The sequence below is a fragment of the Deltaproteobacteria bacterium genome (genome assembly GCA_016874755.1).
Taxonomy (GTDB): domain Bacteria; phylum Desulfobacterota; class Binatia; order UBA9968; family UBA9968; genus DP-20.
Genome location: VGTH01000020.1, coordinates 1 through 97231, shown reverse-complemented (window position 1 = coordinate 97231; position 97231 = coordinate 1). Strand labels below are relative to the sequence as shown.

Below are 97231 nucleotides of genomic sequence, written 5' to 3'. Positions count from 1 at the left end.
ACGAACAGCGGCGCTGACCAGTCGCCGGGTCACCCGCTCGATTATACCGCCCCAAACTGCCGCCCAGCATCCGCGTCTACGTATGTGCCGTTGACCGTCGGTGCGGAACCTTAGAGCGGAGTTATGGGTAGTGGCGCGATCTTGACAATAGACTTCCAAGTTCTTAACTTTAAGTTCGTTTCCGTTGACACATCGGCACGGACCTTACGTTGTTACCCGAGCCAGCAACCTCTCCTTAGACGCTGAGAAGTGGTTTGCTTTTTCACGGCGATGGATAGCAGGCTCAGCACCGCGGAGATTGAGCGCTATAGCCGGCAGATCATGGTTCCCGATCTGGGCGGCAAGGCCCAGCTGCGCTTGCGCCAGGCGCGAGTTCTAGTCATTGGCGCCGGCGGCTTGGGTTCGCCGGCGGCATTTTATCTCGCAGCGGCTGGCATCGGCGTCCTGGGTTTGATCGACCCAGACCGCGCCGAGCTGTCAAATCTCAATCGTCAAATCCTGCACGCTACCGAGAATATCGGCCAAGCCAAAGTCGATTCGGCCAAGGGCAAGCTAGCTGCATTGAACCCCGAGATTGAAATCAAAACGTACCCGCTGCGCTTGGAAGCGGACAACGCCGCGGACATCGTTGACGGCTATGACTTCATCGTTGACGGCAGCGACAACTTCGATACCAAGTTCTTAGTCAATGACTGCGCCGTTAGAGCAGGCGTCGCTTTCAACCACGCGGGCATTATCCGCCTGCAGGGCCAGACCATGACCGTGCTGCCGGGAAAAAGCGCTTGCTATCGCTGCTTCTTCAAGGAACCGCCGCCGCCAGAAGAAATCCTGAGCTGCCAACAAGCCGGTATATTGGGCGCCGTAGCCGGCACCATCGGCACCATCCAAGCCACCGAAGCAATCAAATTTCTCGCCGGCTTCGAAGAGGGATTGCTCACCGATCGTTTGCTCACCTACGATGCCAAGCGCATGAACTTCCACAGCGTCACGGTCCGGCGCGATCCCGCTTGCGCGGCCTGCGGCGATGGCAAAAAATCAGCCGCGGGTGCCAACTAGTTCAGAGGGAAAAGAATGGGTTTCGTCCAGGGGCTGCAGTGCCGCGAATGCGGGCACGAGTATCCGACCACGCCAGTGCATGTCTGCGAGAATTGTTTCGGCCCGTTGGAAATCGTCTATGATTTTGCCGCCATCAAACGCTCACTTAGCCGCGAAAAGATTGCCGCGCGCGAGCGCAATCTCTGGCGCTACCGCGAGCTGTTGCCCATCGATGGCGAGCCGCGCATTGGCTGGCACTCCGGTTGGACGCCGCTGCTTCGCGCCCATCGTCTCGGCAAAGCGCTGGGGGTCAAGGAGCTCTATTTAAAGGACGACTCCGGCAGCTACCCGACTTTTTCGTACAAGGACCGCGTGGTAGCGGTGGCGCTCACGAAAGCGCTCGAATTCGGCTTCACTACCGTGGCCTGCGCCTCCACGGGCAATCTGGCCCATGCGGTTGCCGCCCACGCCGCCACGGCCGGCTTGCAATGCTATGTTTTCATTCCTGACGACCTCGAGCAGAGCCGCATTGTCGGCTCGACGATCTACGGCCCGATTACCGTCGCGGTCAAAGGCAACTACGATGACGTCAATCGGCTGTGCAGCGAAGTCGGCGACAAATACGGCTGGGCGTTCGTGAACGTCAACTTGAGACCGTTTTATGCAGAAGGCGCGAAGACCCACGGCTATGAGATCACTGAGCAGCTCAGCTGGAAACTGCCGCAGCACATCGTAGTCGCCTCCGCCGGCGGCACGATCCTGCCGCGGCTGGCCAAAGCCTTCAGAGAATTCATCGACCTCGGATTGGTCGAGGATACCGGTTGCAAAATTTATTCGGCGCAAGCCGCCGGCTGCGCACCCATTGTCAACGCCATCCAGCAAGGCACCGACGTCATAGTCCCTGTCAAACCCGACACCATCGCCAGCTCAATCGCCATCGGCGATCCCGGTGACGGCTACTATGTCATTCAAGCGGTGAAAGAATCGGGGGGGTGGGCCGAAAGCGTCACTGACAGTGAAATCATCGAAGCGATCAAGTTGCTGGCGCGCACCGAAGGCATTTTCACCGAGCCCGCCGGCGGCGCCGAAGTCGCCGCCGCAAAAAAGCTGATCGACAACGGCCGCATCCCGCCGGACGAATCCATCGTCATCAGCATCACCGGCAATGGCTTCAAATCACCCGAAGCGGTGGCACCGCACGTTAAAGGGGCGCATCAGATCGATGCCAAGCTAGCCGATTTCGACAACCTGTTCGCTGCATTGCAAAAACCAAAGCTGTGAGATTTCCAAGCTGAGATAGTCTGAGATCTGAAATTTGAGATTCCGAGCGCTAGCGAGGACGTGAGCATTAGCGAGGACGTCGCGGACGTTGCAAGGCAGAATTGGAAGGGTTATTTTACCCCCACTGACTGTTCGCTAGGAGGCTATGTCATGTCCGTGCGAGTTCGCGTTCCGACCCCGCTGCGCAAGTACACCCAAGGCGCCGATGAGGTGGCGGCCCAAGGAAGTAACATCAAGTCCATGGTCGACGACCTGGAACACCACTATCCCGGTATCAAAGAACGTATCTGCGACGAGACCGGCAAAGTGCGGCGCTTCGTCAACGTTTTCGTCAATGGCGAAGACATCCGCTTCTTGCAGAACATGGACACTTCACTAAAAGAAGGCGACAACATTTCGATCGTGCCGGCCATCGCCGGCGGCTGCTAGACGACCACGGTGAACCATGGCGGTTGCCACTCCCAATCTCCGGCTCGTTACCGTCCCCACCGAGCGACCGGCCAAGGTCGACTCAGTTCTCGAGCTGATCGGCAATACGCCGCTAGTGCACATCACAAGAATCACCGAAGGACTTCCTGCCGGAGTCCGTATTTTCGCCAAGCTGGAGGGCTGCAATCCGGGAGGCTCGGTCAAAGACCGGCCGGCGCTGCGAATGGTGCAGGAAGGCATTCGCACCGGCAAGCTGCACCAAGGTAAAACGATACTCGATTCGACCTCCGGCAACACCGGCATCGCATTGGCGATGATCGGCCGCGTGCTCGGGTACCCGGTCGAGCTGGTGGTGCCGGCCAATGTCAGCGTCGAACGCAAACAGATTCTCAGTGCCTACGGCGCTCAGGTGACATACAGCGACCCGATGGAGGGTTCCGACGGCGCAATTCGCGTTTGCCGCGAAATACTCGCCGGCGCGCCGGAAAAATATTTTAAACCCGATCAATATTTTAATCCGATGAATTCCCAGGCCCACTACGAAAACACCGGCCCGGAAATCTATCGTCAGACCGATGGCAAGATCACCCATTTTGTCGCCGGCATCGGCACCGGTGGCACGATCATGGGCGCTGGGCGTTTTCTCAAAGAAAAAAATCCCGCTATCCGCGTCATTGCCGTCGAGCCGGACGACGCATTGCACGGCCTTGAAGGGTTGAAACACATGGCGAGCTCGATCGTACCGGGCATTTACCACGAGGAAGAACTCGACGAAAAAATCCCGGTCGGCACCGATGACGCCTACTCGATGGTCTACCGCTTGAGCCAAGAGGAAGGCTTATTGCTGGGGCAGTCTTCCGGCGCGGCGATGTTTGCCGCCTTGAAACTCGGGCGCAAGCTGCGCTCAGGCACGGTCGTTACAGTGTTTCCCGACTTCGGCGATAAATATCTTAGCACCAATCTGTGGGTCGGCTGGCGCGATCGCATGGCGGTCGGCAACTTAAAATTTTCCATCTAACGGTCATGGCAACCAGAACCAAAAAAGACGAGGTCGTGCGCCAGCATGTCTACCTCACCTTCCCGGAAACGCTGATCAACCAGCCGGTGCTCGCCCTTCTGGCCAAACAATTTGACGTGGTCTTCAACATCCGTGGCTCGACGGTGACCGCGGAACTGGCGCTGGTCGCGCTGGAATTGGATGGGACGCAAGCAGAAGTGGATCGATCGATTCGTTGGCTGAAGGAAAAAGGCGTGAGCGTTGAGCCCTTTCAGAAGGGCCCGCTGGACTAGCGTTCTCTACTGCGCCGTCGCCCAGATCGACAGCACCAAAACCCCGCCTTCATGCGGCGGTCCACCCAAGATGAAGTTTCCGCCGTTATTCAAACGCACAGTGGTATCGAGCACCGGCTTGTCACCTTCTTTAAGATTCACCTTCAAGGCATGCTGGTTATTCTTTGACTCCTGCGGTGAAACGACTAATGAACGGCCACCGGGCAGACTAAAAGTCACATTTGCTTGGCCCTGAACGTTTTCGCTCTCCTCCTTGAGTAGCTTATAGGACCGATACTTCATCACCTTCAGTTGTTTCTCGATGCCTGCAAGCCGACTGTCGAAGTCGTCGTTTTGATTGCTGGCAAGGATCGCGCCAATCTTGACCTGTACCGTCTGAGCGCTTGCCGCATCGAGCCCAAAGTACGCAGCGGCAAGGAAAAACAGGGCGCTAAAAAGTAGGGCCTTTTTTAGCATTCTCGCTGGTCGCTTCATTGTCACCTTCTGGATTTTGATACAGCCATATTACCGTTGTCTTGGTCTCATCCTCACGCAAGAGCGCGACGCTGCGGCCGTGGGCGTCGATGGATTCTACGGCGGCGAAGTTGTTGCGCTGCCCGCGACCGGGCAAAAAATTATCGTAAGAAAATATCGCCAGCAGCAGCACGATAACCGCCGGCACAGCCCAGGCAAGCGATGGCGGCGCGATCATGGAGCGCAGCCACTCGGCCCAATCGGTAGTCCACGAGCGTTTTTCTTCGATCCGGGTGCGCACGCCAAGCCAGAAGGGCTCAAACGCAATCTCCCCCGCAGGCGCGTGCGCCGCCTTCATCGCCACATTGAGCTTCAGCAATTTCTTTTGCGCATCCGTGCAGGCAGGACAGCCGTCCACATGCAAACGCATCGCTTCGGCATCGGCTTGTTTAAGCTCGCCGTCGAGCCAAGCTCCCAAAGACTCCTGAATACTCTCACAGTTCTTCATAAAAAGGCGCTCAACTTGTCTTGTAGCTTCTTTCGCGCGTAGTGAAGACGGCTCATCACCGTGCCCTCGGAGCAGCCCAGGATTTCCCCGATGTCTTTGTAGGAGAGTCCTTCGACGGTCCTCAATACGATGACGGCTTTGTGTTCCGGTGTCAAATCATTAATCGCCGAAACGAGCTTAGTCCGTAGCTCCTTGTCATGAACGTCCGAAAAAGGATCCTTGGCTACCTCCTGCTGCTGTTCGAAAGCCTCGTCCATGGTCTCACGAAAGTCCAAGGGGTTCCTTTTTTGGCGCCGCTGGGCGTCGATCGCGATATTGACGGCTATCCTGTAAATCCAGGTGTAAAATGAAGAGCCGCCCTGAAAACCCTTGATCTTGCGGAAGGCGCGAAAGAAAGCCTCCTGTGCAACCTCCATGGCATCTTCACGATCACGGAGCAGGCCTAAGATCACCGTGAATACCTTCTGGTGATAGCGGGAGACAAGCTGCTGGAATGCATCCACGTCCCCTGCTTGACTCCTCTGCACCAACTCCCAATCGGTTAGCTCCACAAGTAACCCTGCCGTTTAGACGCTATCTGAGATACATTATTCAGGTTGTCATTCGAGTTAAAAACAAAAACTTGAATTCTGTGCAAATTATCATACAATCACTTTGATTTCTTTACATTTTTGTCCGCACTGAGCGCTTTTTTGAGGCCCATCTATGCTGGTTCAATGTCCCAATTGCAAGACCACATACAAAGTCTCTGACGATGTCGTGAAAGGCTCGAGCGCAGCCTTCCGCTGCTCGCGCTGCAAGCACACTTTCGAGTTGGACGCCGGAGCACACGACCAGGCGAGCGAAAACGACAGCGAGGCAGGAGCAACGGAGGCGCCGCCCGCCACTGCCAGTGAGCCAGAACCCAGCGCTGAGCCGCTCGAGGAACGCGAACCGAAGTTTACGTTTGCACCGCTCAAGAAGAACATCGCGGTGCCGGAACAACCCGAGTTGCCCGACATTGTGCCGAACAACGTACCCGCTAGCGCGGCGCCGGCCGCCAACGATAGCTGGTCCATGGCGCCGCTCATCGAGAAACCCGAAGAGCCTTTTACGATGGCTGCCATTCCGGCGCAACCACAAGAGAAGACGTTCGAGGCAGCGCGCGAAAATCCGCCGCCCGTGGCTGAAAAAACTGCGCCAGACGCCGACCCAGATCTTTTCGACAACGTGCTCGCCATCGAGCCCTATCGCGATCAGCAAGCTTCGACAATGCCTTTTCTCAGCTTGTTTGCGCTGCTGGTGATCGGCTTCTCGCTCGCCGCGGCTTACTATCAAGCCCATCCGGCAGCGTCGGAAGACTTTGTCGGCAAGATTCCGCTAGTCGGCCGCTCGGTGGTCAAAAACAACCACCTCAAGAACGGCGTCCTGCTCAAATCGATGGAAGGCGCCTATCAAACCATACAGGGCGGCGAGGGTGCCAGCGCGAGCCGCGAGGTATTCGTTGTCACCGGAACGGTGGTCAATCAAAACCCCGTGGTGATCCGCAAGGTTCGTCTAGGCGGACGGCTTTTCAACACCGAAGGTAAGGAAATCGAACAGCAAACCATGTGGATCGGCAATGCCATCTCGCCGAAAATAGTGCGCGGCTTAACGGCGCAGGACATCACCGGACTGCAAAAGCTCGAGCCGCTGCGCAACTTCGAAATACCGCCCGGCGACAGCGTGCCCTTCACCTTGGTATTTCTCAAACCGAACCGCGCCGCGCACAATTTCACCTGCGAAGTCAGCGCCGCTGAAGGCACCGAAAGCTAAGACTTATTGTGCTTGGTGGAATCGTCGGTCGGGGTAACGTCGATCTCGTCGGACTCTTTGGTGGCTTTGCGAAACTTTCTGATCGCACCGCCGAGGCTTTCACCGAGATCGGGCAAGCGCCGATTGAAAACAACCACGACGATAACGAGAATAACGATGAGTTCGCTGAGCCCTAAACCAAACATGCTTGCCATTCTAACCGACTCGCAGATTCGTTGCCAATGACCGAGCGCCCGACAACGGTTCGCTATGCACCACCACTGCCGTTTCTCGCCTCCCGGGCGGCACGCGCTTTCGTCCTATCCTGCGGTTTCCATCTGCTGATGTTGCTGTTGCTCGGGTTGCCGAGCCCAAAAGCTCCGCCGTCCGAGCCTGCACCGATCGTAGTTTCCTTGGCGCCGTCTCCAAACAACGAGCGCGGTAGACCAGCGCCCCCGCCGCGAAGCGCGCCGGCATCCGCTCGCGCCGACAAAGCGCCTCTGACGCCGGCGAAGATCGCCAAAGCCGACGGGCCGCCGACGCTCAACCGGCACGAACCAGTGCGCGAAGCGGCCGCGAGAAAAGAACCGGCCGCGCCAGTGGCAACCAAAAAAGACGATCCTGTTCCATTGGCCATTCCCACCGCCCCAGCCACGACCCCACGGCCCAGCCCTCGTGAACAGACGGCCGAGAAAACCGTGATCGCCGAAAGGGAGCTGCCGACGGTAAAACAATTATTACCGCCGTTGTATTCGTCGGATGGCGGCGGCGGCCGCAGGAGCATTCCGCTCGAAACCAAGGAACCGCAATATGTCAGCTACTTCACCAGTATCAAGCGCTCCATCGACGCCAACTGGAAGTATCCCGAGCTCGCCCTGCAGTATGGCTTACAAGGGCGGCTGATTGTCGAATTTGATATTTTAGAAAACGGTCACCTGGAAAGCCTGCGCGTGATTCGCTCGTCGGGCTCGGCGCTCCTCGATGATGAAGCGGTCCGGGCTATCCGTTCCGCGGCACCTTTCGCCCCCATCCCACGCTGGATTGAGCAAAAGCCGCTGCCGATCACCGCGCGCATGGAGTATCACGACGGCCGCCTTACCCGCCCAACGCGCTGAGCGCGTCTGCTGAAACTAGGGTTGCGAAGATTTTTCAGTCCGAACGGCTTTGCCCCGCTTCCCAGCGCAGTATCGGTTTACGCGCGGCGCGCGCCTCGTCAAGGCGGCGCACCGGCGTCGAGTGAGGCGCGGTTTTGACCAGCTCTGGGTTGTCTCTGGCCTCTTCCGCAATGGCGCGCATCGCCGCGATGAAACTATCGAGGGTTTCCGGCGTTTCGGTTTCCGTCGGCTCGATCATGAGCGCGCCGGAAACTACCAGCGGGAAATAGATGGTTGGCGGATGAAAGCCGTAGTCTAACAGCCGTTTGGCGAGGTCGAGGGTCGTGACACCATGTTTGTGCTGCACCTTGTCGGTGAAAATGCACTCGTGCATGCACGGTTCGTTGTAGGCGATATGATAAACATCTTCTAAGTTCCTACGAATGTAATTGGCGTTCAAAAGCGCCATGCGGCTCGCGTTTTCTAGACCGTCGCCACCCAACGACAAAATGTAGGTGTACGCGCGCACTAACACGCCAAAATTGCCAAAGAACGAACGGACGCGGCCGATCGATTTGGGACAGTCTTCGCTCAAGCCAAAACCTTCGCCTTGCCTAACAATCCGCGGCGTCGGCAAAAAATCCTTCAGCGCCGCTTTGACCGCCACCGGTCCCGCCCCCGGACCGCCGCCGCCATGGGGGGTCGAAAAAGTCTTGTGCAGGTTCATGTGCAAAACGTCGACGCCCATATGGCCGGGTTTGGCGATGCCCATCAGCGCGTTTAAGTTGGCGCCGTCCAGATAAACCAAGCCGCCTTTGGCGTGTACCACCGCCGCGATCGCCTCAATGTTCTTTTCAAACAAGCCCAAGGTGTTCGGGTTGGTGATCATGATGGCGGCAACGTCTTGGTCCATTACCTTCTCGATCGCCGCCGGTTCGATAATGCCCTTGTCGTTGGAAGAGATTTGCACGACATCGTAGCCGCACAGGGTCGAGCTCGCCGGATTGGTGCCGTGGGCCGTGTCCGGCACGATGATCGTCTTGCGCGGATTGCCCCGCTCGGTGAGCAGAGCGCGAATCAACATCAAGCCGGTCAATTCGCCCTGGGCGCCGGCGGAGGGCTGTAAGCTCACTGCGTCCATGCCGCAGACCTCGCAAAGCATCGCTTCCAAGTCGGACAAGAGCTGCAGCGCGCCCTGCAGCAGTGCCGCGCCGGCCAGCGGATGGATTTGCGCGAACCCTGGGAAACGCGCCACCGTTTCGTTGATCTTTGGGTTGTACTTCATCGTGCACGAGCCGAGCGGGTAGAATTCGCTCTCGATGGAAAAATTACGCTGGGACAGGCGCGTAAAGTGGCGCAGCACCTCGAGCTCACCCAGTTCGGGGAAACCGGCGATCTCGCCGCGCAACAATGCCGACGGCAGCAACTCGTCGGCTTTATTTGCCGGGGCGGGCCACTGCAGAGCGTTGCGCCCGCTCGAACCGCTCTCAAAAAGCAGACGCGGCGCGGCAACCCGCGATGAGGACTTATCGGGCGACGGCTCGGACAAGGGTTTCAACCTCCTCGGGCTCGTTCATCTCGGTAACGCAAATGAGCAAGCAATCTTTGAGCTCCGGGTACCATTGCTCCAGGGCAACGCCGGCGGCGATTTTTTGCTGCGCACAGCGCGCCAGCACGGCGCCGGGATCTTTAACGCGGATCACAAATTCGTTAAAAAACGGCGCGTCAAAGACTCGGCCGCACTGCGCTTGCTCAACTAGTTTACGCTCCGCGTCGTGGGCGCGGGCTAAATTTACTTCGGCCAACCGGCGCAGACCCGCCTTGCCCATTAGCGACATGTAAACCGTCGACGCAATCGCGCAGAGGGTCTGGCTCGTGCAAATATTGGAAGTCGCCTTCTCGCGGCGAATATGCTGCTCGCGCGTGGCGAGGGTCAAGACAAAGCCACGCCGGCCGTCACTGTCCACGGTTTCGCCCACCAGGCGCCCCGGCATGCTGCGGACAAATTTCTTCTGACAGGCGAAAAAGCCATAGGCCGGTCCGCCGAGATTCATCGGCACACCTAAGCTTTGCCCCTCGCCCACCGCGATGTCGGTGCCCCACATCCCAGGCGGTTTCAGCAAGGCCAGCGCCAAAGCTTCGGTGGTCACCGTAATCAACTGCGCGCCAGCTTTGGCGCAGGCGGCTTGTAGTGGCGCCAAGTCCTCGACCACGCCAAAAAAATTCGGATAGCCAACCACGACGCACATGGTGCGCTCGTCGATTTGCGCCGTGAGTTTTTCCCCATCGGTGCCGCCGCGGGCATCGAAAGGAATCTCTTCCAGGGTCACGTCGGTGAGATTTTTGAAATAGGTGGCGATCACCTGGCGATATTGCGGATGGAGCGCGCGCGACACCAGCACGCGGCGCTTCTTGCTTGGCTGAATGCGCCGCGACATCAACACGGCTTCCGCCGCCGCCGAAGCGCCGTCATACACCGCGGCGTTGGACACTTCCATGCCGGTCAGCTGGCAGATTAGCGTCTGGTATTCGTAGAGCGCCTGCAGCGTCCCCTGGCTCACTTCGGGTTGATAAGGCGTGTACGACGTGAGGAATTCAGCGCGCGAGACAATGGCATCCACCGCGCTGGGAATGAAATGATGGTAAATACCGCCGCCGAGAAAGAAACTCCAATCCGCCGCGGTGGCGTTTCTTGCTGCCAGGGCGCTCAGTCGCCGGCGCACTGCCAGCTCGTTTAAGCCATCCGGCAAGTCGATGTGCGCGCGGCCGCGCAACGTCTCCGGCACATGGCGATAGAGCTCGTCAACCGAAGAAAACCCAAGAGCGCGGAGCATCTGCTCCTGATCGGCGGGGGTGTGGGGCGTGTATCGCATCGGGTCAGCTACTTGTTGTTGTCGTCGTCCTCTTCTTCTTCGTCGTCGTCTTGCTCGTCGTCGTCCTCTTCTTCTTCGTCATCTTCGTCTTTTTGCTGCTCGACGTATTCAGCGTATTCTTCGGCGGACATCAGATCCTTGAGGTCATCGTCGTCCGACATCTCGATGCGAATCAGCCAGCCGTCGCCGTAGGCGTCGTCGTTGATGGTTTCAGGATTGTCCGGCAACACATCGTTTACTTCGAGCACCGTGCCGCTCACCGGCGCGAAAATCTCGGAGACCGCTTTGACCGACTCCACCGCACCGAAAGGATCGTCCTTGACGATTTTCTCACCGAGCTCGGGCAACTCTACGTAAACGATGTCTCCCAGCTCCTCCTGCGCATAGTCGGTAATACCGATGGTCGCGGTATTGCCTTCGACCAAAACCCACTCGTGCTCCTTTGAGTAGCGTAACCCTTCGGGGAACTCCATGACCCACCTCCTGTAGTTTCAGAGCTGCCCGCGGTAAAAAGGCAACTCCACTGTTTTACAAGCCACTTTGCGACCGCGGATTTCCACCGCGAGCGAATTATCGAGACCGCCTTCGGCACTGCTGACATAGGCTAAGGCGATCGACTTTGCCAGCGACGGCGAGCGCGTGCCGCTCGTCACATGGCCAACGGTTTGGTCGCCTTTCATCACGCGATAGCCGGCGCGGGCAATGCCCGGCTCGACCAGCTCAAGGCCCACCAGTTTGCGCGTTAGCCCGGTCTCCTTTTGTTTAGCTAAAATATCGCGGCCAATGAAGCGATTCTTAGAAAATTTTACCACCCAATCCAAGCCGGCTTCGAGCGGCGTGGTTTGATCGTCCAGCTCATGACCGTAAAGAGGATAAGCCTTCTCCAGGCGCAGCGTATCACGCGCACCTAGGCCGGCGGGCACCAGCCCATGCGCAGAGCCAGCTTCGAGCAAATTGTTCCACAACTTTTCACCATCACCGGCGTCGCAATAGAGCTCGAACCCAGCTTCGCCCGTGTACCCGGTGCGCGCCACGAGACAGCGCACCGACGCGACGTCACCATAAGCAAAATAGAAAGATTTTATCTGGGCCAGCGGCAGCTTCGTCAACGGCTGCACGATCTTTTCCGCCAACGGCCCCTGCAGCGCGAGCTGCGCGTAGCGGTCGCTCAAGTCTTCCACTTCGACCGCAGGCTGATTGCGCGCATGGGACTCGATCCAGAGAAAGTCTTTGGCGGCGTTCGAGGCATTAACGCAAATGAGCCACCGGTCGGCCGCCGTCCGATAAAAGATCACGTCGTCGACGACGCCGCCTTGTTCGTTGAGCAGAAGATTATACTGCGCTTGAAACTGTTTCATGCGCCCGACGTCGTTGACCGTCAGCTCTTGGCATCGTTCGAGCGCGCCGGGCCCGCGCACCTCGATCTCACCCATATGGCTGACGTCGAACAAGCCGGCGCGTTGGCGCACCGCCAGATGCTCGTCGGTGACGCCGGTATACTGCACCGGCATCTCCCAGCCGGCAAACTCGACGATCTTGGCGCCGGCTAGCCTATGCGCCGTGTAAAGGGGCGTTCTTTTTAGAGCGAGGGCCACGAGGTTGGCTTAGCGTTCGCGCTGCAGAGAATCTTTCGCAGCTTTCAGGGTGTTGAAGAGCAGCATGCAGATGGTCATCGGGCCGACGCCGCCGGGCACCGGCGTAATCGCGGCGGCGCGTTCTTTGGCGGCGTCGAATTCAACATCGCCGCACAATTTGCCGCTCGGCAGGCGATTCATGCCGACGTCGATCACCACCGCGCCGGGTTTCACCCAGTCGCCGCGGATCAAGCCGGCCTTGCCGATAGCGGCTACCAAGATATCGGCGCGCGCAACCTCTTCGCGCAGGTTCGCCGTGCGCGAGTGACACAACGTCACCGTTGCGTGCTTTTCTAACAACATCAACGCCACTGGCTTACCAACAATGTTGCTGCGGCCGACGACCACTGCTTTTTTACCCTTGATTTCACTGCGCGTCGATTCGAGCAAGCTCATGATGCCGAGCGGCGTGCAGGGGCGAAACCCGGTGCCGCCGCCGAGCAGGAGTCGTCCTTGATTGACCGGGTGAAAACCGTCGACATCTTTGTGGGGCGATACGGCGTCGAGTATTTTTTCGCCATGGATATGCGCAGGCAAGGGCAGCTGGATCAAAATACCGTGCACGCTTTTGTTTTTGTTGAGCTGATTGATAACTGCCAGCAGGTCTTTTTCGGAGATGGTGGCGGGGAGCACGTGTTCGACCGACTTGATGCCCACCTCGCGGCAGGCCTTCTCCTTATTTTTGACATACACCTGCGAGGCCGGATCTTCGCCGACCAAGACCACGGCGAGTCCCGGAGTCAAGCCCCAGCGCCGTTCCAAGCCATCGACTTCCTCTTTGATCTGTTTTTGGATTTCCTTGGCGACGGCCTTACCGTCGATGATATTTGCCATGACTGCTCCGCTGCGCGCTGAAAAAATCTATACCGGAAAAGAACGGTTTGTAAAGGTCGCTGCCGCCACAGAATACCCATTGCCCCTTGGCGCGCTTTATTGACAAGCCATGGCGTCTTCTATTCTATACGGGAAAAGCCCATCACCACTGTTTTCGGGCCATCGTGTTCCTTCGCAAACAATGGCCGCAAAGGAGTTTTCATGAGCGCACCCCGCACCATCGGCGAGGTCAAAAACGATATACGCGAGCGGGTCGGCACCCGGGCGCCGTTTCTGCACGCCAGCAAAGAAGAGTCGGAAGAAGCGTTGGCCAAGATGCCGGACTTTGCCGGCGAGACCTGGGCCGCAGCTTGGAATTCACTGGGCGCCAAGTGGGAAGAGCAAGCCAACAGCGCCGAAAAAGCCGGCAACGCCGCCGAAGCCAAGTCAGCGTTTCTCAAGTCTTATGGATATTACGGCATCGCCCGCCACCCCTTTCCCAGCACGCCCGGCAAACATCATGGCTATGTCAAAACCCGGGAAATGTTTTTGCGCGCTTCGAGATATTTTGACATTCCCGTCGAAGCTGTGAAAATTCCGTTCAAAGACAAACCGATTGTCGGCCATCTGCGGCTGCCGAAAAAACTCCCGGCACCGATGATCATGCATTGGGGCGGCATCGACAATTGGAAGGAAGAACGCCACTCCTTCGGTGAGAACTTCGTCAAAGAAGGCTGGGGCTGCTTCATCATCGACAGTCCGGGCACCGGCGAATGTCCGATGTTGGCTGGACCCGACGCCCATCAAGTGCACCTCGCCGTCCTCGATTACTTGCTGAAGCGCCCCGAGGTCGACAAAAACAAGATCGCCGTCGTCGGCGCCAGCTTCGGCGGCCACTGGTCCACCAAACTGGCGCACCTTGCGCCCGACAAACTGCGCGGCGCGGTCAACTGGGGCGGCGGCATCCACCATTTCTTTCAACCCCAGTGGCAGGAGCGCTCGCGCCACGCCGATTCTTATCTGTTCGATCTCATCGAAGCGCGCGCAAACCTGTTCGGCAAAAAGACTTTCGATGAACTTTGCGCGGTGATGCCCGCGCTTTCATTGCTCAACCAGGGTCTGCTCGACAAACCCTGCGCGCCGCTCTTGATCGTCAACGGCAAAGAAGACAAGCAGGTGCCGCTGGAAGATTTCTACTTGCTGCTCGAACATGGCGGACCAAAGACGATCCGCCTCTTCCCCGGCGGCCACATGGGGGCGATTCCGAACATCTTTAAGACCGCGCTCGCCTGGCTGCACGAGAGATTGGATTGAAATACTTATTCGCCACGAAGACGCAAAGATCACGAGGGTAAGACAAGAAATGAAGACTAATTTTCCGAACTTCGCGTCCGTCGTGCCTTCGTGGTGAAAAATATTTGTGTGTTGAAGGACACAAGCGGATAGAATTATGAGCCTGTACCAACTGCAAAAACTCTTGTATCACGTCAACCGCGATGCCGAGCGGCGTGAAATCTACCGGAAGAGTCCCCAGGAATTCGTCAAGCGCTATGAGCTGACCGAGCAGGAAGCCCAGGCGGTGCTAAACATCGACACCCGCGCGCTCTACACTCTCGGCGTGCACTCGCTGCTTTTGCGGCCATTTACGCTGCTCAACAAGGTTTCCAACGAAGACTATGGCCAAGCCTTGAAAGGATTGGAGTGACCTATGCCGATCGTATTTGCCTGCGCCGCCAGCCATGCGCCGGGGATGACCGCCTGGACCGAAGCCGCCCCCAAGGAACAAGCCGATAAGTTCTTGGGCAATTACAAAAAGCTCGGCGAGCGCGTCGCCGCGGCAAAGCCCGATGTCATCGTCGCCATCACCGTCGAGCACTGGGCGAACTTCTTCTTGAATTCCATGCCGACCTTCTGCATCGGCCGCGCCGAGCATTATGACGGCCCGGTGGAAGAATGGCTGCGCATTCCCAAAGCACGCGTCCCGGGCGACGCCAAGTTAGCGGCAGAATTGATCGACGCCTGCCTCGACGGCGGTTTCGACCCGATGTTTTCCGACGAGCTGTTGCTCGATCATGCGACATTTCTGCCGCTGCACTTCTTAAACCCAAACATGTCGGTGCCAATGGTGCCGGTGATCCTCAACACGCTGACGCCGCCCATGCCCAGCGCCAAACGCTGCTTTCAATTCGGCGAATTTCTCGGCCAGACTTTGCAGCGAAGCGACAAGCGCGTTGCCATGATCGCCACCGGCGGCCTGTCCCATTGGCCCGGCGAAGCCAAACACGGCAAAATCAACATCCCCTTCGACAAAAGATTTCTCGACAACCTGATCACCAAAGACCACGCGAGCCTGATGTCCTATGGCTACGACGAGATCAACACCGAAGCCGGCTCGGGCGGCCACGAGATCAGAACTTGGATCGCACTGGCAGGCGCCGTACAGAGTTGGAAAGCGGAACTCGTCGACTACGAGCCCGTATATCCGTGGGCGACGGGCTGCGGGTTGGTGGCGTTTAATCCGTAGTCATCCGGATACTATGAAACTCGCTCTCCTTTTCGTTGCTCTTACGTTGCTCGTCGGGACCTTGCCAACCTCGGCGCAGCAAAACCCAGCGCCGGTGCAGCCGGAGATATTAAAGATTCCGATGAAAAGTGGCAGCGCATTTGGAGGTGGGGTTGACATGGTCACCCATCTTTACAAGCCAAACGGGAACGGACCATTTCCGGTGGTCATCTTTTCGCATGGTCGATCTGGAGAACGCGACAAACGTTGGCATCTAAAAGCTCCGGTTCTCAATGGTCACGGTAACTTTTGGTTGCGCAAAGGATTCGCGGTGGTAGCTTCGGTTCGACCGGGATACGGAGACACCGGCGGAGTTGATCGTGAAGCTTCCGGTGCGACCGGCAGCGGTAGCGCGTGCGGTGGCACGCCGGATTATTTCAGAGTGGCGCGGTTCGCCGGAGAAGCCGTGTTGACGACGATGGAATGGCTCAAGAGCCAACCATGGAGTAACAACGACAAAATCCTTCTGGTGGGTCAGTCTGTCGGCGGCTTAACCACCATCGGAGTCGCCGCTACGAACCCCAACGGCGTCATCGGTGCGATAAATTTTGCCGGCGGTTTTGGAGGGGCACCCCATGCGACCCCAGGCCGGAGCTGTCAACCGGATAAACTCACAGCGCTCTTCGGAGAGTTTGGCAAGACAATCAAAGCTCCGTCGTTGTGGCTCTATGCTGAGAACGATCTCTACTGGCCGGCCGAGGCGCCGAAAGAATGGCATCAAGCCTTCGCGGCGGGAGGAAGCAAAACCAAATTCGTCATGACGCCAGCGTTGACCGGCACCGATGACGGCCACAACCTTCTGGCAGTCGGTGGTCGTATGTGGTCACCGCACGTTAACGATTTCGTCAAGGAACTCGGCTTTTAGGCAACAAACAAAAACGCCGCTGGTAGTTTCCCACCAGCGGCGTTTTTTGTGACGTTTCGATCTAATCTTACGAAGTAATCTCCCACCAATTCTTGTTGATGTCGCTCAGCAGAAAGTGCGCGCGGCCGTTGGTTTGCAATTCGCGCACATCGTTGATGCCCAGTGCTTTGCCATTTTTCGAAAACTCTTTGTGGGCGTCTTCGACTTCTTCCGGCGTCGCGACCTGCAGCGTGAAGCGATTATTTTCGTTTAGATAATCGCGGTGCGTGGTCGGCAGCACGACGATGTACCAGGGGCCGAAGTCCGGCTTGCAGATATAGGTCGACTGGCGCCCGCCGCCGATGATGTCGAGCCCGAGCACGTTGGCGAGAAACTGATCGCTTTTTTCTTTGTCGTCGCAGTTGAGTGTGCCGTGGGTCATCGCTTGGCACAGATACGGCTTGTCCTGTGCCTTGTCCGGCGGAAGGAGCGACTGCCATGGCGTTTGCGCAATCCGCCGGCCATGCTTCAGCGCCCCAGGGTTGTAGTATTCGATTTCCAGATCGTTGCCGCCCGGTTCCTTGAAGTAAATGGAATAGGCGAAGTGGGCTTCGTGGGGCTTGGTCACGCTGCGAATCTTGTACTTTTCCTTGTTGGCGGTGATGTAATCGCAAGCCTTGGGAATCTCTTTGGAGTTGGCAACGCGAAAGCCGTAGTGGTTGCTGTGCGGCTTGTTCTTCGAATCGGGGCCGCCCTCGTGAATCCCCAGACGCCATCTGGTGTTGGGATGTTTCACCACCGCCAGCTTATCGGTACGCTCGAGAACTTCAGCATTCATCAGATCGGTAAAGATCGGCAGGGTCTCATCGAGCGCGCGGCACTCGTAGTGCCCTTCTGTGATGCCAATCGGTTTCAACATGCTTGCCTCCTCCACAAAAGTGAGCCGTTTAAACTATTTGCCGGGCATTATTAGAAACGCGCTAAAGTTTGTCAATTGGCCTGGCGCACCACCGGCGCCATCTTCACCGGCGCGCCCGACTTGGCGCACTCCGCCTCGAAGGTTTCGCGGATAATCGGGTCCTCGTCCTCGTATTCGATCTGCCAACCGCCGTAAGCGAGCGGCACGTCGGACTGAATCTTGCCGGGCTGGAGCTTGTACTTGCGGCTGAGAATCTTCAACGCCAAATAGCGCGACGGCTCGGCGCCGGAATTAAAATGCTGGTGAAACCAACCTTCGGGCGGCACCACGATCGATCCCGGCTTCCAATCGACCCGGGTCATCTCTTTGCCCTCGGGCCAGAGCAATGAGTAACCTTGGCCAGTAAGAATAAACACATGGGCGCCGGGGCCATGGCGATGGGCCTTTTTATAAATGCCCACCGGAAAGCGCGATACGTGCGAGCCCATCATGCTTTCGGACATCTCGAAAAAAATCGTCGCATTGCCCTTGCCGCGCTCGGCCCATTCCACCGGCTCGATGTTGATCACATCGGCAACGAAATTGGTCTCGACCACCCGGTCGCTATAAAGCTTGCCGCCACCGCCGAAAAAGCCGTCTTCGCCTTTGAAACGCTCGCTAAAACTAAACGGACAATTGGTGACGAACTCGGGATTGCGAAATAGATTGAAAACCAGCGGCGCGGTGGTCACCGACAACAACCGTGTCTCCTTGTCGCCCTGGCCGTTAAAATGCTGATACCAAGCGTTGAGCGGCACTGCGAACAGACTCCCTGCTTGCCACTCGAAGGTCTGCTTGCCATGGCCATCCTGCCAAACCGTGGTCGCGCCGCGGCCTGAGAGCACGTAGACCAGCTCTTCGTAAATATGGCGCTGCGGATTAAGACTCTTGCCCGGCGGAATGCCGGTGACGTAAGCATCGTCCATGTAACCGGCACCGTCGAGCATGATACAGACCCCTTCGCCGCCGACCCGGTCCCACTTCTTGAGCGGAATCGTGTAAAGATCTTCGACGAAAAAACCACGGATGATGTCGATCCCCTGCGACGCAATCCAGCGATCGTAGGGGGTGTCCATGATTTCGACTTTGCTTTCGACTTTTTCGTAGGATGGACGGTTGACGATTTCTGCCATTGAGCAGCCTCCCGAACTTTGTTCTATGTTTTCTACATTAGAAATGCTCAGAGCATCAAGCACCGAACGGGTGCCAACCCAACACTCCAGCATCCTCAAGATCCTGATTGACATCAACGCCAGAACCAAACATATCCTGGTGAGAACAGATCAACAAATAGGAGCCCCTTTCATGAGCCAAGATTCGCTGAGCAAACTCGTTGCCGCGCTGCAGAGCGGCGCCGGCCTGCGCGACGATTTCATCTATTACATGCCGTGGGACGACTTCACGAGCCTCGCCGATCCGTTTCCACGCACGACTTTCACAGTCAAAGAAGTGCAAGAATCGATTCGCCGCTATGCGAATCCGGAGAAACCCGGCGAGCTGTTTCAGTGGGACATTCACGGTCGACTATTCAGACCGGCCAAAGTTTCTATTCCGAACACGGCTGTCGTGATGATCCACGGCGGCGCCGCCAATGAGTACGAGTTTATTTTCTGCCCCGATGGACCGGAAGAATATCCCGATCTGACCAAGAAAGATCCGGCAAAGGCGCGAGTCGGTGTGGCGCAACATATCGCGTCCCTCGGTATTCCCGTGCTAGCGATCTCTCTGCCGGGCCACTACAGCCGCAAGCCGTGGGCACCGATTCCAGAACGCTTGCCAGAATTTATTATTGGCCAGGCTCCCAGCCCGACCGAGTTGAAGAATCGCCTTGGCGTCTACACGTTCATGATGTGCACCGAGGCAATCAAAGCGCTCGTCGAAAAAAATCTCAGCGAAGCAATTTATATGTGGGGCCATTCCACCGGCGGCGAGTATTTTTACTTGATGGAGCAGTATGGTCTGAAGAACAAACTCATCGGCGGCCTCGGTTACGGCACCGGCATGCCGGCGTGGGTGCGCAAAGAGTGGGACCTGGCCTGCGCTGAGAAATCGCCCGAAGAACGCGCCGCGCAATTTAAAAACTTGACCGATTTGAGCCGCCGCTCGCCGAAGGGCTACACCAAGAGCGGCTACGTCGGTCCCAATCAACCCTGGGGCAGTGTCGAGAACTGGTTCGAAAAAGAAAACCATCGCCGGCCGCAGTTCAAGCCGTTTTTGCAAGACATCGAGCACAGCGCCCACGACGTCTTGCTGCCGCAAATCAAGCGCGTTTCACAATTGCCGGACGACGAGTTGTTCATCACCTACAAGTCCGATTTGAATAATCTCAAGGGCAAGAAGCTCATGCACATCGTCGGGGAGAACGACAAAGGCCACTGGATCGAAGGCGGCGAACGGGGTTTGGAGTTTCGCCGCGAGGTTTATGCCTTCAAGCGCTTCAAACCCATCGCCAAAGACTTGCGCCTAGTCGTCGTGCCGAAACTGACCCACTATGGTCACGTCGAGAGCTATAACGAGCGGCTCGCCAACATCATGGTGGCGGGATTCAAGGAATATTTTCAGCGTTAGCCAGCTACCCCAAAAACGCGAGGGGCGGTTGGCCGCCCCTCGCCATGCGCGAAATCCTATCTGCCGCGAAACTTCGCATGCCGGCGGTGATCGCCGACATGATCCAGGCGACGATTGATACGATCGCCACGGACGTCGAGACGGCGCTCGATGCGATCGCCGCGGTTATCCAATCGCCGCTCGATCACGTCACCGCGATGGTCTAAACGCCTCTCAACACGGTCGCCGCGCTTGTCCCAATATTTTTCCAGCCGGTCGCCTTTGCGATCCAAACGTTCGGCCAGCTTGGTGTTGCCAGCGGCGCGCGCTTTTTCGGCAAGCGCGTCGTAGCGGTCGTTGATGCGATCGCCTCTGACATCGAACCGATCGTTAATGTGATCGCCGCGCCGATCCAAGCGATCGTTGATGCGATCACCGCGCGCGTCGAGCCGGTCGTTGATCCGGTCGCCGCGCCGGTCGAGCCGGGCATCGATGCGGTCGCCCAGTCGATCCCAATAGTCGCCTTCCTCCGCCCTTGCCACGTTCGCAGAACCCAGTGCCAACACAGCCAAACCCACTAGCAATGTCTTTTTCATTTTTTGTCCTCCATTGGGGTGTTAATGTCTTTACTTCGGCGCCTCGTAACGATTGGACGGCGCCGCCGGGCAAAGGTTTACCGGACCCAAGAAACCGCCCCGCTTTAAGTCAAAACTCCGTGTTTTTTCAAAGTGTTATCGTCGCGTGGGGAAAGCGAAATCGGCGCTGCAAAAAGGCTTTGATTGCTTGACAGCTTTGCCAATCTCACTTACAGATTGCTGACGGGCAAATTCATGCCAAGTCAATCGCTAACGACGATTTCACTGCCAACTGGAATCACACGACAACGTCTTATTGATTCGATATTCGTTCGCGAGCTGATGACAAGCAGGTTTATCGACGCGCTTTAGAAGACTCGCAGACTGTTTTCAAATCCGAAAAGGAGCCCGCAATAATGAAGACTTTGCTGAAAGAACATGTGCCGCACAACACCGGTTGGTCGGCGGAGATGAAAAAAGGCCAAGTCATTCGCATCATCGCCACCACCACGGTGGATTTCGTCTTCTTCAATCTGCACAACCTGATCGAGCGCTTCGACCAACCGCGCACCAAGGTTTACAACATGAAGCTGTTTATCAGCACCGGCGATAAATTGATGGGGCGCAACAACCAGCACATGATGACCATCACCTACGACGGCAACAAAACCGGCACGCATGATCTACAAAAAGGCATGTGCAGCGGTTATCGCTTTAAACTGGCGCAGCAGGAAAATCGTTTAGCGGAATACTATCCGCGCGAGATCAAGGAAATTCCCGATCATGGCTGCTACGAAAATTTATCTAGGGCCGTCGCCAAGTACGGCATCATTCCCGAAGACATCCCAAGCCCGTTCAATCTCAATCAGCACATGATCATCGACGGCAAGACCGGCAAGATGGAGCACACCCAAGTGCGGCGCCCGAAGGCAACTACATGGATCTCCGGGCCGAGATCGATTTGCTGGTCGCCTTGAGCGCCTGCCCTGACCTCGCCGTCGGCGGCAAGCCGGTCGACGTGATGATCTACGAGGAATAAAGTTGGAGTATTGGAGTATTGGAGTATTGGAGTATTGGAGTATTGGAGTATTGGAATCTTGGGCTCCACCCATCACTCCACCACTCCTGTGCTCCAATTCGATACTGCGTCCCGCTAGGCCTTAAAGGAGTCCCCCAATTTCCATCGTCATCGTCGCCATGCCCTATGGCTGCTTGAACTCACAAACGCTCTCGCAAGCATCCCGTATCGGCTTAGAGAAAGCCTTGGATTGGTGGCAGAAGTCGATGCAAACCTCCAAGCACAAGACCTATCTCGTCATCGCCGGCTACGACGACGACCGCGGTCAAGAGATTCAACTGCGCAAGGAGCTCGCCACCAACGCGCTGGAAGGGTCGGCGCTACTTACCAATCTCATCGAAATCAGCGCGAAGAATGAAGAGGCGCTGGCGCTCAAGATCTCGCGCGTGCGCGCGCTCCTGCCGGTGGAAAACATCACGGTCTTCACCGAGTCGCGCAACACGGTCAGCGTCAAGGCAATCTTCAAGCGCAAGTTCGGCAAGACTCTGCAGATTCGCAAATATAAAGCGCGCTTCGAATTCAACCATCAATGGATCACGACTTCCACGTCAGTCGCGTGGCGTACTCGCAATTGGCTGTTGCGAGTCTGGTTCGAGCTAAAAAAACGCTTGGGCCGCGGCATCCGCAAAAAGATCCGGTTTTTGTTCCGCTCGTGAGCGCAAGAATTGGAGAGGTGGAGTATTGGAGCGATGGGTTGACGGAACCGGATGCCATCGGATAAGACCGTGGTCGCTTAGAAGGTGGAGTTGGTGGCGCCCATCACTCCAACACTCCATGACTCCATCACGCCAATTCTTCTTCCTCGGAGGTTCCTATGGCAGAGAAATTTAACGTCGGCGGCGTCCTGCTCAACCAGCCGTTTAAGATTCGCCGGCTGGGGCATTTTGGCTTTAACCTCGTCAACATGGACGAAGGACGACGCTTCTACGTCGACCTCCTCGGCTTCAAGGTGTCCGACGTGATGGACTATTCAAAGCGCGCCAAAGACCCGTCGACGATGGTCGGCTTGGGCGACCCCAACGGTTACTTCACCCGCTACGGCACCGACCATCACGCCATGGTTTTGTTCCCCAAGCGAGTGCGCGACGCCCTGGGCCGCACCGAAGCCCCGGGGATCACGGTCAATCAAATCACCTGGCAGGTGGGCAGTTTGAGAGAAGTCGGCGACGCGATCAAATGGTTCAACGAGCGCGGCATCCGGCAGCAACGCTCCGGCCGCGACATGCCAGGCTCCAACTGGCACACCTACCTGTTCGATCCCGACGGCCAGAGCAACGAGCTTTACTACGGCATCGAGCAAATCGGCTGGACCGGTCACAGCAAACCACGCGCGATGTACGACCGCGGTTTTGACAAGCCGCCCGAGCTGCCGCAGATCGCCGAGTTCGACGAAGTGCAACAGGCGCAAGCCAAAGGCGTCGACATCTATTCCGGCTATCGCCACGTCGACGCGCTGCCTGCAACCTACGATGTCGACGGCATCTTGCTGCCGCGGCCGTTTAAAATCGTCCGCATGGGGCCGGTTTACTTGTTCACTGACGAGTTGGAAAAGACGCTATCTTTCTACCGCGACGGCATGGGCTTTACCGTCACCGAGGAAGCGACTTACCAAGGCGAGCGCTGCGTCTACCTGCGCTGCAACACCGAGCATCACGCGGTTGGCCTGCTGCCCATGAAGCTGCGCGACAAGCTCGGCTTTAGCAGCCATTCGAAGTTCACCGCACTCGGCCTGCAGCTCGCTAATTACGGGCAACTAAAAAACGCCATCGCTTTCTTCAAGCAGCACGGCGTCCAAGTGAGCGAGTCGATTCCCGCAGAATTGCACCCCGGCATCGAGTACTCGGCAACGATCCGCGACCCGGACGGTCATATGATTCAGCTCTACTATGCGATTGAACAGATCGGCTGGGACGGCAAAACCAAACCGCAAGCACAGCGCCGAGCGAAAAAGCTCGCCGACTGGCCGGAAAGCTTGGAGAACGACGCCAACGCCTACATGGGCGAGCCCTATCTAGGACCGTGGGGATGAATCGAAGGGTCCGTTTGATGCTGAAAATCCGAGAGGAGTCCTTCGACAAGCTCAGGACGAGCGGAATCCGAGTTGAAATTGTTCATGAAAATCCGTTCATGCTGCCTGTCGAAGCATTCCTAGGGTCGTAAACATACAGGAGCACTGCCATGGAAGAAAAAATTTATTTTCAATCCGACGGTCTGAAACTCGCAGGATTGGTCGATATGCCTGAAGATTACAAAGCCGGTGAGCGCCGCCCGGCGTTTATCATGCTGCACGGCTTCGGCGGCAACAAAGATGGCGAGGGGCAAAAGGTCGTCGGCAAACTGATGGCCAAATGGGGCTACGTTTCGCTGCGCGTCGATTTTCGCGGCTGCGGCGACAGCGAAGGCGAGCGCGGCCGGATTATTTGCCTCGATCAAGTGGCCGACACGCGCAATGCAATCTCCTACATGGCCACCAGACCCGAAGTCGACCCGCAGCGCATCGCGCTGATTGGCAGCAGCTTCGGCGCAGCCGTGGCAGTTTTCACCGGCGGCGCCGACAAGCGCGTCGCCGCGGTGATCTCCTGCGGCGGCTGGGGCGACGGCGAAAGAAAATTTCGCGGCCAACATCCGGGCGAAGAGAAATGGGCCAAGTTCACCAACATGCTCGCCGAAGGCAAGCGCGTACGCTGGCAGACCGGCAAGTCGCTGATGGTGCCGCGCTACGACATCGTGCCGATCCCGGAGAAACTTAGGAATCGCATGAGCCACGGCTCGATCATGGAGTTTCCGGCTGAAACAGCGCAGAGCATGAACGACTTCCGCGCCGACGACCAGGTCGGCAACATCGCGCCGCGGCCACTGCTCTTGCTCCACAGCGCCAACGACTCAGTGACGCCGACCTACGAATCGATCGAAATGTTCAAGAAAGCCGGCCAGCCCACCGAGCTGCACTTACTGTCAGACGTCGATCATTTCACGTTCAACGAACAAAACCCGCGGCTGACTAATATCGTGAAAGAATGGCTGGATAAATACTTCCCCGTGCGGAAACACTGACTGAAATGATCGGATCGGCAATCGAGCCCCGCTTGGCAGCGGGCTCCCGTCGAACTAAATCGCTCCTTGGCCAATCTCAAGAATAGCAGTGCGGCATTCAAAGGTAGCTTCAGCGAGCAAACCGACAATGGCCCCTTCTTCAAGCGACACCTCTGACATCCTCGCCACCGTCAAACGTTACTGGGGCTACGCCAAGCTGCGGCCGCTGCAGGAGCAGGCGATCCGCGCTGGGCTTGAGCAGCGCGATTCTTTGGTCGTTTTGCCCACCGGCGGCGGCAAGTCACTTTGCTACCAAGTCCCAGCGGCGCTGGCGGGGCGCACCGATATCGTCGTCTCACCGCTGATTTCGCTGATGAAAGATCAGGTCGACGGGCTGCGCGAATGCGGCTATCCGGCGGCGGCGCTGTACAGCGGCATGCCGGCCTATGCGCAGCAAGAAACCGAAGAACAGTTTGCCGCCGGCCGCTATCGTCTGCTTTTCGTTGCCCCTGAGCGTTTGCTAACGCCGCGCTTCTTGCAACTGGCTGAGCGCGTCAAGATTCGCGCCTTTGCCATCGATGAAGCCCACTGCATCAGCCACTGGGGCCATGATTTTCGCCCTGAGTATCGCCGGCTGGCGGAACTGAAAACGCGCTTCCCGCAGGCGAGCGTGCAGGCCTACACGGCGACAGCGACCGAGCGGGTGCGCGACGATATCGCGCAGCAGCTAAAACTGAAAAATCCGACTGTGTTGGTCGGTACCTTCGATCGCCCCAACCTGGCCTATCGCATCGTTCCGCGAATCGACGCCCGCCGCCAAGTACTGGAAATCTTACAGCGGCACAAAGGCGAAGCCGCCATCATCTATTGCATCAGCCGCAACGATACTGAATCGATGGCGGACTTTCTGCAGGCCAACAAAATTCGCGCCGCCCATTATCACGCCGGCATGGAAGCCGACGACCGCCGCCGCGCCCAGGACGAATTCGCCGCGGAGGCGCTCGATGTGGTGGCGGCCACTGTCGCCTTCGGCATGGGCATCGACCGTAGCGACGTGCGCTGCGTGATTCACGCGGCCATGCCGAAATCCATCGAGCATTACCAGCAGGAAACCGGCCGCGCCGGGCGCGACGGCTTGCCAGCCGAGTGCGTGCTGCTTTACTCGGCGGCGGACGTCTTACGTTGGGAGGGGCTCATCGAAAAGAGCGCATTGGACACCAAAGAACCGGCCGAAGTGATCGCCGCCTCGCGCCAACTGCTCGATCACATGCGCCGGCTGTGCAACGGCATCCAATGCCGCCACAAAATGCTGTCGGAATACTTTGGCCAGGACTACAACAAACCGAGCTGCGGCGCCTGCGACGTTTGCTTGAATGAAGTTGAAGGATTAGCCGACGCGACCGTCACCGCGCAAAAGATTCTCTCCTGCGTCTACCGCGCCGGCGAGCGCTTCGGCGCCGAACACGTCGTCGACGTCTTGCTCGGCGCCAACACCGAACGGGTGCGCCGCTGGAATCATGAAAAACTTTCGACCCACGGCCTCCTGAAGGGCACCGAGCGCAAGACCCTCACCAACATGATTTATCAACTGATCGACGCCGGCCTGCTCGAACGCAGCACCGACGAGCGGCCGGTGCTCAAACTCAATGCACTGTCTTGGGAAGTGATGCGCAGCCAGCGTCAGGTGCGCCTATTGCAGGCGAAAGAAAAGGTAACCAAGACTCGGGTCGATGAGCACTCGTGGGAGGGGGTCGACAGTGGCCTATTTGAGCACCTGCGCAACCTGCGCCGGGAAATCGCCAGCGAGCGCAACGTGCCGGCCTACGTGATCTTCAGCGACGCCACATTGCGCGACATGGCGCGGCTGCGTCCCAATTCCACGGCAGCAATGTTAGGGGTACGCGGCGTTGGCGACAAGAAACTCGCCGACCTAGGCGAGCGCTTTGTGAACGAAATCAAAAGATACTGTCAAAACGAAGGTCGCAAACTCGAAAGCGAACCCGCATCGCGCCGCTAACTTGGGCGAATCCCAACACTCCATCACCCCATTCTTCTCCCCTACGGCATCTCCTCCAACAACTTGCCGAACCCTTTGACTTTCTGACGCAGGTGCAAGCGCTTCTGCACCGACCAGACACGCGCTGGAACGGGATGGATGACAGGAACTTGCAGATCTTCTTCCAACATATGGATGACATCCAAGCAGCGCCAACCGGTGCCAAGCATATAGACCCCGTCGGCGTTTGGGTGTTTGAGAAAAGCCCGGCGCGTGTGGCCGTAGATTTCCGTCGAAGCCAGCCGGCCGACGTCGGCAAAGTCGACCTTCATGCCTTCCATCGCCAGCACTTCAAAGCCAGCGCTTTGAAAGTAGCGGGTGAACATATCGTTGATGCTGCCGACGAAATAAGTCACCCCGACAAATTTTTTCACGCCGAGCGCACGCAGCGCCTCGACCTGGGTCTGGGCCGCGGTGACAATCGGAATGTTAAATTCTTTCTCCCACTCTTTGGTGATCTTGGCCTCGCCATCGTAGCCGTGAATCATGAACGGCGGCGCGCCTTCGGGATGAATCAGATCGACGCCTTCCTCGGCCAGCTCGGCAACCTTGCCGTGCACGGCGTTCAACGCGGCGCCAAATTCTTCCTCGGTGCCGCGCTTGAAATTCAGATAAACCGGCACCACCCCGACCCCTTCGGGGATGAGGCGAATGAATTCTTCGAGCGATCCCGGACGATGGGTCGGTTTAACCACGCCCACCGTGCCGCGCCAACTCGTGAACACCATGTCCGCTCCTGGTTCGATTGAGGAAATCGCAAAGGCGCAAAGCTCGCCAAGTTCAGCGCGTTTTCATCGCGAACTTTGCGCGCTTTGCGCCTTTGCGCGAAATAATCTTTCTCCGACTCGGTCCTACTTGCCAAACAGCTGCGGGAACTTCGCTTTCATCTGCTTGCGATAATCGTCCGGCACTTCAACAACCTTGGGGAACTCACCGCGCAGCTTGCGATTGTACGGCTGGCAAGCGTCGATCAAAATGCGGTTGTTGAAGTTACCCGGCAGAAACATCGGATCGCGGCCCGACGACCAGGCCTTTTGCACCAGATCGATATCGGTGATCGGGTCGAAGCGCGTGCCCATCGCCCACAGCACCTGATCGATGTCCGAGCAATCGACGTCGTCGTCGACCACCACGGTCCACTTGCCGTTGTAAGCGCCGGCCATGCAGTTCGACGCCACGTGCAAAACGTTGCGCGCATGGCCCGGGTAGCGTTGGCGGATTTGAATCGCCGTAAAGCGCGTCGCCGGCGCCCCTTCGTGGTTCCACACGCCGAGAATTTCTGGTAGGCCACAGGCTTCCAACGCATTCCAGATTTCTGCCGCGCCAGCGATGCCCTTGAGCAAGCCGGTCTCATCCACCGGTTTGTGCTGCGGCGCGCAGGTGAGGATCGGATTGTTGCGATACATGACGGTCTTGACGTCCAAATAGGGCCGCGGCACAACGTCGTCGGAATAGTAACCCATCCACTCACCAAACGGCCCTTCCGGCTTGGCATTGCCAGGAACCGCCTCGCCTTCGATGACGATTTCAGCGTCGGCGGGAATCGGAAATCCGGTATAGGGCCCCTTCACCACTTCGACCGGCTCGCCGCGGATACCGCCAGCGAAATCGTACTCAGAAACGCCGCTCGGCAGCGGACTTGCCGACAACATGTAAAGCAACGGGTCTTGACCGCAGACAATCGCAAATTTGCAGCTCTGGCCGCGCTCGAAGTATTTATCGCGATGAATGCGGCCGTGTTTGCCTTCGGTAATTTGGCAGCCGATCGTCTTGCCGTCGTAAACCTCGCAGCGGTAGGCGCCGAAGTTGTACCACTCAGCGTCAGGGTCTTTGGTGATACACATGTCCGCGGTGCCGACATAGCGGTGCGTGTCGCGTTGGTGGTGGATCGGCACTGGCAGCTTCAACACATCGACCTTGTCGCCCTCCAAGACGTTCTCGAAGATCGGCCCGGTCTTGACCATCTTGGGCTTGATCAACTTCATGTCGGTCATCACATGGTGGTAGGCCTTCACAATGTCCGCTTTGCGCTCGTATTCGAGCGGTAGCCCCAGAGTCAGCGCCACCCTTTTGATCGTTGAGAACTGGCCGTAGAGCGTGCGATGGCCTTTCGGGTAGCCAGGCACTTCGTCAAAGACGATCGCCGGCGCGGTGCCGCGGGCGCTCTCGGTCAACATCTGGGTGATAGCGCCCATCTCACGGTCCCAATGCGCACCGTTGACGGTGAGCAGCTCGCCCATTTTTTCAACCTGTTCGATCCAGTCGCGCAACCCGCGATAGGTCACTGTGCTATGAGCGGTGCCAACCCGTTCCGGACGTGCCATGTATGCCTCCTGAAAAAATAGCTTTCGAAAGATCTCGTCACGATACGTGCCACCCCTATTTTTGTCAAGAAACTCAAGCGATTAGCTCTTGTTTTTCACCGTCATCCGATGTTATGTAGCGAGCGGTGGAGCGGTTGTTCCGAGCGCCTGGGGATGTTTGTAACATGAGGGTCTTATGACTAACAAGCCGCAATACGACCATGAGCTACGTGCCCTCGGTCAGGCACTGGAAGCGGAAGGCATTACAGTATTTGAAATGAAGAGCGAGGCCGGGAAGTATGTTGTCAGTGGCGCCCCGGAAAAGCCGACTTCGCTGTTAGCCAAGCTCAAACAACTGAAGAAAAAAGAAGGGGCACGCACCTTAAGCTTTATGGCTCAAGACCTGCTTCGGCTGCAATGGCAGGGGCAGCATCAGCGCAAAACCCCTAACACCCTACCCGACTTCTACAATCTATCGAACACGCTGCGCACCATCGGTGCCTACTTGGATGCGCAAAACGCCGAGCTGCTTGGTATCGAGAAGCGGCCGCTGTCACTCACGCTGCTTTACAAGAATGACGACGGCCACCCCCACGTCGAAGACCGCACCATCGCGTCATTTTACGAAATTTTCGTCGAACGCTACGGCCAGCGCCAGCGTAGCAGCAGCTACGGCAGCTAAGATGCTCATCTCACCACGAAGCGATTCACGTGCCGACGCGCGCCCATGAATCACGTGGTGAATATTTCCTCTCCGAGTTTTTGTGTCTTTTGCGCTTTTTGCGCTTAAATCTCTTATCCGATTCAGTTGCGGCTCCGCCCTCTTGGGTCAATTCGTTTTCTCGCTGAGCCGGCGGATCAACTCTTGATAAGATGAGTTGCGAATAATGCGGTCAAACTGCGACCGGTAATTTGCGATGATGCTGATGTCTTCCACCACCGCATCGTAGAGTTTCCAGCCGCTTTGGTTCTTCAAAAGCCGGTAGACCACCGACGACTTTTCACCCTTGGCGTCGACCACAAAAGATTCCACTTGCGCCAAATCCCGGTCGATGGTTTCACGGCCAAATACGACTCTTTCGCCGTTGTAAAGTTCCACCTTGTCGGTATAGACGCGCTCGACGAAATTGCGAAACAGTTTGATGAACTCTTCTTGTTCGGCCTTGCTTCGACCGGCCCAATGCTTGCCAAGGGTGCGGCGCGCCATCTCACCGTAATCGAACACAGGGTTCACGGTGTCTCGCAGCAGGTTGAGCTTTTCAGTCCTTTTTTCCTTCGCTTGCAGCCTGGGCTCCTGCAAGATTTCGAGCGCCTTGTCGACCGTGCTCTTCACCAGATCGAGCGGCTCGCCGGCATAAGCCGCCACCGACAATGCAAGTGCGAAGAGCCACAGACACGTAACAAGTAAAAACTGCCTCTTCATCGCCCAATGTCCCGATATCGCCACGATATAGTTCAGGCCCCTTTCTGTTTCAACGCCGCCAAAACCTTCTCCGCGGTGATCGGCAGGGAGGTGATGCGCACGCCCACCGCGTCCTCCACCGCGTTGGCGATGGCTGCCGCAGTGGGAATCAAGGCATGCTCGCCGATGCTCATGCTGTTGTACGGCCCGCTGCCAACGTTGGATTGAACGATTGCCGTGGTCAACTCGGGTACATCTTTTATGTTAGGGATCTTATATTCGCCCAGATTAGCGGTGACCACGCGGCCGTTCTCGTCGTTCAAGAACCCTTCCATGACGCCATAGCCGATCCCCATCACGGCGGCGCCGTCGATCTGCCCTTGATGCGTCAAGGTGTTGAGAATCGTGCCGGTGTTGTGCGCCGTGGTCAGCCGCCGCAGCGTCACCGCACCGGTTTCATCGTCAACTTCCACTTCCGCCACCTGCGCCACCAGCGACGACTCGGGGCCGTCGGACATGTTGGCATAATGCCCTTCGGCGACGATGGGCGCGCCATGGGCGCGCACGATATCGGCCAAACTCATGCGCTGTTCGCGGCGGCCGTGGATCACGCCGCCTTCGTAGACCATCAGTTCCTCCGGCCTTGCATTCATGGCCTGCGCTGCGGCCTGCAGCACCGCTTCACGCGCCTTGACCGCCGCTGCGTAGGCCGACGAGCCGTGCACGCGTGTGCTGCTGCTGCCACGCACGCCGGTGTCTTTGATGACTTTCGAAGTGTCCCAGGGCTCGACGCGGATATCTTCGAGGGACACTTTCAACTCCTGACCGACGATCTGGCGCATGATCGAATAGACGCCAGGCCCGGTGTCGATGACCGCCGATGACAACGTGACTCCACCCTGCTCATCGATTCGAACAAAGGAATAGGACTCGCCGCCCTTCGATACCCAGTTGCCGATGGCACAGCCGAGGCCGATGTTTTTATTTTTCGCCGCGCGCGCATGAGAAACTTCGAGCGCCTTGGCCAGGGTCTCCTCGGGGCGAATGTGATGAATATGCTCACCCAACGGCGCCGGCTCGCCGTCGCGCATAAAGTTCATACGGCGAAACTCGGCCGGGTCCATGCCGAGCTTGCGGGCGATCAGATCGCGCTGGCTTTCGCTGGCGAAAAAGCCCTGCACGTGGCCGGGCGCCCGCATGTAGCCCGCGGGCATTTTATTCGTATAAACGTATCTTTCCTCGACCAGACAGTTGGCAATACGGTATGGACCGGACGCATCGTGTGCGCCGACCAGGTAGCCTTGCGGCCGATAGGAGCTGTAAGCGCCGCTGTCAAATAACAATTCTATATGCTCGGCGATCATCAAACCGTTGCGCTTGACGCCGGTCCTCACTTTGATCAATGCCCCATGGCGCGGATTGCCCGCAATTAACTCCTCACTATAATCGAAGATCACTTTAACCGGCGCGCCGGCGCGCTTGGCAATCTCATAACACAACGCCACATCGTTCGAGTCGCCTTTGCCGCCAAAGTCGCCGCCGACGTAGCAGGGATGCACGACGATCTTCGCCGGCGCGATGTTCACGGCGTTGCCCACTTGATCGCGCAGCGCGTAGGGGCTTTTGGTCGACGCCCAAACTTCGAAGCCCTCTTGGTGAGCGCGCACTACGCAGGCATGCGGCTCGATGTAAGCTTGATGCACCGCCGGCACTTCGAAAGTATTCTCCACCACCAGATCGGATTGGCGAAAGCCTTCAACGACGTCGCCCTTCTTCCAAGTGAGTTGAACCACTGCATTGCTCGGCGTGTGGATTTTTTGCAGCAAACCCTTGTAGCTGCCTACTTCCGGATGTAGCAGCGGCGCCTTGGGCGCAAGCGCTGCCAGCACATCTGTCACAACCGGCAGCTCTTCATATTCGACATCGATGCAGTCGATCGCTTCCTCAGCGTGAGCTTCGCTGTCCGCCGCCACCGCGGCGACCTTCTCGCCGACGAAACGCACCACGTCATCCGCCAACAGCGGCATGTCGATGATCTTCTTGCCGATCTTGATGCCAGCTATTTCTTTTCCGGTGAGCACCACTTTAACGCCGGGCACCGCCTTCGCTCGACTGGTGTCGATGCGTTTGATGCGCGCGTGCGCCAACGGACTGCGCAGTAGCTTCACCCACAACATTCCCGGCAACGCGACGTCCACCGCGTAAACCGCCTTGCCGGCAACTTTCTCTTCGCCTTCCACCCGTGGACTGGGCACTCCTAAGATTGGTTTTTCTGCCATGATGCAACCTCGCGTTTCTCCGTGAATAACTATTCCTTGCGTGCGTTTAAAAAAATGTCCACAACTAATATTGTTTTTGCTTATTTTCTCCTCTGAACTATGATTTCTGGTAGTTACACTAAAAATAATTCTTCTCTGCAAGGGCAAAAAGGAGGACCCAAACGTGGATGATGTAAAGACCCAAATGGAAGGTGTGACGCGGGTATCCCAGCAGCTGGATGAGAAGTTCACCGCCGACGGCGGCGTCCAGAATCTGTTTGGTCTGAACCGCAAGATTCGCACCGCACTGGACCATATCACCATCGGTGATCTGGACGGCATGCTCAATGAAATCCATCGCGCCAAGGAAAACCTGACGCGGCTTCAAGAGAATGTCGTTGAGATCCGGGTGTTGAAAGAAGTATTGAACGCCGGCGCGGTGCGGCCATCGGCCCCGACCAGCGTGGCCAACGGCACCAACGGCACCAACGGCACCAACGGCACCAACGGCACCAACGGCATCAACGGCATCAACGGCATCAATGGCATCAATGGCATCAATGGCAGCAATGGCATCAATGGCATCAATGGCAGCAATGGCAGCAATGGCATCAATGGCAGCAATGGCAGCGTTCGATCCTAAGTTCACGCTACTTTAAAAGACAAACCTCCGCTCCTTCGCTCGTACAACTCCGTCTCTACGGTTTGACATTTTCTGGTTGAGATTTTTCGCTTCCGCTGAAGCGTCGATGGTTTACTTTTAAAAGTAGCTAACCAGCGATGAAGTAGCGGCGTCGGTTAAATTCGACAATGATTAAGTAGGCCTTTAAGCCAACTTGATCTGGCGGTGAGGTGTTGCCTGAGTTATACGGCAACGCCCTGGTGATTTTCGCCCGCTAGTCGGCGGCCGCCTGGGAATTTTGCAGCCGGCTTAACACCGCGCCGAGCGGGCCGGCTTCGACTGCGACGCCGTCAGCGTAAGCGATGGTCTGATTGGAAAATGGTGCGATTCGTGCGCCCGCCGAAAGAATGCCGACAAGGTTCAACGGGTCGGCAGCGGCGACAAGCGCAGGGGTTTGTGTTGCCGGCGCGCGTCGCTCGGCGCGGAGGCGGTCGACCGCGTCGGGCACGGCGAACTGTTCGCCGACGAAGCCGTTGACGAAGCGGCCGTCGCGGATTTCGCCGCGAGCTTCCAAGCGGCGATAGCATTGCAGCAGCTGGCGCCACGCTGGCGCGCCGCTTTCGCGCGCCAAAAGCTCGCGAAAAACCACGCCGTAGCGCAACAGCAGCTGGCGCGCCTGATGTTCAAGGATTTCTTCTTCGTTTGGCACGTGCGTTCCCGGCGCATCGCGCCAAAGCGACCAGCGCCCGACCGGCATGGCGCGCGCCGCGGCTTGGCCGCCGGCGATGATGCGCAGCCGCGAGCGCGGCGCCCGGCGCTGTTTCTCGGGCGTGAGCAGAACGCGCAGCCCGGCGATGCCGTCGCCGGTGGCAACCCCGCGGGCGACCAACTCCCATAGAGATTCCTCGGCTTTGACCTTGAGCAAGCCGGTGCGCCGCGCAATGTCGCTCAAAAACGACGCGCCGTGCTGTGCCAAATAGCGTGCAACCTGGCGCGCCATCGAGGACAGACCCGGCGTTTCTTCGGGCGCGACGGTGCGTGCCGGAAGAAAATAGTCGCGCTCCTCGCGCAGCAAGAAGGCAATCGGAGCGCTGCGCCCCGGCGCGCGCCGGCTACGGCGAACGGGCCGCCCCGGATCTTCTTCATCCCCAATGGGCAGTTCCGAGCGCAGCCGGCCCCAGGCCACCACGCCGGCTAAACAGAGATGTTCCAAGTCCGCCGGATCGTAGTTCTCCACCCGCGCCGGCAGCACATGCTGCTCCCACGCCGGCGCCGGCAATTCCAAGCCTTGCAACTGGCGGATCACTTGCAGCACCCCTTCGCGGCCGCGCGGCTTGGAGGAAGCCGTCACCTGCTGCCAGCGCAGCAAAAACTTCATGAATCCCGTCGGCGCAACCGGCTCGATCTCTTTACGCAGGCGGCCGACGGTCAGGCGGTGAATGCGCGCCAGCAAACCGCGCTCGCACCATTCCGTGCCATTGTCCGCTCCGGTGAAATTGCCGCGCAAAACCACGCCGGCGCTTTCCAGCTGCAGCATGGCGATTTCCACCTGCGCCGTGGTCAGACCAAGTTGGTGCGCCAAGCCGATGATGGTGCATGGGCCTGACACTTCGAGCCAGCCATGAACGATTTTTCTGATCGCCTCGTCGCTCTGAATGGCGGCGCTGGCCAGCTGCGGCGAGAGCATGAGTTTTGGCTGCGTCCGGGCGGCTGGTTCGATCGCTTCGAGCCAATGCAGCCGCTCAGCCGGAACATAGGCTGCAAAGGACGGCGCCGAATCGGCAAGTTCCCAGGTAGCCCGCGTCGCCCGCCCGCTGCGGACAAGCTGCTCCGCCCACTCCCCCCAGGCGCCGGCTTGCTGCGCCGGCAGCCAGCCGACGCCAAGGAGAAAATCATGCAGCTCATCGGCATTGCGCACATCGGGCCATGCCTGCTGGCGGACTTCTTCGATCGCGGCGCTATCCAATTGGCCGAACTCGCGATCGAGCCAAGGGTCGACGCGGCGCAAGGACACCGCCCGCGCGCGTCTTTCCTCCAGCGGCGCGTCGTCAAGGAAAGCGTACGGATTGGCGTTGAGAATTTCGTGGGCCATCGGCGACGGCACCGGCGTGTCGACGCAGACGGTGGCGATCGCGCCGCGCTCGATGCGCGCAATGATCTCGGTCAAGCCGTCACTGTCCATCGCTTCGTGCAAACAGTCGCCAACGGTTTCTTTCACCAAAGGATGATCGGGAATCTCGACGGGACCGACGCGATTGTCCTGGCACATCACTTGCTCGGGAAAAACCGCGGCGAGCAAATCTTCAGCGCGCATGCGCTGGATCGCCACCGGCACTTTTTTGCCGCCGTTGCTGCGCAAGAGCGCCAACGCGCGCGTGGTGTTCCAGCGCCAGCGGTTGGTAAACATCGGCGAGGGCAGCGCTGCTTGAATCAGATCGCGCTCGACGATCGCCGGCCGCAGCATGAGGAAGACGTCGCCCAGAGCAAAAGAATGCTGCTCAACTAAAGAAATATTAACCCCGTCATCGGTGGCCGCCGCCTGGAGCTCGCGGTCGAAGCTGACGCAAAAGCGCTTGCGCAGCGCCATGCCCCAGGCGCGGTTGATGCGCCCGCCCCACGGCGAATGAATGACCAGCTGCATGCCGCCGGCTTCGTCGAAAAAGCGCTCCGCAACAATCCGCTCCTGCGTCGGCACGGTGCCGAGCACCGCACAGGTCTCCTTGACGTAGCTCACCAACTGCTCGGCGGCGGCCGGCGCAATGCCGCATTGGTCGACCAGCCACTGCGCGGCCAGGTGCGGTTCGTGACGCCGGCCAGCGATTTCCTCGCGCAGCTCGGAAACCGCCTGTGACAGCTCCACTGTGCGCCCGGGCGCTTCGCCGAGCCAAAACGGAATGGTCGGCGGCAAGCCTTGGGCATCTTCGACCCAAACTTTGCCCGAGCCGACGCGGCGAATGCGCCAGGAACGGTTGCCCAAAAGAAAAATATCGCCGGCCAGACTTTCAATAGCGAAATCTTCATGCACGGTCCCGACAAATGTCTCATCGGGAAACTCAACGACATTGTAGTCGGCGACATCGGGAATCGCGCCGCCATTGGTGATGGCGATCAGCCGCGCGCCGCGCCGCGGCCGCAGCATGCCGTGCACCCGATCGCGATGGATATGCGCGCTCCTGCGGCTGCGCCGCGTTGAAATGCCTTCCGAAAGCATTTCCAACAGCTGCTCGAATTCTTCGCGTTTAAGATCGCGGTAGGGATAGGCGCGCCGCACCAGGCGCCAGAGCGCTTCTTCGGCGATGCCGCCGCTTTCGCCATCATCTTTTTTGCTCGTCACCGCGGCGCTCGCCACGGTGGCCACCATTTGCTGGGCGAGAATATCGAGCGGTTTCTCGCGCACCCAAAGACGATCGAGGGCGCCGGCGCGAATGGCGCGAATGCCGGCGGCGCATTCGACTAAATCGTCGCGCGTCAACGGGTAAAACAATCCTTTTGGCGTGGCGCCGCGCCAGTGGCCCGAGCGGCCGACACGCTGCAGCAAGACTCCGAGAGAGCGGGCCGAGCCGATCTGACAAACCAAATCGACGTGGCCGATATCGATGCCTAGCTCCAACGATGCAGTAGCCACGACGACCGGAAGCGCACCTGACTTCAATCGCTCTTCCACCGACAACCGCGTCTTGCGCGACAAACTGCCATGATGGGCGCCGACTTTATCCTCGCCCAAGCGCTCACTCAATTGGTGCGCCACCCGTTCGACCAAGCGCCGGGTGTTGACGAAAACCAGCGTCGTCCGATGCGCTTTGACCTGCGCGACCATCTTGTCGAAGATCTCCGCCCAGATTTCATGGCGCACGATGGGCCCAAGCTCTTGATCGGGCAGCTCGACCGACATTTCCATTTCGCGTTTGTGGCCGGTGTCGACGATGGTGCATTTTGGCGCGCCATTGGCATCGATGCGCTCGCTGCCGACCAACAGACGCGCGACCTCTTCAATAGGTTTTTGTGTCGCGCTGAGGCCAATGCGCTGCAACGGCTGTTCGGCTAGAGCATCGAGCCGCTCCAACGTCAGCGCCAAATGGGCGCCGCGCTTGTCTTGGGCGACCGCGTGGATTTCATCGACGATGACGGTCTCCGCAGTCTTAAGAAAGCGACGGCTTTTTTCGGCCGTAAGCAAAATGTAGAGCGATTCGGGGGTGGTGATCAAAATATGCGGCGGCTTTTTCACCATCGCCTGGCGCTCGTGCGCCGGCGTGTCGCCGGAGCGCACCGCCACGCGGAGGGTCGGCAGCAGCACGCCTTCCTTGCCGGCCAGCTCGTAGATTTCTTCGAGCGGCTGCTGCAAATTTTTGGCGATGTCATTGCCCAAGGCTTTGAGCGGCGAGACGTAGACGACGCTGGTGCGATCGTCGAGGGTGCCGTCGAGCGCGCGCTTGATCAGCCGATCCACCGACCAAAGAAAGGCCGCCAGGGTCTTACCGGAGCCGGTGGGCGCAGCGATGAGCGTCGACTTCCCGGCGGCGATCGAGCCCCAGCCCAACTCCTGAGGCGGCGTCGGATCTTTGAAGCGCTCGACAAACCAGCGTTCGACGAGGGGATGAAAATGCGTCAGCAACTGAGATTCCAATCGGAAAATTCAGCGTAAAAGGAAAACCCAAAGGGGTCAACAAACCCGGGAGTGATGATGGTTCCCGTGGTTAGGCACCTGGTGAAATTTCAGCAGGAAAGATTCACCACGAAGCACGCACGAAGAGCACCAAGGTCGGAAAGAAACACTCCTTCTCCGAACTTCGTGTGCTTCGTGCCTTCGTGGTGAAACATCTTTATGAGCTGAACGTCGACGTCACTTTCTGACGCCCGCCGTTTTCCGTGTACTCCTCTTCGTAGAAAAGCCCCAGCGCTTCGAGCACCGGCGCGTCTTGAATCGAGAACAGCACCGCATCTTCGCTCGCCGAGGTATTGGCGTGCTCATGCACGGCCCAGGGCGGCAGCACGACGATGTCGTTCTTGCGCCAGTTGAATTGCTTGCCATCGATGATCGTCATGCCCTGGCCCTGCACGACATGATAGACCGCGCTGCCGGTGTGGCGGTGCGCCTTGGTGTGTTCGCCGCCGCGCAGTAGCTGAATGCGGCAAGCCATGGTCGGCATCACTGACCCGCCGGTCTGCGGATGGCGATATTCCATCGCTACGCCGTCGAACGGACTGCCGGCTTCGCTGCGCAGCCCATCCAATGCCTGCCAAGTTTCTTTCCATGAGTAGAGCAGCAGCGGCGAGGCTTTCGATTTCTCCTTGACCCAAGTCGGATTGAGCGGCGCGTAGCCGTACATATTTTTCGAGGCATTAGCCGGCCGGCTCGCGGGCACTTGCGTTGCCGTGTAGAACTGAAAAAACATCGCTTCGACGTTGGCAATCAGCGGAATGTCGAGCCCGTCCATCCAGACGATCCGCTGCTTGGTTTCGTTGCCATGATCGTGCCACGACCAGCTCGGCGTGAGAATCAAATCGCCCGGCTCCATAAACACTTTCTCGCCATCCACCGCCGTATAGGCGCCACTGCCTTCGATGATAAACCGGATCGCCGTCGGCGTGTGGCGATGAGCGCGCGCCACCTCGCCGGGCAGCAAGACTTGCACCGCGGCGATCAAGTTATTGGTCGTCGCCCAGCGCCCGCTCAAACCGGGGTTGAACAGTTGCAGCGCGCGCCGCTCGTCGCCCACCGGCACGGCCTGGGTCGACTCCGTAACGATCGGCTCCAGCACCGACCACAGCCACATATGGGCACTCATCTTGGGCTGTGGCTGCGGCGTCATTTGACTCGCCAGCTCCCACAAGCCGTACATGTTGGCGGCGTGCATTTTCTTATGAAACGCTTCGCGAAGCGCGCTCGACTGATCTTCAGCTTTCATACTGCTTCTCCTTGGCCTTGTGACCTGTCGCTCCGTTCTAGGTAATACCTAGCCGCGCCCATCGTCAAGCAGGAGCCTGGCTCGCTGGTTGACTGAGCAAAGGACTACGAGCGGAGCAATAGAGTGACCTCTGAGCAACTGAATCTAGAGAGAATTAAACCGGAAAGCGTTAGGACAAGTCGGGCTTATAGCCATCCGGGCAAGTGTCCCCGACTAAAACTTTACGATTTTCAACTTCGCGCGTTTACGGTGCGCCATACGCGCCACTGCCTTCGCGGCCAGGGTGTCGGCAGCCGCTTCGGCATCTCTGATAATCGCTTCGATTCTTTCTGGTGCGATGCCGCGACGGATCAGCCCCTCGATAACCGGCTTCTTGCGCAGCGATTTGACCGCTTTCCGAATTTCGCCGGCGTCGGCCAACAGGTCTTTTGGCAGGCTCGTCATGCTGCGCTCTTTATCGGGTTTCGCTAGGTGGTGCAAACCACTGCCATTTCCCATCAACGCTGCTCAGCTAAAGTTGTGGCGTGGCACAAATCGCAAAATTTGATCTTCGAGCCAAACCCTTGACGTCGGTGGAACTTCTGCCCTACTGTGCGGCTCGACGCCGCGGAGGAACCATGAAACGAGTGATCGTGCTTGCGCTAGCGTTGCTGAGTATGCTGGCGGCGGGCGCCCACGCCCAGGAGCGCATGCGCATCGCCTGGGCCGGCGCAACGCCGACCAATGCGCCTATTTGGGTCGTCGAAGAGCGCAAGCTGCTCGCCAAGCATGGGCTCACCGGCGAAATTATCAGCATCAGCGCCAGCCCCATCGCCATGCAGGCGCTGATGTCGGGCGAGCTGGATGTAACGGTAACGTCGGTGACCAGCGTCGTGCCGACGCGCAGCGGCGGCGCCGACACGGTGATGATCCTTGGCATGGTGCCAAGCTTTCCAGACTATCTGGTCACGATCCCCAGCGTCACCACTATCGAGCAACTCAAAGGCAAGAGCGGCGGCGTCAATCGCTTGGGCAGCACCTCCGACCTCGGCATTCGGCTGGCGCTGAGAAAGCTCGGCATTGACCCCGACAAGGACGTAAAAATCTTTTCCATCGGCGCGGCGCCCGAGCGTTTCGCCGCGCTGTCGAAAGGCGTTATTCAATTCACGTCGATGGCCGAGCCGTTCACCCGCGAAGCGGAAAAACTTGGCTTCCGCACGCTGCAAAGCTTCATCGGCCTGAAGATTCCCTTTTGGTACAACGCCGTGCTGTCGCGCGAGGCCATCATCAAAGCGCGCCGCCCGGCGCTCTTGCGCCTCACCCGCGCCATGATGGAAGCGGTTCACTTCATCAAAACCCAAAAAGAACCCACCAAAGCGATCTTCGCCAAGAAGATGCGCATCACCGACAACGAAAGCCTGGAGCGTGCATATCGCGACTTCGCGCCCATGTATCCGGAAAACCTGGCGATCACACCAGACGGCGTGAAGACCTTGCTCGACGATTTGGCGCCAAAGAATCCCAAACTCGCCAACGCCGACCCGCGCAGTTTCCTCGACAACAGCCTGGTGCAGGAAGTGGAGGCGTCGGGGTTTTTAAGGCAACTTTATCAACGTTAGAGGAGCCGATATGAGAATCGTAGCCGCCGTGCTCTATTCGTCGATCTGGCTTTTCCCCGCGATGGTTCGCGCGCAGAATCTCGAACCGATTCACGTCGCGCTCACCACGCGCTCGTTTCAATACGTCATTTTTCCTCTGGCGCAGGAGCGCGGCTATCTCAAGGAAGAAGGCATCGACTTGCGTATCGTCATGATGCAGACCACGCCCGGTCTACAAGCACTGGTCTCAGGACAAATCCAGTTTTCCGGCGCCGGCAGTAGCGCGCTCGTCGCCATCGCCAAAGGCAACGCGCCGTTGAAGACCGTGCTGGCGGTCAACGACAAAGTGCATCAATGGATGGTCGGGCGCCCCGGCGTTACGACGATAAAAGACTTGAAAGGCAAAAAACTCGGCGTCACGGGGCTGGCCTCGGCGGCGGTTTTCATGTTTCGCCAGTTGGCGCCCAAACAGGGCGTCGACCCCAATAAGGATATCACCTACATCACCATGCCGACCGGCAATCGCCTGGCCATGCTCCAGTCCGGCGTCATCGACGCCATGATCGTCGGCAATGAGGACCGTTATCCGGCTCTCGACCAAGGCAATAAAGAAATTCTCTATTTCGGCAACGAGGTAAAGAATTCTTGGGGCACGGTGGCAACCTCCGATCGCTTTCTGAAGGAACAGCCCAAGCTGGCCGCCGGCTTCATGCGCGCGACATTGAAAGGGCTAAGAGTTCTGCGCCGCGACAAAGAAGCGGCGGTGGCCTCGTTCACGCGCTTCACCAAGCAGCCGCGCTCGATCGCCGCGCGCATGTACGACGACCTGATCAACACCTTTACCGCCAACGGCGCGGTCGACGAAGAAATCCAGCGCAACGATCTCGCTATCATTCAGCAGATTGCCGACGTCAAGGAACCGGTTCCACTGAGCCGAGCTTATGATTTTTCATTGGCATTGGAAGCTGATCAGCAGCTGACGCGTGCTAACTGGCGACCCTAGTCCTCGCTTCGCTCGGAATTTCAAATTGCCAATTTTAGATTTCAGATTATGATTGCGGCGATTATAAGGAGTTTGTTCATGGTCTGTAACGTACTTCTATTATTTGTTTTCTTCGCACTCAGCCCACGCGTGGCCGCTGCTCTCGATACGGTCACTGCGGCACTCACCTCAAAGGCTTTTCAATATGTCCCGCTGGCCATCGCCCAGGAGCGCGGCTACATGAAAGAAGAAGGGTTGGAGCTGAAATTAACCTACATGCAAAACGCCCCGGGGCTGCAGGCATTGATCGTCAACGCCGTGCAGTTTTCCGGCTCGGGCAGCAGCGCGCTGGTGGCGATTTCCAAAGGCAACGCGCCGCTGCGCACCATTCTCGCCTTCAACGATCAAGTGCTGCAGTGGATCGTGGCGCGGCCCAACATCAAGACTTTGCGCGACCTGAGCGGCAAGAAAGTCGCCACCACCGGGGTCGCCTCCATTGCGGCTTTCATGTTTCGCGACATTCTGACCAAGAACAACATTCCTAAAGACATCGTGCTCATCGATCCCGGTCCGGTAAACCGTCTGCCATCGCTCCTCTCTGGCGCGGTCGACGCCGCCATCGTCAGCCCCGAGGAGCGCTACGCCGCTTTGGATCAAGGCATGCGCGATCTGCTATTTGTCGGCAAAGCCGTCAAAAACTCCTGGGGCACCTTCGCCACCTCGGAGAAATTCTTGAAGGAACAGCCCAAGCAGCTCGCCGGCTTCGTCCGCGCGGTGGTCAAAGGCTTGCGCGTCGCCCGCACCGAGCGCGAAGCGACCATCGCCGCTATCACCAAATTCAGCGAGCTCGACAGGGTTCTCGCCACGCGCATGTACGACGACCTGGTGGGAACTTTCACTAAAGCGGGCTACGTCGACGAGCAGACGCAGAAGAACGATCTCGCGATCGTCGCCCAGGTTGCGGAAGTCAATCACATCGTGCCGCCACAGCGCGCTTACGATTTCAGTTTTGCGATTCAGGCTGAGCAGCAACTGAACAAGCAAGGCTGGAAACCGTAGCACATTTCGTTTGACAGCTTTTGTCGGCAGCCCGTAAACTTCGAGTTGCAGCAAATCTCAACTTGGAGGAGTTGTCATGGCGAAAGGAATCTCAATCCACATCGGTTTGAATCACGTCGACCCCAAACACTATCAAGGCTGGGATGGCGCTCTGAACGCGTGCATCGCCCATGCCAAGGACATGCGCGCGCTGGCGATCAAGAAGGGCTTCACCGGCAACACACTGCTGACGGAAGGCCAAGCCACTGCCGCGGCGGTGACGGCGGTCATCCAAGACGCGGCAAAAAAACTCAGCAAGGGCGACATGCTCTTTCTCACCTATTCGGGCCACGGCGGCCAGGTGCGCGACACCAACAGCGACGAGAAAGACAACGATCGCATGGATGAAACCTGGGTGCTGTACAACCGGCAGTTGGTCGACGACGAGCTGCATAATCTTTGGGCCAAGTTCAAAGTCGGCGTGCGCATCCTCGTGCTATCCGATAGCTGCCACAGCGGCACGGTAACCAGAAACATTCCGATGTTCATGGGTCGTGGGGCGAAGCCTCGAGCCATGCCGCGTCCGATCGGCATAAAAGTTGAGAGGGCCAACACCGCGCTCTACCGCGACATTCAGAAGAACAACCGCGGCACCGAGAATGTGAAGGTCGGCGCGAGCGTCTTATTGATCTCCGGCTGCCAAGACAATCAAACGTCGATGGACGGCGAAAAAAATGGCGCCTTCACCGGCACCCTCAAGAAAGTATGGAACGGCGGCAAGTTCACCGGCGACTATCGCAAGTTCCGCGATAAAATCGTCTCGCTGCTGCCAGCCACGCAAACGCCCAATTATTATTTTGTCGGCGCCGCCAACAGCGCCTTCGAAAAGCAGAAACCGTTCACGATCTAACGCTGCCGGTTGGCCGGCGAATTCCAATCTAGCCTGATCAAGGCGCCCGGCGCCTTGACTAGCGTCCGCTCCTGGTGGAGAATCCGAAACGCGCGCCTTGGCGGATTGTCCCCCAGGAAGTAAAAGACAACGCGAAGAAAATCGCGGCTTACTGGAAGACCTTGTGCGAGAAATATCCGCTGGCGCAGGAGCAAGTGAGGAAGTCTGCGTAGCTCAGGCGATCAGACGGATTAGACCGATCAGTCAAATCTCAGAGAGGAAACTAAAATGAGCGAACAAAAAATTATCGATGGCGATGGTCATGTCGTCGAAGACATCACCTCCATCGTCAAGTACATGCCACAGGACTACGTCGCGCGCAGCTTCTCCGAAGCACGCGGCAAAAACCCGTTTCCACCCATCGACCATTTGCACTCGGCCAACCGCCACATCACCCCTCCCGGCGCCTTCGCCAACGTTGGCCGTGAAGGTTGGGAGTTGTTTCTCGAAGACGTTGGCATCGGCACCACCGTGCTCTACACCAGCGCTGGGTTAGCGTTTGGCAAGATCGTCAGCCGCGACTGGGCCATCGAGTTGGCGCGCGCCTACAACAACTGGATGTACGACACCTATGTATCCAAGAGCCCGAAGTTCAAGGCGATGGGCCTGATCCCGCTGCAAGAACCGGCTGAAGCAGTGATCGAGCTGCGCCGCATGGTGCGTGACTTGGGATTCAGCGGCGCCATGCTGCCGTCCATGGGCGTCAACATGCCGCATCTCGGTTCGGAGAAATATTGGCCGATCTACGGCGAAGCGGAGCGGCTCGGCTGTGCCATCGCCATCCACGGTGGCGCGCATGAGAATTTGCTCATGGACGATATGAGCCCCTACGCCGTGCCCAACGCGCTCGGCCATCCAATGAGCCAGATGATCCAGTTTGCGGGTATTATTTTTAACGGCGTCTTCGACAAGTTCCCCGGCCTGCGCATCGGCTTCATGGAAGCCGGCACGGCGTGGCTGCTCACCTGCATGGAGCGCTTCAACGGCTCGTGGGACAGCCACGTGCAACACGACCCGCGCGGCCGCTTTCTGCAACTGAAAAAAGGCGAGAAACTGAAAGACTACATCAACCGCCACATCGACGAGGGCCGCATCTTCGTCGGCTGCGAAGGCGAAGAGCTGACGATTACCGAGGCAGTGAGCATCACCGGCAACAAACCCTATCTGTTCTCGTCGGACTATCCGCACGAAGTCGACGCAGCCACTTGCAAACATGAGCTGCAAGAGCTGCGCGAGAATCGTAATTTGAAGCAGGAAGACAAGGACGCTATTCTGTTCAACAACGCGAAGAGATTTTATCAGTTGGCGAATTAAATGATCTTGACCGATCGGTCGGATCCGTCGGATCGGTCCGATCAAGAGGGAAATCCCATGAGCAACAAAAAGCACAAAATCATCGACGGCGACGGCCATGTGGTCGAATCGCACACCGACATCGCGGCACGCATGCCGCAAATCTACCGCGAGCGCTTCGGTTCGGCGCGCGGGCCGTATCCACCCAACGATCATCTGCATGCCGCCAACGCGCACACATTGCCCGAAGGAGCGTTCGCCAAAGTTGGCCGCGAAGGTTGGGTCGACTTTATGGAAGACGTCGGCCTGACCAGCGCCGTGCTCTATCCGACCAACGGTTTGTCCTTTGGCCGCGTAGTGAGTCTAGACTGGGCGATCGAACTAGCCAAAGCCTACAACGACTGGATGCATGACGAGTATCTAAGCAAGAGCTCACGCTTTCAGGCGCTGAGTTTGATTCCCTTGCAGGAGCCAGCCGAAGCCGTGAAAGAACTTCGCCGCAGCGTCAAAGAACTGGGGTTCTGCGGCGCCATGCTGCCCAGCACCGGTGTCTACGGCGCGCAGAATCATCTCGGCGACGACAAGTACTGGCCAATCTACGAAGAGGCCAATCGCCTCAAATGCTGCATCGGCATTCACGGCGGCGTGCATGACAACATGGGATTGGACGACATGACGCCCTACGCACCGGTGAACGCGCTGGGCCATCCGTTCGGCCAGGGTGTCAACTTCGGCGGCATCCTGTTCAACGGCGTCTTCGACAAATTTCCCAACGTCCGCTTCGGCTTCATGGAAGCCGGCTGCGGCTGGTTCGTCGGCTGCGTCGAGCGTTTCGAGCGCGCCTGGTTCAGCCACGTACAGTACGACCCGCGCGGCCGTTTCATCAAGCTGCGCGAAAAAGAATCGATCATGGATTATGTGAAGCGCCAGATCGAAGAAGACCGCATCTTCGTCGGCGTCGAAGGCGATGAGCTAACACTCCCCTTCGCCATCAGCGTGTTTGGCAACAAGCCCTTCGTCTTCTCGTCGGATTTTCCGCACGAGGTCAATAACGAAACCTGCAAAGAAGAACTTGAAGAATTGGACGAAAACAAACGGTTAACCAAAGAAGACAAAGACGGCGTGCGCTATAGAAACGCCGAGCGATTCTACGGACTACCGACGAATTAGGAATATTTAACCGCAAGGAACGCAGAGAACGCAAAGAAAAAATTGTAAGGGCGGGTCTAAGACCCGCCCTTTTTGCGTGCAAATAAAATCTGCCCTCACCTTACCCTCTCCCAGAAGACTGGGCGAGGGTAATACATGTCGGAAGAACTGTTGTGAAAATGATCTTATTTTTTCTAACTGCCATTCTTGGGTTAACAGGCGTCAGCCAAGCCCAGCCCCTCACCACCTTTCGCGTCGCTAACGGCACCTCCGGTGAAAACCCGGCAGTACTCTGGGTCGGCGTCGATCAGGGCATCTTCCGTAAGCACGGCCTCAACGTCGAAGTTGTCTTCATGCGCACCGGCCCGCTGGCCATGTCGGCCCTAGTCTCAGGCGACGTCTCTGCGGTGCTCACCAGCTCGAACAACGTCCTGAACGTCGCCGTCGGCGGCTTGGACGTGGTCGCGGTCGCGACTTTGATTAACAAACCGGAAGGCGATTTCATCGCCCGGCCGGAAATCAAAAGGCCAGAAGAATTGCGCGGCAAGCAAGTCGCCATCCAGAGCATCGGCGGCGGCGGTTGGGCCAACAACATGCTCGCGTTGGACCACATGGGCCTGGACCCGGAGCGCGACCACATCAATTTTATCGTCCTGGGCGACCAAGCGTCGCGCATTCAGTCGTTGGAAAACGGCCGCGCCCACGCCTCGTGGATGGGCCCGACGTTTAGCGCGCCGCTCAAGAAAAAAGGCTTCACCGTCCTGCTCGATCTCGCCAAAGCGCCGATCCCCTATCTCGGCTCGTCGCTGATCGCCAAGCGCAGCACCTTTCGCCAGGAGCAAAAGCTCTACGAGAACATGATGAAAGGCACGCTCGATGCCATGCGCTTCTTCGTCAAACCGGAAAACAAACAAGCGGTGATGAAATCGATAGCGCGCGTACTCCGGTTGCCACGGATCGAAGATGCCGAGAGCGGCTACTATGGTTTATTGGCGACTTACAGCACTGACCTAAAACCAAAACACGAAGGCGTGAAAAAGATTCACGCGATCCTGTCGCGCACCAATCCAAAGCTGAAAGACTTCAAGCCCGAAACCATCATCGATGACAGCTTAATTCAGAAGATTCACGCCAGCGGGTATTGATGAGCCCTTGCAGGAGGTCAATATGATCGCCCACGTCGGAATCACCGTTAGTGACATCGAGAAGAGCAAAAAGTTCTACATCGCCGCGCTCAAGCCGATCGGCTGCGAGATGATCCGCGAATACGGCGTGACGCCGACGCGGCCCACGGCGAGTGCGGGCTTCGGCGAGCCGCCGCGTGCCGACCTGTGGATTTACCACGGCACGCCGCGCGACACGACCACGCACATTGCATTTCAAGTGAACAAGCGAGAGCTAGTGGATGCGTTCTATGAGGCGGCGATGGCCGCCGGTGGCAGAGACAACGGCAGCCCCGGCCCGCGGCCACAGTACAGCGAGAACTATTACGGGGCGTTCGTGTTGGACCCGGACGGGTACAATATCGAGGCAGTATGTCGGGAGCCGGTCAGCAGCTAATCTTTGATTCTGCTAAAAAACCCTTCGGAGTCCTTCGACAGGCTCAGAGCCTGTCCTGAGTTCATCGAAGGAACGAACGGAATCGGAGTCGAAAACGTTAACCAAAAATCCGTTCATGCTGAGCCCGTCGAAGCATTCTTTGGGGTTTTCAGCGGAATCAATCTTTGTCATCTGATTCCTACTATTGCCTATTGCCCACTACCTATTGCCTATTTCATTTGGCAGCCACAACGGTTATTTCCACCATCGTCCCCGGCGTGAGCACCGCTCCGACGGCCGTGCGCGTCGGTAGATTCGATCGATCGACCCAGGCCATCCAGGATTCGTTCATGTCATCCTTCAGGCTGGCGTCTTGCATGTAGACAGTCGCGCTCAAAATGCGCGACTTGTTGGTGCCCGCTTGCGCCAACACGGCATCGATCTTTTTCAGCACCTGCGCCGTTTGGCCCTTCATATCAAGGTTCTTGTCATCGGCCACCATGCCCGAGCAGTAAACCAGATCGCCGAACACGGCGGCATTGCAGTTCCATTCGCGCGGATTGATACGCTTGATGTCCATGTGAGCCTCCGAGAGATTCTTACTTTTGCCTATTGCCTCTTGCCTAGATTGCTGGTCTCCGTTCATACCACTTCATCGCTTGCTGATACGTATACCCTGCGCGCAAGACTGTCACCTCATCAAACGGTTTGCCAACAATCTGTAACGCGATCGGCAAATTGCTATCTGAAAATCCGCAGGGCACCGACAGCGTCGGTAGACCGGTTAAATTAAACGGCCCATGGTATTCCGGCACGACATGTTTGAATAGCGTATCGATCGGCCCAACTTCCTCGACCCGCGGCGCCGGGCCCGACTGATTGGGCAGCGCCAGGCAATCGAGCTTCTGAAACACTTCAGCCAGCTCGGCGCGGCAGCGGCTGCGCACGCGCTGCGCCTGGATGTAATCGGCGGAGTTGGTCAGCAAACCGAGATAAATCCGTGCGCGCCGCTGCGCCGCACCGCTCTTCAGAATTTCGGCGGCGGAGCTTTTGTGCGCCGCCCAGAATTCGTTGTAGTAGATGACGGCGTTGGCAATGGTCGCGAGATTGAGCGTCGGAATTTTTACTTCTTCGACACGCGCGCCCAAGGCTTTGAGCTGCGCTGTCGCTTCCTCGACCCGTTTTAGAACGATCGGATCCGTGCGCGGTGCGCATTCGTCGATATAGTCGCGCGGCACGCCGACGCGCAGCCCTTTGATGTCTTCACGAATGCTGCTCGCATAGTCGGTGGTCGGCTGGCTGCTCGACGTCGGATCGTTGGGATCGTGCCCCGCGAGCGCGTTGAGCATATGCGCCAGATCTTCGACCATGCGCGCCATCGGGCCGCAGTGGTCGAGCGACCAACTGAGCGGCGCGAGACCATAACGGCTGACGCGGCCATAGGTCGCTTTCAAACCGGCGATGCCGCAAAACGCCGATGGGTTGCGAATCGAACCGGCGGTGTCTTCGCCGAGCGACCCCAAGCACATGCCGCCGGCGACGGCGGCACCGGAACCCGTGCTCGAACCTCCGGTGATGTGGGCCGTGTTCCATGGATTGCGCGGCTGCGGCAGCTCAGGGCCCGGCATGCTACTCATGTGCAGCTTGCCCAACAAGACCGCGCCTGCGTCTTTCAATTTGCGCACCGGTGTCGCGTCGCCGACGCCTTTGGTGAACTGCCGCACGCGTGCCTGCGCGCCTTCGACATCGAGCTGATCTTTCACCGCGAACGGAATGCCGTGCATCGGGCCGCGCCAGTTGCCTTTGGCAATCTCCGCTTCGGCATTACGCGCTGCAGCCATCGCCCCTTCGGCCATGAGATTGATAAACGCGTGCAGCTGCCCGTCGACCTTATCGATGCGATCAAGCACCGCCCGCGTTAATTCCACCGGTGAAAGTTTTTTGTCTTTGATGAGCTGTTGCGCTTCGTGAATTGACAGGTAGTAGAGCGGTTTTTCCGGGGTGGCCATAATTAACCTCCGAAAATTTTCAATTTCCATTGTCCATTTTCAATTATTTATTCGCCCACTCGGGACGAAATACCGGCCCCAATTCTTCCGATCCAAGATTTACCGAGTGAAGCGTCTTCAACGTCGACATGTAGAGCTCGATGATGTCGCTGAACTGTTCTAAGTCGCCTGGCTTGGCTTCCAACCCTTCGCGGGCGAGCACAGCCTTCAAGTTAGCTTCAATCAATTTGTCCATCGCTGCCTCCAACTCGGAGCCCTTCGACAATCTCAGAACGAACGGACAAGAAAATAGCTACCCCAAAACCCGTTCCTGCTGAGCTTGTCGAAGCATGCTCCTGGCCTTTAGATTCTCTATCTCGGCTGCATCACCACATCGACAACCACCGGCTTGCCGGACTCGACAATCGGAATCGCCTTGTCCAACGCTGGACCAATCTCGTTTGGTTCGGTGATCGGACCAAACGCTTGGACGCCGAAAGCGCGCGCAATCGTGCACAGATCGGGAACCGGATCTTCGATGCGAATGCCGATGCCTTTGTTCTGCACCGGTCGATCACGCCAGCGCGCCATCCGTTCCTGATGTTCTTCGTCGTTGTAGTAGGAATGGTTGTTCATCACTGCGACCAGCAGCGGGATATCGTACTTCGCCGCCGTCCATAGCGCATTGGAGGTCATCAAAAAATCGCCGTCGCCGAGCAAACTCACGCACAAACGACCGCTGCCCTTAAACCCGAGAGCGGAACCGATCGACGAAGGCAAACCATAGCCCACGCCCCCACCGCGACCGCCGCCCATGCCATGGGCCGGCTCGGTGATCTCGATGGCTTCGCGCCAGCGCCGTCCATGGTCACCCACCAGCGCCCAAGACTTTCCTTGCACGCGCTGGTTAATCTCGCTAAAAAAGCGCGCCTGCGAGATCGGTTTTTCGTCCCAGGTTTTTTTGATCCACTCCTGGCTCTTCTTGCGCGTCTCGTTGTAGATCCCTTCAACTTTGGCGCGCCGGCTTTGTACTTTCGACGCGGCGTTGCTCGCGCCCAAACGCTCGCGCACCTGCTCCAGCAATAGCGGCAACGTCACCGCGCAATCCGCCGCCATCGGCACATGCACCGGCAGGAGCCACATGTTGTCGCTTACCCAGCTCTGCTTTTCGAGATCGAGCATGGTGATATGAATGATCTGACACTTGGGCGAGACGATGGGCGCAAAGTTACCGCGCTCGCGCACCGACGGCCCGAGCGGCACGCCGAGACTCGGCACGTCCAAAGCCAAAACTACATCGGCCGGCTGCAGCGCCGCTTCGCGGGCGTTGGTCAAATTTAATGGATGGGTGCTGGGAAAACCGTAGCGGCCATCGGCGTCGACCACCGCGGCACCTAAGGCTTCGGCAAGATCAAGCAGCGGCGGCAGCGCTTTCGGATTGCGCCCCAATTCACCGGCGACAATCACCGGCCATTCGGCTTCGGCTAAGAACCGCGCGGCATTGCGCAACTGTTCAGGATTGGGCCCCGGCGCCGCCGGCGGCCGGAAAAGCTGCGCGTGGGGAACCGTCATCGGCTTACTGACCTGCGCCTCCTGTACATCGGTATCGAGGCAGATATAAACCGGTCCTTTGGGATCGGTCATGGCGAAACGGTAAGCTTTTAGGAAGGACTCGGCGACTGCATCGACGGTCGCTGGTTGGTCGTCGAACTTGGTGTAGTCGCGCACCGCTAGCCCCTGCACCAACGCGGTATGCACCCAGTCGGTCGAACGCCGCTGGGTTGTATCTTGCGGCCCGCCGCCGCCGAGGTTGAGAATCGGTGTGCGATCACACCAGGCGTTGAAAATCGCCATGCTCGCGTGCTGCAAACCGACGACGTTGTGCAAACCAGTCGCCATGATCTCGCCGGTGGCGCGCGCATAGCCGTTGGCAATCGCCACGGCGATCTCCTCGTGCGTGCACATGATCATCTGAATCTCTTTGCCGGCCTCGAAATTGACCAGCGAATCGTGCAGGCCACGATAGCTCGCGCCGGGATTGAGCGCGATATATTTGATCCCCAACTCGCGCAGTACTTCGACCATCAGATCGGAGCCATACTGCGCCTTGCTCTTACTGCCAATGCCCGCGGCCCAAGCCTCCGCGCCGCCTTTAGGTGCCTTTGCCACTCTGCCTCCGTTACTGAGAAATTTCTCGGATTAGGTTAACCACAAAGAGCACAGAACTAACGACAAAAAGCAACCAAGCGCGCGAGTTAGGTCGCTGCTCGAAGGTTTCTGATTTTGCGCCTTTTGCGCTCTTTGCGGTTAATTCCTGCCGAACTTTTGTGATCTAGGCTCTTTGTGGTTAGTCTCTCATCTTCCGAGCCGATCCAGTGTCTCGACGTAGTCCTTCACGCCTTTCTCCACGTCGTACGCCGGTTCGTAGCCGATGTTTCGTTTCGCTGCTGAAATATCAAAAATACAATAGCTCTGCTTACTGCGGCCCAACTTGCTCGGCCCCGGGCCCAATTCAATCTTGTGATTGGGAAACATCTTCGCCGCTGCGTTCAAAAAATCCCGCGGCGTGCTCGCTTTACCGGTGCCGATGTTGAACGTCCACTCTTTCGGCGTCGGTGCTTTGAGTGCGAGGTAAACAGAGCGCCCCACGTCACCGACGTAGACCGCGTCGTTTAACTGATCGCCACCTTGCGGAATGACCCATTTGGTGCCCTCGCGTGCTTTCTCGATCAACTGGCCGTAAAACGACAGCGGCCCGTGGCGCGCTTCTTTGCCGGGGCCATAGATCGACACAAAGCGCAGCGCGATAAATTCGATGCCATAGGTCTCGCGATAGTAGCGGCCCAGTTCTTCGCAGCCGACTTTCATCGAGCCGTAGAGATCGGCCGGCAGCTTGCGATAGTCTTCCCGCACCGGCTTGTAGTTGGGCGGCCCTTCCTCACCGTTGATCTCGCCGTAGGCGGCCTTAGAACTCGTGTAAACCACGCGCTTGATGCCTTTGTCACGCGCCACTTCGAGCACATTGATGATGCCGTCGAAGCTGACTTTGACCGCTAAACGCGGATTGGCCTCGGCTGGTTCCGGCATCAGCGCCGCCAGATGGGCGATGGCGGTGACTTTGTGGCCATCGACGACTTTTTCGAGAGCCGCTTGATCGCAGATGTCGCCGGTGACGATATCGACTTTGTCTTTGATATCTTCGATCAAAGTGTAATCAACGCGGTTGTCCATCAAGACTGGACGCAAGCCATCGCGCACCATCAAACGCGCCGCCACCGCGCCGTTGACGCCCATGCCGCCTGTGATTAGGTATTTCATGTCATGCCTCCTCGACGATTGTCCGGACGGTGCGCGCGCCGCACCCTACGCCGACTCGGACTTCACCACGAAGGCACGAAGGACACGAAGGTTCGGACCAATATTTTATTCCTAACTTCGTGATCTTCGTGCCTCCTTCGTGGTGAATCATTTCCGAAGTCCTAAGACTAAATTCCCTTGGCGATCGACACTCACCCGCCACTCAGGCTCGACCACCACCGTCGACGTCTTCTCTTCTATTATCACTGGGCCCTCCATTGCAAAGCCCGGAGCCAGCTTTTTACGATCCAGCACCGGCGTCTTCCGGCGCCCTGAGAAAAACTGCACATCGCGATACGCCGCATCGGCGCGCTGCTGCGCCGATGCCGCGAACTCGCCCACTCGCGGCTTACCCAGCGAATAAGCCGCGCTGACACGCAGGTTCACAATCTCGATCTCTTCGTCGTCAGCGCGGTGGCCGTAGCGCCGCTCGTGGACGACGCCGAAGTCATCGCGAATCTTGTCCATGCTGAGCGCGCCGGCGTCATGAGCAATGGGCACGGCCAACTCGTAGGCTTGGCCGCGATAGCGCAGATCGAGCAGCCATTGCGCGGCAATCTTTGCATCCACCGCGCCCTGATTGCACAGCTCTTTTCGCGCGTCTCGTTCCAACGCGCCGAGCTCAGCCGCAACCATCTTCAAATGATCTTCGCTCAGCACCATCAAGCGCGTTATGACTAGATCGTAGCGCAAATCCGACAGTAGCATGCCATAGGCGCTAAAGTTGCCGGGGCTTTGCGGCACGATGACTTCGTTAATGCCCAACGCTCGCGCCACGGCGGTGCCCACCGTCGGCCCCATGCCGCCGAATGCAACCAAGCTGAATTCGCGTGGATCGTAACCGCGCTCCACTGTCATCGTACGCATAGCAGAGACCACGTTCGACACCAGCACGCGCTCGATGCCCAAGGCCGCGTCGTTTACGGAAAGCCCGAGCGGCTCGGCGATTTTCGCGCGAATCGCCTGCGTCGACAGCGCGTCATCGATAGCCATATCGCCGCCCAACAGGACTGATGGATTCAGCTGGCCCAGCTCAACCAGCGCGTCGGTCAACGTCGGCTCCACGCCACCGCGCTTGTAGCAAGCAGGCCCGGGATTGGCGCCAGCGCTTTCCGGCCCCACTTGCAGCACGCTGCCGTAGCGCACTTTGGCGATGCTGCCGCCGCCGGCGCCGATGCTGTCCACTTCGACCGAGTCGACGCGCACCGCGTGGCGGCCTATGGCCCATTCGCCGCGAAACAGAGGCGCGCCGGGAATCAGCGACACGTCGCAGCTTGTTCCGCCGACGTCGATGCCGATCAAGTTCTTTCGATTGAGATTTTCCCCAAGAGCGTGGGAGGCGACGACGCCCGCCACCGGCCCCGACATCAAGGTATGAATTGGAAACCGGCCAAGAAACGACGGCGTGCCAACACCGCCGCTCGATTTCATCACCAATGGATAGGCCGAAGGCAGCCGCTTTTTTGCCGACTGTTCCAACTGCGCTAGATAACGCCCCATCTGCGGCCCGACGTAGCTGTTGATCACGGTCGAGCAAGTGCGCTCGTATTCGCGCCAGAGCGGATTCACCTCGCAGGACAGCGACAAGTAAACATTAGGCAGCCGCCTGTGAATATGCTCGGCGGCGAGCTTTTCATGAGCGGGATTGGCATAGGAATGGAGAAACACCACCGCCAGCGCTTCGATGTTTTGCGCCGCCAACTCATCGATGGCGCGATCTAAGCTCGCGACGTCGAGCGGCAGCAAAACATTGCCCGCGAAGTCCATGCGCTCGCGCACCTGCGCGACGCGCTTCCGGGGAATAAATCGCTTGGCGCCGGGATAGAGGATATTCATCACCTCATCGCCCTTCCACTGCCGCGCCACTTCGTAAACGTCGCGAAACCCTTCGGTAACGAGCAAACCGGTCACGGCGCCCTTCTCTTCAAGAATGGCATTGAGCGCATGGGTCGAGCCATGCAGCAGGTAAGAAACCGAGTCAGCGCCGAACTTCTTGCTCAGGTCGTCGAGGATCCGATCGAAGACTTCGATCTGCCGCTGCGGATTGGACGGGACTTTGCGTACTTCACGGATCTCACCGCTCGCTTCGTCGAGCACGGTGATATCCGTGAATGTGCCGCCGACGTCGATGCCTACTCGGAGACTCATGTCAATTTCCAACGACCTCGTTCGACGCGGCTGATTTCTCGTCTTCTTCCTCAGCGGCTACGTCGCAACATGTCATTCTGAGCCGAAGGCGAAGAATCTGCTTCCTGAAACCGCGCAAGAAAGCAGATCCTTCGCTGACGCTCAGGATGACACAATGGATGGTTTCTTCGTTGCGCAGCGTCTCACCAACGCGTGGGCAGTACTGGCACATCGGCCCCCATCCTAACCTTCCCCCGAGACCGGGGCAGGAATCGAAGTTCGGAGTACCGACTTCAACCGCGCAACTTTTGTGTTTCCACTTCGTCGACTTCTGCTGAATTTTCCACAACCACCACACCATAAACCTCGCGCGCTGTCTCTCTGCTGATGTAACCGTTACAAACGTCTTCCAACACTTGCTCGACCGGCCGCTCAAACGGCTTACCTCTGCCACCGCCGCCGCCATATTTCACTGAGAATACGTCGCCCTTCTTCAATAACAGCTTGGATACTTTCGAGCGCTGCGGCTTGGCATTCGCCGTGTCCGGATTCAACCACGCCTGCGACGGCTTTGCCGACATGCCACCGTCGATCCCCGGCGCGGAATGGAGAAAGCGATCGCTGCGCAAATTCACCGTCGATTCTTCACAGAGCATTTCCCAGTCGCGCCGGATGCCCATGCCGCCGCGGTATTTGCCGGCGCCGCCAGATTCTTCGTGCAGTTCATAACGGCGAATGCGGATCGGAAACTCCGCTTCGACCATTTCCACCGGCGTGTTCATCACGTTGACGACGAAAGAATCGAGCACACTCACGCCATCCGAGCGCGGCCGGGCGCCGGCGCCGCCGCGACAGATATCGTAGAGCGAAAACCAACGGCTGTCGCGGTCGTCGCGCCCAGAGAACGAACAGGAGCCACCGGTGCCACTGTCCGGCGCGCCGACTTTGTCAGGAACGGCGTCCGCGAGCACCATGCCAACGACGGTATTCAAAATCTGGCTCGGCCGCACATACATGTTCACCGCCGCCGGATAGCGCGGATTTAAAATCGTTCCTTCCGCCGGAAATGCAATATGAATGGGCCGAGAGACTCCTTGATTCAGCGGCAGATCAGGGCAGAGCGCCGCCGAGATATAGCTCGTCAGCATGTAGTGCGCCACGCAGGGTCGCAGATTGATCGGCCCGCGCGCCTGCGGCGAGGCTTCGAGCTTTAAGAATAGCTCATCGCCTTTAACTGTCAGAGTCGCTGCAATGCGATATTCGCGGTCAAACTCGATGCCATCGTCGTCGAGAAAATCTTCGTACGGGCCATAAACACCGTCCGGAATTTTCTCAATTTCTTTGCGCAACTCCTGCTCGCAAATCTCCATCCAGCGCTCCCAACAAGCGAGCACTTCGTCTTTGCCGTAGCTCTCGAACAACTCGGTTAATTTTTTAATGCCGTAAAAGTTGGTCTGCGCCTGCGCCGAAATATCGCCCCAGGTCACCTCCGGTGTGCGCGTGTTGGCCCAGATGATTTCCTTGATGTCTTCGTTAACTTTTTCGTCGCGATATAAACGCAGCGCCGGGATCAGCAGACCTTCCTGCATCAAGTCGGTGGCGTCTGGCGAATTGGTGCCCGGTACTTTGCCGCCGAGGTCGGGCTTGTGCGCCGTGTTGCCAACCATGGCGGCCAGCTCGCCGCGAAAAAATACTGGCGAGATGATCGTCACATCGGTCGCATGGTTCTGACAGGCTTGGTAGGGATGATTGAGAACATAGGCGTCGCCCGGCGCCATGCGGTCTTTGAACTTGCGTAAGACTTCCTGGGTCTGCGCCGAGATCCCGCCGATGTGGAGCGGTTGCGGCACGCCCTGCGCGACCATACGCCCCTGCGCGTCGAGAATCGAGAAAGTGAAGTCCTGGCTCTCCTTGATCACCGACGAGTAGCCAGTGCGCAGCATGTTGAGCGACAGCTCTTTGGCAATCTGTATGGTCGCCCGGTAGACGACCTCCATTTGGATAGGGTCCACAGAATTTACCCAACGTCATCAGATCTAGGGGCAGGCCATCTGCCTACCTCCGAACGGGCAACCACAAGGGTTGCCCCTACATCGAGACGACCAGATCAATGCTTATGCAACTCCCGATAAATCTTCTCCGCCGTCAACGGCAAATCATAAATCCGCACTCCGCAGGCGTCCGCCACTGCGTTCGCAATCGCCGCCGCGGTCGGCACGTTGGGATTTTCCGCGATCGCTTTACCGCCAAACGGCGTCGGACCAGTCGGCGTGTCGACCAAGACGGTTTTCAGCGGCGGCACGTCGCGAATGCAGGGCAGCTTGGCTTCGCCCAGTGTCAGCGTCGAGACTTTGCCGTCGACGATGGGGTTTTCCTCCATGGTCGCGAAACCAAAACCGGTCACCACCGCGCCGTCGATTTGACCGGTCAAGGTCAAGTGATTGAGCACCGTGCCGGTGTCATGGCAGGAGACGAAATTGACGACCTGAAAGGCGCCGGTGTCGATGTCGACTTCTACTTCCGCCACCTGACAAGCATAGCCCGTGACCTTCGGCCCGCTCTGCGGCGCATAGTTGCTCAGGTGAAACACCGGGCCGCCATTTTCCTTGACCAGGAGCTTGACCATGTTTTCCGTCGTGGTCGCTTTCCTGTTCGGCGCTGTAAGCTTGCCGCCGTCCTGTTTGATTTCTTCGAAGCTGCAGCCCAGCTGGCGCGCCGCCACTCGCAGCAGCCGCTCTTTCACTTCGCGTGCCGACTGATAGACGGCGTGAGCGGAAGTATTGGTCTGCTTGCTGCCACCGGTCCCTGGATCGAAGGGCAAGCTGTCCGTGTCGGTGTACTCGACGCCGACTTTTTCAGTGGGCAAGCCCAACACCTCGCAAACGATTTGTTGGCTGACGGTGTAATAGCCCGGACCGACGTCAGGCACGCCGGTGAGAATCATTACACGGCCGTCGCCATGCAGCGTCAACGCCGAGCTGGCTTTACCTTCCGGCGCGCCGCGGTCGTAAAGCGCCAACCCAAAGCCGCGCTTTTTCTTGCCGCCGTTTTTGCCCCAGTTAGCGGTTTTGACCGCGCGCTCCAACACTTCGCCCATTAGAATATTTTGCCACTTCTCGCCCATCGGATTGGCATCGCCATCGCGCACGATGTTGCGCCGGCGTAGTTCCAGCGCATCGATGCCCATTTCCTTGGCGATGATGTCCAACTGCGATTCAAAGGCGAAAACTACTTGCGGGCTGCCCGGTGTGCGCGTCTGCGTGCACGGGGATTGGTTCGTATAAGAACAATAGGTCTCGACGTCGATGGCCGGCACGCGATACATGCTCGCCAGCCGCCGCCCGCCAAGCACAGTCACCTGCGGGTTGGCCTTCTGCGAGGCGTAGGCGCCGCCGGCGAAATAAATGACCGCTTTAGCGGCGGTGAACGTGCCATCGGCAGCCATGCCGGTTTTGACCCTGATCACAGAAGGATGGCGGTGTCCGCCGACCAGTAATTCGTCGCTGTAATCGAAGACGAGCTTCACCGGCTTGCCGGTCGCTTTCGAGAGATAGTACGAGATCGGCACGTCGATCAGCGATGCTTTCGCACCGAAGTCACCGCCAACGTGCACGATGTGAACTTTGATTTTCTCCTGCGGAATGCCAAAGTCTTCCGCCATCTGCTCGCGCAAGCCCCAGGGCCCTTTGTTCGACGCCCACACTTCGACGCGGCCGTCGCCGTGCACTAACACGGTACTCGCACAGGGCTCGATGTAGCCGTGATGCGACAACGGCGTGCGAAACTCATGCTCGAAGACGCGCGCGGCTTTGGCGAAGCCAGCTTCAACGTCGCCGTTCTTCCACTGGACGTAGGATTGTAGATTGTGCCCGGACATGCCCTCGGGCAGCTTGGCGGCAAATTTATATTTATCGCGATCCTCATGAATCAACGGCGCCGACGGCTGCAGAGCGAGCACCGCATCGTCGACATGGGGCAGTTCTTCGTATTGAACGTCGATCAACCCAATCGCCTCATCGGCGATCGCTTCCGTGTCTGCGGCCACCGCCGCCACCGCGTCACCCGCCATGCGCACCTTGGCCTGCACCAACACCGGCTGGTCCTTGGTACGCGAGCCGACGTAGATATCTTTGACATCGGCGCCGGTCAGCACCGCGCGCACGCCTTTGAGCGCCTTGGCCTTCGACGTGTCGATGCAGACAACGCGTGCGTGCGCGAAGGAAGCACGCAACACCTTCGCCCACAACAAACCTTCAAACGGCAAGTCGGCAGCGTACTTCGTCTGCCCGGTTACTTTGCCATATCCCTCAATGCGCGGCAGCGCTTTGCCTACGGTGCGATATGCCACAGGAACCTCCAGTTCGATTTTAGATTCTTGATTGCCGATTTTGGATTGTCGGATCGCACAGCACGAAACCCCGCCTAATGGATTCCGATTTTGTCCGACAATCCAAAAGCCAAAATTCTTCTACTAAACTACAGGTTGTACAACGCCGCGCAATTATCCCAAAGAATCTTCTTCTTGCTCTCTTTGGAAATTTTCTGTTCCAAAAACTCCTCGACGCCCTCAGGGAAATCGGAATCGCCGTGCGGATAGTCGGTCGAAAACACGATACGATCGTCGCCGATCAGTTCGATGATCATCGGCAGCTCTTTTTCATGTTCCGTCGAAATCCAACACTGGCGCTTAAAATATTCGCTCGGCTTCAACTTACCGGCCGTCGGGAAACGGCCCTTCGACATGGCATTGTCCAAACGGTGCAGCAAGAACGACACCCAGCCGCAGTAGCATTCCAGAAACGCGAGCTTCAGTTTCGGATGACGATCGCAAACCCCACCACCGATCGTGTCCGCCAGGGCCATCATGTTTTCCATCGGATGGGAGACGACATGGCGCAGCAATAGATTGTCGCCAAAACGGTCGCCGATCTGCGGCACCTCACCGGCCGAGGTCGCTGAGTGAAATCCCATCGGCACACCCAACTCTTCTAGACACGACCACACCGTATCGAAGTAGCGCGAATGCCACGGCAAATCATGCAGGGGCTCGGGCCGGGCAAACACACCGACAAAACTCAACTTGCCAACGCAGCGCTGCGCCTCTTTTACGGCTTCGTTGGGATCGTGGAACGAAAGCATGCCGACACCTTTTAGACGTTTGGGGTCTTCTTGGCAAAAATCATAAAGCCAATTGTTGTAAGCCCGCGCTACCGCAGCGCCAAGTTTCGGGTCCATCTCGCTGCGCATCATGATGCCCAAACCGATCGAGGGATAAAGCGACGCGACGTCTAGGCCTTCACGATCCATCGCCTCCAGCTGGGTCTTGGCGTTGAAACCATCTTTACGAAACTCAGCAATCTCTTGATCGATTCGAGTCGCGTCATAAATACCGCCGCGATATGCGGGCTTATAACCATCGAGAATTTTGCCATCGAGCATCACCATCGCCGAGCTGCGCGCGGTGGAGCTCAAAATCTTCGGCCCTCGGTCACGCCACTCGGGCTCCAAGTACTTATCCCATAAGTCCGCCGGCTCGCGCAGATGCATGTCAGAATCGAGAATCCTAAAACCGTCTTTCATTAAACAACTTCCTCCAAAAATTTCAGGCTCAGTGAAAGTTATTTCGTAACCCCTTTGTCGTGTCAATAGAGTGTCCCGGCAACACCTTGTATAAGACCTTCTTCGCACGCTATAAGAAATCGTTCTCGCGGAGGCAGTCATGTTCGATTTTCTTTTTCCCAACCATCCTTTTGGCGGCCACACCCTGCGCCTAGTCGCGCAGGCGCAGCAAGGCGGCGGCGATGTTTTTGACATCGCCCGCGCCATGAAAAACGTCGAACCTGGCGATCGCGATAGTTGGGAGCGTGAATGGCTGGCTCTGGCGCAAAAGACCGAAGCGCGCGCGCAGCAAGCCCTGGCCGCCGGCCGGCAGCGCACGGCCAAGCAAAATTTCTTTCACGCCAGCAATTACTACCGCATGTCCGATGTCCTGCTCACGATCGCCGAAGAACCGCAGCGGCGCGAGCGTTTTCTTAAATCGCAGGAAAATTTTCGCAGAGGGATCCAACTGCACGAGCCAAAGATCGAAGTCGTCAAGGTTCGCTGCGGGAGTGAAGAGTACGACGGATATTTTTGCCACCCGGTAAACCCGAAACCGGGCAAATGGCCGGCGGTGCTCTTTCTCGGCGGCGCCGATGCCTACGCTGAAGAAATCTACTTCGGCGGCAAACAGATGCTCGATCGCGGCTGGGCCATGCTGCTCGTCGACACGCCAGGGCGCGGCTCGTCGATTTACTTGAAAAACATCAAGACCCGCCCCGATTACGAAGTGCCGGGCAAAGCCTGCATCGATTATCTGGTCTCGCGACCGGAGGTTGATCCAAGTCGTGTCGCGCTGCTAGGAATCAGCATGGCCGGCTACTACGCACCGCGCGTTGCGGCGTTTGAAAAGCGTTTGAAAGCGCTGGTCGCCTGGAGCGGCTGCTACAGCATCCTCGACGACCTCTACGATTGGTGCCTGCACCTCCAGCCGGTGTGCCAGCGACTTTTGGGCGGCATGAGCCACGAAAAAGCCCGCGAACTGTTGAAAGATTTCACCATGGCGGGCGTGGCGAAAAACATCACTTGCCCGACTTTGATAACCCACGGCGACAAAGACACGCTGATGTCAGTGGAAGGCGCGAAAAAGTTATTCAACGAAATCGGTGCCACTGATAAGACACTAAAAATCTACGGCGAAGAAGACGGTGGCGGCAGGATTCATTGCAGCCATGACTACTGGGCGCACAATTTGCCGAATATGTTGGATTGGCTCGAAGAGCGGCTGTAAGGGGAGTTGGTTTCGGGTTTCGGACAAGAGAAACGGAGTTAGTTAGATGGCAACAAACGGCAAAGAAATTCACTGGGACAAAAACGTCGACGTCATAGTCGTCGGCTTCGGCGCGGCGGGCGGCATTTCGGCGATTACGGCGCACGACGCCGGCGCAAAGGTTTTGCTCATCGAAAAGATGCCCCACCCCGGCGGCATCTCGATTCTCTCCGGCGGCGGCGTGGCCTTTGCGCACAACGCCGAGGGTGCTTTTCAATATTTGAAGCGCACCTGCAACGGCACCACGCCCGATGACATTCTGCGCAAGATGGCCGAAGAAATGGTTGGCATGATCCCCTGGGTGACCGAGCTCGCCAGAGTCAGTGGCACCGAGCCGACCAAGACTGAAACCCGCGGCCATGGCACGTATCCGTTTCCCGGAACCAACGAGATCGATTCGATCAAGCTCAAAGACTTTCAAGCCTACGACGAGTTTCCCTGGGCCAAGGGACTGCGCGGCGGTGCGCGCTTGTTCAAAGTAGTCTACGACAACGTCAACGTGCGCAAGATCGAAACTTGGCTATCGAGCCCAGCCAAAGAGCTCATCCTAAACGGCGACGGCGAAGTCATCGGCATGAAAATCGAACACGAGGGCAAGACGCTCAACATCAAAGCCAAGAAAGGCGTCATCCTCGCCTGCGGCGGCTACGAAAACGACGACGCCATGAAGCTGCAATACTTCGAGGCGCAACCGGTCTATCCGGTCTACCTCGGCAACACCGGCGACGGCGTCAAGATGGCGCAGAAAGCTGGCGCCGGTTTGTGGCATATGTGGCACTTTCACGGCGGCTACGGTTTCAAATTCGCCGAGCTGCCCTTCGCCATCCGTCATGTCTGGGCCGGGCCGAGAAATGAAAATCGCAAAATGATCTGGATCGCCGTCGACAAATTCGGCAAGCGCTTCATGGACGAGTATCCCCCCGCGCCCCAAGACACTGGCACCCGGCCGCTGGAATACTACGACGCCGACATTCAGGACTACCCGCGCATCCCGTGCTATCTGATCTTCGACGAAGAAGGCCGCAAGCTAGGGCCCATCGGCATCCCGATCGTCAACGACGAGCGTTACGACGCCAGTTGGAGCGACGACAACTTAGCCGAGATAAACAAAGGCTGGATCAAAAAAGGCAACTCGCTGGAAGACATCGCCGCGCAGATCGACGTCAATCCCAAAGTGCTGCGCGCGACGGTGCAGCGCTGGAACGAGCTCTGCGACAAGGGCCAAGACGAAGATCAGAAGCGCCCGCCAAAAACGATGATGCCGATCAAGAACGGCCCGTTCTACGTCATGGAAGCCTGGCCGATCGTGAATAACACCCAGGGCGGCCCCGAACACGACGTCAAGCAGCGCGTGCTCGATCCGATGAAGAAGCCTATACCAAGGCTGTATGTCGCCGGCGAGATTAGCTCGATCTACGGGCATCTGTATTTGGAGGCGGGAAATATCACGGAGTGTTTTGTGGCAGGTAAGATCGCTGGGCAGAATGTCGCGGCGGAGGCGAGCTGGAGCGAATAGTGACCCGGATAAGGGGCGCGATTCATTGCGTCCGCAACCTACTTGGCAAACGGATGCTCGATGAACCCTGTATCATCAAGCTTCTTCATAATCGTGTGATTGATCACTTGCTCCGGTTTGATCTTCGCTACGCTCGGATCGCTCTCGGCAAGAAACTCGATCATCGCCGATATCCCGGCAACGTCGACATAGGGCTTCTTCGGCAGCACTGCAAGGCCGGACTTGTACTGCTCCTCGGCGGCATCGATACCGGGCAAGCGCAGATACTTGGCAATCGCCGCCTTGACCCGCGGCTTGTTCTTGGGATCGATGGTAAACGTGTTCGCCGCCACCACTGCTTTGAGCAGGCGTTCCGCCAAATCAGGTTCCGTCTTGAGAAACCGTTCGCGCGTCGCCATCACTTGTAAAGGATAGGGTATCGGCAGCTCGCTAAAGTCGGCGATGATGTTATATCCGCGCTGCTTCATCGCCACGTTGAGTCCGGGGTTGACGATAATCGCGTCGGTCCCGCCGGAGTTCATCGACGAGACGCGCGCCGCTTGACTGCCAACTTGAAGAATCGTAATGCCGTCGCGGCGCGCATCGAGCTTCCACTGCTTCAATGCCAAGACCACCGCATGATAGGACGCAGTGCCGATCTGGCTGATGCCGATTCGTTTACCCTTCAGGTCTTGAGGTGATTTTACGCTCGGTGAGCCGACAAAGATGTAGTTCATCTTATTGACGACGCCGCCAACGACGACCAGATCGCCGCCGCGCGCCCGCGAACTGATCACGGCCTGGCCAGCCATACCCATCATCGGCAGGTCGCCGGAAATCAACGCCTGCGCGCCGCGCGTGCCGCCTTCGATCAAGATCAAATCGACATCGACGCCAAACCGCTTGAACAAGCCTCCTTCTTTGGCGACCCAAATCGGCGTCTGGTTAGAGCTCAGAGAGGAGTAGCCGAGCAAGACTCTATTCTGAGCTGCGGCACCATTCACAAAAGAAACAGCCAACGTCAGAACGAACCCAAGGCGTAACCACACCATCATCGACTCCTGAACTATGAAGCGTCTCTTCAATACCCTGAACCGCCAGCGCTCAAGGATGCACGTCCTGAGTAAACCAATCGAGCGGCACTTCCCGGCCCAGCCCCTTCGCCTTCGCCGCGTCGTAGACTCTTTTGCCAACGGCGGCGAACTGCGCGCCCATGCCGATGTTGTTGACGAAGCCGGTGATCTGCTGCTCGCTCTCCCGTCCTTTGACGCGCCCGCAAAGTAAATCGGCTATGGTCGGCAGCGACTTCCAATCGATGCCGCGCTCGGTGGGGTGATCGCGCAGCTTGAAATCTTCCCGTTCGAAATGCGCCAGCGCGGCGGACGTAACGTTATTTTCCGTCATGTGCGAATGCAGCACCAGCGGCTTGCAGGTTAGCAGCGCTTCGTCGTCGAACTCGTCGCGCTGCATGCTGCTGATATGCATGCCTTCTTTTAACGCCCACTTTCCGAGAAACGCTTTGCGCGAGTTGGTCGAAGTAATAATGATGTCGACGTTGTTGACCGCCTCTTCGTAGGAATCCACCGGCGTGATGTCGATGCCAACCAGTGGACTCGTCTCCTTGGCGAATTTTTCGCGGTTGACTTTAGTCGGACTGAAGACTTTGATCTTCTTGATTTTGCGCGCCTCGCAGACAGCGAGCACCTGCGTGCCCGCTTGCCAGCCGGAGCCAACCAGGCCGACGGTCTCGGCGTTTTGCCGCGCCAGATACTTAGTCGAAACGCCGTTGGCGCCGCCGACGCGGAAGCGCTGCAACACGCCGTCGTTTATGATCGCCAGCAGCTCGCCGTTGGACGAGCTGAACAACATAACGATGCCCATCCATCGCTCGCCTGGCAGCGACGGAATTTTTTCCCGCCGCATGCCGCCCCCGGTGTCGCGCCAGGCGACGATGTCGGAAGAAAAGCGCAGCGCCGCCGTGCCGAAATGCGGCGAAGCGCCGCTCATGCTTTTTAGATAATGCGCCATCGGCCCCTCAGCACTCTGCGCCGCCGCCGTCGGGCTGTGCACATCCGAGCGCGGCGCGGTGATCGCCACGCCTTGGCCCATCTCCCGATAGAGCGTTTCCAGCGCGTCCATCGTGTCTTTCATGGTGATGATTTGTTCGACGTCGTCGTTGTTTAAGAAAATGGGCATCCGTGGTTTCGCTTCCTTCCCTACTTGTCTATGTGCCCAACGTGGGCGACCAACCGGTCGCCCCTGCACGAACATGCCTCCGGTCTACTCAGTCCCGTATATCCTGCAAAAACCACTCGGTCGGCAGTTCTCTTCCGAGCTTACGTTCTTTGGCCAACTCGAAAGCCTTCCCCGCCACCGCGAAGAACTGCGCGCCTTGAATATTGCCGCGCTCCGAATAAGTAACTTGCTTGTCAGACGCGCGGCCTCGCTTCGTGCCCGCGAGAATCTCGGATAAAAACACAGCGCGATCTTCGGCGATCACACCATGGCCGCGCTGCCCCGACCGCTTCATCTGAAACCCGGCGTTCTCTTTGGGTCGCGCGGCGTAGGTAATATATTCATCATCGACGCCAAACTGCGGCAAGCCCCAGGGCGCGGGTGCGGTGCCTAAACGCAGCGAAACGTCTATTCGCTTGAGCGTGTCTTCGTCGGGATGACCGCCGACGCAGGTGACATGCGTCCCCTCTTCCAGCCATTTGCCGATGACGATCGGCACGGCGGAATCGGTGCAGCCCGCAACGATATGCGCGCCTTTGTAGACGTCGCGCGGATTACTCATGGGCACGACTTCAAGCCCATACTGCTCACTGATCTCCTTGGCGTAGGCTTCCCGATTAGCTTTGGTCGGGCTGTAGACCTGAATCTTTTTTAACTTCGGCCGCGCCAAGAGAAACGACTCGACATGCGAGCGCGCCATGCCGCCCGAGCCGATCATGCCCACTACCGTGGCATCTTCGCGCGCCATGTACTTCGCGCCGATGCCGGAGTCGGCGCCGACGCGCATGTGCTGCAAATAGCCGTCGTTGATCAGCGCCAACGGCTCGGCGTTTTTGGTGCTGTTGAGCAAAATCAGCCCGCAGAACGTGCCGGGCTGCACGCAGTATTTCTCCTGCGTGATCGCGCCTTGATACTCGGTCTCGTAGATCACGTCTGACTTCATGCGAATCGCGAAATAACCGGAGGTCGAGCCGCCCTCCATGGTCCCCCATTGGTAGATCTTGTCGGAGTCGGGCGTGGGAATCTGAATATCGATGCGCGGCCGGCACACCGCCTCGTTGACAGCGAGCTCGCGATACGCCTTGTCGAGCGCGTTCATCGTGACTTCCATGGTCAGCACTTGCTTGACGTCGTCGTTGTTAAGAAACAGCATCTTAAACCTGCCTTGCATCAAGATCAGATGATCCGTCGGATCAGTCCGATCGGTCGGATCTCTAAAGGCCACGCCCCCACAGTTTGGTGAAAAACCCCTCGTCGACCACTTCTTGAACCAAACTGTTATCGTAAAATTGCTGCGGCTTGGCCTGTTTGGCTTTGGGGTTGCTCCGCGCGACTTCATCGAGCGTCACCTGAAACGCCGCAGGTTTCACAAACGGAATCTTTTCAAGAAAATCTTGGCCGTACTTGATGCTGCCGTCGAGCATGCCCACGTCGTTGATCTTGGTGTAGCGCGCGAAGATGGCTCGGGTCTGCTCCCTGCGCGTGTGTAGAAAGTGCAGCGCGCGGCCGTAGGCACGGATCATCGCCTTCGCTTGGCTGCGTTTTTCTTTCAAAAACTTGCGCGTGGTGGTAAAGCCCATGTGCATGAACGGCACTTCTTCGCTCGCGAGATTAGCCAAAACCTTGGCTCCGCCTTGCTCCGCCACGTAGGCCATGGGCTGCGACATCGGCGCCGCGGCAATGATCTTCTTCGACAACGCCGCGGCAATCTCCGGCATGCCGCCGATCTGCACGAAAGCGACATCTTTGTTGGCCTCAAGCCCATGCTTGGCGAGCAGCATGCGCATGCCAAAATCGCTCGACGACCCGAAACGGGTGATACCGACGGTTTTGCCGCGCAGATCGGCAACGGTTTTAATATCGGGGTTGCCCATGATGTAAAACGCCACGACGTTCGACATCGCGCCCATGGCAATCAAATCGGCGCCGGCCAAACCCGAGTCGACCACCACCTGGCTGTTGGCGCCAGAAACGGCGACCTCGCCCGCGAGCGTCGCTTTCGCCACGGTCGGTGAGCTGAGGACGAAAATCAGATCGACATCGAGACCTTCCTGCTTGAAGAAGCCCGCGTCGTGCATGATCCAAAGCGGCGAGTTCACCGCACTCACCGACGACCACGCGGCAATCAGCTTCTGCGCATCGGCGGGCGTCGACCAAAGCCCAGCAAAGAAAATCACCGACCAGGCGAATATCGTCCGAAATCCCATCACTCCACTACTCCAACACCCATTCATCTTCCGTCAAGGCGCTTTCCCCCAAAGCTTGGTGAAGAACCCCTCATCCACCAACTCCTGCACCACGCTGTTGTCGTAGAACTGCGCTGGCTTAAATTGTTTGGCTTTCGGATTGGTCCGCGCAATCTCATCGAGAGTGACTTGAAAGCCGGCGGGCTTGACGAGTGGGATTTTTTCCATGAACTCATAGCCATATTTGAGCGTGGCGTCGAGAATCTTCGGGTCCTTCACTTTAGTGTACTTCTGAATAATCGCCAAGGTTTCTTCTTTGCGGTTGTAAAGAAAATGCATCGAACGGGCATAGGCGCGCAGGAACGCCTTCGCTTGCGGTCTTTTTTCTTTCAGGAATCTCTTAGTCGTGGTGATCGCCAGGTGCACAAAAGGGATCTCATCCTTCACCATATTGGCCAATAGCCGCGCGCCCTGTTGCTCGGCCACAGCCGCCGACGGCTGCGACATCGCCGCGGCGGCGATCAGTTTCTTCGACAGGGCCACCGCAATCTCGGGCTGCCCGCCGATCTGTATGAACGGCACATCCTTGCCGGCCTCCAGGCCGTGCTTGCCCAGAAACATCCGGGTGCCAAAATCTGAGGCAGCGCCAAAGCGAGAAATACCGACCGACTTCCCCTTGAGGTCAGCAACGGTTCTCACCTCAGGAATCGACATGATGTAAAACGGCACCATATTGACCACCGCTCCCATGGCGACCAGGTCGCCACCCGCCAAACCGGAGTCCGATACCACCTGACTGTTCTGTGAGCTGATCGAAATATCCCCCGCCAGCGTCGCCTTCGCCGCCGTCGGCGAACTGAGAATGAACAGCGTGTCGACGTCCATCCCTTCCTGCTTATAAAACCCCGCGTCCGGCATGATCCAAAACGGTGAGTTAAACGCGCTCACCGAAGTCCAAGCGATGGTGAGCTTCTGCGCCGAGGCCGGCGAAACCAAAAAACAAGGGGTGGCAATTACAAGAATACCCAACAGCAAGAACTCTTTCTTCGCCCAAAAAAGCATCACTTACCTCAGCAAGATTTCAACTTCCCCTTTTGAAAAAGCGGCACCGAGGGGGATTTTCTTTTGCACCTATTCGCAAATCCCCCCTAGCCCCGCTTTTTTCAAAGGGGGGAACAAAACATGCCTAAACTATTCTACCCCACAAAATGCGCCCCACCGTCGACGTTCAACAATTGCCCAGTCATAAAATCGCTCTCGGACGAGGCGAGAAACATCACGGTGCCGACCAAGTCGTTCTCCACCTGGACGCGCTTCAACGCCCGATTGGCGACGCGGCTGGCGTTAAACGCTGCGTCCACCGCACGTCCTTCGGTGACGACAAACCCCGGCGCCACCGTATTCACGCAAATGTTGTAGTCGCCTAACTCTTTCGCCATCGCCCGCGTCATGGCGATCAACGCCCCTTTTGAGGTCACGTAGTGAATGTAGTTCTGGCCGCCATTCAAAGCAGTCCCCGAAGAGATATTGATGATTTTGCCTTTGCCCGCTTGCTTCATATGTGGGAATGCCGCTTTGGCGCAGAGCCACGATCCGCGCACGTTGACGGCCATGCCTTTGTCGAATTCGTCGACTTCCATTTCCCAGAACACGCTTTTCTTAACCGTCATAAAATACGCAGCGTTGTTGACGAGCACATCGACGCTGCCGAACTCTTTGGCCACCTGATCGACCATTGCCTTGACGCTCTTCTCGTCCGACACGTCGCAGGCCATGCTGATCGCCGTGCCGCCCATATCTTTGATCGCTTTGACGACGTGATCGGCGCTGGCGATGTCCGGCAGCGCGACTTTCGCTCCCTCTTTGGCGAACCCCATCGCGTAGGCTTTGCCGATCTTGCCGCCGCCACCCGTGATGATGACCGACTTGTTTTGGAATCGCATAATACACTCCTTTCACTGTGAAGGTGGTTTTCCCTTAGCACCTGCGTCGTTGGCGTGTCAATGTGAGCAAATGTGAGCACGCCCCAATCGACACGGGCCGCAACCCCTGCTACTTTCTTGGGTTATGAATCAGCGAAGGTGCTTTTCTCTGTCCCTTGTCTTGCTGCTTGTCGCGACTTCGTCGCTCGCCGCGGAGCGGCCGCGCGAGCGCGTCCGCATCGGCGTGTCGTCTAAATCGATCGGGTTCTTCGACGTCTGGGCGGCCCACGAAAAGGGCTTCTTCCGCAAACAGGGCTTCGACTCCGAAGTGATCACGATTCGCCCCAACCTGTCGGTGGTCGCCGTGCAAGCAGGCGAGATCGATTACTCGATGATGACAAGCACGGTGATCCGCTCGGCGGTGAAGGGCTTGCCGCTGAAGCTCGTCACCATCGGCTTGAAATCGTCATTTCATACTCTGGTGGCGCGCGGCAGCTACAAATCCCTCGTTGAGTTAAAAGGCAAGAAGATCGCCATCTCCAATGTCGGCGCCACCGACGAGTTGGTCGCCCGCGCGCTCTTGCAAAAGGCCGGGCTCGATCCGCGCCGGGACGTCGCCATGCTCTCCGTCGGCGCTTCCGAAACGCGCTTTCAATCGCTGCTCTCTGGGCAGATGGACGCGGCGACGCTATCCCTGCCCCATTCCGTTTTGGCCAAGCAGCAGGGCTATCGCTTTCTCGGCAGCGCCGGCGACGTGCTGCACATTCCCTTCACCGGTTTGTCAACGACAACTGCGAAGATTCAGCGCGAGCGCGAGTCGATCAAACGCATGATCCTGGCCCAAATGGAGGCCATGCGCTGGATCAAGACTCAGAAAAGCGAAGCGGTGCAGTTCATGCGGCAGTTCTTCGGCACCGATGAGGCAACAGCGGTGGAATCTTACAACGTCTACGCCCCGTTGATCATCGACGACCTGCGCGTCACTGCCGACGCCGTGCGCGCCATTCTCGACTCCGAAGGCGCGGCCACCATTCCGTGGACCCAAGTGGCCGATGCGACGCTGGTCGAAGAGCTGCTGCAGAAGGGCCAAGTTCGTTGACAGCGCGCTAGCGCGCTTTTATGATCGCGCCATGACGAAATTCGCTCTGGCTATCTGTGCTTTTGCCTTCACGCTATCCTTTTCCAGCCCCAGTTCGAGCAAGGAAAGCTACCTCGCCTACTCGACCATGACGCTCAACAACACGGCGTTGTGGGTCCCCCGCGATATGGGCTTTCTGAAAAAGCACGGCATCGACGCCACGTTGGTCTACGTGCAAGGCGGCGGCGTGCTGGTGCAAGGCATGCTGCGTGGCTTCATCGATCGCGTCTTCGGCAAAAAACTATAAGAGGAACCAACATGGCTAAACTAAAACTCACCATCGCCTTCGACAAGTATGACTATTTGCAGCCGCTGAAAGACGGCACCGTCGAAGCCGAAGGACTCGACTTGAACGTCATCACCGTCGAAAGTGGTATCCGCCACGAGCGCATGTTCCACCATGGCGAGTACGACGCCTGCGAGTTTTCCATGTCGTCTTATTTAGTCGCGCGTGGTCAGGACATCGACCGGCTGCAAGCCATCCCGTTTTTCCCAAGACGCATGTGGGGCCACAAGTTCTGCTTCATCAAAACCGGTTCGGGCGTCAAGAAACCTTCCGATCTCAAAGGCGGCCGCATCGGTCTGCGGAGTTACGAGAACACGCTAGCATTGGTCACCAAGGGCATGCTGATGAACAGCTATGACCTGGGCGTCGGCGACGTCACGTGGGTGATCGTGAATAAGGAGCACGTCGGCTTCAAACTGCCGCCGCACATCAAAGTCGAGTTCGTCGAAGGCAATCGCAAGCTCGAAGACCTGCTAGTCGAAGGCAAAGTCGACGCCGAAGTGGAGCCGGATTTACCGCGCCGCTGGATCCGCGGCGAAGGCAGCGTGCAACGGCTATTTCCAGAATTCGAGCAAGAAGAACGCGCTTATTATAAAAAGACGGGCATTTTCCCGATCATGCACCCGGTGGTGATCAAAAAAGAAATCCTCGACCGCGATCCCTGGGTGGCAACGAGTTTATACGAGGCGCTGCTCGCCTCGCGCAGAGCGTACAACGATTTCATGGAGCAGCCCCATCGGCTGAGCTTCGCCTGGGGCAGATCCTATCTCGAAGAAGAGCGTAAATTCTTCGGCAAGGACCCGTTCTACCAGGGCCTCAAAGAGAACTATAATGACGTCGAGAACCTAATCAAATTCGCCGACCAGCAGGGCATGCTCGGACGGAAACTAAAAGTAGAAGAGCTGTTCACCGAGAACACGAGAACTACTTAACTGTTTCGGGTGTCGAGTTCCGGGTTTCGGGTTGAACCTGCCAACCGAGCGAAAACCCGAGACTCGAAACTCGAAACAAAAAACCCGGAGGGTTTTCATGGACTACCGCATCATCGACGCCGACGGCCACGTCATGGAGCTCGACAGCGAGCTGCGCGAATTTATCGGCGCGCCGTACAACGACCTCGAATGGCACCAGAGCTATTCGTTTTGGCCGGGTCTTACGATGGACGGCTTTCTGCGCTCGCTGCGCAAAAAAGGCGGCTGGGCCGGCGGCGGCACCGGCCCCAATGCGCAAGATTGGTTGCGCTTCCTCGATATCAATAAGATCGAGCTGACGGTTCTCTATCCAACCCAGGGGCTCACCCACGGCGCGATTCAAGATCACGACTGGGCCATTTGCATGGCGCGCGCCTACAACGATTGGCTCTACAACAAATTCATGGCCGTCAGCCCGCGGCTAGTGGGCGTGGCTCTACTGCCGATTCAGGACATCGGCGAAGCAGTGAAAGAATTGCGCCGAGCGGTGAACGACTTGGGCATGGTGGGCGCCGTGTTGCCGGCGGTCGCACCGGGCGGGCGGCTCTACAGTGGCGCCGATTTCTACCCGCTTTGGGAAGAGGCCCAAAGACTCGACGTGCCGATCTCCACCCATGGCGGCCTCAGCACGCCAGCGCTGGGGCTCGACATGGTGAATAATTTTACCATTGGTCACACCTTGGAACATCCCTTCGCGCAGATTCGCCATTTCGTTTCACTGATGTTCGAAGGCGTCTTCGAGCTTTATCCCAATCTCAAATTCGGCTGCATCGAATGCGGCGTCGGCTGGCTGCCTTACATGATGGACCGCATGGATGAGGAGCAAGAACGCAAAGGCCACTACTCGCCGCGCTGCAAACTGAGACCGAGCGAATATGTGAAGAAAGGCAATATTTTCTTCGCCGTCGAAGTCGAAGAATCCGCCTTACCCTTGGCCGCACAGGTCGCCAACGACAACACGCTCATTTGGGCGTCGGATTACCCCCACGAGCGCGACCAGCGCGACTTTAGCCATGACATTCCAAACTTGATCAACCGCAAGGACGTGAGCGACGAGCTGAAACGAAAAATCTTCTGGGACAACCCGCTGCGTTTCTACCCGCGCCTGAAGGCGCGGGTGGAGAAGGGCGACACGAAAATTCGCGCCGTTGGGTAAGCTCTTTGCTCGACAGTGACAAACGGGCCGAGCGAACTCCGTTCGCTCGGCCTTTTTGTTTTTTCGCGAAACGACTAAGCTGGCACCAAGGGAGGCACGCCATGACCCAAGATCGATTCATCGAAGAACTCTGGTCCTACGCCGCCGAAGTGCCGATGGAGCAGCACCCCTGGTTCGACGGCATCATCAAGCATCGCTGGCGCAAGGAGCAGATTATTCTTGGCGAGGTGCAGCACTACCTGCGCGTGCGCACCAACCCGATTTTCTTTGGTTACATGGCGATCAACGCCGTATCCGCCAAAGAATACGCTGTCATGGAAACCGTGCTGGAAAATTTCATGGAAGAGCTCGGCGGCAAGCGCACGCATGTCGACATCATGCTGCAGTTTCTCGAAGAAGGCGGCATCACGCGCGAAGCAGCGGACAATGCCGAGCCGGCGCCAGGCACGCTGGCGGCGATCGAAATGATCATCGGCTGCTGCCAGCGACGCTCAGCTTTGGAAGGCGTCGCCATGCTCGCCTTTGTCGAAAGCCAACTGGGCGGTGCGGGAAAGATTTCCGAAAAAGTGTATCGCGAGCTGACCGAGTTCTACAAATTTTCCCCACGCGCCGCGGCGACGTACCAGTTGCACGCCGCCCAGGACGAAGGCCACGGCAGCCGGCAAATCGCCGCGATTCGCCAACTTGCCACCGACGAGGTGACACAGAACAAAATCCGCGCCGCGGTCAAACTGGGATTGACTGCGTTCACCCTCGAATGGGACGGCCACGTGCAGGCGATGACTGGCAAGCGGGAGTTTTGGGGCGGGGTCGCCAACCTGAATCTACGTCAACCTCAAGTGCGGCTGCGTTCGTAGCAGGGAGCCAGAGGAGAAAGCCAAGAGCGAAGCGATAAAGGCAATCCGATTCTCGCCCCCGTTTCGGGGGAGAGTTAGAGAGAGGGCAGACACGCGCTCTGCAACGAGCCCCCATTTCAATCTTCCCCCGAGGCGGGGGAAGAGGTCTGAGTTTTTGGTTCAAAGTCTCAGGCTTCGCGTTCCGGCAACCCGAAACCCGAAACTCGGAACACGAAACTCACCTCAGATCGGCCATTCCTTCGGCAAATCTCTTCGCAATCCCTTGTATTCCGCGTCGTCGCTGTGATTGGCGCGCAGGCGCTTTAACGCCGCGACGACTTCGTCTTGTGACTTTCTAACAGCGTTGGAGACCATGCCCGTGGTCTCTTCGAAGCCCAGGCCTCAATTGCTGTGTCAGCCGCGCATGCGTTTGAGAATGTAGAGATCGTCTTCTTTGCTCATGTCGCCACTCCGGAAAATCCGACTTGTTGCACGGTGATGGACTCCACCGCGCTATCCGGCAAACCATTTTTATCCACCACGACCCGAACACGAACGAAAATGCGCCAGCTTTCACCCAGGTACCGAACGTACAGAAGCACGAAGGCATTCTCCGTCACCAACCCCGGCGGTTCTTTACAGTGAACTTCTGCTGTGAAGTTAGCATCGGCTTGAGCATCGAGCAGCAGCGGTCGGGCGAAGCGAATATTTTCCGACTTGAACTGCCCATGCGGCAGGCGCGCGGCGTCGATTTCTAGTCGTCCTGCCCCACGATTAACCACACGAAAAGTCACACGCCACTCGCCAGCGATTTCACGCGGCTCAACCGCGATCTGCTCCAACGATAATTCCGGCGGCGCACTTGGATTCACGCTTACAAATCGATCCGATAATGTTTCAGCTTGCCTTCGTCGAGCTCAATCCCTAACCCGGGCTTCGATGAGACGATCACGTCACCATTGTCGAAAGCAAACGGCTCGCTGATGATATCGTCTTGATAGTAAATCCCGGCGATACCCTGCTTGGCTTTTTCTTTGGGCGACGACACCGGCACCACGCAGCCATACGTAACGACTCCGGTCGAAGCGGCGAGATGAATATTGGCGGCGTTGCCGACGCCGGTTTCCACCGAGCCGTTGACGTTACACTTCAAACCGGCAGCTTCCGCCACCGCGGCGACTTTTTTCCCTTTGAACATACCGCCTGGCTTGGTCGTATAGATCGAAATTACGTCGGCCGCTTTCTTCTTGATGATCTCCAGTACATCCTCCGCCGTCCAGGCGCTTTCGTCGGCCATGATCGGCGTGTCGACGCGTGCCGCCACTTCCGCCATGCGGTCAATGCCTTCCACCGGCTGTTCCATATAAAGCAGATTAAACTCTTCCATCGCCTTGGTGATCTTCACCGCCGCCTTCGGCGTCGGATAGCCCTGGTTCGCGTCCACACAAATGTTCAGATCTGGACCGATGGCCTTGCGAACCTGCTTCACTAGTTCAACATCGCGCTTGGCTTCAACTCCGCCTTTAAGCTTGATGGTCTTTACACCTTCGGCGATAGCCTGCTTGGCTTCGTCAACTGCCTTCTCGATCTCCATCAGACCCAGGCTATGCGCAATCGGCACCCGGTCGCGAAACAGACCACCGAGCAGTTGATAGGCCGGCACGCCCAGCGCCTTGCCAACAACGTCGTACAACGCGCCATCGATGGCCGCCTTGCAATACGGGTAACCTTTCACGGCTTTGTCCATCAGCCCGTGGATCGCCTCAAAACGCGCCGGGTCCTGGTCTTTCAAAGCCGGCGCGAGAATATCGTTGATGATGTGCGCGGTGGTCTTCGGCGTCTCGCCGAAATACTTGCCGTTGTCGCCGCCCCAGTCTTTCAGCACCGGCGCTTCGCCCAGGCCGACCAACCCCTGATCGGTGTGAACTTTGACGATGACGTAGACACCAATCGGTGTCGTCAAACTGGCCCACTGGTGCACCCGTCGGGTTGGCAAGCGAATGGGAATCGTTTCGATTTTGGTAATCTTCATGTGGCCTGAAAACAGTCTCTAATTCTTACAATGCTTTCCCCGCTCCGAGCACGCCTCTTTCTTTGCGCCCTCTGCGCGAGATAAATCCGAACTACCCCACTCTCAACAACGTATCCGTCGGCGTCACATCCGACAGCAATTCACAGCCCTTCTCTGAAACCGCGAACATGTCTTTGTTCTGCATGCCGAAGCGGCCAGGAATATAGACCAACGGCTCAAAGGCACCGACCATCCCCGCTTCGACAATTTCGTTGCCGTAGCGCCCCATGTAGGGCTCTTCGTGTAAATACAGCCCAATGCCATGGGCGACGAAACTGATCGGCTCGAAGCCGAGCTGGCTGAATTTCTCTAAAAACTTTCGGTAAATCTCCGGGCAGCTCGCGCCCGGTTTGATCAAGTCCATGACCAGATATTTGCATTCGATCAGGTTTGACCAAATCTTATATTGCTCCGGCGTCGCATCGCCGACCACCGCGGTGCGGCAAATGCCGGTCAAATAACCAAACTTCTGCCCGAAGATCTCCATGCGAATGATGTCGCCGTGCTTAAGCCTGCGGTCGGTGGGCCCGACATTGGGAAACTCGCTGCGCTCGCCGGAGGCGATGATCATGAGCTTATAGCTCTCAGCCCCGCCGGCAAACAAGGTTTTCAACAATGTCCCAGCAAGCTCCAGCTCGCTCATGCCGACCTTGGCCGAGCGCAATGCCGTCCCTATCGCATTGTCGGTCAACTTGCTGAGCGAGCGCAGGAGCGCCAGCTCGCCGGGAGTCTTGATCTGACGCGCTTTGTTAAAAATCGCGTCAGCCGCCATCCAATTCACGTTGGGCAAATTCTTTTGCAGAGTGGCAAAATCCTTGGCTGGCAGAAACTCCATCTCGACAGCCACTTTGGCACAGTCGAGTTTTAGATCCTGGAGAGCCTCCGACAGCTTGTCCATCGGATCGTCGGAAAACTCCCGGTAGATGCGCAAATCGTCGATACCCGCATGCGCGCGCACCGTCGTCGCTTCCATGTCGATGGCCACCATGGAGATTTTGCCATTGGCAGTAACGATCACTGCGGCATGGCGCCAGCGCATCAGCGACTGCGACGGCACCACGAAGCCAGAGACGTAGGCGACGTTTTCCGGAGAGAGCGCGACGATGGCGTCGAGCCCTTCAGCGCTGATGCGCTTCTTCAAGCGGGAAATAATTTCCTGGTCCATATTCGCTGGGAGTGAGGATATAGAGCGCTAACTATCGGGTCAAGAACTCCACTGGCCTTGAGCGCGCCACGGCAGAGTTATGAAGCAGAAAGCAAAGTTTAGAATCCACTGAAATGCTCCGCTTTTACTTTTTGTGCTGCGACGGCTTGGCCCACGCGCTGCAAGTCTGGAATAAATTCAATGGAATCCAATTGCTGGACGTTTTTCGGTTCAATGTCATTTAGCCCAAGTGTATCGAGCCCGCTGCGCGTCAATTCCGCGTTGAAACGCATATAGGTAAACAGTTTGTCTTTGACCGGTCCGCGCTTGCCGATCATGTCACCGATTTCGCGGTCCAGCGGACCACCCGCCAAGCAGTTGCCGAACACGCGACAGAGAAAGTCTTGTTCGTTCAACGCTGCAGACATCAGAGCCGACGGTATGGAGCCGGCGTTGTAAAGTAGATTCATTTCTTCGGGCTTCAGATCCTTGTTCGCGTCCGGGCTGGTGCCAGTGCCGACTGAAACGATCAACGTTTTGTCTGCGCCGGTGGGCCAATCTATGTTGTAAGGCTCGACGGTTGCCATGAGGAACGCCTGAAACGCTGGATTGTTGTACATGGTGATGCCGCCGTCGACGAAGATAAACTCCTTGTCACCGATCTGCACTACCTCTGGCGGAAAATAGGTCGGCGCCGCGGTACTCGCGCGAATCAGTTGCCAGAGTGGCAGGTTCAAGTTGCAATCCTGTCGACTGCGATTGTTGTATTTCGCATGCGGGTTGTTGGAGACCGGCCACGGCGAATCCGTGCTGGCATTGCGCATCACGCACATAAGCAAACTGCGCAGCTTATCCGTACCGAGAGTTGTGTCGGCGCCGAATTCTTCTCTCAGGCGATTGGACAGTTTTTCGTCTTCAAACTTGTAACGATGGCGCCGCAGGAGCGATGCCTTGTCGAACATCTCCTTGCCGTTGTCGAGATAAAACTGGCGCACTTTGCCCACCGTCATGCCCCAAGAAAGACAGGCCGCGATAATCGCGCCGGTGCTCGTGCCGGCAAAGAAATCAAAATAATCGGCAAGCACGAAGTCGGCTTGCCCGCCCGCCCTCTGGCGCAGCAACCGTTCGATTTCAGCTAGAATCTCGACCGTTAGGATGCCGCGAATACCGCCGCCGTCGAGGGCGAGTATTTTCTTTGGACCTTTGGCTGCGATTCTGTCTGCAAGACTCATATCGATTCCTCGACTACCAAAGCTTCGTCGTATCGAGCACGTGGACCCGCCCCGAGTAGCTCTGCACCGTGTCGTGCATATGCTCGGTGCCGCCCGGACCGTCGCCGCCCTTGCGATTCCACAGGCAGACAAAGCGAACTTTCTCCGGCCCCCAGGCGAGTGCGCTATAGAGCTGCCAGAGATTGGTGCGCGAGTAGTGGTTAACATCCTTGGGCACAGCTCCAAGCTCATCGGCCATAATCAAGACAGCGGTTTTCGGCTGTGCTTTCACTTTGTAAAAACGCTCCACCCAGGCGTCGCCGGCAAATGCCACCGAATGCTTGATGAACGTCGGTTCATCATAAGCCAGGCGCAGCTCGACACGCAGCCCGCGCGCGACGCAGGCTTCGGCGAAAAGCAGATCGCCGCCGCAAGCGCCGCCGCAAATCGCGATGTCGTCCGGACCGGCGCCGAGCTCAGCCAGCTTCGCGGCAATTGCCTGCGCGGCGACGGCTTCTTGGCCGGGCGGGAAGCGCGGCTGCGGACGATCCGGGGCATCGACCATGTGTCCACTAAAAAGAAATACTTGGCGCGGTGCCCAGGCCTTCTCCGGCGCCGTGATGCGGCTCAACGCGCGCTCCAAAGTCTTCAAACCGGTTTTTACCGCCTCCGCGCGAAAACCGAGGTCCTGCAGCAAGTGCAACTGATCGCGCGAAGAGACCAACTTGAACCAGTCTTTTTCCGCCACCGCAACGGCGCTGCGATAGGCACTTTGAACGATTGGGCTATCGCTCTCTAGGACTTCCAACTCAGCCAAGGTAACTCGTGCCCAGTAGTCTTTGGGGTCTTTCTCCAGGGCGCCGCGCACCGCCCAACGCACGCCGCCTTCCATTTCTTTGCGCACATCCAGACGCTCTTGTTTGCCGGTTAGGTGCGCTTGGAGGTGGAGCAACGTGATCGCGTTGATACCGGAATAAAAATGGCTGGGATCTTTGCGATAGCCGGTCGCGTAGGCGTTCACCGCTTCACGCAGCAAGGCTTCGTCATCGCCCGCGTCTTTGCGCATTTGCTCAGAGCTCTTGCCGTCTTTGCGCCACAAGTCGACCCAGTTTTCCTTCTCCACTCGCCCCAAAAGCGCCCAACTCTCGGCATCGTCGGGAAAATCGCGCAGTACGGTTTCGACCCATTCCTTGGCTTCATCATGCTTTTTCAGACGGCCCAGCAACAACCCCTTCTGCCGCCGGCTCTCCAGATCATTGGGCTTGATAGTGAGGGCGTTTTCATACTGCGCCAAGGCAAAACGAAACTGGCCTAAAGACAGCAAGGCTCTGCCGGCAACCTGAAAGGTCTCAACGCGAAAGACGCGCGTCGGCGCTTCCTCGGCATAGACTAGAATATCGCCGGGCTTCTGGCGCTTGCGCGCGACTTCGATCCGGGTCGTATAGCGATCATAGTCTTCCCAGAATTGGCGGGCTTCCTCGACCCGCAAAGATTTCCAGTCGGGTTCCTGCAGATAGCGCAATAAATGATACACGGGACTGACCTTGCGGCCGTACCAGGAGTTGATCGTCTGCGCGGCAAATTCACGGATTTCTTTTCTATCAATCTCGACGAAATCCGGATCCGGCGCCAAGCGATTATCCGCGCCAGCCTTGATGTGATAACGCAACGACCGATCGGTATAGACGTCAAACGGTGTCGGCCCGCTGCGGCAGGTAATCTGAATCACACCGCGGCGGCGCAAGGCGTGGCGCACGCCCAGCTCGTACCAAACATTGGGATTGTCGATCGACAAGTCGGCGACGACCAGGTCGGCCAGCAGCAATTCCTGAAACATATCGGTGCGAATATTGCCGGCGCTCCGTTCTTCGTCGGCGCGAAACACCGTAAAACCCGCGCTTTCCAAAGCCGGCCTGATCAGATCGCTGTAGACTTTGTTGAAGTCGATCTGCTCTTTGGCGCCATTGGCGTCGAACCGCTCCTTGATACCGAACGGCATCGCAACAAAAGCGTGATAGGCCATGGTAACTATTGCTCCTGCAGCATAGCGTTAACGAACTAACGGGTGTCAGCCGCCATGTATTGCGATCGTTCCATTGCTTCCTGCTAGGAGCCACCCTAGCGCAAAGTCTGGCCCGCTTCACCCACACGAGTGGCGATAAACTCCAGGGGTGGACTGCCGCGATCGTCCTGCAGCCGGAAACGAATCTCGTTGCCGGCGATTTTGCCGCCATAGTAGTTTTTGCGCTCGCGCGTCCCCGACGCGGAATCCTCCTGAAACCGCACGCTGAAGAAAATCTCACCGCCCTCAATCTTGCCGTCATCGATGCCGCGTTTGAGGCCGAGAAAGCTCGCCGTGCCGTAGAGTCGATTGCCCTCCGGTTGAAAGAAAAACGCCTCTTTATGTTTGGCGTTCCAGTGATAAGTCACTTCGGCACCCCACGCGCCGGTCAACGGCTGCGCTATCGCGGCGTGGGTCGTAATCGGTGCGGGCCGCTGCGATTCCCGGCGCCCTTGCCACCAGATGGCAAAGGCGACGAGCGCAAAGACCAACGGCGCCTTCCAGATAAGCGCCTTTGTATGACGCTGCAGCCGTTCTTGCCGAGGGTCTATCTTGTCCGTCGAGCGCCGTTGCAGTCCTGGAAGCTTGGCCAACACGGTAATCAACGTGTTGGCGTCGCGATGGAACTCATCGTCGCGCAAACTCACCGCTTCGCGCTGGGCCAAGCCACGCAGCGGGTCTGGAAGATCGGCTGCCCTGGGCATACTCGCGCCGCCGACTAGCACGGGGATTACGGGAATGCCGCGCTGCAATCCTTGCGCGACTTCGAGCACGACGAAATCATGCGGATCGTCCAAGCGCCGCTGCCCGTTACCGTCCCGCGCCTCCAACCACTTTTTGCCGATGACCGCGATCATGGTGTCACAGGATGCGACCTTGGCGCCGATGTGCGCGACAAAATCGACGCCCGGCGGGATGCCGTCAACGTCCATGAAAACACGATCGGCGCCGAAGCGGGCGCATAGACGATCGTAAAGACGCCCGGCATAGGGCGCGCTGTCGTCGCGGCGATAGCTGATGAAGATTGCCGACATCGATGGGACCCGGTGGTTTCAACGGGCAAGTATAGCTGGTTTTTCCTTACCCTCGCCAGCGCAACTTTTTACTTGAACCAAGGCCGCGTTTGGGTTACTAACCGTGCGTCAGAACAACACCAGTGGAGGAGTTCATGCAAAAAAGATTTTTCTACGGCATCGCCGCGGCGTCAAGCGCGCTGTGGCTCGGCGCAACGTTGATAAGCAACCCGGTTATGGGACAACAAAAAGCCGCAGCGCCGGCGGCTCCAGCCGCCGCTCCTGCCGGCAGCGGCGATGCCATGTCCGGGCTAGCAGCTTACTATCACAATGGTTTGAATGGACGGCGCACCGCCAGCGGCCAGCGCTACAACCCTGGGGCCATGACTGCCGCACATCAAACTCTGCCGTTCGGCACGCGAGTGAAAGTTACTCACGTCAAGAACAATCGTTCGGTGATCGTGCGCATCAACGATCGCGGTCCCACCCAGGCCGGCCGGGTCATCGATCTCTCGCGCGCGGCCGCGGCGCAGCTGCGCCTGCTGCGCGAGGGGTTAGCCGAAGTAAGGTTAGAAGTTGTGAAGTAGCCCTGCGTCACACTCCGAATGGCGCGCCCGGTTTTATAGCGGGCGCGCCAGTTTCATTTCACAGCAACGCCCGTCGACGTAGTTCCGCGGTCCGTGGCAAATCCACCGTGCCGGTCTTGGCATCGATAACCACGCCATAATCTTGCCGCGCCCCATCGATCGAGACGTAGCCATCTAACACGTCACCCAAAACCAATTCGGGATCGCGCTCAAGCGGATTGCCGTAGCCACCGCCGGCGTTCATATTGACGCAGACACTATCGCCGGGCTTGAGCGCCGCTTCGCGCACGGTCTCGTCGAGCTCATTGCCGTTGACTGCGTAGAACCCGGTGCGCGCGGCTTTGCCGCCAAGCACGCCCCAGGGCGGAAATTTACTGCGCATGTCGCCTTTGCCGCGCACGCGCACGGCGGCATCTTGCAATAACTGATACTCGCGCGTGCAGCCGCAGCCGCCGCGAAACTTGCCCGGTCCGCCCGAGTCAGTGCGCACTTCGAAGCGCAAGACGCGCATCGGGAATTCGGTTTCATGAATTTCGATGGGGCCCGGGCGAAATTGGCCGACACCGAGGGTGCCGTGAATCAACGATACGCCGTCCTGCTTGCTGCTGGCGCCTAGCGCGGTATCCAGCAGCTCCATGAACACCCAGGGCTTGCCGCCCTTGCCGCCGGAGCTGGCGATGCGCACGCCGCCACCGCCGCCGGAAGAACCGACGGCGCGCGCGGGATTGAATTTTCCGAGCGCGTGCAAGACGACATCTGCAGTCAGATAGGCCAGCGGGACGTAATAGGACACCGGGCCGCCGTGGCGTGGGCTAACGATGGTGCCGGGCTTAAATTTCGTCTGCACGACGTCCACGAATCCGTGATTGAACGGCAGACTCGCGTCGGTCATCGCCATCAAACCAAAGTAGCAAGTATTTTTGATCAGGGCGCTAGTCACATTCACCGGTCCACGCGCCTGATCGTCGCTACCGGAGAAATCGAAGAGAATCTGATCGCCCTTCTTTTGGACGACTACGTGAACGCGCCGCGGCCGGTCAAAGCCGATGCCGTCATGATCGAGCAAGCCTTCCGCTTCCTGAGTGCCATCCGGAATTTCACGTAACGCGTCCCGTAGCTGGCGCGCCACCCGCGTCATCAACTCATTACAGCCGTCGCGCACCGTCTCAGCGCCAAAACGCGCGCACAGCTCCTGCATCCGCTCCGCACCGACGCGGCACGCCGCGACCTGGCCACGCAAGTCCCCCAAAGTCTCCACAGGAATACGACTATTGGCGGCAATCAGCCGCTCAACTTCAACGTTGACCTTGCCGCGCACATAAAGTTTCGTCGGCGGGATCATTAATCCCTCTTCCCACATGTCTTGTGGCACATGGGCGGTCCGCGGCCCACCGAGGTCGGCCTTGTGGGCCAAGGTCGCAGTGAACGCCACCAACTGGCCCTGGGCAAAGACCGGGATGAAGACCATCGTGTCGTTGGGATGGGTGACGTTGCCGGTGTAGGGATTGTTGAAAACCAGCACGTCACCTTCTTCCAGATCTTCAGTTTTGTAATAGTCGCTCAGGTGATCGCCGATGGCGGCAAATGAGCCGAAATGGAGCGGCAATTTTTTCGATACCGCCACGGTGCGCAGGCTGGCATCGAGCAGCCCAGCGCTGCCGTCCTCCGACTCGCGCAGAACTGTAGAATAGCCGCTATGAAACAGAACGATACGCATCTCTTCGATGATGCTTGAAACTTTGGACTGGATCAGTTCAAGAGTGATGGGATCAAGCTTTGCTGCCATTTATTCTCCTTGCCTGGCAAATGGTGCGCACGGCACACCCTACGCGGCCAAACAAACTCAAGACATAAGAGAAACCCTACGGGTTTGTCATACCGGCGCAGGCCGGTATCCAGATTTCAAGATGGACCCCGGCCTTCGCCGGGGTGACGGAATCGTAGGGTCTCAACGTCAGATTCCAATAATAATATTGCCAAACCGATCGATCTCCGCGCTCATGCCCGGATGCACCACCGTCGTCGAATCCATCTGCTCAATGATCGCCGGCCCGGCTACCCGATTGCCCGGTAACAGCTTCTCGCGATAGTAGATCGGCGTGTCGTGCCAGCCGTCGAAGTAAGCCTGGCGCCGCACTTTGATGGCATCTTGTCTAATCTCATGTGTCAGCGCCGCTTCATTGACTACCGGTTTGGGCACGATCACTTTGGTGGTCAACCGATAGTTGACCAATTCGACTTTTTGATCTTCCGCCCGCGAGCCGAAATGTTTCTCATGGGTCTCATCGAACAATCGGCGCCATTGCAATTTCATCTCACCGTTCAAGTTGCCTCGCGCTACAGGCACTGGCAGCTCGTATTTTTGAATGCTGTAACGCAAATCGATGGCGCGCTCGTGGACAATCTGTTCTCGAGCTATACCCTGGGACTCGAACTCCTGCTGCGCGGTTGCCTCCATCGACTCAAAGCGGCGCGCCACCTCGGTGACGTCGACGTTTTCCAGCAAGGCGAAATGTGTCTGTACGTAGTCGCGTTTCAGGTCGGAAACTAACAAGCCCATGGCAGAGTGCACGCCGGGCGAAGCGGGCACGAGCACACGCGGTATTTTCAATTCCTGCGCCAGCAGCGCCGCGTGCACCGGGCCGGCACCGCCGAAGGCGACCATCAGATATTCGCGCGGATCCTCGCCGCGCGACACAGTGACCAGCCGCAGCGCTTCGACCATGCCCGAGCTGACGATTTTAATAATCCCGTTGGCCGCCTCGATCGGTTCGAGCTTCAGCGGCTGAGCGATGTGCTTGGCGATGGCGTTTTGCGCGGCTTGCGGATTCAGGTGAAATTTGCCGCCCACGAAGAACTCTGGGTTTAACCAACCGAGCGCGACATCCGCGTCAGTCACCGTCGGCAACTCACCGCCGTTGGGATAGCAGGCCGGCCCGGGCACCGCGCCGGCACTCTGCGGCCCGACTTTCACGAGGCCGCCCCTATCGATCCACGCGATGCTGCCGCCACCGGCGCCGATTTCGACCAGATCGATGGACGGCGTCGAGATCAACCACTCGCCAGCTTGAAAGCGCGGCACAATACGCGGCTCGCCATCTTCAACGATGCCGGCCTTCGCCGTCGTCCCACCCATGTCGAAAGAAATGATTTTCAGCTGCTGGGTCATGCGCCCAATATGCGCCGCACCGAGCACGCCCGCCGCTGGGCCGGACTCGATCATGCGCACCGGAATATTGCGCAGCGCGCCGCCGGTGAGGCTACCTCCGTTGGACTGCATGATGTAGAGCGGCTTGGTGATGCGCCGCGATTCGAGCGCCTCTTCGAGGCGATGAATGTAGCGATTGACCACCGGCGCGACGTAAGCGTTGACCACCGTCGTGGTCAGTCGCGGGTACTCGCGAATTTGTGGGAGCGTCTCGCTGGAAAGGTAGACCTGCGCATCCGGCACGACCTCGTGAATCAACTCGCGCAAGCGCTGTTCGTGCGCCGAATTCATGAACGAAAAGATCAAGCTCACCGCGACCGAATCGACGCCCGTGCCTTGCAAGCGCGCCAGCCGCCTGCGTGTCTCCTCTTCATCCAGCGCGCGCAAAACGTTCCCTTGAAAATCGACCCGCTCGGGAATCTGAATCGTCTCGCGCTGCCGCACCAGCATCGGCGGCTTGGGATAGGTCAAATAATCATAGGTCGCACTGCGCGTCTCGCCCAGCTCCGGCGTTTCATACACGCCGGTGAAACCTTCCGTGATACACAGCCAGGTCTTCGCACCCTTGCGCTCCAACAACGCATTAGTCGCCACTGTAGTCGCATGAAACAAAAACGAGACATCCTCGGGCCGCTTGCCCTTACCAAAGAATTCATCGAGCGCATTCATGACGCCCTCGGCCAAATCCGCCGGCGTGCTCAAGACTTTAGAACTAAAAACCGCCCCGCCCGCTTCATCGAGCACAACAAAATCTGTGAACGTGCCGCCAATATCGATGCCGACTCTATAACTCATGCGATAACCTCAGCCCAATAAATACCACAACCTTGAATTTACAACGGAAAGATCACGCCCAATACGTCGTCCGATCGACGGGAATATGCTGCAAGACTTCGCCTGGCACGAAATCTTCAAGCCGAATGCGCGCCAGCGCTTCGTCGGGGCATTTGGAGACCGGTGAGAACGGCCGGTCGAGGGGTTTGGTCGCGTCGACGATCATCGCGGAAGTTTTGCGCGGGCTGACCATCGACGGATCGATCAAGCTGCCGCGCATGATTTCTTTGATAATCGACACCTGTAAGTGCGGCTGCACCCGGGTGGCGATGGCCCAAAGAATTTCAGTCGGATCGTAGACGTTGATATCTTCGTCGAAGACAAAAACGTTTTTCGCCCAATCCCAAGTCAACACCGCTGCCGCGGCGCGGCCTGGGTCGCCTTCGGACATTTTTTTCATTGAAATGAAAACATTGAGCAGCGCGTGGCGCCCGCTAGTACAGACCGCGACAACGCCAGGCACAGCTTCGCGGGCGCGGCGCAGGTACGCGCCCTCGCGCGCGAGATCCATCCACGGCTTGTCCCCCTCGGGCGTAAGAATCGACGTATGCAGCGCGCCCTGGCGGCGCGTGATTGCGCGCACTTCATAGTGTGCCGACTGTTGAAAGCCCTGCACGCCGAGATAGCCATTGACTTCGCCAAAAGGCCCCTCGACCATGCGCTTGCCTGGGAGAAGCGCGCCTTCGATGACGATCTCGGCATCCGCCGGCACGAGCAGGCGCTCGCCCCACGTCTCTGACGGTACGAGGCGCAGCGGCTCGCCGAGATAGCCGCCGATGATGTCATACTCGCTGATCTCGAACGGCCCGCCGTAGCAGGCGCCCATTTGATAGGCCGGATGATGGCCGATCACCGTTGCCACCGGACACTCTTCGCCGGCTTCTTCGTAGCCGCGAAAGATGCGCCACATATGCTGCAGCGTCATCAAAAACCCGGTGTGGTTACGGTCCTTCACCTCCATGCGGTGATAGGAGCAATTGTAAACGCCACTGGCTCGATCCTTCGCAACGCTGGACATATCGAGATAGGGACCGCCGTCCATCTCGTGATGTTTGAGCAGCGGCAGCTCGTAGAGATCGACCGCCTCGCCAATGCGAACGATCTCCTTCAGCGGCGCGGCGTCTTTGCTGACCATCACCGGCCCAACCCTCGCCGCCTCCCGGCGCAAACACTCGCGCGCCATCTCGGCGCGGTCCATCTCCGCCGGCAAACCGAGCGCCACCTGAATCTTTTTCTGCGAATTTTCCGCGCTCATGACGACCTTCATGTCGGTCGGCTTACCGTGGGCATTCAATGGCTTTTCGAACATCAACACGGGAAATTTCTTTAGCGCTCCGAGTTTTTTGACGATCGCGGTGATGTCGTAGGCGAGCGGATTGACCGTTTTTGAGATGGAAACGACGTCGCTGGGATAAGCGCGGCGAAAATCATCTAAAAATGTTCTGAGCGATTTTGCCATGGCTGGGAAATAGGATAATTGATAATGGACAATGTTCCGCTCCGCAACACTTGCCTTGACAATACAAATTCTTTTTTCTGCGTCTCGAGAAACTTCGCCATCTTCACGATACGCAATGCAAAAGCAAAAGACTTATCTCGAACCGCATTTTCGGTCGTTTTCAATTTTCCATTTTCCACTTTCAATTCTTGTACTCGATCACATCCAACCCCCTCTGTTTATCCGTCACCCACAACAACCCGCGATGATCCTTCGCCACATCGTTGGTCTCCGGCGCTTCCAATCGATCGCCCGGCTTCGGAATGAAATATCCCCGCTCCTTCGGGTTCGCCGGGTCGCTGATATCCATCACGCGCAGGCCGCCAGCAAACCAGGTGACATAGACTAGATTGTCTTCGTCGACTTTTTCGCGAAGCTGATGCGTGCCGCAGCGGACTTTGTCGGCGGGATAGGGCGTCGATGACTCGGGCAAAAAACAGGAGCTCAGCAATTTCGGCTTGGTCGCATCGCTCACGTCCCAGGTGCGAAACGGCGCGTGGGGTTTGCCTTTGTCGGCGCCGCGGTTGGAGCGCTCTTCTTCCGTCGACACAGCGATCCGTTTGCCGCCGATTGGGTGCGGCACTTTGAGAAACGTATGGGTCGGCTCCGGGCACGCCGGGTCATACTCGTAGTGCGACAGTGTGCGCGGTTTGTTGATGTCGCTGACATCGACGATCGACACGCCCGACATCCAGCAGCCGGCGTAGATTTCGCTGCCCGCGCGCATGCCGTGATGGAGGCGATGCTCGGCGTGTTTGGGATGGGGTGTTTCCCCGGCTGCAACATTCTGCCCATCCATCCACCAGCGTGAGACTTCTTTCACGTTGGACGGATTGCGTACATCGTAGATCACCAGAATGTTGCCGACGAAGCCTTCCATTTCCGTCGAAATATAGGCGTAGTTCTCGTCGACGTCGAAGCGATGCACGCCCTTGCCGTGGGTTTTCACGAAATTGACCAGCTTGGGATTGGCCCGATCCTTGACGTCGTAGATGCGAAAGCCGCCATCGTCGTAGCCTTGCAGCTTGGCCCCATGGCCGCGCTCGAACTCGGAATTGACGAACATCAGGTCACCGACGATACGCGCCTTGTGCGAGTGGGAAAACTCGTGGTTGGGTTTGAGCGTGCTGACCACCTTGGGCTTGCGCGGGTCGGAGATATCTAGGATCGTAGTCCCGTTGGGCCGGTGCTGGTGGCCAACGTAGGCGTAGCCCTTATCGAGCACGATCTGGCCGCCGCCTTCGAGTTCCATGCGCGAGAGATGACGAATATTGGATGAGCCGCGCGGCGCATTGCCGGCGGCGCTTTCAGCCGTAGCCAACAGTTCAGACATGGCGCACCTCCAATGAACGAGTGACTTTTCAGCGCACCATATTCGGAATTTCATCTTTTGGCTAGGTTTGTGAATCGATTTCGGCTAGGCTGTCGTTCGACTTTCAATGAAAACTTTCCACATTTTTTTGGTATTGTTGCTTGGCGCCGCCCTTGGCGGAAATGCCCAGGCGCACTTCACCGGCCAGGGCCACGTGCACACGCACGCGCAGACCAAGCAAGAGTTTCTCAATCCCAATTGCCAGACCAGCGACACCTGCGACCTGAAACGCTTTACGCTGACGACTTCGGTTAACGAAATCTGGTTCAGCGACGATCCGCTGCACCCCACCTACGGCAACGGCGTCATCATGGAATACGAGACCGACACCGTGGCTGCGCTGGAAAAATACGCCATCGTGCAATTCAAGCGAGGCTGCGTTTTCTACACATCGGAGGCCGCTCCCGGGGTGATCAAGCGCAGTATCAACAACACGGTGCTGAGTTTCGGTGAGAGCGTGCCCTACTGTTTTCGCAACTGGATCATCGACTCGCAGGACACCGACCCAGCTTACAATAGCGATCCTGAACACGGCCGGATCTATCTTGCGCGCTGGAACCGACCTGGCTCCTACGACAATAAGACCCAGCGCTATTACGGCAAACAAAAACCGAACCGGCCGGTTGTCTACATGACCGATTACCCGAGCGGCGCCTTCGTCCGCGCGAGCGGCGTGAAGAACACGGCGTTGGAATTTAAGACTTGTATTTACCGGGCCGGCGATGTTCCGGCGGCGACCCGTCGCGACGACATCAACTTTGCAACGCCGCTTAGGTGCTTCGACTGGCAAAGCGTTTACATTTATGATTTCAAAACCGCGCGCTTCCAAAACGACTTGGCGTTGGCGCCGCGCTGGGAAGAGCCGGCAGCACCGGTCGCTTCACGGCCGTATCGCACCATCTGGCTGGCCCTTGCGCTCCTACTCGCACTGTTTATCTACCTAGCGATCAGGATTGTGCGCCGACGAAACGCAGCATAGGCAGCGGGTGCCAGGCAAGCCCCAATTTCAATTATCCATTCTCCATCTTCCATTACCCTGCCCCCCTTGCGCCCTGCCCCGCGTCTGAGCTATTCCAGAGGAAAGACAATCTTATTTCAAAGATAAAGGAGCTGCCTATGCCATTTCTCGACCGAACCTACGGGAAACCGAATGATTTCACTGTCAAAGAAGTTCTGATCTCCTCCGACTCGCACGTTATCGAGCCGGCCGGCTTGTGGCAGAAGGAATTGCCCAAGGCGTTTCAAGACCGCGCCCCCAACTACGGCGGCCAGCGTCCTAACGACGTTCCCGGCGGCGCCCAGGAGAAAAACAAGCGGGTCGCCGAGATGGCGGCCGACGGCGTAAGCGGCGAAGTGCTCTACCCGACCCACGGCCTGAAATGCCTGAGCCTCGACGACCACGCGTTGGAAGCCGCCTGTTGCCGAGTCTACAACGATTGGCTGATCGATTACTGCAGCGCCGCGCCTGACCGCATGATCGGCATCGCCATGTTGTCGATGTACGACAGTGACGAAGCCTGCAAAGAGCTCGAGCGCTGCCGCAAGGCCGGCATGAAGGGCTCGGTGATCTGGCAGGTGCCGCCAGCGGAGCTGCCGTTCTCGTCGCCGCACTACGACAAGTTCTGGGCCAAGTCGCAAGATCTCGACATGTCGGTCAACCTGCATATCTTGAGCGGCCACGGCTACAGCCGCAGCCGCACCTTTGGCCAGGGCGACACCCCCACAGGCATGACCGCGGAACACAACAGCGTCAACATGAAGCTGTTCCAATCGGTCGATAGTCTTTATGACCTAATCTATTCTGGTGTGCTCGAGCGCTTTCCCAAACTAAAGATCGTCCTGGTCGAAAACGAGCTCGGCTGGATTCCATTTGTGTTGGAGCAGTGGGATTACTACTTCAAACGGCACGGCAGCAATCGCCAGGGCTTGAAAATCAAGAAAGCGCCGAGCGAATACTTCCACAACCAGATCTACACGACGTTCTTCAACGATGCGGTCGGCGGGCACATGCTCAATTGGTGGGGCGAAGACAACTGTATGTGGTCAAGCGACTTCCCGCACGGCAACTCAACATGGCCAAATTCCCGTGACATCGTCGCCCGCGACCTCGGCACACTCCCTGACAAAACGCGCGCGAAGCTTGTCCGCGAAAACGTCGCCAAGGTTTACAACATCCCGATTCCGACTCCGGTCCAGTAAACTCGTCAAAATTAGCTCTTCCCCGGCTCGCTCAGGGCGGGCCGGGAAATTTCTCTGGCTTGACTGCCGAGCCGTGACCGCGAAAAAATTTACTCCGCAACCCGCCGCCACCGCGGCGCATGAGGAACACCATCATGAAACAGGATGCACGGAGAAATCTACACAAGAAGGCGCGGCAAAGGAAACGGGCGGCTATGAAGAAATACGTTGCGGATAAGAAAGCAAAGGCGGCCGGGGCGCCAACTTCGAACTGAAAATCGCGCCGCTAGCTCAACTTTCTCAACCGGAGAGTTGGCCGGTGGACTGACACCCAGAGCGGTGCTCGACAAACTCTCGGCGGTGGTCGGAAACTTCACATCCAGCATCATGATCGCTCCGAACTCGTAGGTCGGGTTAGCGGAGCGTAACCCAACACATCTCTATAACACGTACAACCGTTTCGGATTGTCGTAGCTAATTTTTCGCTTCGACGCATCGGGAATATCCTCGCGGTCAAGAAACTCTTTAACCGCTTTGCCCATGCTGACGATGCCCTCGTGGGGAAAGTCCGAGGCCCAGAACAGGCATTCATCGCCGAGCAAATCCAAGTCGCGGCTGGTGGTCATCTCTTCGCCGCATTGAAAATAGATCTGGCCGCGCTCGATTAATTTGGCCGCCGGCACCAATTCACCTAAACGGTTGCCCATCTTGCTCATCAAATACGGCACCCAGCCGCAGCCAGCTTCGAGAAAGGCGATCTTCAAATCGGGCAAGCGACCAAGCACACCGGAAAAAACCAAATTGGTGAATTGACGCATCTGCGGCCAGACATGGGCCAACGTCGCCGCCTCGGCACGCGTCATGAAGAGATCGTTGTTGCGCAGCGAATTCTGCGCGTGCACGGCGAGCATGCACCCTAGCCGCGCCGCTTCTTCATAAACCGGATGAAACTCTGGATGGCCGAGCGGCCGTGGCAAACCATCCGCTGGCAATATAGCCCCGACCATACCCAAATCTTTGACCACTCGGCGCAACTCGTTCACCGCCGCGGCCACATCCTGCAGCGGCACGAGGGCCATGCCCTTCATACGCCGCTCGTGCCGCAAAAAGCGATCGTAAAGATAGTCGTTGTAGGCTCGGCAGAGGTCGACGGCAAAATCTGTCATGCCGACCTGCCCAATATGCATGAAGCGCGTCGGATAAATCACCGCCGCTTCGAGCTTGCCGATATCCAACGCCTGCTGCCAGTCTTGCAGCGTGGGAATAAGAAACGACCGGCCAATCCCCTCGCGCCCGGCCTGCCGATGCCAGCCGTGATGCGGCAGCAGCGGGAAATACATCACCGCCTCGCGCCGGGCTTTGTAGCAGTCGGGCAAGTACTCGAAGACGTCGTTTTCGACTTCACGAATGTGACCGTCCGCGTCGATCATTTTCCAATCCGCCATGCAACCTCCGCAAAATTCGGATGTGCCTCGCGCAGAGCACGCAAAGGACGCAGAGAAAAGAATAGAAAAATCGAACTCTGCGCTCCCTGCGTCCCTGCGCGAGATAATCTTTTTATCCGTCAGCGATCATTTCGCCGAAGCGGCCGCAAAATTCTCCAATGGCGCCGTTGTGGACGAAATCGGCCATATCATCGAGCGGCCCGGTTTCGCGGTTGATAATCGCTAAAACCGCGCCGTTTCGTTTGGCGATCACCGGGAACGATGCCGCTGGCTGCACCTGTAGCGACGAGCCCATGACAATGAATACCTCAGCGTGCTCGGTCCACTCGTGCGCCGTCTGCATCGCTTGCTCGGGCATCGCCTGCCCGAAAGAGACAGTCGCCGACTTTAGAATGCCGCCGCAGGTGTCGCACTTGGGCGACTGAAAATCGCTCGCGCCAAGCAATCGGTTAACGATCGGCTCCGGTTCGAACTCTTTGCTGCAATTCATGCAAAGAATCTTTCGGTTTGAGCCGTGCAACTCGACAATTTTTTCGTCCGGCAACCCAGCCATGCTGTGCAGGCCGTCGACGTTCTGTGTGATCAAACCGATCAGCTTTTCTTTGACGTTGAGCGTGTTGACGAAATAGTGGCCGACGTTGGGCTTGGCATTTTTGTATTGCTCCCAGCCGTCGAGGCGGCGCTTCCAGGCCTCGATGCGCTTCTCTTCGCTGCTCATATATTCTTGAAACGTCACCGGCCGGTAGCGCGTCCAAATGCCGCCGGGGCTGCGGAAATCGGGAATGCCCGATTCGGTGCTGATGCCAGCGCCGGTGAAGACTACGACGTCGGAGCATTGGCGCATTTTCTGAGCGAATTCTTCGAGCTTCATAAGGGCAAGTTATAGAACAGACGGAACAGCTATGACAACCGGACGAAGGCAACAGGCATGAGGCAACAGTAAGACGGGCGCGATGAAGCGCGCCCGTACACGGGTTTTGACTTTGCGCGCTTTGCGCCTTTGCGCGAGGCACCGCGAATTTCATTTCGTGTATCTCGGCAACTTTAACGACAGCGCCAGTAGCCCCGCGCAAAGGATCAAGACTCCGGTCACAACAAATCCGCGCGCGAACAGGTGGGCATCGCCCATGAGGCCGATAAACCAGGGTGTGGCGCCGCCGCCTATCAAATAGCCGAATGGAATGGTGAAGCCGACGGCGAGATTGCGCGCCTGGGGCGGCGCGATGACCGCCAGCGCAGCGAAACCGGCGGGGAAAAACCACACGGCGAGGGCGGGCTGGATCACCACGGACACCGCCATCCAATTGTCGGCGACGACGCCCAGCAATAGGGTCAAAACGCCGGTGACGATCAAACTGACCGTCATAGTCTTCTTCGGCCCAAGGCGGTCGGATGCCCAACCGCCAAGCACACCAAGGATCGGGCCGTAGGAGCGCGAGAACGCGGTCAGCGTATTGGCCCAGGTCGCTTCGATATTCCTTTCACTGACCAGATAGAGCGGTAACATCGCGTACACACCAACGGTGGAGCTGACGCCCATGCCGAAAAGAATCAACATGATCCAGAACGCCGGTGTGCGCACCAAGGCGCCAAAGGCGCTGGATGCCGGCGACTCGCCAGGAGACTCACCGCCACGGCCCCATTGCGAGTAAGCGAGCGTAATGGCAATTGACGTCGCCCCCAAGCTCCCCAATGCCGCGCGCCAACTCCACTGGCGCAAGAACACTTCGGCAATAAACGGGCCGCAGAAGAACGCCAAGTTTGGCGCCAACTCGTGCACCGCGATCGCCTTGCCCCAGTGGCGCTGTTCGACCATCGATGTGATCGTAGCGATGGCAGACGGCATGTAGAGGCCGGCAGCGAGCCCCAGCAAATACAGCCCGGTGCGAAAAACCCAAAGATCGTGGGCCAGCGCCAAACCAAACAAGGCCAAACCGAGTCCCGTTCCGGAGATAAAAATTGTCCGGCGATGCGTCGTCCGCGATGAGAGAAATCCCGAAGTAAGCAGGCCGCTCAAGTAACCGGCGGAAATCAGAAAAAAAAAAGCCCGCCTGGCCGTGGCTGATCGTAAGTTCCCTCTCGATGGTCGGTAACAAGGGCGAGAAGATGACGCGCGCGACAAAATTCAAAAGAAATATCCCGGTGAGAAAAAACACCGGCCCGACCTGGGCGGCAAAACTGCGCTCCGGGCTTTCGGCAGACTTTGCGCTATTCTCGGCTAACATAGTTTGTTGTCGATGCGATCGCTCATGTCTACATTCAATCCCTGGCAGAATCCAACCCATCGGCACCAACGAGATCGGCGATATTCAAACCGCCGAGCCGCGGCATAGCGGCCTTACGTCTTTCGGTAAGGACTTGGTGCGAGAGCTCAATCGGCTGGGCGCAGTCATCGATACTGCCCACGCTAGTGCGACTGGCAATCTCGCGGCGAATAGCCTAAAAACTGACTACGGAGGACCTTGCCAACTATGTTGAAGATGCTTCGGCTCTTGCTAATCCTCACTGCGGTATCCAGCGCCACCGCAGCCCATGGCGCGTCGGCGCCAACCCAGCTACGGCTGCTCTATCCGAGCTTCGCCGGCTCGTGGGCGACGGCGTGGATCGCCAAAGAAGCCGGTTATTTTCTCAACGAAGGTTTGGACGTCGAATTGATCCGCGTCGGCGGCAGTAGCCGCATGGTCGCCGCCATGCTCGGCGGCAGCGCACCGATCATTCAAGCCGGCGCCATCGCGGCGATCACCGCCAACGTCGCCGGCAGCGACGTGGTCATCATCGGCGCTACGGGAAGCGTATCGCCGTTCAGATTGCTCGCCCGGCCCGAGATCAAACAAGCCGCGGACTTAAAAGGCAAGAAAGCCGGCATCACAACCTTCGGCTCGACTTCGGATCAAGTCATGCGCATCGCGCTCAAACATTTCCATCTCGAAGCCAACAAGGATGTTGCCATCTTGACCTTCGGAGCTCAGCCGGAAGCCTTCGCCGCTTTAGCGAACGGCGTTGTCCAGGTCGCCGCGCTAAGTTATCCGCTTTATCCGAAAGCCCAAAAGATGGGCATGCGCGAGCTGATCAATTTCGCCGACCTGGGCGTCGAGGACATCAACGGCACCGTGATGACAACCAAAAGCTATCTGGCGCAGAACCGTGACACGGCGCTGCGCTTCATGCGCGCGTTTAGCCGGGGCATGCACCGCTACCGGACCGATCGTGAGTTCAGCAAAAAAGTCTTGGGCAAATATGGCAAACTGAACGACGAAGACATTCTCGACGGCACCTGGCAAGACTATGCGCCGACGCTGCAAAAAACCCCGCGCCCGTCGCTCAAAGCGATCCAGTTCATGATTGAAAATCAGTATCCGGGGAAAAAGCCGCTGCCGCGGCCTGAACAGTTCGTCGATCTATCGATCGTCGATCAGTTAGAAAAGAGCGGTTTTCTCGACTCGCTTGGCAAATAGTCGTCGGAGCGACAGGAGCAGCCGCCCCGACTCTCATCACGGCTTTACTTCGATATTGTTGACCACGCTTTTGACGCCCCTAACTTTCGCGGCGATTTCGCCAGCTTTGTTCTTCTTGTCGGCGCTGCTGATGTTGCCTTTCAGTTTGACGATGCCGTCATCGACGTTGACATCGATTTCCTGCATGGTCGAGCGGTCCTCGCGCGCCAACTGCGCTTTCACGGTGGCTAATATCTTGGCATCTTCGAACTTGGGATTGGACTTGAGATCTTCAATCGCCTGGCACCCAGCGAGCACCAACAAGACTGCCAACGCCACAGCACGCAAAGCTCGCGACATTAGCCCCCTTGCCCGGCTTAACTATTTTTGAACCTGAAGATTGTTAGCAACATTCTTAACGCCGTTCACGCTGCGGGTAATTTGCTCGGCGCGGGCCCGATCCGCCGTGCTTTCAACGGTGCCAGTTAAGGCGACGACGCCGCGATTGGTATCGACCTGCACCCGAGTGATCGACGAGCCTTTGTCAGCTGCCAGCTTGGCTTTAACCTGAGTTGTGATCGTGGTGTCGTCGATATTCTGCCCCAAGGTATCGCCGGTGAGCGCTTGGCAGCCTGCGAGACCTCCACTGAGCTATGATCAAAGCGTGTGGAAATAGGAAATAGGTAGGCGTACCCTTTCGCGAATCTAAAAACGAAAGGCTGCCTGTTGGCGCAGGCAGGAAAGGATACGCCGA

The 97231-nt window shown here is 57.9% G+C and carries 88 protein-coding genes; 38 read left to right on the top strand and 50 right to left on the bottom strand.

Annotated elements, in window-relative coordinates; all coding sequences use genetic code 11:
* The first annotated feature begins 270 nt into the window (after positions 1–270).
* The 5 genes from FJ145_13915 (at position 271) to FJ145_13895 (ending at position 4035) form a co-directional block, all read left to right on the top strand.
* Positions 271–1056: a HesA/MoeB/ThiF family protein gene (locus FJ145_13915; protein ID MBM4262512.1), complete on the top strand. Its 786-nt coding sequence runs from the start codon at positions 271–273 to the stop codon at positions 1054–1056.
* 15 nt (positions 1057–1071) lie between these two features.
* The gene (locus FJ145_13910) at positions 1072–2316 is read left to right on the top strand and encodes a threonine synthase (GenBank protein MBM4262511.1); all 1245 of its coding nucleotides are present in this window, start codon (positions 1072–1074) and stop codon (positions 2314–2316) included.
* 150 nt (positions 2317–2466) lie between these two features.
* Entirely contained in the window at positions 2467–2745 is a 279-nt protein-coding gene (locus FJ145_13905) for a MoaD/ThiS family protein (GenBank protein MBM4262510.1), read from the top strand.
* Between the two features lie 16 nt (positions 2746–2761).
* Positions 2762–3763 (top strand): cysteine synthase, encoded by a 1002-nt coding sequence (locus FJ145_13900; GenBank protein ID MBM4262509.1) that lies wholly within the window; start codon positions 2762–2764, stop codon positions 3761–3763.
* Between the two features lie 5 nt (positions 3764–3768).
* Entirely contained in the window at positions 3769–4035 is a 267-nt protein-coding gene (locus tag FJ145_13895; GenBank protein ID MBM4262508.1) for a FeS-binding protein, read from the top strand.
* Positions 4036–4041: 6 nt separating this feature from the next.
* On the opposite strand, the gene FJ145_13890 is transcribed toward FJ145_13895, so the two are convergent.
* The 3 genes from FJ145_13890 to FJ145_13880 are packed head-to-tail and all read right to left on the bottom strand — an operon-like array spanning position 4042 to position 5547.
* Complete coding sequence (locus FJ145_13890) at positions 4042–4509, bottom strand: hypothetical protein (protein ID MBM4262507.1); 468 nt, start codon at positions 4507–4509, stop codon at positions 4042–4044.
* The gene (locus FJ145_13885; GenBank protein MBM4262506.1) at positions 4466–4996 is read right to left on the bottom strand and encodes a zf-HC2 domain-containing protein; all 531 of its coding nucleotides are present in this window, start codon (positions 4994–4996) and stop codon (positions 4466–4468) included. The genes FJ145_13890 and FJ145_13885 overlap by 44 nt, the downstream gene beginning before the upstream one ends.
* Positions 4993–5547, bottom strand: a complete 555-nt coding sequence (locus tag FJ145_13880) for a sigma-70 family RNA polymerase sigma factor (GenBank protein MBM4262505.1) — start codon at positions 5545–5547, stop codon at positions 4993–4995. The genes FJ145_13885 and FJ145_13880 overlap by 4 nt, the downstream gene beginning before the upstream one ends.
* A gap of 154 nt (positions 5548–5701) precedes the next feature.
* Here FJ145_13880 and FJ145_13875 point away from each other — a divergent pair, with 154 nt between their 5' ends.
* The gene (locus FJ145_13875; GenBank protein MBM4262504.1) at positions 5702–6790 is read left to right on the top strand and encodes a DUF3426 domain-containing protein; all 1089 of its coding nucleotides are present in this window, start codon (positions 5702–5704) and stop codon (positions 6788–6790) included.
* Here the strand turns inward: FJ145_13875 and FJ145_13870 are convergent.
* Positions 6787–6975, bottom strand: coding sequence for a twin-arginine translocase TatA/TatE family subunit (locus FJ145_13870; protein ID MBM4262503.1), 189 nt, complete (start codon positions 6973–6975; stop codon positions 6787–6789). The two genes, FJ145_13875 and FJ145_13870, sit on opposite strands and share 4 nt — an antisense overlap.
* 36 nt (positions 6976–7011) lie before the next feature.
* Between FJ145_13870 and FJ145_13865 the strand changes: the two genes are divergently transcribed.
* Positions 7012–7884, top strand: a complete 873-nt coding sequence (locus FJ145_13865) for an energy transducer TonB (GenBank protein ID MBM4262502.1) — start codon at positions 7012–7014, stop codon at positions 7882–7884.
* 34 nt (positions 7885–7918) lie between these two features.
* Here the strand turns inward: FJ145_13865 and FJ145_13860 are convergent, their stop codons facing one another.
* From FJ145_13860 to folD, 5 genes are read right to left on the bottom strand one after another with little or no spacing between them, the layout of a single operon-like run.
* Complete coding sequence (locus tag FJ145_13860) at positions 7919–9421, bottom strand: glycine dehydrogenase subunit 2 (protein ID MBM4262501.1); 1503 nt, start codon at positions 9419–9421, stop codon at positions 7919–7921.
* Positions 9390–10736, bottom strand: a complete 1347-nt coding sequence (locus FJ145_13855; GenBank protein MBM4262500.1) for an aminomethyl-transferring glycine dehydrogenase subunit GcvPA — start codon at positions 10734–10736, stop codon at positions 9390–9392. The genes FJ145_13860 and FJ145_13855 overlap by 32 nt, the downstream gene beginning before the upstream one ends.
* 8 nt (positions 10737–10744) lie before the next feature.
* Positions 10745–11209 carry a glycine cleavage system protein GcvH gene (gene gcvH, locus FJ145_13850; protein ID MBM4262499.1) on the bottom strand — a complete coding sequence of 155 codons (465 nt, stop codon included), beginning with the start codon at positions 11207–11209 and terminating at the stop codon, positions 10745–10747.
* Between the two features lie 18 nt (positions 11210–11227).
* Positions 11228–12331, bottom strand: coding sequence for a glycine cleavage system aminomethyltransferase GcvT (gene gcvT / locus FJ145_13845; GenBank protein MBM4262498.1), 1104 nt, complete (start codon positions 12329–12331; stop codon positions 11228–11230).
* A gap of 9 nt (positions 12332–12340) precedes the next feature.
* Positions 12341–13204, bottom strand: a complete 864-nt coding sequence (gene folD, locus FJ145_13840) for a bifunctional methylenetetrahydrofolate dehydrogenase/methenyltetrahydrofolate cyclohydrolase FolD (protein MBM4262497.1) — start codon at positions 13202–13204, stop codon at positions 12341–12343.
* 201 nt (positions 13205–13405) lie between these two features.
* Between folD and FJ145_13835 the strand changes: the two genes are divergently transcribed.
* The 4 genes from FJ145_13835 (at position 13406) to FJ145_13820 (ending at position 16611) form a co-directional block, all read left to right on the top strand.
* Positions 13406–14497, top strand: coding sequence for an alpha/beta fold hydrolase (locus FJ145_13835; GenBank protein MBM4262496.1), 1092 nt, complete (start codon positions 13406–13408; stop codon positions 14495–14497).
* A 136-nt stretch (positions 14498–14633) separates the two neighbouring features.
* Positions 14634–14888: a hypothetical protein gene (locus FJ145_13830; GenBank protein ID MBM4262495.1), complete on the top strand. Its 255-nt coding sequence runs from the start codon at positions 14634–14636 to the stop codon at positions 14886–14888.
* Between the two features lie 3 nt (positions 14889–14891).
* Positions 14892–15707, top strand: coding sequence for a hypothetical protein (locus tag FJ145_13825; protein ID MBM4262494.1), 816 nt, complete (start codon positions 14892–14894; stop codon positions 15705–15707).
* Positions 15708–15720: 13 nt separating this feature from the next.
* Positions 15721–16611: a dipeptidyl aminopeptidase gene (locus FJ145_13820; protein ID MBM4262493.1), complete on the top strand. Its 891-nt coding sequence runs from the start codon at positions 15721–15723 to the stop codon at positions 16609–16611.
* A gap of 67 nt (positions 16612–16678) precedes the next feature.
* Here FJ145_13820 and FJ145_13815 read toward each other — a convergent pair whose 3' ends face one another.
* Together FJ145_13815 and FJ145_13810 are read right to left on the bottom strand one after the other, a co-directional pair.
* Positions 16679–17509 (bottom strand): VOC family protein, encoded by an 831-nt coding sequence (locus tag FJ145_13815; protein ID MBM4262492.1) that lies wholly within the window; start codon positions 17507–17509, stop codon positions 16679–16681.
* A 71-nt stretch (positions 17510–17580) separates the two neighbouring features.
* Entirely contained in the window at positions 17581–18795 is a 1215-nt protein-coding gene (locus FJ145_13810) for a cupin domain-containing protein (GenBank protein MBM4262491.1), read from the bottom strand.
* Between the two features lie 58 nt (positions 18796–18853).
* On the opposite strand from FJ145_13810, the gene FJ145_13805 reads away from it, so the two are divergent.
* Positions 18854–20116 (top strand): hypothetical protein, encoded by a 1263-nt coding sequence (locus FJ145_13805; GenBank protein MBM4262490.1) that lies wholly within the window; start codon positions 18854–18856, stop codon positions 20114–20116.
* Between the two features lie 56 nt (positions 20117–20172).
* On the opposite strand, the gene FJ145_13800 is transcribed toward FJ145_13805, so the two are convergent.
* The gene (locus FJ145_13800; protein MBM4262489.1) at positions 20173–20691 is read right to left on the bottom strand and encodes a hypothetical protein; all 519 of its coding nucleotides are present in this window, start codon (positions 20689–20691) and stop codon (positions 20173–20175) included.
* A gap of 395 nt (positions 20692–21086) precedes the next feature.
* Here FJ145_13800 and FJ145_13795 point away from each other — a divergent pair, with 395 nt between their 5' ends.
* The 5 genes from FJ145_13795 (at position 21087) to recQ (ending at position 26798) form a co-directional block, all read left to right on the top strand.
* Positions 21087–21647, top strand: coding sequence for an urea carboxylase-associated family protein (locus FJ145_13795; GenBank protein MBM4262488.1), 561 nt, complete (start codon positions 21087–21089; stop codon positions 21645–21647).
* A gap of 307 nt (positions 21648–21954) precedes the next feature.
* Positions 21955–22404, top strand: a complete 450-nt coding sequence (locus FJ145_13790; GenBank protein MBM4262487.1) for a hypothetical protein — start codon at positions 21955–21957, stop codon at positions 22402–22404.
* A 158-nt stretch (positions 22405–22562) separates the two neighbouring features.
* Positions 22563–23777, top strand: a complete 1215-nt coding sequence (locus FJ145_13785) for an extradiol dioxygenase (GenBank protein ID MBM4262486.1) — start codon at positions 22563–22565, stop codon at positions 23775–23777.
* A gap of 149 nt (positions 23778–23926) precedes the next feature.
* Positions 23927–24802 (top strand): alpha/beta hydrolase, encoded by an 876-nt coding sequence (locus FJ145_13780; GenBank protein ID MBM4262485.1) that lies wholly within the window; start codon positions 23927–23929, stop codon positions 24800–24802.
* A 127-nt stretch (positions 24803–24929) separates the two neighbouring features.
* Complete coding sequence (recQ, locus tag FJ145_13775; protein MBM4262484.1) at positions 24930–26798, top strand: DNA helicase RecQ; 1869 nt, start codon at positions 24930–24932, stop codon at positions 26796–26798.
* Positions 26799–26839: 41 nt separating this feature from the next.
* Here the strand turns inward: recQ and FJ145_13770 are convergent, their stop codons facing one another.
* Together FJ145_13770 and FJ145_13765 are read right to left on the bottom strand one after the other, a co-directional pair.
* Entirely contained in the window at positions 26840–27565 is a 726-nt protein-coding gene (locus FJ145_13770) for a hypothetical protein (GenBank protein MBM4262483.1), read from the bottom strand.
* A 123-nt stretch (positions 27566–27688) separates the two neighbouring features.
* A complete protein-coding gene (locus FJ145_13765; protein ID MBM4262482.1) occupies positions 27689–29161 on the bottom strand; it encodes a UbiD family decarboxylase in 1473 nt (490 codons plus the stop codon).
* A gap of 175 nt (positions 29162–29336) precedes the next feature.
* On the opposite strand from FJ145_13765, the gene FJ145_13760 reads away from it, so the two are divergent.
* Entirely contained in the window at positions 29337–29822 is a 486-nt protein-coding gene (locus FJ145_13760) for a hypothetical protein (protein MBM4262481.1), read from the top strand.
* Between the two features lie 147 nt (positions 29823–29969).
* Here the strand turns inward: FJ145_13760 and FJ145_13755 are convergent, their stop codons facing one another.
* The 5 genes from FJ145_13755 to FJ145_13735 all read right to left on the bottom strand — a co-directional run bounded on the left by FJ145_13755 (position 29970) and on the right by FJ145_13735 (position 39772).
* Positions 29970–30563, bottom strand: a complete 594-nt coding sequence (locus tag FJ145_13755; GenBank protein ID MBM4262480.1) for an ABC transporter substrate-binding protein — start codon at positions 30561–30563, stop codon at positions 29970–29972.
* 32 nt (positions 30564–30595) lie between these two features.
* Positions 30596–33142, bottom strand: a complete 2547-nt coding sequence (locus tag FJ145_13750; GenBank protein ID MBM4262479.1) for a xanthine dehydrogenase family protein molybdopterin-binding subunit — start codon at positions 33140–33142, stop codon at positions 30596–30598.
* A gap of 554 nt (positions 33143–33696) precedes the next feature.
* Positions 33697–38055 (bottom strand): DEAD/DEAH box helicase, encoded by a 4359-nt coding sequence (locus FJ145_13745; protein MBM4262478.1) that lies wholly within the window; start codon positions 38053–38055, stop codon positions 33697–33699.
* Positions 38056–38242: 187 nt separating this feature from the next.
* Positions 38243–39328, bottom strand: coding sequence for a cupin domain-containing protein (locus tag FJ145_13740; protein MBM4262477.1), 1086 nt, complete (start codon positions 39326–39328; stop codon positions 38243–38245).
* Between the two features lie 213 nt (positions 39329–39541).
* Positions 39542–39772 carry a hypothetical protein gene (locus FJ145_13735; GenBank protein MBM4262476.1) on the bottom strand — a complete coding sequence of 77 codons (231 nt, stop codon included), beginning with the start codon at positions 39770–39772 and terminating at the stop codon, positions 39542–39544.
* A 173-nt stretch (positions 39773–39945) separates the two neighbouring features.
* Between FJ145_13735 and FJ145_13730 the strand changes: the two genes are divergently transcribed.
* The 8 genes from FJ145_13730 to FJ145_13695 all read left to right on the top strand — a co-directional run bounded on the left by FJ145_13730 (position 39946) and on the right by FJ145_13695 (position 47876).
* Entirely contained in the window at positions 39946–40926 is a 981-nt protein-coding gene (locus FJ145_13730) for an ABC transporter substrate-binding protein (protein MBM4262475.1), read from the top strand.
* Between the two features lie 10 nt (positions 40927–40936).
* Complete coding sequence (locus FJ145_13725) at positions 40937–41908, top strand: ABC transporter substrate-binding protein (GenBank protein ID MBM4262474.1); 972 nt, start codon at positions 40937–40939, stop codon at positions 41906–41908.
* 48 nt (positions 41909–41956) lie between these two features.
* A complete protein-coding gene (locus FJ145_13720; GenBank protein ID MBM4262473.1) occupies positions 41957–42946 on the top strand; it encodes an ABC transporter substrate-binding protein in 990 nt (329 codons plus the stop codon).
* Between the two features lie 76 nt (positions 42947–43022).
* Complete coding sequence (locus tag FJ145_13715; protein ID MBM4262472.1) at positions 43023–43835, top strand: caspase family protein; 813 nt, start codon at positions 43023–43025, stop codon at positions 43833–43835.
* Positions 43836–44102: 267 nt separating this feature from the next.
* Positions 44103–45188: a hypothetical protein gene (locus FJ145_13710; GenBank protein MBM4262471.1), complete on the top strand. Its 1086-nt coding sequence runs from the start codon at positions 44103–44105 to the stop codon at positions 45186–45188.
* On the top strand, positions 45189–46337 hold the full coding sequence (locus tag FJ145_13705; protein ID MBM4262470.1) for an amidohydrolase: 1149 nt from the start codon (positions 45189–45191) through the stop codon (positions 46335–46337).
* A gap of 152 nt (positions 46338–46489) precedes the next feature.
* Positions 46490–47461: an ABC transporter substrate-binding protein gene (locus tag FJ145_13700; GenBank protein MBM4262469.1), complete on the top strand. Its 972-nt coding sequence runs from the start codon at positions 46490–46492 to the stop codon at positions 47459–47461.
* Between the two features lie 22 nt (positions 47462–47483).
* Positions 47484–47876, top strand: a complete 393-nt coding sequence (locus tag FJ145_13695) for a VOC family protein (protein MBM4262468.1) — start codon at positions 47484–47486, stop codon at positions 47874–47876.
* Between the two features lie 214 nt (positions 47877–48090).
* Here the strand turns inward: FJ145_13695 and FJ145_13690 are convergent, their stop codons facing one another.
* From FJ145_13690 to FJ145_13650, 9 genes are all read right to left on the bottom strand, one after another.
* Entirely contained in the window at positions 48091–48435 is a 345-nt protein-coding gene (locus FJ145_13690; GenBank protein MBM4262467.1) for a RidA family protein, read from the bottom strand.
* Between the two features lie 43 nt (positions 48436–48478).
* Positions 48479–49894, bottom strand: coding sequence for an amidase (locus FJ145_13685; GenBank protein ID MBM4262466.1), 1416 nt, complete (start codon positions 49892–49894; stop codon positions 48479–48481).
* A gap of 13 nt (positions 49895–49907) precedes the next feature.
* Entirely contained in the window at positions 49908–50099 is a 192-nt protein-coding gene (locus tag FJ145_13680; GenBank protein MBM4262465.1) for a hypothetical protein, read from the bottom strand.
* Positions 50100–50215: 116 nt separating this feature from the next.
* Positions 50216–52012: a thiamine pyrophosphate-binding protein gene (locus FJ145_13675; GenBank protein MBM4262464.1), complete on the bottom strand. Its 1797-nt coding sequence runs from the start codon at positions 52010–52012 to the stop codon at positions 50216–50218.
* 186 nt (positions 52013–52198) lie between these two features.
* Positions 52199–53161: an NAD(P)-dependent oxidoreductase gene (locus FJ145_13670; protein MBM4262463.1), complete on the bottom strand. Its 963-nt coding sequence runs from the start codon at positions 53159–53161 to the stop codon at positions 52199–52201.
* A gap of 147 nt (positions 53162–53308) precedes the next feature.
* The gene (locus FJ145_13665; GenBank protein MBM4262462.1) at positions 53309–55348 is read right to left on the bottom strand and encodes a hydantoinase/oxoprolinase family protein; all 2040 of its coding nucleotides are present in this window, start codon (positions 55346–55348) and stop codon (positions 53309–53311) included.
* 272 nt (positions 55349–55620) lie between these two features.
* A complete protein-coding gene (locus tag FJ145_13660) occupies positions 55621–57324 on the bottom strand; it encodes a hydantoinase B/oxoprolinase family protein (protein ID MBM4262461.1) in 1704 nt (567 codons plus the stop codon).
* Positions 57325–57434: 110 nt separating this feature from the next.
* Positions 57435–59675, bottom strand: coding sequence for a xanthine dehydrogenase family protein molybdopterin-binding subunit (locus tag FJ145_13655; protein MBM4262460.1), 2241 nt, complete (start codon positions 59673–59675; stop codon positions 57435–57437).
* A 128-nt stretch (positions 59676–59803) separates the two neighbouring features.
* A complete protein-coding gene (locus FJ145_13650) occupies positions 59804–61153 on the bottom strand; it encodes an amidohydrolase (GenBank protein MBM4262459.1) in 1350 nt (449 codons plus the stop codon).
* Here FJ145_13650 and FJ145_13645 point away from each other — a divergent pair.
* Together FJ145_13645 and FJ145_13640 are read left to right on the top strand one after the other, a co-directional pair.
* Positions 61047–62156, top strand: coding sequence for an alpha/beta hydrolase (locus tag FJ145_13645; GenBank protein MBM4262458.1), 1110 nt, complete (start codon positions 61047–61049; stop codon positions 62154–62156). The two genes, FJ145_13650 and FJ145_13645, sit on opposite strands and share 107 nt — an antisense overlap.
* A 46-nt stretch (positions 62157–62202) precedes the next feature.
* On the top strand, positions 62203–63711 hold the full coding sequence (locus FJ145_13640; protein ID MBM4262457.1) for an FAD-binding protein: 1509 nt from the start codon (positions 62203–62205) through the stop codon (positions 63709–63711).
* A gap of 38 nt (positions 63712–63749) precedes the next feature.
* Here the strand turns inward: FJ145_13640 and FJ145_13635 are convergent, their stop codons facing one another.
* The 6 genes from FJ145_13635 to FJ145_13610 form a co-directional block, all read right to left on the bottom strand.
* Complete coding sequence (locus tag FJ145_13635) at positions 63750–64745, bottom strand: ABC transporter substrate-binding protein (GenBank protein ID MBM4262456.1); 996 nt, start codon at positions 64743–64745, stop codon at positions 63750–63752.
* Positions 64746–64794: 49 nt separating this feature from the next.
* Complete coding sequence (locus FJ145_13630) at positions 64795–65961, bottom strand: ornithine cyclodeaminase family protein (protein ID MBM4262455.1); 1167 nt, start codon at positions 65959–65961, stop codon at positions 64795–64797.
* Positions 65962–65974: 13 nt separating this feature from the next.
* The gene (locus FJ145_13625) at positions 65975–67078 is read right to left on the bottom strand and encodes an ornithine cyclodeaminase family protein (protein ID MBM4262454.1); all 1104 of its coding nucleotides are present in this window, start codon (positions 67076–67078) and stop codon (positions 65975–65977) included.
* A gap of 61 nt (positions 67079–67139) precedes the next feature.
* The gene (locus FJ145_13620) at positions 67140–68159 is read right to left on the bottom strand and encodes an ABC transporter substrate-binding protein (GenBank protein ID MBM4262453.1); all 1020 of its coding nucleotides are present in this window, start codon (positions 68157–68159) and stop codon (positions 67140–67142) included.
* Between the two features lie 6 nt (positions 68160–68165).
* The gene (locus FJ145_13615) at positions 68166–69173 is read right to left on the bottom strand and encodes an ABC transporter substrate-binding protein (GenBank protein ID MBM4262452.1); all 1008 of its coding nucleotides are present in this window, start codon (positions 69171–69173) and stop codon (positions 68166–68168) included.
* Positions 69174–69307: 134 nt separating this feature from the next.
* The gene (locus FJ145_13610; GenBank protein ID MBM4262451.1) at positions 69308–70054 is read right to left on the bottom strand and encodes an SDR family oxidoreductase; all 747 of its coding nucleotides are present in this window, start codon (positions 70052–70054) and stop codon (positions 69308–69310) included.
* A 124-nt stretch (positions 70055–70178) separates the two neighbouring features.
* On the opposite strand from FJ145_13610, the gene FJ145_13605 reads away from it, so the two are divergent.
* From FJ145_13605 to FJ145_13585, 5 genes are all read left to right on the top strand, one after another.
* Positions 70179–71132 (top strand): ABC transporter substrate-binding protein, encoded by a 954-nt coding sequence (locus tag FJ145_13605; GenBank protein MBM4262450.1) that lies wholly within the window; start codon positions 70179–70181, stop codon positions 71130–71132.
* Positions 71133–71163: 31 nt separating this feature from the next.
* Positions 71164–71418 (top strand): hypothetical protein, encoded by a 255-nt coding sequence (locus tag FJ145_13600; GenBank protein MBM4262449.1) that lies wholly within the window; start codon positions 71164–71166, stop codon positions 71416–71418.
* Positions 71419–71429: 11 nt separating this feature from the next.
* Complete coding sequence (locus tag FJ145_13595) at positions 71430–72389, top strand: hypothetical protein (GenBank protein ID MBM4262448.1); 960 nt, start codon at positions 71430–71432, stop codon at positions 72387–72389.
* Between the two features lie 97 nt (positions 72390–72486).
* On the top strand, positions 72487–73584 hold the full coding sequence (locus tag FJ145_13590) for an amidohydrolase (protein MBM4262447.1): 1098 nt from the start codon (positions 72487–72489) through the stop codon (positions 73582–73584).
* A 101-nt stretch (positions 73585–73685) separates the two neighbouring features.
* Positions 73686–74441, top strand: a complete 756-nt coding sequence (locus tag FJ145_13585) for a hypothetical protein (protein MBM4262446.1) — start codon at positions 73686–73688, stop codon at positions 74439–74441.
* A 437-nt stretch (positions 74442–74878) separates the two neighbouring features.
* On the opposite strand, the gene FJ145_13580 is transcribed toward FJ145_13585, so the two are convergent.
* The 6 genes from FJ145_13580 to FJ145_13555 all read right to left on the bottom strand — a co-directional run bounded on the left by FJ145_13580 (position 74879) and on the right by FJ145_13555 (position 81942).
* The gene (locus tag FJ145_13580; GenBank protein ID MBM4262445.1) at positions 74879–75262 is read right to left on the bottom strand and encodes a hypothetical protein; all 384 of its coding nucleotides are present in this window, start codon (positions 75260–75262) and stop codon (positions 74879–74881) included.
* A gap of 32 nt (positions 75263–75294) precedes the next feature.
* The gene (locus FJ145_13575) at positions 75295–76452 is read right to left on the bottom strand and encodes a mandelate racemase (protein MBM4262444.1); all 1158 of its coding nucleotides are present in this window, start codon (positions 76450–76452) and stop codon (positions 75295–75297) included.
* 91 nt (positions 76453–76543) lie between these two features.
* Entirely contained in the window at positions 76544–77656 is a 1113-nt protein-coding gene (locus FJ145_13570) for an aminopeptidase P family protein (protein MBM4262443.1), read from the bottom strand.
* 98 nt (positions 77657–77754) lie between these two features.
* On the bottom strand, positions 77755–78867 hold the full coding sequence (locus tag FJ145_13565) for a patatin (GenBank protein MBM4262442.1): 1113 nt from the start codon (positions 78865–78867) through the stop codon (positions 77755–77757).
* Between the two features lie 13 nt (positions 78868–78880).
* Complete coding sequence (locus FJ145_13560; GenBank protein ID MBM4262441.1) at positions 78881–80869, bottom strand: DUF4071 domain-containing protein; 1989 nt, start codon at positions 80867–80869, stop codon at positions 78881–78883.
* A gap of 95 nt (positions 80870–80964) precedes the next feature.
* On the bottom strand, positions 80965–81942 hold the full coding sequence (locus FJ145_13555; GenBank protein ID MBM4262440.1) for a toll/interleukin-1 receptor domain-containing protein: 978 nt from the start codon (positions 81940–81942) through the stop codon (positions 80965–80967).
* A 215-nt stretch (positions 81943–82157) separates the two neighbouring features.
* On the opposite strand from FJ145_13555, the gene FJ145_13550 reads away from it, so the two are divergent.
* The gene (locus FJ145_13550; protein ID MBM4262439.1) at positions 82158–82508 is read left to right on the top strand and encodes a septal ring lytic transglycosylase RlpA family protein; all 351 of its coding nucleotides are present in this window, start codon (positions 82158–82160) and stop codon (positions 82506–82508) included.
* A 58-nt stretch (positions 82509–82566) separates the two neighbouring features.
* Here FJ145_13550 and FJ145_13545 read toward each other — a convergent pair whose 3' ends face one another.
* The 5 genes from FJ145_13545 to FJ145_13525 all read right to left on the bottom strand — a co-directional run bounded on the left by FJ145_13545 (position 82567) and on the right by FJ145_13525 (position 89435).
* Positions 82567–84294 carry a hydantoinase B/oxoprolinase family protein gene (locus FJ145_13545; GenBank protein ID MBM4262438.1) on the bottom strand — a complete coding sequence of 576 codons (1728 nt, stop codon included), beginning with the start codon at positions 84292–84294 and terminating at the stop codon, positions 82567–82569.
* A gap of 168 nt (positions 84295–84462) precedes the next feature.
* Positions 84463–86511 (bottom strand): hydantoinase/oxoprolinase family protein, encoded by a 2049-nt coding sequence (locus tag FJ145_13540; protein ID MBM4262437.1) that lies wholly within the window; start codon positions 86509–86511, stop codon positions 84463–84465.
* 52 nt (positions 86512–86563) lie between these two features.
* Positions 86564–88009 (bottom strand): UbiD family decarboxylase, encoded by a 1446-nt coding sequence (locus FJ145_13535; protein ID MBM4262436.1) that lies wholly within the window; start codon positions 88007–88009, stop codon positions 86564–86566.
* Entirely contained in the window at positions 87982–88173 is a 192-nt protein-coding gene (locus FJ145_13530; protein ID MBM4262435.1) for a four helix bundle protein, read from the bottom strand. The genes FJ145_13535 and FJ145_13530 overlap by 28 nt, the downstream gene beginning before the upstream one ends.
* 17 nt (positions 88174–88190) lie before the next feature.
* A complete protein-coding gene (locus FJ145_13525) occupies positions 88191–89435 on the bottom strand; it encodes an RNA polymerase subunit sigma-70 (GenBank protein ID MBM4262434.1) in 1245 nt (414 codons plus the stop codon).
* Between the two features lie 52 nt (positions 89436–89487).
* Here FJ145_13525 and FJ145_13520 point away from each other — a divergent pair, with 52 nt between their 5' ends.
* Complete coding sequence (locus FJ145_13520) at positions 89488–90399, top strand: hypothetical protein (protein ID MBM4262433.1); 912 nt, start codon at positions 89488–89490, stop codon at positions 90397–90399.
* A 137-nt stretch (positions 90400–90536) separates the two neighbouring features.
* Positions 90537–91619: an amidohydrolase gene (locus FJ145_13515; protein ID MBM4262432.1), complete on the top strand. Its 1083-nt coding sequence runs from the start codon at positions 90537–90539 to the stop codon at positions 91617–91619.
* A 419-nt stretch (positions 91620–92038) separates the two neighbouring features.
* On the opposite strand, the gene FJ145_13510 is transcribed toward FJ145_13515, so the two are convergent.
* The 3 genes from FJ145_13510 to FJ145_13500 form a co-directional block, all read right to left on the bottom strand.
* On the bottom strand, positions 92039–93043 hold the full coding sequence (locus FJ145_13510; GenBank protein ID MBM4262431.1) for an amidohydrolase: 1005 nt from the start codon (positions 93041–93043) through the stop codon (positions 92039–92041).
* Positions 93044–93155: 112 nt separating this feature from the next.
* Positions 93156–93914 (bottom strand): NAD-dependent deacetylase, encoded by a 759-nt coding sequence (locus FJ145_13505; GenBank protein MBM4262430.1) that lies wholly within the window; start codon positions 93912–93914, stop codon positions 93156–93158.
* Positions 93915–94064: 150 nt separating this feature from the next.
* A complete protein-coding gene (locus FJ145_13500) occupies positions 94065–95168 on the bottom strand; it encodes an MFS transporter (protein ID MBM4262429.1) in 1104 nt (367 codons plus the stop codon).
* Here FJ145_13500 and FJ145_13495 point away from each other — a divergent pair.
* Together FJ145_13495 and FJ145_13490 are read left to right on the top strand one after the other, a co-directional pair.
* Positions 95126–95521: a hypothetical protein gene (locus FJ145_13495; protein ID MBM4262428.1), complete on the top strand. Its 396-nt coding sequence runs from the start codon at positions 95126–95128 to the stop codon at positions 95519–95521. The genes FJ145_13500 and FJ145_13495 overlap by 43 nt on opposite strands.
* Positions 95515–96498, top strand: coding sequence for an ABC transporter substrate-binding protein (locus FJ145_13490; protein MBM4262427.1), 984 nt, complete (start codon positions 95515–95517; stop codon positions 96496–96498). The genes FJ145_13495 and FJ145_13490 overlap by 7 nt, the downstream gene beginning before the upstream one ends.
* Positions 96499–96534: 36 nt before the next feature.
* Here FJ145_13490 and FJ145_13485 read toward each other — a convergent pair whose 3' ends face one another.
* Both FJ145_13485 and FJ145_13480 read right to left on the bottom strand, forming a co-directional pair.
* A complete protein-coding gene (locus FJ145_13485) occupies positions 96535–96837 on the bottom strand; it encodes a BON domain-containing protein (protein MBM4262426.1) in 303 nt (100 codons plus the stop codon).
* A gap of 21 nt (positions 96838–96858) precedes the next feature.
* Positions 96859–97083 carry a BON domain-containing protein gene (locus FJ145_13480; protein MBM4262425.1) on the bottom strand — a complete coding sequence of 75 codons (225 nt, stop codon included), beginning with the start codon at positions 97081–97083 and terminating at the stop codon, positions 96859–96861.
* Between the last annotated feature and the right edge of the window lie 148 nt (positions 97084–97231).

Bases quoted from the DNA above. Each gene is read 5' to 3' on its own strand.
- FJ145_13615 (MBM4262452.1), bottom strand. From the start codon at position 69,173: ATGCTTTTTTGGGCGAAGAAAGAGTTCTTGCTGTTGGGTATTCTTGTA.
- FJ145_13900 (MBM4262509.1), top strand. From the start codon at position 2,762: ATGGCGGTTGCCACTCCCAATCTCCGGCTCGTTACCGTCCCCACCGAG.
- FJ145_13915 (MBM4262512.1), top strand. From the start codon at position 271: ATGGATAGCAGGCTCAGCACCGCGGAGATTGAGCGCTATAGCCGGCAG.
- FJ145_13885 (MBM4262506.1), bottom strand. From the start codon at position 4,996: ATGAAGAACTGTGAGAGTATTCAGGAGTCTTTGGGAGCTTGGCTCGAC.
- FJ145_13800 (MBM4262489.1), bottom strand. From the start codon at position 20,691: ATGAAAAAGACATTGCTAGTGGGTTTGGCTGTGTTGGCACTGGGTTCT.
- FJ145_13795 (MBM4262488.1), top strand. From the start codon at position 21,087: ATGAAGACTTTGCTGAAAGAACATGTGCCGCACAACACCGGTTGGTCG.
- FJ145_13515 (MBM4262432.1), top strand. From the start codon at position 90,537: ATGCCATTTCTCGACCGAACCTACGGGAAACCGAATGATTTCACTGTC.
- FJ145_13815 (MBM4262492.1), bottom strand. From the start codon at position 17,509: ATGTTGAAACCGATTGGCATCACAGAAGGGCACTACGAGTGCCGCGCG.
- FJ145_13755 (MBM4262480.1), bottom strand. From the start codon at position 30,563: ATGAAGAGGCAGTTTTTACTTGTTACGTGTCTGTGGCTCTTCGCACTT.
- folD (MBM4262497.1), bottom strand. From the start codon at position 13,204: ATGGCAAATATCATCGACGGTAAGGCCGTCGCCAAGGAAATCCAAAAA.
- FJ145_13630 (MBM4262455.1), bottom strand. From the start codon at position 65,961: ATGTTCGTGCAGGGGCGACCGGTTGGTCGCCCACGTTGGGCACATAGA.
- FJ145_13560 (MBM4262441.1), bottom strand. From the start codon at position 80,869: ATGGCCTATCACGCTTTTGTTGCGATGCCGTTCGGTATCAAGGAGCGG.
- FJ145_13570 (MBM4262443.1), bottom strand. From the start codon at position 77,656: ATGGACCAGGAAATTATTTCCCGCTTGAAGAAGCGCATCAGCGCTGAA.
- FJ145_13875 (MBM4262504.1), top strand. From the start codon at position 5,702: ATGCTGGTTCAATGTCCCAATTGCAAGACCACATACAAAGTCTCTGAC.
- FJ145_13770 (MBM4262483.1), bottom strand. From the start codon at position 27,565: ATGGTGTTCACGAGTTGGCGCGGCACGGTGGGCGTGGTTAAACCGACC.
- FJ145_13590 (MBM4262447.1), top strand. From the start codon at position 72,487: ATGGACTACCGCATCATCGACGCCGACGGCCACGTCATGGAGCTCGAC.
- FJ145_13910 (MBM4262511.1), top strand. From the start codon at position 1,072: ATGGGTTTCGTCCAGGGGCTGCAGTGCCGCGAATGCGGGCACGAGTAT.
- FJ145_13760 (MBM4262481.1), top strand. From the start codon at position 29,337: ATGACTAACAAGCCGCAATACGACCATGAGCTACGTGCCCTCGGTCAG.
- FJ145_13610 (MBM4262451.1), bottom strand. From the start codon at position 70,054: ATGCGATTCCAAAACAAGTCGGTCATCATCACGGGTGGCGGCGGCAAG.
- FJ145_13865 (MBM4262502.1), top strand. From the start codon at position 7,012: ATGACCGAGCGCCCGACAACGGTTCGCTATGCACCACCACTGCCGTTT.
- FJ145_13620 (MBM4262453.1), bottom strand. From the start codon at position 68,159: ATGAATGGGTGTTGGAGTAGTGGAGTGATGGGATTTCGGACGATATTC.
- recQ (MBM4262484.1), top strand. From the start codon at position 24,930: ATGGCCCCTTCTTCAAGCGACACCTCTGACATCCTCGCCACCGTCAAA.
- FJ145_13690 (MBM4262467.1), bottom strand. From the start codon at position 48,435: ATGGACATCAAGCGTATCAATCCGCGCGAATGGAACTGCAATGCCGCC.
- FJ145_13670 (MBM4262463.1), bottom strand. From the start codon at position 53,161: ATGAAATACCTAATCACAGGCGGCATGGGCGTCAACGGCGCGGTGGCG.
- FJ145_13695 (MBM4262468.1), top strand. From the start codon at position 47,484: ATGATCGCCCACGTCGGAATCACCGTTAGTGACATCGAGAAGAGCAAA.
- FJ145_13705 (MBM4262470.1), top strand. From the start codon at position 45,189: ATGATCTTGACCGATCGGTCGGATCCGTCGGATCGGTCCGATCAAGAG.
- FJ145_13485 (MBM4262426.1), bottom strand. From the start codon at position 96,837: ATGTCGCGAGCTTTGCGTGCTGTGGCGTTGGCAGTCTTGTTGGTGCTC.
- FJ145_13715 (MBM4262472.1), top strand. From the start codon at position 43,023: ATGGCGAAAGGAATCTCAATCCACATCGGTTTGAATCACGTCGACCCC.
- FJ145_13540 (MBM4262437.1), bottom strand. From the start codon at position 86,511: ATGAGTTATAGAGTCGGCATCGATATTGGCGGCACGTTCACAGATTTT.
- FJ145_13685 (MBM4262466.1), bottom strand. From the start codon at position 49,894: ATGGAAATTGAAAATTTTCGGAGGTTAATTATGGCCACCCCGGAAAAA.
- FJ145_13710 (MBM4262471.1), top strand. From the start codon at position 44,103: ATGAGCGAACAAAAAATTATCGATGGCGATGGTCATGTCGTCGAAGAC.
- FJ145_13535 (MBM4262436.1), bottom strand. From the start codon at position 88,009: ATGGCAAAATCGCTCAGAACATTTTTAGATGATTTTCGCCGCGCTTAT.
- FJ145_13825 (MBM4262494.1), top strand. From the start codon at position 14,892: ATGCCGATCGTATTTGCCTGCGCCGCCAGCCATGCGCCGGGGATGACC.
- gcvH (MBM4262499.1), bottom strand. From the start codon at position 11,209: ATGGAGTTCCCCGAAGGGTTACGCTACTCAAAGGAGCACGAGTGGGTT.
- FJ145_13645 (MBM4262458.1), top strand. From the start codon at position 61,047: ATGTTCGATTTTCTTTTTCCCAACCATCCTTTTGGCGGCCACACCCTG.
- FJ145_13660 (MBM4262461.1), bottom strand. From the start codon at position 57,324: ATGGAGGTCGTCTACCGGGCGACCATACAGATTGCCAAAGAGCTGTCG.
- FJ145_13890 (MBM4262507.1), bottom strand. From the start codon at position 4,509: ATGAAGCGACCAGCGAGAATGCTAAAAAAGGCCCTACTTTTTAGCGCC.
- FJ145_13785 (MBM4262486.1), top strand. From the start codon at position 22,563: ATGGCAGAGAAATTTAACGTCGGCGGCGTCCTGCTCAACCAGCCGTTT.
- FJ145_13750 (MBM4262479.1), bottom strand. From the start codon at position 33,142: ATGCCGTCCAGATCACCGATGGTGATATGGTCCAGTGCGGTGCGAATC.
- FJ145_13575 (MBM4262444.1), bottom strand. From the start codon at position 76,452: ATGAAGATTACCAAAATCGAAACGATTCCCATTCGCTTGCCAACCCGA.
- FJ145_13595 (MBM4262448.1), top strand. From the start codon at position 71,430: ATGGCTAAACTAAAACTCACCATCGCCTTCGACAAGTATGACTATTTG.
- FJ145_13585 (MBM4262446.1), top strand. From the start codon at position 73,686: ATGACCCAAGATCGATTCATCGAAGAACTCTGGTCCTACGCCGCCGAA.
- FJ145_13905 (MBM4262510.1), top strand. From the start codon at position 2,467: ATGTCCGTGCGAGTTCGCGTTCCGACCCCGCTGCGCAAGTACACCCAA.
- FJ145_13855 (MBM4262500.1), bottom strand. From the start codon at position 10,736: ATGCGATACACGCCCCACACCCCCGCCGATCAGGAGCAGATGCTCCGC.
- FJ145_13680 (MBM4262465.1), bottom strand. From the start codon at position 50,099: ATGGACAAATTGATTGAAGCTAACTTGAAGGCTGTGCTCGCCCGCGAA.
- FJ145_13525 (MBM4262434.1), bottom strand. From the start codon at position 89,435: ATGAAATTCCGAATATGGTGCGCTGAAAAGTCACTCGTTCATTGGAGG.
- FJ145_13820 (MBM4262493.1), top strand. From the start codon at position 15,721: ATGAAACTCGCTCTCCTTTTCGTTGCTCTTACGTTGCTCGTCGGGACC.
- FJ145_13895 (MBM4262508.1), top strand. From the start codon at position 3,769: ATGGCAACCAGAACCAAAAAAGACGAGGTCGTGCGCCAGCATGTCTAC.
- FJ145_13565 (MBM4262442.1), bottom strand. From the start codon at position 78,867: ATGAGTCTTGCAGACAGAATCGCAGCCAAAGGTCCAAAGAAAATACTC.
- FJ145_13740 (MBM4262477.1), bottom strand. From the start codon at position 39,328: ATGAAAGCTGAAGATCAGTCGAGCGCGCTTCGCGAAGCGTTTCATAAG.
- FJ145_13780 (MBM4262485.1), top strand. From the start codon at position 23,927: ATGGAAGAAAAAATTTATTTTCAATCCGACGGTCTGAAACTCGCAGGA.
- FJ145_13510 (MBM4262431.1), bottom strand. From the start codon at position 93,043: ATGGCGGATTGGAAAATGATCGACGCGGACGGTCACATTCGTGAAGTC.
- FJ145_13765 (MBM4262482.1), bottom strand. From the start codon at position 29,161: ATGGCACGTCCGGAACGGGTTGGCACCGCTCATAGCACAGTGACCTAT.
- FJ145_13555 (MBM4262440.1), bottom strand. From the start codon at position 81,942: ATGTCGGCAATCTTCATCAGCTATCGCCGCGACGACAGCGCGCCCTAT.
- FJ145_13640 (MBM4262457.1), top strand. From the start codon at position 62,203: ATGGCAACAAACGGCAAAGAAATTCACTGGGACAAAAACGTCGACGTC.
- FJ145_13870 (MBM4262503.1), bottom strand. From the start codon at position 6,975: ATGTTTGGTTTAGGGCTCAGCGAACTCATCGTTATTCTCGTTATCGTC.
- FJ145_13505 (MBM4262430.1), bottom strand. From the start codon at position 93,914: ATGAAGCTCGAAGAATTCGCTCAGAAAATGCGCCAATGCTCCGACGTC.
- FJ145_13605 (MBM4262450.1), top strand. From the start codon at position 70,179: ATGAATCAGCGAAGGTGCTTTTCTCTGTCCCTTGTCTTGCTGCTTGTC.
- FJ145_13735 (MBM4262476.1), bottom strand. From the start codon at position 39,772: ATGACGAGCCTGCCAAAAGACCTGTTGGCCGACGCCGGCGAAATTCGG.
- FJ145_13830 (MBM4262495.1), top strand. From the start codon at position 14,634: ATGAGCCTGTACCAACTGCAAAAACTCTTGTATCACGTCAACCGCGAT.
- FJ145_13550 (MBM4262439.1), top strand. From the start codon at position 82,158: ATGGGACAACAAAAAGCCGCAGCGCCGGCGGCTCCAGCCGCCGCTCCT.
- FJ145_13625 (MBM4262454.1), bottom strand. From the start codon at position 67,078: ATGCTGTTTCTTAACAACGACGACGTCAAGCAAGTGCTGACCATGGAA.
- FJ145_13665 (MBM4262462.1), bottom strand. From the start codon at position 55,348: ATGAGTCTCCGAGTAGGCATCGACGTCGGCGGCACATTCACGGATATC.
- FJ145_13790 (MBM4262487.1), top strand. From the start codon at position 21,955: ATGCAAACCTCCAAGCACAAGACCTATCTCGTCATCGCCGGCTACGAC.
- FJ145_13600 (MBM4262449.1), top strand. From the start codon at position 71,164: ATGACGAAATTCGCTCTGGCTATCTGTGCTTTTGCCTTCACGCTATCC.
- FJ145_13720 (MBM4262473.1), top strand. From the start codon at position 41,957: ATGATTGCGGCGATTATAAGGAGTTTGTTCATGGTCTGTAACGTACTT.
- FJ145_13520 (MBM4262433.1), top strand. From the start codon at position 89,488: ATGAAAACTTTCCACATTTTTTTGGTATTGTTGCTTGGCGCCGCCCTT.
- FJ145_13730 (MBM4262475.1), top strand. From the start codon at position 39,946: ATGAAACGAGTGATCGTGCTTGCGCTAGCGTTGCTGAGTATGCTGGCG.
- FJ145_13650 (MBM4262459.1), bottom strand. From the start codon at position 61,153: ATGGCGCGGGCGATGTCAAAAACATCGCCGCCGCCTTGCTGCGCCTGC.
- FJ145_13495 (MBM4262428.1), top strand. From the start codon at position 95,126: ATGGTCGGTAACAAGGGCGAGAAGATGACGCGCGCGACAAAATTCAAA.
- FJ145_13805 (MBM4262490.1), top strand. From the start codon at position 18,854: ATGAGCCAAGATTCGCTGAGCAAACTCGTTGCCGCGCTGCAGAGCGGC.
- FJ145_13835 (MBM4262496.1), top strand. From the start codon at position 13,406: ATGAGCGCACCCCGCACCATCGGCGAGGTCAAAAACGATATACGCGAG.
- FJ145_13490 (MBM4262427.1), top strand. From the start codon at position 95,515: ATGTTGAAGATGCTTCGGCTCTTGCTAATCCTCACTGCGGTATCCAGC.
- FJ145_13810 (MBM4262491.1), bottom strand. From the start codon at position 18,795: ATGTCAATCAGGATCTTGAGGATGCTGGAGTGTTGGGTTGGCACCCGT.
- FJ145_13545 (MBM4262438.1), bottom strand. From the start codon at position 84,294: ATGGCAGCAAAGCTTGATCCCATCACTCTTGAACTGATCCAGTCCAAA.
- FJ145_13635 (MBM4262456.1), bottom strand. From the start codon at position 64,745: ATGATGGTGTGGTTACGCCTTGGGTTCGTTCTGACGTTGGCTGTTTCT.
- FJ145_13725 (MBM4262474.1), top strand. From the start codon at position 40,937: ATGAGAATCGTAGCCGCCGTGCTCTATTCGTCGATCTGGCTTTTCCCC.